Genomic DNA, 104,919 nt, shown 5'->3' with positions numbered 1-104,919 from the left:
ACAGGGCGCAGATATTACTGAGTCACCGCGCCCAAGGCAAGGGCTTCGATGAATTTTTTCAGCGCTTGTGGCCGGAGCGCGGGCGCCGCACCCCCTGCACCGGACGCCGCTTGTTCTTGTCGCGGCTCCAGCGATTCTTCTCGTCGGGGGTCAGTTCCGGCACCTTGCGCGCTTCCAGCCCGGCCAGGGTGGCCAGGTCATCCACCTCGGCCTGGGTCAGCTCGGTCCATTCGCCGGCCTTGGCCCGCTTGTCGAGGAAGATATTGCCGTAGCGCACCCGCTTGAGGCGGCTCACGGTCAGTCCCTGGGACTCCCACAGGCGACGCACCTCGCGGTTGCGACCCTCCATGATCACCACATGGAACCAGGTGTTGATGCCCTCGCCGCCGAACTCCTGGACGTCGGTGAAACGCGCCGGACCATCCTCCAGCATCACCCCTTCGACCATCTGCTTGATCTGGGGCTTGGTCACCTCGCCCATGACGCGTACCGCGTACTCCCGTTCCACCTCGGTGGAGGGGTGCATCAGGCGGTTGGCCAGCTCGCCGTCGGTGGTGAACAGCAGCAGGCCACTGGTGTTGATATCCAGGCGGCCGATGGCGATCCAGCGCTCGCCCTTGAGGCGCGGCAGCCGCTCGAAGACGGTACGCCGCCCCTCGGGGTCCTTGCGGGTGCACAGCTCGCCTTCCGGCTTGTTGTACATGATCACCCGGCGCGGGGTCTCGTCGGCGCCACGCAGGGTCACCGGACGCTGGTCGAAGCTGACCTTGTCGGTCAGCTCGATGCGGTCGCCCAGGGTGGCCACCTTGCCATTGACGCTGACCCGACCATCGGCGATGGCGGCCTCCATCTCGCGACGCGAGCCCAACCCGGCCCGGGCCAGTACCTTCTGCAGTTTTTCGCTACTCATGAGTCATCGATCTCATCGGTTGAGTGTGACGCACCCGGGCGCTCGTCATCCTCGACGGTCGCTCGCTGGCGGGCGCGCTCGGCAAGGCGAGCCTGCAGATCGCTGAAGCTCAGGCCTTGCCCGTGGGACGCCGTCTCGGCGTGTGTGGCGTCGGCCGTCCCGGCCGTCGCATCCTGCTCGTCCTGTTCGTGGGGCTCGTCGGAGGCATCGGCCTCCGGTGCCTCGATCTCGTTGCCTTCCACGTCGGTGGCGTCGGCCTCGCCCGTCGCCGCCGGGCCCGGGGCCTCGTCGGCCACGCTTTCCTCGCCCCAGTCATCGCGATCGGCCAGCTCGTGCATGGGCGGCAGGCTATCCAGGGTCTTGAGGCCGAAGTCGTCGAGGAAGGCGCGGGTGGTGGCATAGACTGCCGGGCGCCCGGGCACGTCACGATGCCCCACCACGCGGATCCAGCCCCGCTCGGTGAGGGTGCGCATGATCGAGCTGCTTACCGCCACGCCGCGCACCTCCTCGATATCGCCGCGGGTCACCGGCTGACGATAGGCGATTAGCGCCAGGGTCTCCATCAGCGCCCGGGAATAGCGCTGGGGACGCTCGTCCCAGAGCCGCGAGACCCAGGGCGAGAGCCGCGAGCGAATCCGCAGTCGGTAGCCGGAGGCGGTCTCGATCAGCTCCAGGGCGCCCCGCTCGTGGCGCATGCCGAGGCGTTCCAGGGCCTCGCGCAGGGCCCGCCGGGGCGGGCGCTCATGCGCATCGAAGAGGCCCTCGAGGCGTTCCAGGGCCAGCGGCTCCCCTGCCGCCAGCAGGGCCGCCTCGAGGATCTCGTCCAAGGCATCGGGAAATTCCATGGCGGTCATGGCGTCGACTCATCCTCGAAGGCGCTCTCGCCTCCGTCTTCCGGGTCTTGGGGATCGTCGGCGAAGGCCGCTTCCTCCGTCTCGTCGTTCGGCGCCGCCCTGGCGCGCACATGAATCGGCGACAAGGGGGCATTCTGCACGATCTCGATCAGCGCCTCCTTGGCCAGCTCGAGGATCGCCATAAAGGTCACCACCACTCCGGCCTTGCCCTCCTCCAGGGTGAACAGGGCCTCGAAGGGGGTGTAATGCTCGTGCTCGAGCCGCTCCATGATGCGCATCATGCGCTCCCGGGTGGAGAGCACCTCGCGGCTGATCTGGTGCGACTGGGTCAGCTCGGCGCGCCTGAGGATACCGGCCAGGGCGCCGAGCAGCTCGTCGAGTTCCACCTCGGGGTGGATCACCCGCGTCTCCAGGCTCGGCGGCTCGGCATGGGCCGGGAACCAGTCGCGGCCCTGGCGCGGCACCTCGTCCAGGGACTCGGCGGCCTGCTTGAGGCGCTCGTACTCCTGGAGGCGACGAATCAGCGCTGCCCGGGGATCCTCTTCCTCCTCCTCGCCCTCCGCCTTGGGGGGGCGCGGCAGCAGGGTCCGCGACTTGATCTCCGCCAGCATCGCCGCCATCAGCAGGTACTCCCCGGCCAGCTCGATCTCCAGGGCCTTCATCAGCTCCACGTACTCGATGTACTGGCGGGTGATGGCGGCCACGTCAATGGCGAGGATATCCAGGTTCTGGCGGCGAATCAGGTAGAGCAGCAGGTCGAGCGGCCCCTCGAAGGTCTCCAGGAAGACCCGCAGCGCCTCGGGGGGGATATAGAGGTCCTCGGGGAGCTGGGTGATCGGCTCGTCGAACAGCCGCGCCAGCACCTCCGCCTGTGCGGCGGCCGCTGGTTCCTGGCTGGTCGCCTGCTCCGCGCCGACTGTCTCGCTCACGCCCTGCCCGTCCGGTTGCGTTCAGCCGGCCAGTCTACCAAGAGAGCCGCGCGGGAGATAGCGAGGCCGACACGGCGGGGTTATCACAGCGAGAATAACTAAGGGGCGCTGGGGGCGGGATAGCGCGGGGGTTTTTTGCCAGGGATGGCAAAAGTAGCGCCCAGGGAGGGGTTCACAGCGCCCCGCGATAGCCTGCCCCCAGGGTAGCCCCAAACGCCGAGCAGACAATGACAAACTACGGAAGTTCTAGCCTACTCTGCCGCCTCGGCGCGGCGATAGCGGCCCACGTAGTCGAATAGCTTCTCGCGCACCTGCCAGTGGCGGCCCACCTTGCGCCCCACCACGAAATCCGGATGGCGCAGGCGCCGCCGCGCTTCGATCACCGCCTCCGGGGTGGTGGGGCGCCAGTCACTGCCCGGGGCGCGCAGGTGCTCGCGCAGGAAAACGGCGACGAAGGCGCCGCGCTGGGCCGGGGTCTCCAGGGCGAACCATTCGCTGAGCGTGGCGCCGTCCTCGTCGTGGTAAGTCACCTTGAGGCGCGGCAGGCCGTGACCATTGACGACGGCCTCGAGCCGCATGCCGCTGACCCTGAGTACCCTGGCATCCTTGAGGCGCAGCGCCGCCTTGAGCTTGTCGTCGGCATCCACCAGCAGGGTCTGGCAACCGTGGCAACGGCGGGCGGCGATATCGTTCTCGGCGCCGCAGTCGCCGCACACCTTGAAGCGAAAGCGGAAGTCGCACTGCTGGCGCTTGCCTGACTCGTCCTCGACCAGTCCCTGGCAGCGACGCCCGAAGTGCTCGATCACCAGGTCACCGTCGCGCTTGCCCCAGAAGAGGTTGGCGTGACCGCAACGGGGGCACTCGACCTGCACCGGTTCGCTATCGGCGTCCGGCTTCGGCGAGCCCACCTCGGGGGCATAAAGGTCCCAGGGGTTGCCGGCATAATCGAGGATCAGGCAATCCGTCTTGCCCGGCGACAGGCGCAGCCCGCGCCCGACGATCTGCTGATAGAGGCTTACCGACTCGGTGGGGCGCAGGATGGCGATCAGGTCCACATGGGGCGCATCGAAGCCGGTGGTGAGCACCGCCACGTTGACCAGGTACTTGAGCTCCCGGGCCTTGAAGGCGGCGATGATCGCCTCGCGCTCGGCGGAGGGGGTCGCCCCGGTGATCAGCGCCGCCTCGTCCCGGGGCAGGTAGCCGAGCACCTCCTCGGCGTGGGCCACGCTGGCCGCGAACAGCATCACCCCCTGGCGGTCGCGGGCGCGCGCCACGACCTCGGCGATGATCCCCGGGGTGGCGCGGTTGCCCGCCGCCACCCGGTTGAGTTCCTCCTCGCGGAACAGCCCGCTCGCCGAGGGCATCAGGCCCGAAAAGTCGTAGCGTTCGACGGCGGCATCCACCCGCCGCGGCTCGGCCAGGTAGCCCTGCTTGACCATCAGCCGCAGGGGCTGCTCGAAGACGCAGTAGCGGAACAGACAGTCCGCCTCGCCACGCACCATGCCGTGGTGGTGGCGATGGTAGATAAAGCCCTGGCCCAACCGGTAGGGGGTCGCGGTCAGCCCCAGCACCTTGAGACCGGGATTCTGGGCACGCAGGTGATCGATCACCCGACGGTAGCCGGAGGCCTTCTCCTCGGCGACCCGGTGACACTCGTCGATCACCAGCAGGGTAAAGGCGCCCTGCCCCGGCGCCGGTGCGGCGAAGGCATCCAGGTTCCTGACCACCGACTGCACCGAGCCGAAGACCACCTGGCGGTCACTCTCCTTGCGGCCCAGGCCGGCGCTGAAGATATCCGCCTGACGACCATAGGCGAGGAACTTGGCGTGGTTCTGCTCGACCAGCTCGCGCACATGGGCCAGCACCAGCACCCGCCCCCGGGCCAGGCGCGCCAGCTCGGCGATCACCAGGGACTTGCCACTGCCGGTGGGCAGCACCACCACGGCGGGGTCGTCGCTGGCGCGGAAATGCTCGACCACCCGCGCGACCGCCTGCCGTTGATACGGCCGCAGGTTGGGAGGGCTGGCGAAAACGTCGGAGGAAAGGGGCGCGGTCATGGCAGGGCCCTGGCAAGCGAAGTCGCCATTCTAGCGGCTCGCCCGGGACCGACCCAAGCCAACGGCTAGTCGAAGCGGGCCGGGCGCTTTGCCAGGCGGGCGGCCACCGCCTCCCGCTGCTCGGCGCTGCCCAGCAGCTCGCCCTGTAACCGGGCCTCCAGGGCCAGGCGCTCGCGCCGGGAGAGCGAGGGGGCGGTTTCGAAGAGGGTACGCGCCGCCGCCACCGCCTTGGGCGAGCGGGCGACGATGGCCCGGGCGACCTCCCGGGCCGTCGCCTCGGGGGCCTCGCTCAGGCGGGTGGCCAAGCCCAGGGCATGGGCCTCGTTGCCACTCACCTTGCGCCCGCTCCAGGCCAGCTCCTGGAGCAGGTCCCGGCGCAACCCGGCGCCGGTCACGCTGATGGCCATATCGGGGATGATGCCCCAGTCGATCTCCAGCAACCCCAGCCGCGCCTCGGGGTGCGCCACGCGGATATCCGCACCCAGGGCGATCTGCAGGCCCCCACCATAGACATGACCGTGGAGGGCAGCGATCACCGGCACCCCGGCGTCGCGCCAGCCCAGGGCCAGGCGCTGCACCGGGTTGATGCCGTCCTCGGGATCGGCTTCCAGCAGGCCGGGCAGTCGCTCGGGCGCGCCCATGATCGACGCCATGTCCAGGCCGGCGCAGAAGCTCTCGCCCTCCCCCACCAGCAGCATGGCGCGCACCCGTCCGGCCTCGGCCAGCGCTTTGAGCCGCCGCTGCGCCGCCAGCAGGCCCTCGATCATGGCCCAGTCCAGGCCGTTCAGGGCGTCGGGACGCGCCAGGGCGACCCGGGCGACGAAGTCGGTGACCGTCAGGGTCACCCGTGATGCGAAATGTTCCTGCGCGACAGCGTCCGACATGGGGGCTCTCCTCGGTGGCAAATGCCCCGAGTGTGCGCCTCGTCGAGCCGGTTTTCAAACGGTTGTTTCAAGCCAGCAACAGCCCCTGCAGCAGCAGGTAGCCGGGCAGCCAGGCGGTCACCAGGCCCTGGGCCAGGGCGGTGCGCGCCATCAGCGGCTGCAATTGGGGACGATGGCAGAGCATCAGGTAGAAGCCGAACCAGAGCAGGGCCCAGGCCAGCCAGTTGAGCCCCGACCACCAGCCCCAGAGCCCCTCGGCCACCGCCAGTTGCAGCAGCCCGGTGGGCAGGGCGGTCAGCGCCACGAAGAGGCAGAAGTAGCCCAGGCCATGGCCGGAGCTACCGTTGCGACGATTGATGGCCACCCACAGGTAGGTAAAGGCGAACAGCAGGGTCATGGCCGCGGTGCGCACGCTAGCCGCATCGGCTCCCGGCCCGAAGGCGGCATAGGCCGCCACCGCCAGGCTGACGCCCCCGGTAAAGAAGTTGATCACCTGGATCTCACGGTCCTCGATGCGCCCCAGCATCCACAGGCCATTGAGCACCAGCACCGCGCCCACGTAGAGCAGACTCAGTCCCTCATGCACCGTTGCATTCTCCCGGCTCGGGGCGCCAACCCCATGCCGGAGCCCCCACTTTCAGCCGCTCTTATAGCCGCAAGCAACGCCCCCGGCAAGAGTTTTATGGAAATAGATTCCACATCCTCTCTCGGATAGCAAAAAGGCGGCCCGAGGGCCGCCTTGTCTAACGCGTGGAAAGGTGGCTTAGCCCACCCTGCCCCGGGCCGACGTTGCATAACCGCGGAACGGCAGCAGCCAGGCGCCACCCTGGGCCCAGTCGCTCAGCGGGGCCGGCGTCTTTGCCTTAACCGACCCAGACCCGGGCGTTGCGGAACAGCCGCAGCCAGGCGCCGTCCTGGGTCCAGTCGCCGGGCCGCCAGGAGTTGGTGACCGCCCGCACCACCCGCTCCGGGTGGGGCATCATGATGGTGACCCGACCGTCCGGGGTGGTCAGGCCGGTGATGCCGGCGGGGGAACCGTTGGGGTTGGCCGGGTAGCGGCTGGTGACCTGGCCGTAGTTGTCCACGTAGCGCAGCGCCACCTGGCCGCCGCTCTGCATGGTGCGCAGGTGACCGCTGTCGCGGAACTCGGCGCGGCCCTCGCCGTGGGCCACGGCGATGGGCAGCTTCGATCCCTCCATGCCGGCCAGCAGGATCGATGGGCTCTGCTCCACCTGGACCATGGCCACCCGGGCCTCGAACTGCTCCGACTCGTTGCGCACGAAGCGCGGCCAGGCCTCGGCGCCGGGGATCAGCTCCTTGAGCTGGGAGAGCATCTGGCAGCCGTTGCAGACGCCCAGGGCGAAGCTGTCGTCGCGCTGGAAGAAACCGGCGAACTGCTCGCGGGCCTGGGCGTTGAAGAGCACCGACTTGGCCCAGCCGCCGCCGGCGCCTAGGACGTCGCCGTAGGAGAAGCCGCCGCAGGCCACCAGGCCCTTGAACTGCTCGAGGCTGACCCGGCCCTCGAGGATATCGCTCATATGCACGTCGACCGCCTCGAAGCCGGCCTTGTCGAAGGCCCAGGCCATCTCCAGGTGGCCGTTGACGCCCTGCTCGCGCAGGATCGCCATGGCCGGACGGGCGGTGTTGATAAAGGGCGCGGCGATATCCTCGTCGATGGCGAAGCTCGGCTCGGCGGACAGCCCCGGGTCGCGGTCGTCCAGCAGGCCGTCGAACTCGCTCTTGGCGCACTCCGGGTTGTCGCGCAGCGCCTGCAGCTGGTAGCTGGTCTCGGCCCAGGTGCGCTGGGCCAGCAGCCGGGTGGTCTCGAGCAGCGGCTCCTCGAAGAGGGTGACCCGCACCTGGTCGTCGTAGCGCGGCCGGGCGATGACGCCGCAGGTCTCGATGCCGGCGGCGGCGAACTGGGCCAGCACTTCCTCGGTGTGGGCGCGGTTGACCTGGATCACCGCCCCCAGCTCCTCGGCGAAGAGGGCATTGACCGCCTCGTGGGGCTCGTCGACCAGCCAGTCGAGCTTGATCTCCAGGCCGGCGTGGGCGGCGAAGGCCATCTCCAGCAGGGTCACCAGCAGGCCGCCGTCGCTGCGGTCGTGGTAGGCGAGCAGCTTGCCCTCGGCGTTGAGGCCCTGGATCACCGCGAAGAAGGCCTTGAGGTCCTCGGCGTCGTCCAGGTCGGGGCAGTCGTCGCCCACCTGGCCATAGACCTGGGCCAGGGCCGAGCCGCCCAGGCGGTTCTTGCCGCCGCCCAGGTCGATCAGCAGCAGGTCGGACTCGTCCTGGCTCAGGTCGATCTGCGGGGTCAGGGTCTTGAGCGCATCGGTGACCGGGGCGAAGCCGGTGATCACCAGCGACAGCGGCGAGGTGATGCTCTTCGCTTCCCCCTCCTCCTGCCAGGCGGTGCGCATGGACATGGAGTCCTTGCCCACCGGCACGGCGATGCCGAGCGCCGGGCAGAGCTCCATGCCCACGGCGTGGACGGCGTCGTACAGCGCCTGGTTCTCGCCGGGGTGGTCGGCGGCGCTCATCCAGTTGGCGGAGAGCTTGATATCGGAGAGTTCGGCGATGGGCGCGGCGGCCAGGTTGGTGATCGCCTCGGCCACCGCCAGGCGGGCGCTGGCGGCGGGATCGATCAGCGCCACCGGCGGCCGCTCGCCCATGGCCATGGCCTCGCCGGCATGGGTGTCGAAGCTCGCCGTGGTCACCGCGACGTCGGCCACCGGCACCTGCCAGGGGCCGACCATCTGGTCGCGGGCCACCTGGCCGGTGATGGAGCGGTCGCCGATGGTGATCAAAAAGCTCTTGGAGGCCACGGTGGGCAGGCGCAGCACCCGATCCATCGCCTCGCGCAGGTCCAGGTTGTCGAGCATCACGCCGGGCAGTTCGCGGGTCTCGCGGGAGAACTCGCGGGTCATCTTCGGCGGCTTGCCGAACAGCACGCTCATCGGCAGGTCGACGGGCTTGGACGCGAAGTGACCGTCACGCACCTCGAGGTGGTGGGGCTCGGTGGCCTCGCCGACCACCGCATAGGGGCAGCGCTCACGCTGGCACAAGGCGTCGAAGGTATCGAGATCCTCGGGGGCCACCGCCAGCACGTAGCGCTCCTGGGCCTCGTTGCACCAGATCTCCAGCGGGCTCATGCCCGGCTCGGCGTTGGGCACGGCGCGCAGGTCGAAGAGGCCGCCGCGCTCGCCGTCCTTGACCAGCTCCGGTAGGGCATTGGAGAGGCCGCCGGCGCCCACGTCGTGGATAAAGCAGATGGGATTCTTGTCGCCCAGGGACCAGCAGCGGTCGATCACCTCCTGGGCGCGACGCTCGATCTCGGCGTTGTCGCGCTGCACCGAGGCGAAGTCCAGGTCGGCGCTGGAGGCGCCGGAGGCCATGGAGGAAGCGGCGCCGCCACCCAGGCCGATCAGCATCGCCGGGCCGCCCATCACGATCAGCTTGCCGCCCACCGGGATCTCGCCCTTCTGGACGTGCTGGTCGCGGATATTGCCGTAGCCGCCGGCGATCATGATCGGCTTGTGGTAGCCGCGGCGCTCGATGCCACCCGCCCCCAGGGCGTCCTGCTCATAGGTACGGAAGTAGCCGGTGAGGTTGGGGCGCCCGAACTCGTTGTTGAAGGCGGCGCCGCCGATGGGCCCTTCCAGCATGATCTCCAGGGCGTTGACGATGCGCTCCGGCTTGCCGTAGTCGAAGGCCTCCCAGGGCTGCACGAACTCGGGGATGCGCAGGTTGGAGACGGTGAAGCCGGTCAGCCCCGCCTTGGGCTTGCCGCCGATGCCGGTGGCGCCCTCGTCGCGGATCTCGCCGCCGGCGCCGGTGGCCGCGCCGGGATAGGGGGCGATGGCGGTGGGGTGGTTGTGGGTCTCCACCTTCATCAGGATCTGGATCGGCTCCTCGACGGCGGCGTAGCGAGCCCGCTCGCCCTCGGCACCGGTCAGCGGCGCGGCGAAGAAGCGCGGCGCGGTGGTGCCCTCGATCACCGCCGCGTTGTCGCTGTAGGCGGAGAGCACCTTGCCCGGTGAGGCCTGGTGGGTGTTCTTGATCATCTTGAACAGCGAGTGGCTCTGGGCCTCGCCGTCGATCAGCCAGTCGGCGTTGAAGATCTTGTGGCGGCAGTGCTCGGAGTTGGCCTGGGCGAACATCATCAGTTCGACGTCGGTGGGGTTGCGTCCCAGCTCCTGGAAGGCCGCCAAGAGGTAGTCGATCTCGTCCTCGGCCAGGGCCAGGCCCAGCTCGCCATTGGCGGTGACCAACGCCGCCCGGCCGCCGGAGAGGATATCCACGCTGCCCAGGGGCGCCGGCTCGTGATGGGAGAAGAGCTTGGCGGCGTCGGAGGCATTGGCCAGCACCGTCTCGGTCATGCGGTCGTGGAGCACCGCCCGGATGCCCTCATAGGCCACCTCGGAGAGGGTGCCGCTCAGCTTGACCCGGTAGGCGATGCCGCGCTCCAGGCGACGCACCTGGCCCAGGCCGCAGTTGCGGGCGATATCGGTGGCCTTGGAGGACCAGGGCGACTGGGTGCCGATGCGCGGCACCACCAGGAAGAGGTGGCCCTCGCGGCCGCCCGTATCCCGGGGGGCGCCATAGTCGAGCAGGCGCTCGAGTACCGCCAGCGCCTCGGCGCCGAGGTCACCGTCGTGGTCGACGAAGTGCACATAGTCGGCATGCAGGGATTCGACCTCGGGCACCTGTGCACGCAGGGTGGCCAGCAACTTGGCATGACGGAAAGCGGAAAGGGCAGGCGCACCGCGCAGTTCGAGCATGTCGATCGAGCCTCTGAGAGATAGCGAAGAAATGGCAGGATTGGGGCCGCGGCTGGCGGCGATCTGGCGCACATGATACTGGAAAGCGGGGCATGGACGAAATCCGCGGGATGACAGCCCGTCCCGGCGCCGTTATGGTGGGGCGTTCCGAGGCGACCCCGATCCCCAATGCACCGATCCCTGGCTCTCCATCTCTACCGCCACTGGCGGGGTTATCTGCTGCTCTGCTGTGGCCTGCTACTGGCCCTGTGGCCGGCACACCAGGCCTGGCGACCCGACGCACAGCTGGCGACGATCCGCGAACGGGCCTTCCTCAGCGTGCTGACCCGCAACACCCCCACCACCTTCTACCAGGGCCGCCACGGTCCCGCCGGTTTCGAGTACGAGCTGGTCCGCCGCTTCGCCGATCACCTGGGCGTCAGCCTGGACATGGACCCGGACCATAGCCTCCAGGAGGTACTCGACGGGGTGCGCACCGGCGACGCCGACCTGGGCGCCGCCGCCCTGCCCCTGGCCCCGGCGCAGGAGGGAGTGATCTTCACCCGCCCCATCCTCACCCTTCAGCCGCTGGTGGTCTATCGCCGCGGCCTGCCGCCGGTGCGCGAGATCGACGACCTGCAACGCCTCTCCCTGGCCACCCTGCGCGGTTCGGGTACGGCCCTGGCACTACGCGAGCTGCAGGCCGAGCTGCCTGAGCTGAGCTGGCTGGAGACCGGCGACCTGGAAGTGGCCGACCTGCTGCAGCGGGTGGAGGCCGGCAGCCTCGATGCCGCCGTGGTCTACGCCCACCAGTTCCGCCTCAATCGTCTGTTCTTCCCGGGCGTGGAGCGCGGCTTCCCCCTCGGCGAGCCGCTCTCCATGGCCTGGGCCTTCCCCGCCGCCAATGGCCTGGCCCTGCAACAGGCGGCGAATGCCTTCCTGGCGACCCAGCAGGACAACGGCGAGCTGGAGGCCCTGGTGGCCCGCTACTTCGGCCACGATGACTACCTGGAGTACGTGGGGGCACGGCGTTTTATTCGCCAGACGCGGGAGGTACTGCCCGACTATGCGCCGCTGTTCCGCGCGGCGGCTCGGGAGACCAGCTTCGACTGGAAGCTGCTGGCGGCGCTCGGCTATCAGGAGTCCCACTGGGACCCGCGGGCCACGTCCCCCACCGGGGTGCGGGGCCTGATGATGTTGACCCTGCCCACCGCCGACGAGATGGGCGTGGCCGATCGCCTCGACCCGGCGCAGAGCGTCGACGGCGGCGCCCGCTACCTGCGCGGCCTCATGGAGCGCCTGCCGGAGAGCATCGAGGAGCCCGATCGCCTGTGGATGGCCCTGGCCGCCTACAACGTGGGGCTAGGGCATCTCTACGATGCCCGACGCATCGCCGAGCAGCGCGGCGGCGACTCGGACCGCTGGGCCGATGTGCGCGAGGCGCTGCCGCTGCTGCAGAAGCGCGAGTGGTACAGCCAGACCCGCTACGGCTACGCTCGGGGCGGCGAGCCGGTGATCTATGTGCGCAATATCCGCCGCTACTACGAGATCCTCGACTATGTGGATCGCAGCCAGCGGCAGTTCTTCCAGCTCAACGCCCGGCGCCCGGACAACGGCGACGACGACCTACTCTTCGATACGGTACCGCCGGTGCTTTAACCACGCCGCTCGGCGAAGAATGCCTTGAGCAGTCGCCTGGCCTGGCCGGCCAGCCGCCCCCCCTCCACCACCACGCGATGGTTATGCCAGGGCTGGGCGAAGAGGTTGGCCTTGGACTCCACCATGCCGGTCTTGGGCTCGGCGGCGCCGTAGACCACCCGTGCCAAGCGCGCGTGGATGATCGCCCCGGTGCACATCAGGCAGGGTTCCAGGGTCACATAGAGGGTGCAGCCATCGAGGCGATAATTCTCGAGGCGGGCCGCCGCCGCCCGCAGCGCCTGGATCTCGGCGTGAGCACTGGGATCATGACAGCCGCAGGGGGCATTGAAGCCGGCGCCGATGATCTCGCCTTCGGCATCCACCACCACGGCGCCCACCGGCACCTCGCCGGCGGCCAGGGCCTGGCGGGCCTGATCCAGGGCGCGGTGCATGTAAAAGTCGTCGCTGCGCATGGCGGGGCTCTCGAGTATCCTTAGCAACATAAAACAATCGTATGACGAACCACCCTACCGCAGAGGATAGCGCCATGACCAAGGCACTGGACGATCTGGTCGCCCTGCTCGGCCTGGAGATGATCGAGGAAAACCTCTTCCGGGGCCAGAGTCAGGACCTCGGCTTCCCCCAGCTGTTCGGCGGCCAGGTGCTCGGCCAGGCCCTCTCCGCCGCCACCCGAACGGTGCCCGACGAGCGTCTGGTGCACTCCCTGCACGGCTACTTCCTGCGTCCCGGCGACGCCAAGCGGCCGGTGGTCTATCAGGTGGATGCGGTACGCGACGGCGGCAGCTTTACCACCCGCCGGGTCACCGCCATCCAGAAGGGCCAGCCGATCTTCTTCTGCAGCGCCTCCTTCCATGGCGAGGAGCCGGGCCACCATCACCAGTTCGCCATGCCCGAGGTGGACGACCCGGACACCCTGCTGGCCCGGGGCGCCAAGCTCCTCGACTTCGAGGGCCACCCCATCGAGTTCCTGCACCTGCCGGAGGCCTCGGCGGACGCCTCACGCCCGGCTCGCAAGCGGGTCTGGTTCCGCCTGGCCGGCGAGCTGCCGGACGATACCGCCCTACATCGCTACCTGCTGGCCTACAGCACCGACTTCAATCTGCTGACCACCAGCCTGGTGCCCCACGGCATCGAATTCGGCGACCCTCGGCTGCAGATCGCCAGCCTCGATCACGCCCTGTGGTTCCACCATGACCTCAGGGTCAATGACTGGCTGCTCTACGACATGGACAGCCCCTGGGCCGGTGGCGCTCGCGGCTTCGCCCGGGGCAACCTGTTCGATCGCCGGGGACGCCTGGTGGCCTCCAGCGCTCAAGAAGGCTTAACGAGGATTCGCCAGCCCAAGGGGCAATAGCGGTTCCTGATACGCCCGGACAGGCCTAACGCGGCCTCGCCGGACCGAGCTAGCGATCCATCTCCTCTTCCGGCAGCCAGGCCGCCAGCTCGCCCAGGGCGGTGGACTCCAACAGGTAGGGCTGGCGGCTGTGCAGGGCCCGGTCCCGGGTCTCTCGCAGCAAGCGAGCCGAGGTCCAGCCATCGACCTCGCCCCTGGCCGGCGGCGCCACCTCGGCCACATAGCCCCACAGATGCTGCACGGCATTACGCAACCCGCCCGGCGTCGGCGCCGTCAAGAGCCACTCCGAGAGCTCCAGCGCCAACGCTGTCGGCAGCACACCGCGTGGCAGGGCCGCCACCTCGCGACCGATCTGCCGATAGCGCCGGGGACTGCGCGCCATCACCGAATACTTGTGCTGACGCCAGAGCCGCTGGGCCTGAAGGGGAGGCGGCAAGCGGCCCGGCGTTCGCCAGCGCCGGGCGGCGGCCAGCCAGGCCAGTTGCTCGGCGATTCGTTGCGGATCGAGGCACGCCTCCTCGGGGGCCACGGGGCCGCTTGGCAGTAACGCCACCCGTTCACCACGCCCCCAGAGCTCCGCCGCCAACCGGGCGCGACCTCCCGGGGTCGTGCCTCGCGCATGCCAGGCCCAGAGCAGCTCCCGCCGATTGAGATAGGCCGGACTCAGGTCCCAGGCCTCGACCCGCCAGACGCTCATGGGCAACCTCCCACCGAAGGGACACTACGTAGACTCATCGCTGACTCGGTAAAAGTTACATATTCTACTGTATTAAAATTAGATATAAGCCTTGTCCGCGTATCCCCTCGGTTCGGGAGATGCCGGAGCCTCCCCGGGTGCACTGAAGGACCAGTGACATGCTCTCGAACCTGGATAATACCTCGCTGGGTGCTTACCTGCCGGCCATCGCCCCGCTTCTCCTCATGGGCCTGAGCCTTGCCGCACTCGGCGGATACCTGGGCCTGCGCGTCGGGCGCCGCTCCCGGCGTCCCCCGCTCCCGTCATCCGCGGGTGCCCCGCTCGATCGCCTCGACTATCGCGATGCGCTTACCGACCTCCCCGATCGCCAGGCGCTGATGATCCAGTTGCGTCAGCGTCTGGCACGAGGCGAGAGCGGCACCCTGTTACTGCTCGACGTGGATGCCTTCAAGGTCCTCAATAATACCCTGGGCCAACCCCGCGGCGACCGGCTGCTCTATCAGTTGGCCAGCCGGCTACGCCACTGGGCAGCCGACCGCCGCCTGCTGGCCCGGATCGGCGGCAACGAATTTGCCCTGTTAATCGTCGGCCTGCGGGGGCGGGAAGCCCTTCAGGCGGCCCAGGCGCTGCAGGACGACCTAAACACCAGCTATGACCTGGAGGGGCACCGTTACGCTTGCCAACTCAGCGCCGGCCTCGCCGACTTCGGGGTGGCCGATGGGAACGATGCCACCTTGTTGCGACGCGCCAGCCTGGCCCTGAACGAAGCAAAACAGCGGGGCGACCAACGGGTGCATGCCTTCGATCACGCCATGGAGCAAGCCCTGGAGGGACGCCTGCGCCTGGAGACGGCGCTGCGCCAGGCCATCGATGGCGACCAGCTGCGACTCTATCTGCAACCCCAGGTGGACCACCGGGGCCGACTGCTCGGCGCCGAAGGCCTGCTGCGCTGGCAACATCCCGAGCGAGGCCTGGTGCTGCCGGGTGAATTTATCCCCCTGGCCGAGGAGACCGGCCTGATCCTGGGCCTGGGTCAATGGGTCATCGAGGAGGCCTGCCGCTACCTGGTCGGCTGGTCACGCTGTCCACAGCTGAGCAGACTGCGCCTGTCGATCAATATCAATGTGCAGCAGCTCCAGCACCCGCATTTCGTCGATGGCGTGGCGGCCGCCCTGGCAAGCCATGGGGCCGCGGCGGGACGACTGACCCTGGAGCTGACCGAGAGCCTGCTGATCGACGAGATCGATACCGCCGCCGTCCAACTGGCGGCGCTGCGACGCCACGGCCTCCAGTTGGCCCTGGACGACTTCGGCACCGGTTACTCGGCCCTCGCTTATCTACAACGCCTGCCCCTGGATATCCTCAAGATCGATCGCGCCTTCGTGCAGCGTCTCGGCGATCAGCCAGAGACCCTGGCGATTACCCGGACGATTCTGCAGTTGGCCGAGGCGCTATCGCTCAAGGTTGTGGCGGAAGGCATCGAGACGCCGGAACAGCATCTCGCCCTGGAAGGGCTCGGCTGTCGCATCTTCCAGGGTTACCTCTTCGGCCGCCCCCAGCCCCGGGAGGCCTTCGAGGCCCTGGCCAAGGGCAAAGCGGCTGGCTATGCTCTCGAAGCATCAGAGGGCCGCAATAGCTCAGTTGGTAGAGCAACTGATTCGTAATCAGTAGGTCGGCGGTTCGACTCCGCCTTGCGGCACCAGCGCGCTCAGGCATGTACCCTGAGCAGCTCGTCCCAGCGGGTGGTGTAGCGGTCGCTGCGATTGGCACAGCGCAACGCCCAGCCGCTATCGTGGCGCGGCAGGCCCAGGCGCACCGTATCGCGGCCCAGTTCCCGATTGACCCGGTCGAGGGTCGCCATCAGCCGGCGACGCCGCACCGTCTCGGCGCTCTCCTCCGCCAGCAGCCGCTCCTGAGGCGCACCGGCCTCCGCCAACCCCATCAGCATCACTCCGCACTTCTGGTAGCGATAGCCCTCCCGATAGACGGCCGCCAGGGCCTGCCGGGCGGCCCGAAGCAGCTCGCGGGTGTCATCGCTGGGTGTCGGCAGGGTCACCAGGGCGGCACTGTGGTAGGCGCCGCGCCCCACCTGGAAGGGGGCGGTACGCAGGACGACCCGGACGGCCTGGGCCAGGCTGCCCTGGCGTCGCAGCTTCTCGCCGGCCCGGGCCACGTGCTGGCGTAGCGCCTCATGAAGCTCATGGGCCGCCGCAGTGGGGCGCCCCAGGGAGCGTGAGACCAGCAGGTGCCGACGGGGCGCGTCCAGGTCATCCATCACGATGGCCCCATGGCCGCGCAGTTCCCAGACGATACGCTCCATCACCACCGACAGAGCTCGGCGAATCCGTGTTGGCTCGGCCTGTCGCAGGGACCAGGCGTTGTCGATCCCCAGGACGGTCAGGCGTTCGGCGCTGCGCCGGGCCACGCCCCATAACTCGGCCACTGGCAGCGCTTCCAGCAGGGCTCGGGTGACCGGTGCCTGAGCGGCCAGATAACGAACGCCGCCGCCGTGCTTGGCCAGCCGATTGGCGAGCTTGGCCAATACCCGGGTCGGCGCCAGCCCGACGCTTACCGGAATGCCGGTCTCGCGTCGTACCCGCTCGCGGATCTCTCGGGCCAGGGCCTCGGCCTCCAGTGGGCCGAAGCCACTCAGGTCGAGGAAGCTCTCGTCGATGGAGTAGGGTTCCACCGCCGGTGCCAGGCTCTCCAGTACCTCGTTGACCCGCCGAGACATATCGCCATAGAGGGCGTAGTTGCTGGAGAGCAGCGTGCACTGGCGGCGCAGCGCCGGCGGGATCAAATGTACCGGCGCGCCCATGGCGATACCCAGCGCCTTGAGCTCTTCGGAACGAGCCACCACGCAGCCGTCATTGTTGGAGAGCACCCCCACCGGACGCCCCTCCAGAGCGGGAGCGAAGACCCGCTCGCAACTGACATAGAAGTTATTGCAGTCCACGAGGGCGATCATCGACGACCTCCTTACCACATCCACACTGGCTGACGATGCGCTTCCGGGTACCCATCACCGAGCGCCGGGCAGGGCATGCACTACATGCGTTACCACGCCCCAGACCCGGCAATCGCGCCCGGCCAGGGGAATCGGCGGAAAGCCGGGGTGGCTGGCCACCAGGCAAGGCCCTGTCTCCCGCTGCTCCAGCCGCTTGACGGTGAGCTCCCCCTCCAAAGCGACGATCACCACCCGGCCGGGGCGCGGCTCGAGGCTACGGTCCACCACCAGTAGGTCACCATGATGAATGCCGTCGCCTCGCATGGAGTCCCCCTCGGCGCGGACGAAATAAGTGGCACTGGGGCGCTTTACCACATGGGCATGCAGGTCGAGTTCGGTATCGAGGTGATCATCGGCGGGGCTCGGGAAACCGGCTCGTACTCGGCAGCCCAGTAGGGGCAGCGGCGGCACACTGGACTCGGGGCGAGCACGCCGAGGCATGGACAGAGACATGGCGCCTCCCGGTAATTTTGCTGTACATGAATACAGTATCTTACGCTTGCTCGAGGTTCGCAACTATTGCCACCGTCCAAGGCCCGTTCACGGAAGCCTCGTCAGGGGCACCTCCTCGCGGCTACGCTGTCAGAGAAAGGGTCGTCATCGCCGAGCGCTGACGCCATTGCCCTTCGGGCGCCACCCAGGGCCCCAACTCAGGAAGGAGACGCTCATGGCACCCCTAGAGTATTTCGCGATTGGATTAGCCGCGGCCGGCATTCTCGCCATGGTCGCTCACGCCCATAGTCACCAACGGCGTTCGGCACGCCAGACGGTACGCATCCAGCCGCCGCGCCCCCAGCCACGCCGTCCCCGGCCCTAACCCCCCACCTCGGCCAGCCGCCGCTCCAGGAAGCGCCGCTCGGGAGCCTGCTTGACCAGGGCCAGGGCCAGGCGATAGTGATCGGCGGCCTCGGCATGGCGCCCCAGGCGCCGCAGCAGATCGGCCCGGGCCGCCGGCAGCAGGTGGTAACCGGGCAGATGAATGTCGTCGAGCAGCGCCAGCCCGCGCTCGGGCCCTCCGTCCATGGCCACCGCCACGGCGCGGTTGAGGCCCACCACCGGACTCGGCTGCAGACGGTAGAGCAATTCATAGAGGGCGACGATGCGGCGCCAGTCGGTGTCGGCCGCCGAGGCGGCCTGGGCATGCAGGGCGGCGATATTCGCCTGCAGGGCATAGGGCCCCGGGGCCTGACGCAGCGCCAGGGTCGCCTGGGCGACGCCCTCTTCGATCGCCTCGCGATTCCAGCGCGAGCGGTCCTGATCCTCCAGCAGCACGAGATCGCCCCGCGCATCGGTGCGAGTCTCGCGGCGCGCATCGTGCAGCAGCATCAGGCCCAGCAGGCCTCGCGCCTCGCCCTGGGCGGGCAGCAGCCCGACCAGCATCCGCCCCAGGCGGATCGCCTCACGGCACAGGGACTCGCGCACCAGCCGCTCACCGCCGCTGGCGGCATAACCCTCATTGAAGATCAGGTAGATCACCGCCAGCACCGCCTCCAGCCGCTCGTCCAGGGCCACCGTCTCGGGCACCTCGAAGGGAATGCCGGCGTCGCGGATCTTGGCCTTGGCGCGCACCAGCCGCTGGGCCAGGGTCGGCACCGGCAGCATAAAGGCCCGGGCGATCTCCTCGGTGGTCAGGCCGCCCAGGGTACGCAGGGTAAGGGCCACCTGGGCGGCCCGATTCAGGGCCGGGTGGCAGCAGGTGAAAATCAGCCGCAGGCTGTCCAGGGGCTCGGGGTCGTCGGGACTCGGCGCCGACTGCTGCAGATGAAGATGCCACGCCAGTTGATCCTGCTTGCGCTCCCCCAGCTGGCGATGACGCAACTGGTCGATCGCCTTGTGACGGGCGGTGGCGGAGAGCCAGGCCGCCGGGTTGGCCGGCACGCCCTCCTCGGGCCACTGCTGCATGGCCGCCTCGAAGGCCGCCTGCAGGGCATCCTCGGCCAGGGCGAAGTCGCCGAAGCGGCCGATCAAGGCCGCCAGCAGGCGTCCGTAGTCGCGCCGATAGAGGGCCGCCAGGTCCATGGTCGCGCCGCTCACAGGCGATAGGCCGGATCCACCGGCCGCACTTCCACCACGCCCCCGACCCGTAGCGTGGGCAGCCGCCGGGCCTGCCCCAGGGCCTCGTCCAGGTCGCCACACTCCAGCACATGGAAGCCGCCCAACTGCTCGCGGCTCTCGGCGAAGGGACCATCATGCAGCACCAGCCGGCCGTCGGCCTCGCGCAGGGTGGTGGCGGTGGCCGCCGACTGCAGCCGGGCCCCGCCGCGATAGTGATGGTCGGTCACCCACGCCTGGAGCAACCCATGATAGTCCGCCATGACAGCCTCCCGTTCCGCCTCCGGCAGGGCCTGCCATAGCGCCTCGTCGACACAGCACATCAGCATATATTGCATGATCGTCTCTCCCGCCCACTCAGCAAGGGTAGTCGGCCCCGACGGGCCCTGCCCTGTATCGGGCGGGGCAATGCGGTTTCGACAGCCGCGCTACCGAAACGGGATCAGAAGGCGTCGAGTAACTCGCCGAGGCGCCGCATGGCCGCCTCGCTGCGCGGGCTCCAGGAGTGGCCGTAACTCAGCCGGACGCAGTGGCGAAAGCCCCGGGAAGCGGAGAAAATCGGCCCCGGCGCCAGGCTGATGCCTTCCGCCAGGGCCTGCTTCATCAACCGCAGGGCATCGACCCGCCCGGGGAACTCGCACCACAGGAAGTAGCCGCCGGTGGGGCGCGAGACGCGGGTGCCACTGGGGAAGTAGCGGTCAGCGGCCGCCAGCATGGCACGCTGTTGACTCTCCAGCGCATGCCGCAGGCGCCGCAGGTGGCGATCGAAGCCGCCATGTTGTAGGTAATCGGCGATGGCCCACTGAGCCGGCAGCGACGGCGAAATGGTGGTCATCAGGCGGCAGCGTGCGATCTCCTCTGCCCAGCGTCCGCCGGCCACCCAGCCGATGCGGTAACCCGGCGCCAGGCATTTGGAGAAAGAGCCGCAGTGCATCACCAGTCCCGCACGATCAAAGGCCTTTACCGGGCGCGGCGGTCGGGTGTCGAAGTGCAGCTCGGCATAGGCGTCATCCTCCAGCAGGGGCACTTCATATCGCTCCAGCAGGCGATAGAGTTCCGCCTTATGCGCGTCGCTCAGGCTGGCGCCCAGGGGATTTTGCAGGTGGCTCATCAGCCAGCACGCCTTGATGGGCAAGCCGGCCAGGCGCTCGGCGAGGATCGCCAGGTCAATGCCATGACGAGGATGCACGGGAATCTCCACCGCCTTGAGCCCCAGGCGCTCGAGCACCTGCAAGCTGGCATAGAAGGCCGGCGACTCGATGGCCACCAGGTCACCGGGACGGGTCACGCTCTGCAGGGCGAGATTCAGCCCCTCCATGGCACCGTTGGTGATCACCAGTTCATCGGGGAGAAGGGACACGCCGGCCAGGGCATAGCGCTGCAAGATCTGTCGACGCAGCGCGTCATGCCCAGCGGTCATGTCGCCGATCACCGCCGCCTCGGGGCGCTCCCGAAGCCCCCGACTCATGCTGCGCGCCAACCGCGCCAGAGGAAAGAGCGCGGGATCCGGGAATGCCGAGCCGAAGGGCACGGTATCGCTATCCTGCAGAGAGGCGAGCACCGAAAACACCAGCTCGCTGACCGCCACCTCGGCGCCCATGCCACCCCGCGGACCAGGGGTCGGCTCCTCCAGCAGCCGCCGCGCCCGCTCGCGAACGAAATAGCCCGACCTGGCGCGCGCTTCGATCAGGCCGCGATCCTCCAACAGGTAGTAGGCACGAAATACCGTGGAGGCACTGACACCCTGGCTGCGACTGGCCTGACGTACCGAGGGCACCCGCTCACCGGGTGCCAGGATACCGCGTCGGATCTGCTCGGCCACCCGGTCGGCGAAGGCCTCGTAACGCTTGATCCGCTTGGCCATTGGCTCCTCCTCACGCCCATCAGGCTCTTAGCATACGCCATCTGATATGGCTTTTTTCTCCAGACCTGACCCTGTTTCTTTCAGGCCATGCTAGGCATAGTCGCGACATCCCGGCTGTCCTGCCCGGTGCCCCCGCACTCCCTTGTCCTCGATTGTCTGGAATCCCTGATGACGCAACGCATTCCGATCCACGATGCCACCCGCGATACCGAGGAAAGCCCCACTTCCCACGCCATGTACGCCAAGCGCCGCCACCTCTATGTGCGCGAAGTCCATGGGCTCTTCCAGCGCCTGCGGCGAGGCAGCAACTGGCTGTTGATGGTGCTCTACTTCGGCCTACCCTGGGTAAACTGGGGAGATCGCCCCTTAATCCTCTTCGACCTGCCCGCCCGGGAGTTTCATCTCTTCACCGCTACCTTCTACCCCCAGGAATTTATCCTGCTGGCCTGGCTGCTGATCCTCTGCGCCTTTGGCCTGTTCCTGATCACCGTCTTCGCCGGCCGAGTCTGGTGCGGCTATACCTGCCCCCAGAGCGTCTGGACCCTGCTGTTTATCTGGTTCGAGCATCGCCTAGAGGGCCCCCGCCACCGACGCATTCGTCGCGACCAGAGGCCCTGGGACCTCGACACCCTGTGGCGTAAGGCCACCAAGCACGGCGCCTGGCTGGGCATCGCCGCCGCGACCGGCGTGACCTTCGTCGGCTACTTCACGCCGATTCGTCAACTGGTCACCGACCTCGCCCAGTTCGGTGCCGGCGGATGGGCGCTGTTCTGGATCGGCTTCTTCACCCTCTTCACCTACCTCAATGCCGGCTGGCTGCGCGAGCAAGTCTGTCTGCACATGTGCCCCTATGCCCGCTTCCAATCGGTGATGTTCGACGCCGACACCCTGATCGTCTCCTACGATCGCCAGCGCGGCGAGCCGCGGGGCCGACAACGCGTTAAAGGCCCCAGCGATGCGGCCACCGGCGGCGACTGCATCGACTGCGAGCTCTGCGTGCAGGTCTGCCCCACCGGTATCGATATCCGCGATGGCTTGCAGTACGAATGTATCGGCTGCGCCGCCTGCGTCGATGCCTGCGATAGCATCATGACGCGCATCGGCGCTCCCCGCGGGCTGATTCGCTACACCACCGAGCACGCCCTAGCCGGCCACACCACACGCATCCTGCGTCCGCGACTGCTCGGCTACCTAGCGGCTCTGATGATCATGATCGGCCTGATGGTGGGCTATATCGGCCAACGGGTGCCGCTGGAGCTCGAGGTCGAACGAGACCGCCAACAGCTCTATCAGCTAACCCGGGAGGGGAGAGTCAGCAACCGCTACACCCTGACCCTGCGCAATCAGGACGATCGCCCTCACACCTATCGGCTCGGCGTCACCGGCCTACCGGGCCTGACCCTGACGGGGCCCGACGAGCGATGGGTCGCGGCCGAGACCACGACCACCTGGATCATCGAGCTCACCGCCGACCCCGCGGCACTGGTCGCCCCCAGCCAGCCCATCGAGCTGCACCTGAGCACCAGGGAGGATACCGGTATCCGGCAGCACCGCGAGACCCGTTTCTTGGGTCCGGCCCGCTAGTCATGCGCATCACCGGAACGCCCCTCCCGGCTCAGGGGCGCCAGGCCAGCGGATGCTCGGGGCGCAGTATCCCCTGCTCGTCCCAGTCGTCCCAGCCGGCGAAGGGAATCGGTGACAGCGTCTCGAGCCGGTCGAGGCGTTCCCGCCAGGCGACCTTCTCGGCCTCCAGGCGCTCGCGGAATATCGCCTCCTGCTCGTAGTGCAGGCCGCCGCCCTGGACGCCATAGACCACGAAGGGCGGCAACACCGCCAGGCCCAGGTAGGCCAGCGAGCGGTGAATGGGCCAGAGCAGGCTGGCCATCTCGCCACCGCGGCCCTGGCGGGTGAAGGCCGGCGCCGGCGAGCCGGTGGTCACCGAGCAGAAGGCCCGCTTGCCGCGGAGCCGGCCGCGATCGTAGCGCCGGCTGCCGGAATAGAGGCCGCCATAGACCATGACCCGGTCGAACCAGCCCTTGAGCATGGCCGGCTGGGCATGCCACCACAGCGGGAACTGCAGAATGATCAGCTCGGCGCGCTCCAGGCGTGCGATCTCCCGGGCCACCTCGGCGGGCAACTCCCCGGCCTCATGGGCCCGGCGCTGCTCGGTCAGCGCCGAGAAGGTCGTGGGGTCGGCACGACGTGAGTAGTGCCCGGGCCCTTCCAGCGGATCGAAGCCCTCGGCATAGAGATCCGAGACCTCCACCGCATGCCCCTGGCCCTCCAGGTGCGCCACCGCCGTCGCCTTGAGGGCGCCATTGAAGGAGTGGGGTTCGGGGTGACAGAAAACGATAAGTACCCGCATGATCTAGCTCCCGATCTCGGCGGCACGCCTGTCGTGCCGGTCCTGCAGAGGCTAGGCTGTTCATCCATGACATAACATCCCCTATCGATAACAACGAACCTTGCATGAATGAACAGATAATGCCCTGGGACGACCTTCGCGTGGTCCTGGCCATCGCCGCCGCGGGCTCCCTGGCCGGTGCCGCCCGCCGCCTCGATGCCAGCCATGCCACCCTGTTTCGCCGCCTCAACGCCATCGAGGCGCGCCTGGGCGTGCGCCTCTTCGAGCGCTCCCGGCGCGGCTACGCCCCCACGGCGGCCGGGACCGAGCTCGCCGAGGTGGCCGGACGCATCGCCGGCGAAATCCAGGAGGTCGAGCGGCGCCTGGCAGGACGCGACCTGCAGCTCTCCGGCACCCTGCGGGTGACCACCACCGATACCCTGCTGATGGGCCTGCTGTCGCCGATCTTCGCCGATTTCCGGCGCGCCCATCCGCATATCCAACTGGAGGTCGCCGTCTCCAACCAGCGCTTCGATCTCGCCCGACGCGACGCCGACGTGGCGCTTCGCCCCTCCGCCTCGCCGCCCCAGCACCTGGTGGGCCGCCGGGTCGCCCTGATCGAGCAGGCGATCTATGGCCGGCCCGGCGACGACCCCGCCGAGGCCGACTGGATCGGGCCGGATCGCCACCTGGACTACGATGACCTGGCGGCCTGGCTGGCCGATGCCGGCCTGACGAATCGCTGCCACTACCGCATCGACACCCTGCTGGGCATGCTGGCGGCGGCCCGCGACGGCCTCGGCTGCGCGGTGCTGCCCTGCTACCTGGCCGATGCCGAGCCCGCCCTGCGCCGGCTCGGCGAGCCCATCCCGGCGCTGGCCACCGAGCTCTGGCTGCTGACCCACCCCGACCTGCGGCGGGTGGCGCGGATCCGTGCCTTTATGGCGTTCGTCGCCGCGGCCCTGGAGCGACGGGGCCTAGCCCCGCCCGGTGGCGGCCATGGACCGCGGACAAGGTCCTAGGCGCGATCTATCCTGAGAACGAGCCCCCTCCGGGGCGGCCGGGAGGCGCTAATGACGGAAGCCGAATTTCGTGCCCTGGCCCTGGGCCTGCCCGGGGTCGTGGAACATGCCGAGCAGGATCACCCCGACTATCGAGTCGGCGGCAAGATCTTCGCCCGTTTGGGTTACCCCGAGGCGAGCTGGGCCACCCTGTGGCTTGCCCCCGAGGCCCAGGCCGAGATCGTCGCGGCCAGCCCCGGGGCCTTTCGCCCGGCTCCCGGTGACGCTCCCGGCCAGATCCAGGTGCGCCTGGGCGAGGCGCCCCACCCCCGGGTCCGCGAGGCCCTGGTCGCCGCCTGGCGGGACAAGGCCCCGCGGCGTATCCGCGATCATTTCCGCGATCCGTTTTGAGCGTCAGACGGCCGAGCGGGGGCCGGACGCTGACTGCGATTCTGGTGCCGGCATCCTCGCCCGCGGCCGGTAGAACATCACGGCGTTGCCGACCAGAATCGTCACCAGCCCGATCAGGGCGAGCGGCGTCCAGCGGTAATCCTCGACCAGGGTGGAGATGCCCAGGGCCACCACCGGGAATAGCAGGGTGGCATAGGCCGCCGGGCCGGCGCCGATCCGCCCCACCAGGGCGAAATAGGTGCCGAAGCCGACCACCGAACCGAACACCGCCAGATAGACCAGGGCGCCCAGGTAGCTCGGCGAGGTATCCAGCGTGAAAGGCGTGCCGCTGGCCAGCACCAGCGCCAGCATCAGCAGGGCGCCATAGGCCATGGCGTAGGCGTTGGTGGAGAGCAGGTCCAGGCCGCGGCGCTGGTGGCGCAGGCTGAGCATATTGCCCAGGGAGAAGCCGTAGGTGCCCAGCAGTGCGCAGCCCAGGCCCAGCAGCACCCCCGATCCCAGCGCCTCACGGCGAATTTCCGGCCAGAACAGGCAGAGCATGCCGACCAGGCCCAGGGCGGCCGCCACCAGCAGCCGCGGCGTGATCGCCTGGCGGAAGAAGAGCACGCCATTGGCGGCATTGAACAGCACCGCCATGGAGAACACCACGGCGATCAGGCCGCTGGTGATATAGGCGGCGGCGGTGTAGAAGAAATAGAAATTGAGGCAGAAGACGCACAGGCCCTGCAGGGCGCAGAGCAGGTGATCGCGCGCGCCGAGGCGCCGCAAGCGTCCGCGGAGCGCCAGCCACAGCAACAGCAGGCCGGCGGCCAGGGCGAAACGGTAGAAGACCGACAGCATCACCGGCACCTCCCCCACTTGGAAGGCGATGGCGATCCAGGTGGTGCCCCAGATCAGCACGGTGGCGGCATACAGGATCAGGTTCATGGTGGCGCTCCTTGGGTGACTTCAGGCTCGGAGTCGCCGAGTGTCGCCGAGCCGGGCCTGCCGGGCATTCAGCTTCTTGCGCCGGGTAGCCGATTCTTGCGCTTTTTCTCTGCCTGGGCCTCCAACCGCTTGGCCCGGCGTCGGCGGCTGGCTACCATCGAGAGGCGAGGAGGAGAGGGCCATGCCGTACCACGTATTCGAGAACCTGAGTCAACGCCAAGCCAGCCTGATGCGAGCCACCCGGCTCGACGGCGGCATCGGCCTGGCCCAGTGGCGCAACGACGCCGACCGGATCGCCCTGGAGCAACCCGGCCACCACACCCTAAGCCTCTATGTCGCCGATGGCTACGAGTCCTATCGGCAGACGCCCGGCGGCTGGCGCAACGGCGGCGCCCCCGACCGCTTCTGCCTGATGCCGGCCCAACACGATTCCCTGTGGGATATCCGCGGCCCCCTGGAATTCGCCCACCTCTACTTCACCGATGAGCACCTCAAGGGACTCGCCGAGCGGGTCTGGGACCGGGAAGCCTCCGGGCTGCTGCTGGACGAGTGCACCTTCGCCGAGGACCCGCGCATCGCCAGCCTCTACCGCCACTGGCTACTCGCCCTCGACTGGCAGGAGCCGGCCGACCGCCTGGCCCTGGACAGCGCCATCACCCTGCTGCTGGTGCATCTGCTCGATGCCTACGGCCAGCGCCATCGGCCGCCGCCCCGCCCGCGAGGCGGCCTCGCTCCTCACCGCCTGGGCCAGATACGCGACTATATCGAGGCCCACCTCGACCGGCCGCTGCCCCTCGCCGAGCTGGCCGCCCGGGTCCAGCTCAGCGAGTACCACTTCGCACGCATGTTCAAGCGCAGTCAGGGCCTCACCCCCCACCAGTACGTACTGCAGCGCCGTCTGGCGCGGGCCGAGACGCTGCTGCGCGATACCGCCCTGCCACTGGCCGAGATCGCCCTGGCCTGCGGCTTCAGCTCCTCGAGTCACCTGGCCAGCCGCTTTCGCCGGGCCAGGGGCCTGGCCCCCTCGCAGCTGAGGCAATCAACGAGCCAGGTATCGTGACAATGGATCGTGGAGCTGCTGCGCAGCTTCGCCGGTGACGCCCCGCCACCCATCATAAGATCCGCCAGGTCAATGAACGGGAGCCCCCCCTACGGGACAACACCTGGATGGACGACCGCCGGAAGGACTACCCGGGCAAGGCCGTCGCCCACCTGATGCGCTGATCGCCGCGCAAACGAGCCGAGCGGCAGGCAGGAATGCCGCTCGGCCTCATGGCCAAGCACACGGTGCTCGGCGACTCCCACCGCCGGCCCGTGACGATCGCTCCCTGCCCGGGCCGGCCCTGCCGCGCCGCTTGCCCCATGACGCAAGATGGCTATAATGCGCCGCCCGCGCCAATGGCCATCGAGTCATTGCCAAGCGGGGCGACGGATCGCTCCTCTCCATGTCAGGGACGAACAACGCATGGCGATACGACTGCATCTCTTCGGTGCCTCGGGGTCAGGAACGACGACCCTGGGCGCGGCGCTGGCCAGGCATCTGGATATCCCCTTTCTGGATACCGATGCCTACTATTGGCAGCCCACCGACCCTCCGTTCACCACCAAGCGTGCGCCTGCCGAGCGAATCGCCCTGATCGAGCACGAGATCGCGGACCACGATTCCTGGGTTCTGGCCGGCTCCTTATGCAGTTGGGGCGATCCCTTGCTTCACCATTTCACCCTGGCGATCTTTCTCTCGCTTCCCCATGAGCTGCGCATGCGGCGACTGCTCGACCGTGAGCGGTCGCGCTACGGGGAGCACATCGAGCCGGGCGGTGATATGCATGATGCTCATCGGGAGTTCATGGCGTGGGCCAGGCGCTACGACACCGGCAAGTCACCGCTGCGCAGCCGCGACCTGCATGAACGCTGGCTACGCCGACTCGCGTGCCCCGTCATGCGGCTCGACTCGCAGCAACCGGTAGAGGCCCTCTGCGAGATGGTGCAGGAACGCCTGGCCCAACCAGGGTGACGGGCAGCGCCGCCGTCGTAAGGATCAGAGCGAGCCGGGCTCGCCCGCCTGCCAGGCCTGGAAGAAGTCCATAAAGGCCCGCACCCGCGCCGGCAGGTGGCGTCCCGGCGGATAGACCGCATGCACGCCGCCGCTGGGCAGCGACCAGGCCGGCAGCACCCGCACCAGGCGCCCGGCACGCAGCTCCGCCTCGGCCGAGATATCGGCCATCACCGAGATCCCCCCTCCCGCCACCAGCAGGGCGCTTAGCGCCGCGGTGGAGTTGGCGGCGAGCCGCGCCTTCATCTGCACCCGGCGGCTCTCCTCGCCGCGCCGGAAGGTCCAGGTCAGGGGCGAGGCCAGCGGCGTGAAGGCCACCCAGGCATGTTCGGTCAACGCCTCGGGATCCTCCGGCGTGCCATGCCGCGCCAGGTAATCGGGCGAGGCCACCAGGCACTGCTGGAACGTCCCCAGGGAGCGAGACCGCAACGTGGAATCCTTCAGCCAGCCCAGGCGAAAGGCCAGGTCGATGCCCTCTTCCAGCATGTCGCTGATCCGGTCACCACTGCGCAGCTCGATGCGCAGCGCCGGATGCCGCTGCCCGAACTCGACCACCGCCGGCCCCAGCACCCGGGTCGCGTAGTCTTCCGGGGCGGTCAGGCGCAGCGCGCCGCGCAGCCGATGGCCATCGCCCTCCGCGCTGGCCAACGCCTCCTGCAACCCGGCCAGCAACGGCCGGCACTCGCGATAGAGGGTCTCTCCGGCCTGGGTCGGCTGGACCCGGCGGGTGGTGCGCTGGAACAGCGTCACCCCCAGGCGTTCCTCCAGCTGGCGGATCTGCAGGCTGACCTTGGTCTTGGTGCAGCCCAGCCGGTCCGCCGCGGCGGTGAAGCTGCCCGCCTCCACCAGCGCCAGGAAGAGCGGCAGGCCATTGAGGTCGAGTTCGTCAGGACGGGACATGGGGCCTCACTGTTATCAGATGGATAACAGTAAAATATCAGAACGGCTATTTTTCAAATCAATCAACCCACCCACAATGCGCTCATCTTCCCCCTGAACCAGGAGACACGAGATGAAGATTGCATTGATCGGCGCCAGCGGTTTTATCGGTTCGGCCCTGCTCGACGAGGCCCTCGCCCGCGGCCATGAGGTCAAGGCCCTGGTCACCCGCCCCGAGCGGCTCGCCGCCCGCGATGGCCTCAGCGTCGAGAAGAGCGACGCCCTCGACACCGCCGCCCTCACCGAGCAGCTGCGCGGCGCCGAGGTAGTGCTCAGCGCCTTCAGCGGCCATGCTCAGGCCGACGTCTACGGCTACTACCTGAAAGGCTTCGACGCCATCCTCGCCGCCACCCAGGCCGCCGGCGTGCCGCGCCTGCTGGTGGTCGGCGGCGCGGCCTCCCTGGAGGTGGCACCGGGTCAGCTGTTGCTCGACGCCCCGGGGTTCCCCGATGCCTATCGCGCCACCGCCGAGGGTGCCAAGGCCGCCCTGGAGCGGTTGCGTGCCCAGCAGACCCAGGCCTGGACGATGCTCTCGCCGGCCGCCGAGATCTTCCCCGGCGAGCGCAGCGGCGAGTTCCGCCTGGGCGGCGACGGCCTGCTCAGTGACGCCGAGGGCCAGAGCCGCATCTCGGTGCAGGACTACGCCGTGGCCATGCTCGACGAACTGGAAACGCCCCGCCATCCCGACCAACGCTTCAGCGTCGCCTATTGAGCCGAGACTCCGGCCCGCCGGCGGCGGGCCGACCTTCCGTCACTACAATCGGAGGCGGCATATGGCCTAGGCTGTCGAAATCCCCCTGCCCGGTTCGACTCTAGGGTGTTCCAGCTCAACACCTCACCATGAGAAGGAGCCTTCCATGCTGCTCAATGCTTACCTGATCTTCGACGGCGACTGCCGCGCCGCCTTCGAATTTTACCGGCGCTGCCTCGGCGGCGAGATCGTCGCCATGCACACCTACGGCGAGGCCCCGGCCGAGGAGGCGATGCCCGCCGCGGTTCGCGACAAGATCATGCACGCCCGCCTGGTGGTGGATGGCCAGGTGCTGATGGGGTCGGACAATACTCCCGAGTGCCCGGCCCCCTACGAGGGCATCAAGGGGGTCTCCCTGACCCTCGGCGTCGACACCCCCGAGGAGGCCGAGCGGCGCTTCGACGCCCTGGCCGATAACGGCACGCTGCGGATGCCCCTGCAAGAGACCTTCTGGGCCGAGCGCTTCGGCATGCTGGTCGACCGCTTCGGCGTGGCCTGGATGATCAACTGCGAGAAAGAAGCGCCGCCGTCATAAGCGCAGGCCACGCTCCCCCTCACGCCGTTGCACATGGCGGCGATATTCCCCCGGCGTAAGGCCGGTCACCGCGGTGAAGTCATGAACGAAGTGGGCCTGGTCGCAGTAGCCGGCGGCATAGGCCGCCTCGGTGAGCGCGCCGGGCCCCTCCGCCCGCTTGATCAGCGCCCGCCCCTGGGCGACGCGCACCACCCGGGCGTACTGCTTGGGCGAGAGCCCCAGTTGCCGCCGGAACAGCCGCTGCAGACGGCGCGGGCCAACCGACAGCTCCTCCGCCAGCGCCGTGATACTCCCCTGCCCCCGGTGACGACGTTGCCACTCTAGCGCCGCCCCCAGCAGCGGCGACGGGGCCTCGCTATGCCGCAGCCAGGCGAGGAGGTCACGCTCCAGCAGGGCCGCCCGCGCCGCGAACCCCTCGACCGCCTGCAGCCGCTCATGCAGCGCATCAAGCGCACGGTGACGCAGCGCCTGGGCCGGCAATAGCCCGGCCTCGGCCAGGTACTCCGGCGCCTCTCCCAGCAAGGCGCCACCCCAGCCCGGCAAAAAGCGCACGCCCAGCAGCTCCAGGCCGGCGTTGACCTCCAGCCGGGCGGTACGCAGTGAGGGGCCATCGACCCAGGCTGGGCCGGAGTGCCGTCGGGCATCCCGTCGCGGCGACGTGCCGAAGCTGAAGACCACCCCCAGGCCGCCATCCGGATGCAACAGCTCCACGCCCTCCTCCGGCCCGGGGGCGCCTCCCTTCGCCCACCAGAGGCTCTGCACGACATGGCGCAGGGGACCCCGCGGCCTGAGCTGATGCAGCGTCAGGCCGGTGGCCGGGCGTCGCAAAACTACAATGCCGCGCGCCGTTGCCGGACTAGGGTAGTGGCTGTCACTCATCATCGGAGCCCTCATCATGCGAATGGACTACTTCGCCGCCAACCCGGAGGCCCTCCGGCCGCTGGTCGATATCGAGACCCATCTGGCCAAGGCGGCCCGGCACCGCGACGAACTCGGCGGCGGCCTGCTGACGCTGGTCAAGACGCGTGTCTCTCAGCTCAATGGCTGCGCCTACTGCATCGACAGGCATACCCAGGAGGCGCGACGCGCCGGAGAGAGCGAGCAGCGCCTCTATGCCCTGAGCGCCTGGCGCGAGACGCCCTTCTTCACGCCCCGCGAGCGGGCCGCCCTGGCCTGGGCCGAGGCCCATACGCTGATCGCCGGACGCGGCATCGACGACGCCCTCTTCGACGCCACCCGCGCCCACTTCTCGGAGCCGGCGCTGGTCGACCTGACCCTGGCGATCTGCGCCATCAATGCCTGGAATCGCCTGGCGATCGGCTTCGCGATGGAGGCCGGCAGCTACCGCCCCGACTGACCCCGGCGAAGTCAGCGCCGGTCGATGGCGATCTCGCCGCGCTCTGGTAGCATCTTGCCACCGATGCATGACCGGGAGACGGCATGAAACTGATCCTTAGCCGCAAGGGCTTCGACTCCGCCGCCGGCGGCGTGCCTAGCCCCATCCTGCCGGATGGCCGGCTGCTGGCGCTGCCGATTCCGGATGCCGCCTCGACGATTCGTTATGGCGATATCGCCGTCGATGGCGCCCCGCTGGCGAGCCTGGTCACGCCACTGACCCGCGGCAAGGTCGGGCCCGAGGGCGGCGCCCACCTGGATCCCGACCTGATCGCCGACATGCTACCGCGGGCGCCCGGCTGGCGACCGATCTTCGGCCAGAGCGGCCAGGCCCAGGGCCACCTGCGCAACCAGGGAGTCGGCCCCGGGGACCTGTTCCTGTTCTTCGGCCTCTTCCGGTGGGTCGAGCGCCACGCCACCAGCTGGCGCTGGGTACCCGGCACGCGGCCCTGCCACGCCATCTGGGGCTGGCTGCAGGTCGAGTCGGTGGTAGCGGTGGATCAGGCCAGGGGGGACGACTACGCCTGGGCGCACTATCACCCCCACTTCCGGCGCCGGCCTGATCCCAATAACGTGCTCTATCTGGCCCGCCGGCGCCTCGCCCTGCCGGGCCTCGACGCGGCGCTGCCCGGCGCCGGAACCTTCGCCGGCCTGACACCGGAGCGACGCCTGACGGCCCCCGAGGCGGATCGCGTCTCCCAATGGCGGCTGCCCGCCTGGTGCTATCCGGGCGATGGCCGTCCTCCCCTGAGCTACCACGCCAATCGCCAGCGCTGGCGACAGCACGCCGCCCATACCGAGCTTAGCGCGGCGGCCCGCGGTCAGGAGTTCGTGCTCGACGGCGACGCCTACCCGGAGGCCTGGCCCTGGGCCGGCGAGCTGATCCGAGCCAAAACGACGACACGCCACTCTTAGCCATCCACTCGCGTGGCTAACCAGTGCGGCTCACTCCCGATCCGGGATCAAGCGCCGCCCCAGGCTGACCACCTCGTCCTGGACATAACCCAGGGCACGGTAGAAGGCTAATACCTCGGCATTGCCGGCGCGCACCTGGAGGTTCAGCTTGGCGTAGCCCCGCGCCGCCAGGCGAGTCTCGACCTCCGCCATCAGCCGTCGGCCATGGCCGGCACCACGATGCCCGGGCGCCACCGCCAGGTAGTAGACCCAGCCCCGGTGGCCGTCGTAGCCCGCCATGACGCCGGCCATCACGTCACCCTCGACTCGCCCACCAGGAACAGTTCCGGCTGTTCCGCCAGCTTGCGGGCGATGTCCCGGCGTGGGTCGTTCCAGGGGCGGATCAGGCCACAGGCCTCCCAGAGGCGGATCACCGCCGCCTCGTCCTCGGGACGATAGCCGCGAATCGTCATGCGCCGGCCGCCTGCCCCGAGGGGCTCGCCGTCTCGGCCCAGGCCGCCGCCGTCAGCCGATAGAGTCGCACCTCCCAACCCTGGAAGGCCGTTGACGCCGCGTCCTGGAAACCGACCTTCTCGGCGACCCGCCGCGAGGCCCCGTGCGCCGGCTCGATAATGGCCACTAGCGAGGCCAGCCGATGCGCGGTGAAACCCAGCGCCACCACCCGGCGCGCCGCCTCCGTGGCCAGGCCGCGTCCCCAGAAGCGGGTCGCCAGGCGGTAGCCGAGATGTACCTCCTGAACCCCATCGATGGTGTCATGGCTCAGGCCACAGAAACCCGCCAGCTCCCCGCTGGCCGTGTCGACCAGCGCCCAGGCCGTGCTCGGCATAGGAAGCCCGGCACCCAGCGATAAAACGCCGCGTCTGGGCCTCGTCATGCACGCCGCCCAGCGAATAGCGCATCACCTCAGGGTCGGCGAGGATCGCCGCCAGGGCCGGTACATCGCCGTTATCGAACTCGTGCAGCCGTAGCCGCGGCGTCTGTGCTATCTCCATCACGCTCTCCTTGCGTCGGTGGCTGACCGGGCTACTCCGCTTCCAGGCCGTCGAGCAGCTTGCCGAGCAGCCGGCTCAGGGTCTCCTGCTCCTCGCGGCTCAGGGCGGCGAGCAGGCGCGCCTCGTTGGCCACATGCCGGGGGATCAGCCGATTCATCAGCGCGAGTCCCTCGTCCGTCAGCGAGACCAGCACGCCGCGGCGATCCTCGGGGTTGGGCGAGCGCCGAATCCAGCCCGCCCGCTCCAGGCGGTCCAGGCGATTGGTCATGCCCCCCGAGGAGATCATCAGCGCCTCGAACAACTGGGTCGGCGTCAGCGCATAGGGGGCCCCGGCGCGGCGCAGCGAGGCCAGCACATCGAACTCCCCCGCCTGCAGATCATGCTCCTTGAAGAAGGCGTTCAGCCGCCCCTGGGTGATCAACTGGCTGGTCTTTAGATAGCCCACCACCTCCATGGGCAAGAGGTCCAGCTCGGGCAGTTCACGCTGCCACTGGTTTACCGCCTGTGTCACTCGGTTCATCGATCGGCCTCGTCGCGCTTGCCAATTATTAATCTCGATACTAAGATACTTTTCGAAAAGCCACTCGATACAAAGATACTTTATCACGAGCTATAGGAGCCGAATGATGACCAAGGTCACAGCCCAACACAAGGGATCCCCTCGCCCCGGCCTCCGGGCGCTCGGCTGCCTGCTGCTGGTGGGTAGCTGCCTCGCCCTGTCGCTGACGGTCGCCAAGCTGGCCGACGATGCCGGCGCTCCGCGGATTAGTTTCCTGATGGTCGCCATGGCCGGTGCCGGCCTGGTACTGATGGGCCTCGCCGCGTTACGCCGGCGGCCACTGGCCTTCGACCGCCGTGCCCTGGAGTATTCCCTGGTGGCCGGTGCCCTGCTGGCCCTGCCCAATGCGCTGGCCTTCGTGGCCATCCGCCATGTGGGCGCGGGCTTTATCTCGCTGAGTTTCGCCTTCCCGATCCTGATCACCTGGGTGCTGGCCGTCTGCCTGAGGCTCGAGCGCCTGCGGCTGCTGCGCTTGTCGGGGGTGGTACTGGGACTCTGTGGCGGCCTGGTGCTGGCCGCCGCCAAGGCCGGCGGGATGAACGCCGCCCCGGGCTGGGCCCTGCTGGTGATGGCCATGCCACTGGTGATCGCCCTCGGCAATATCTACCGCACCCTGCGCTGGCCCGAGGGCGGCTCGCCGCTCTTCCTGGCGGCACTGATGCTACTGGGCGGCGCCGTCACCCTGCTGCCCCTGTCGCTGGCCCTGGAGCCCGGTCAGTTGCCGGTGCTGTTCAGCCGTGAGGCCGTGACGCAGCTGCTGGCGCTGGAGGCCACGGTCTTCACGGTGCTCTACCTCTTCTATTTCGTGCTACAGAAGCTCGCCGGCCCCGTCTACCTGAGCCAGATCGGCGCCGTGGCGGCCGTGGTGGGCACCCTGATCGCGGTACTGGCCCTCGGCGAGGCTCCGCCTCCTAACCTGGGTCTGGCCGCCCTGCTGGTGATCGTCGGTAGCCTGCTGTTCCAGCGCGGCGCCCGGGCCGCCACCCTCCCGACCGCGACCACCACGACCTGAAGACGCCCGCGTCCCCACACCCTCCCACACGACCCCAAGGAGTGATCATGACCCTTATCGACGCCCTTAACTGGCGCTACGCCGCCAAGCGCATGACCGGTGCCAAGGTTCCCCCCGCCCAGCTCGAACGGATCCTCGAGGCGGTGCGCCTGGCACCCTCCTCCTACGGCCTGCAGCCCTATTCCGTGCTGGTGATCGAGGACCCGGCACTGCGCGAGCGCATCCGTCCGCTGGCCTTCGACCAGCCGCAGATCACCCAGGCCTCGCACCTGCTGGTATTCGCCGCCTGGGCGAGCGTCTCGGCGGCCGAAGTCGACGACTTCCTGCGCCTGACCGCGGCGACGCGGGGCCAGCCCCTCGCCGAGCTGGCGGGATATCGAGAGGCCATCCTCGGCACCGTCCAGGGCTTCCCCACCGAGGAGGCACGTTTCCAGTGGGCCTCCCGCCAGGCCTATCTGGCGCTGGGCACGGCACTGGCGGCGGCGGCCACCGAGCGGGTGGATGCCTCACCCATGGAGGGCTTCGATCCGGCGGCGCTGGATCAGTTACTGGGGCTCGAGGCGCGTGGCCTGCGCAGCACCGCGCTCCTCGCCCTGGGCTACCGCGATAGCGAGGCCGACCGCCACGCCGGCCTGGCCAAGGTGCGCTGGCCCCGGGAGCGGCTGTTTATCCCGCTGCCGGCCGGCTAGCCGATAACGCGGTCCTCTCCGGGCCGAGGACTCGACAAGCGGCCACCGAGCGTCTACCTAGAGGGGTGATCCTTGGATAACCCCGCCCCGGGAGGCCCCATGGCCCAACGCATTACCCCCCAGTTGATGTTCGAGGGCGACGCCGAGGCGGCCATGCGCCGCTATGTGTCGCTCTTCGAGGATGCCGAGATCACCCACCTGGAGCGTTACGGCCCCGGTGAGCCGGGCGCGGAAGGCAGCGTCAAACAGGCCGAGTTCACCCTCGGTGGGCGCCGCTATCGCTGCATCGATAGCCCGGTGTCTCATGCCTTCACCTTTACGCCGTCGATCGCGCTGTGTATCGACTGCGAGGACGCCGCGGAGTTCGAGCGCCTCCATGCGGCGCTCGCCGAGGGTGGCGAGACGCTGATGCCCCCCGACGACTACGGCTTCGGCGCCCGTTTCGCCTGGCTCAACGACCGCTTCGGGGTCTCCTGGCAACTCAACCTGGCCCATGAGGAGGGCACCCCATGACCTCGCCCCTGCCCCCCATCGTCTCCATGGCGGAGTGGCAGACCGCCCTGGACGCCCAGATCGCCCGGGAGAAGGCCCATACCCGGGAGCGCGACCGACTCAGCGCCGCCCGCCGCCGCCTGCCGATGGTCGAGGTGCGCAACGACTACGCCTTCGAGGGGCCCGATGGCCCACTGAGCCTGCTCGACCTCTTCGCGGGGCGTCGCCAGTTGATCGTCTACCATTTCATGTTCGGGCCCGACTGGGAGGCGGGCTGCGATGGCTGCTCCTGGGTGGTCGACGCCATGACCCACCCCGCCCACCTGCATGCCCGGGACACCAGCCTGGTGCTGGCCTCCCGGGCGCCCCTGGAGAAGCTCCAACGCTACCAGGCCCGCATGGGCTGGCGGCATCCGCCCTGGGTCTCCTCCCTGGGCAGCGACTTCAACGTCGATATGGGCGTGACCAGCGAGGACGGCTGCGCCACGGATACCGACCGCGGCGAGCGGCATGGCATCAGCGTCTTCCTGCGCGACGGTGAGCGGGTCTTTCGCAGCTACTTCACCGGCAGGCGCGGCGTCGAGTACCTGGGCAGCCTGTGGAGCTACCTGGACCTGACGCCCTACGGCCGCCAGGAGACCTGGGAGGACTCCCCGGAGGGCTGGCCCCAGACCCCGCCCTACGCCTGGAACCGCCGCCACGACGAGTACGACACTTGAACGAGGCTTAGGCCACCCGCCGTGGCGAAGTGATCTACCCTGAACGGCACCCTGGCCGGATTCCTGGCATGGGTCGTCCCCGAGCGGAGGTAGGCCAGATGCAACCACGTATCACCCTGATCACCCTGGGCGTCGACGACCTGGAACGGGCGCTGCGCTTCTACCGCGATGGCCTCGGCCTGGCAACGCCCGGCATCATGGGAGAGGAGTTCGAGGAGGGCGACGGCGCCGTGGTCTTCTTCGACCTGCAGGGCGGGCTCAAGCTCGGCCTCTGGCCGCGGCGCTGCCTCGCCAATGACGCCAACCTGCCACTGGGGCCGCCGAGCGCCACCGAGCTCAGCCTGGCCCATAACGTCGCCTCCCGGGAGGAGGTCGACGAGGTGATGGCCCAGGCCAGGCAGGCCGGCGCCACCCTCACCAAGCCCGCTTATGAGACCTTCTGGGGCGGCTATGCCGGTTACTTTCAGGACCCCGACGGGCACCTGTGGGAAGTGGCCTGGAATCCGGCCTGGGAAGTCGAGGAATGAGCGCCAAAGGACCCGCAGCCACCCGCCAAACGCCTTCCATGACGGACGCCGAGTCCCTCGCGCGCGCCATCCATGAGCGGGTGATGCTGGTGCCCTACGACCCGGCCTGGCCGGGCCGTTTCGCCGCCGAACGGGCGCGCCTGCTGGGGCGGTTTGCCGACGCCCTGCGCGGGGTGGTGCATATCGGCAGCACCGCGGTGCCCGGCCTGCCCGCCAAGCCGGTCATCGACATCATGGCCGGGGTCGACTCCCTGGCGGTCGCCGACGCGCTGATGGCGCCGCTGCTCGAGGCCGGCTACGTCACCTCCGCCGAGTTCAACGCCGCCCTCACCGACCGCCGCTGGCTGATGCGCCACGCCGCGGGCCACCGTACCCATCACCTGCACCTGGTGGTCCACGACGGCCAGCTGTGGCGGCAACGCCTGGCCTTCCGCGACACCCTGCGCGCCGACCCGGCCCTGGCCGAGCGCTATGCCCTGCTCAAGGCCGAACTGGCCGCCCGCCACCCCGACGACCGGGAGGCCTATACCCGGGCCAAGGGCGAGTTCGTGCGGGCGGTGCTAGCACGAACCTGAGACGTCCCGACCGCGGCGCCGCGCCCCAGGGTGTCATGCCCTCACTGTTGCCATTCGCTGGGTGGTATGCGCCGCAGATGCAGATGGCTGACCAGTCGGATGGTGGGACGGATCAGGAACTGGAAGCTGCCGAGGATGAACATCCACACCGCCAGGGTCTCCTGGCTTGGGTATAGGAAGAGAATGCTGCCGACCAAAAACCAGATGGCAATGCAGAAGTCGTTGGCGATGCTCAACGTCTCGTAACGGCGGCGGATCACCAACTCCTCGTGTCCCAGGCGCAGGGTCAAGGGGTCGTCGAGAGGCGTGCGGGGGGAAGCGGGCGTCGTCATCGGTGCTCCTTTCGGCAGTGGCGAGGGGTCCTTTCCTAGCCTACCAGCCGTTCCCGCGCTCACACATGCTTATCCCGAGGTGTCTCCGCCGCCCCGGCCCGGTCACGCGACTCGGCCAGCGCCAGCCCCGGGCGTCCCGGCGGCGTCAGATAATAGCCCGACAACGGCGACAGGCCGATGCCCTGCTCGGCCGCCCGCCTCACCAGCGCTTGCTCGATGTCCCGGTCGTCGAGCCAGGCCACCAAGTGCATGCCGGCCTGCCCCTCCGACAAGGCGAGCCCCCGTGCCACGGCCGGCGCCAAGGCCCGGCGCAGCAGCGCCTGGCGCTGCCGATAGCAGTCGCGCATGCGCCGCACATGCCGCGAGAAGTGGCCGGCGGCGATAAACTCGGCCAGCGCCGCCTGCACCGCGTACTGGCCCTCGCGATGCAGGCGGGCGTTGGCACGCCGGAAGGGGGCCACCAGGGCCTCGGGCAGCACCAGGTAGCCGAGCCGCAGCCCCGGATAGAGCACCTTGCTGAGGGTGCCGACATAGATCACCCGAGCCGCCTCGGAAAGCCCTTGGAGGGCGGCGATGGGGCGCTGGCCATAGCGAAACTCACTGTCGTAGTCGTCCTCGACGATCCAGGCGCCATGGGTCTCGGCGGCCTCGAGCAGCGCCAGGCGCCGCGGGAGGCTCATGGTCACGCCACTGGGGTACTGATGGGAGGGCGTCACATAGATCAGCCGCGGCGCGGCCTGCCCGGGAGGCACGCGCTTAAGATCCAGGCCCTCGCCATCCACCGGCACCGCTACCATCTCGAGGCCGGCGGCGTCGAAACAGGCCTGGGCGCCACCATAACCAGGCTCCTCCAGCCAGGCGACATCGCCCGGGTCGCTCAGCATCCGGGCGATCAGTTCGAAGCCCTGCTGGGCCCCCTGCACCACCAGCACCTGCTCCGGGCGACAGCGCACCGAGCGCGACAGCCGCAGGTAGTCGCACAGCGCCTCGCGCAGCGCCGTCACCCCACCCTGGGTGCGGTAATCCAGCCACGCCTCGGGGGCATCGCGCTGGTGGCGCTTGAGCAATCGCTGCCAGAGCTCATGGGGAAAGCGGTCGAGGGCCGGCACCCCGGGCGCGAAGGCAGCGTGATGATCGCCCGGTGAGGCACAGAACCTCAGCAGTCGCTCGCCGCGCGCCGACAACGCGGCCTCCGGTGCCTCGCTCGGGGCCGCTTCGGATACCGCCTCTCCGCGGCCGAAGGGCAGGTCGGCGACGAAGGTGCCGGCGCCGGGGCGGGTCTCCAGGAAGCCCTCGGCGACCAGTTGCTCGATGGCCTCCAGCAGCGTGTTGCGCCCCACGCCCAGATCACGGGCCAGGCGCCGCGACGACGGCAGCCGACTGCCGCTGGCCAGGCGCCCCGACTGTATCCAGCCCCGCAGCGCCCGATACAGGCGCCGGGCCAGGGACTGGGAGGACGGCGTCATCAGTTCGATGCCCAGGGCCTCGCCGACCCAGTCAGCGTGCGCGGCGATAACCGGTTCCATGATTTTCCTTATAACTGGCCCTTATCAGGGAACCACCATGCCGCCAGACTCGAACGCTGTCACTACCCCTGCGAGGAGATCACCATGCCTATCCGTCATGCCCGGCTCGCCGACGTCGAGGCCCTCGGCGCGCTGCTCGACGACTATCGGGTCTTCTACGGCCAGGCCTCCGACCCGGACGCCGCTCGTCGTTTCCTGGCCCGACGCCTGGGGCTGGGCGATTCCCATCTGCTGATGCACTGCGGCGACGACGGTGTGCCACAGGGCTTCGTCCAGCTCTACCCGCTGTTCAGCACGGTGCGCCTGGCCCCGCAATGGCGCCTCAACGACCTCTTCGTGGCCCCCCAGGCCCGCCGCCGGGGCCTGGGCCGCGCCCTGATGAACGCCGCCCGCGACCTGGCCCTGGCCCATGGCGTTCGGCAGTTGACCCTGGCGACTCGGATCGACAACCAGGCCGCCCAGGCGCTCTACGAGGCCCTCGGCTGGCAACGCGACCGGGACTTCCACCACTACGCCCTGCGCCTCGACGGAGAAAACGCCCATGTACCGTCCCCGTGACACCCGCATGCCCTTGGACGAGGCCCAGGCGGTGATCGATGCCCACGGCTTCGCCGTGCTCCTGGACGAGCGCCTGCGGGCCAGCCACCTGCCCCTGGTCCTGGCACGCGGCGAAGGCGAGCTGGGTAGCCTCTACGGCCATTTCGCCCGCGCCAACCCCCACTGGCAGGCGCTGGAGGGGCAGCGGGTGTTGGCCATCTTCCAGGGCCCGCATGCCTATGTCTCGCCGCGCTGGTATGCCGCCCGGCCGGCGGTGCCGACCTGGAACTATGTGGCCGTGCATGCCAGCGGCATCGTCGAGATACTCGGCGACGACGCCACCCAGGCGGCCTTCGACGGCCTGCTGGCCAAGTACGAGCCCGACCTGCTCGACGACGCGGCGATCCTCAGCGACGACTATCGCCAGCGGCTGCTCAGGGGCACCGTCGGCTTCCGGATCCGCCTGGATGACCTCCAGGGCAAGGCCAAGCTGGGGCTGAACCGCTCGCCGGAGGACCAGGCCGGGGTCCTGGCCGGGCTGGGCGACAGCGCCGATCCGCTGGCCCGCCAGTTGGGGGACTATACCCAGGGCTATAGCGAGCGCCATCTCGCGGACGATCTCGGTAAGGGGAGGTTAGGATGAGCGCTGAGACCACCGGCGCCTCGCCCGGCGCCCTGTCGCCCTTCGGCCAGCCCATCGGCGCCCCGGTGCCCGGCTGGCAAGGGGCGGCCTCACTGCCGGATGCGCCCCTGGAGGGGAGCCGGGTGCGTGTCGAGCCCCTGGCGGTCGAGCGTCACGGTGACGCCCTGTTCGAGGCCCTGGGCCTGTCCGGGGACGCCCCCGGCGACGGCCCGCAGGCGCGCTGGACCTACCTGGGCGGCGTTCCCTATGCCGACCGGGCCGGCTTCGATGCCTGGCTGGCGGCCCGGGCCGCCAGCCGCGACCCGCGTTTCCATGCCATCGTCGAGAAGGAGAGCGGTCGGGCGCTGGGCCTGGCCGCCTACCTGGCTATCGTGCCCGAGCACGGCAGCATCGAGGTCGGCCACCTGCATTTCTCGCCACGCCTGCAACGCACTGCGGCGGCCACCGAGGCCATGACGCTGATGATGCGTCACGCCTTCGCCCTCGGCTACCGGCGCTACGAGTGGAAGTGCGATGCGCTCAATGCGCCGTCGCGACGCGCCGCCACCCGCCTGGGCTTTCGCTTCGAGGGGATCTTCCGCCAGCACCGGGTGGTGGCCGGGCGCAATCGCGATACCGCCTGGTTCTCGATCCTCGACACCGAGTGGCCGGCCCTGGAGGCGATCCTGCGGCGCTGGCTGGCAGCGGACAACTTCGATGCCCGGGGCCGGCAACGCCTCTCGCTGTCGGCCCTGACGGCGCGCGCATCCGCCGTTGACTGATCGCCGACGGCCGAATCGTGCGCCTAGCGCTGCGGGGCCGGCTCGGCCTCGCCATCGACATCCACGCCGATAAAGCCGCCGGACTGGCGCCGCCACAGGGCGGCGTAGAGGCCGCCCCGGGCCAGCAGTTCCTGGTGACTGCCGCTCTCGACGATACGCCCCTCGTCGATCACCACCAGGCGGTCGAGCATGGCGATGGTGGAGAGGCGATGGGCGATGGCGATCACCGTCTTGCCCTCCATCAGCGCATACAGTTGCTCCTGGATCGCCGCCTCCACCTCGGAATCCAGCGCCGAGGTGGCCTCATCCAGCACCAGGATGGGGGCGTTCTTGAGCAGCACCCGGGCGATGGCGATACGCTGTCGCTGGCCGCCGGAGAGCTTGACGCCCCGCTCCCCGACCTGGGCATCCAGGCCACGGCGCCCCTGCAGGTCCACCAGCTCATCGATAAAGGCATCGGCATGGGCGCGGCGCACCGCTTCCCGAACCTGCTCCTCGCTGGCCTCGGGACTGCCGTAACGGATATTGTCGCGCACCGAGCGATGCAGCAGGGAGGTGTCCTGGGTGACCATGCCGATCCGCCGGCGCAGCGACTCCTGGGTCACCCCGGCGATGTCCTGGCCATCGATCAGGATGCGTCCGCCCTCCAGGTCATAGAAGCGCAGCAGCAGGTTGGCGAGTGTCGACTTGCCGGCCCCGGAGCGACCGATCAGCCCCACCTTCTCGCCGGGGGCGATGCTCAGGTCGAGGCCATCGAAGACCCGCCGGGGCTCTCCACCGGAAAGCAGCCTCGCGTGGCCGTCGGGGCGCGCATAGCCGAAGCGCAGCGACTCGAAGCGGATCTCGCCGTGGGGCACCGCCAGCGCCTGGGCCTCGGGCGCGTCCTGCACCGCCGGCTCCCGGGCGATGGTATTGATGCCGTCCTGCACGGTGCCGATATTCTCGAACAGGCTTGCCACCTCCCAGAGGATCCAGTTGGACATGAAGCGGATACGCATCACCAGGGCGATGGCCACGGCGATAACGCCCAGCGACACCGCCTCCAGGTACCAGGCGCCGATGGCCATGGCCGCCACCCCGGCCAGCAGCAGGGAGTTGAGCAGGGTCAGGCTGACGGTGAGGCCGGTGGCCAGGCGCATCTGCCGATAGACGGTGGCCATGAAACCCTCCATGGCATCGCGGGCATAGGCCTGCTCGCGGCGCGTGTCGGCGAACAGCTTGATGGTCTGGATATTGCTGTAGCTGTCGACGATGCGCCCGGTCATCACCGCCCGGGCGTCGGCCTGGGCCATGGAGACCGCCCGCAGCCGCGGCACGAAGATCCACATGATGGCGACATACCCCCCCAGCCAGAGCACCAGCGGCAGCATCAGCCAGGGCTCGGCGCTGCCCATCAACAGCATGGCGCCGGCGAAGTAGACGAGCACATAGACCAGCAGGTCCATCAGCTTCATCACCGTCTCGCGGATCGCCAGGGCCGTCTGCATCACCTTCTGGGAGACCCGGCCGGCGAACTCGTCCTGATAGAAGGCCAGGCTCTGGCCGAGCATATGCCGATGCGCCAGCCAGCGGCCGATCATCGGGTAGTTGCCGAAGATGCTCTGATGGGTGACCAGCGACTGCAGCAGGGTGAGCAGCGGCAGGCCGATCACCACCAGCGCCGCCATGCCGGCCAGGCGCCAGCCGTAATCGGCGAAGAAGCCCTCGCGCTCGGCCGCGGCGAGCCAGTCGACCAGCTCGCCCATGTAGCCGAAGAAGAGCACCTCGGCGGCGGAGACCAGGCCGGTGAGCAACGACATGAGCAGCAACAGCGGCAGTACCGGCCGCGAGAAGTGCAGGATAAAGGCGAAGAGTCCCCGGGGCGGGGTGCCCGCCGCGGCCGTGGGGTAGGGGTTCACCAGGCGTTCGAAGTAACCCAACATGATCGGCGTTCCGTCATCGGTGAAGCAGGAGCGATTCGGCCCCTAGCGTCTATGCTCAGTCTGACGATAGCACGGTCGCCGCCTCGACAAGCGCTGGGCTTGCCCGGGGCCAGGTTGCATTCGCTAACAGGTTCCGGGCCCGCCCGGACCGCCTCGAGGAGGTCATCATGGCAGATACCACCCCCGACCCGCTCGCGCCCCGCCAGGATCGTATCAACCCGGTGGTCTTCTACGGCTCGGCCATCGGGATCCTGGCCTTCGCCCTCTGGGCGATGGCCTTCACCGAGGCGGCCAATACGGTGATCTACGCCGTCCTGGCCTGGATCTCCGACAGCTTCGGCTGGTTCTATTTCATCGCCGTGGTGGCCTACCTGGTGTTCGTCATCGCCATCGGCCTGTCGCGCTTCGGCAAGCTGCGCCTGGGGCCGGCCCACTCGACGCCGGACTTCAATATCGTCACCTGGGCGGCCATGCTGTTCTCCGCCGGCATCGGCATCGACCTGCTGTTCTTCTGCATCGCCGAGCCGGTGACCCAATTCCTGGCGCCCCCGGAGGGCGACCCCGCCACCGTGGCGGCGGCCCGCCACGCCATGGAGCTCACCTTCCTGCATTGGGGGCTCTCCGGCTGGGGCATCTACACCCTGGTGGGCATGTCCCTGGCCTTCTTCAGCTACCGCCACGGCCTGCCGCTGACCATTCGCTCGGCGCTCTATCCCATCTTCGGCAAGCGCATCCGCGGCCCCATCGGCCATGGCGTGGATATCGCCGCGGTACTGGGCACGGTGTTCGGCATCGCCACCAGCCTGGGCATCGGCATCATCCAGCTCAACTTCGGCCTCAACTACATGTTCGGCGTCCCCGAGAGCACCCTGATCCAGGCGATCCTGGCGATCCTGATCGTGATCTTCTCGGCTATCTCGGCGGTGACCGGGGTCGACAAGGGCATCCGCCGACTCTCCGAGTTCAATATGCTGCTGGCGCTGCTGCTGATGCTGTTTATCCTCTTCAGCGGCCAGACCCTGTTCCTGCTCAACGCCCTGGTCATGAACGTGGGCGACTACCTCTCCAACTTTATCGCCCTCTCCTTCAACACCTACGCCTTCGACCCGCCCAGCGACTGGCTCAACGCCTGGACGGTGTTCTTCTGGGCCTGGTGGATCGCCTGGGGCCCCTTCGTCGGCCTCTTCCTGGCGCGGATTTCCCGGGGCCGCACCATCCGCCAGTTCGTCGCCGGCACCCTGATCCTGCCGCTGACCTTTATGATGGCGTGGATGTCGATCATGGGGAACAGCGCCATCGAGCTGGTGATGGCGGGCAGCGCCAGCGTCGCCGACTTCGGCGAACAGGCCATGAACAACCCCGGCTCGGCCATCTACCTCTTCCTGCAGAGCTACCCCTGGGTGGCCCTGACCACCACCGTGGTCACCGTGCTGGCCATCGTCTTCTTCGTCACCTCCGGCGACTCCGGCTCCCTGGTGCTCTCCAACCTGACCTCGGTGCTCAGCGATCCCAATCACGATGCCCCCTCCTGGATGCGCATCCTGTGGGCGGCGATCATCGGCCTGCTGACCCTGGCCCTGCTGATGGCCGGGGGCCTGGGTGCCCTGCAGAGCGCCGTGGTGATCATGGGACTGCCCTTCGCCTTCGTGCTCTTCCTGATGATGCTGGGGCTATTCAAGGCCCTCAAGGTGGAGGGCCTCAAGGAGGACAGCCTGCGTGGCAGCATGGCCGGTCACCTCTCCGGGCGGCTGCCCAGCGACGAGGGCAGCCGACGCCATTGGCGCCAGCGCCTGATGCGGGCGATGAGCTTCCCCAACCGTGCCCAGGCCAGTCGCTTCCTCGTCGAGGTGGGTCGCCCCGCCATGCAAGCGATCCGCGATGAGCTCACCGAGAAGGGCTTCCCGGTGGAGGTCGTCGAGGGTAGCGGCGAGGAGGAGCACCTGGCCCTCAACGTGGCCCTCGGCGGCGAGCAGGACTTCACCTACCAGATCTGGCCGCACCGCAGTCCCATGCCGGCCTTCTCGATCCGCGATAGCCATGCCGGCACCGGCTACTACCGGCTGCAGGTGCATATCGGCGAGGGAGGCCAGGGCTATGACGTCTATGGCTACTCCCGGGAGCAGCTGATCGCCGATATCCTCGACCAGTACGAGCGCCACCTGTTCTTCCTGCATACCCAGCGGGAGCTGCCGGGGGGCGACACCGCCATGCCCGACGACCCGACCACGGCGGGGCGCTGAGCCGGTGCGGCTAGCGCAGCGCTAGCCGCATGGCCACCCGCTCGCGCAGCCCCAGGCGCGCCTCGGCGGCCAGCCGCGACGCCAGTGCCGGGCCGCAGGCCTCGGGCGCCAGGGACTGGAACCCCAGCCGGGCATAGAAGGGGGCGTTCCAGGGCAGGCTGGCGAAGGTGGTCAGGGTCAGGGCCGCATGCCCCGCGGCACGGCCCCACTGCACTACCCGTGCCACCAGGGCGCGCCCCAACCCGAGGCACTGGTGGGCAGGGTGGACATCGAGCTCGACCAGGAAGGCATCGCCGTCGCAGGTATCGGCCACGGCGAAGCCCACCGGCAGCCCCCGCGGCGACAGGGCCACCCAGAGCCGCCCCTCGAGATGGGCCTCGCGCAGTACCGCCAGCGGCACCGCGCCTGCCCGCAGGGCGGGGGGAAGCAAGCGGCCGGGAAATTGCCGCGCCGCGGCGCGCTCCACGGCGGCGAGCCGCGGCAAATCGGCCTCCCGGGCCGGTTGGATACGGTATCCCGCCGTCTTCCAGGGAGGCGGAGAGTCTGACACCTGCTGATGATCCATGGCGTGGTCCCGATTGTCGGCTGACGCCCTATGCTACCGCGGGTGTCGATCGAGGTGCGCCAGCCGTTCGCGCTGGAGGACATCGCCCCCGGCGAGGCGGCCCGGCGCGTCCGCCGCCTGGGCACGCTCTGACGCCAGAACGACCACGCCCGCCTCCGGCTGACCGGGGGCGGGCGTGGGGATCTTCCCGAAGGCGGGAACTCAGTAGAGGTGTACCGCCTCGAAGCGGGCCACTACCTCGCCCTGGGCATCCGTCAGGGTCAGCGACTTGCCCTCGACATCCCAGGCGGCGACCCGATCCAGTGCCGCCAGGAAGGCCTGTTCGGTGTCCATGCCCGCCATGCAGGCCATGCGGGTGGTGGCCATCTGGCCGAAGCTCAGCGCCTGGCCCGCCAGGCGATAGCCGCCCATCAGGCGGTTGCAGCCGGTGGAACCCGCCACGCGCCGATCCTCCTCATGCAGCACCAGGTGCGCCTCGCGCTGATTGTCGACCACCGCCACCGGCGCCTCGCCGAGCCGGGTCAGCTTCCAGTAGGTATTGACCAGCGGCTCATCCACGGAAGCCTCCATGGCAGCACAACCCACCATCGTTAAGGAAAAAGCCAGCACCAGCGCCAGGGAAATCATCCTTTTCATAGTCTTTTCTCCTGAAATTTTCGTAGTGACTTCCCTCAGACCACCGTCGACGCCTAAGTTTCCCCGGCGCCTTACAAGCGAATGCCCGGGGTGGGCTCCTCCACCGGCGCGGAGGGCGGCAAGGCCGTCTCCAGTACCTGAGGCGATACATGAATGCTAGCACCGGTCTGTAGGCCCAGGGCGATGGCGTCGCTGGCGCGACTGTCGATGCGCAGGGGCGTCGGATCGTCCTTCCCCACACGCAGCTCCAGCATGCCCAGGAAGACGCCATCGACGATGGCATCGACATAGACTCGCTCCAGGCGCACCTCGAGGCCGACCAGCACATCGCCGAGCAGTTCGTGGGTCAGGGGACGTCGTGGGCGAGCACCGAACAGCCCGCGACGGATCGCCTCGGCTTCCGCGCTACCGATAAAGATCGGAATCACCGCCTGAGTCCCGGGTTCGCGCAATAGGACCACCGGCACGCCAGGCCCCGCCAGGCCGACGCTGACCACCTCGACTTCCACCATGGCCTCCGGCGGCACCGCCAACTCACGGGCCGCGACGGGCGACCCTGGCAGCAGCAGACAGAGGGCCAGGCACCAGGGGCCCCATCGCGGCATGGCGAACCTCCCTCCCCCGAGGACGGGGCATGGATCGGGTACCTTCAGCATGGCAGCCTTCCCCGGGCGCCGCGACCGCCGCCACCGGAATTAAGCTTGTTACCGCTTTCCGTTGTTCAGTAAGATTCCTGCCATCGTTTTTGATCCGGTGAGAACAGCAATGGGCAGAGCCTTCCAGAACCGCAAGGAATCCATGGCCAAGACGGCCGCCGCCAAGACCAAGGTCTACAGCAAGTACGGGCGCGAGATCTACGTCGTCGCCAAGTCCGGCGGCACCGACCCCAATGGCAACCTGGCGCTGCGCGGCCTGATCGAGCGGGCCAAGAAGGACCAGGTGCCCAGCCATGTGATCGACAAGGCCCTCGACAAGGCCAGCGGTGTGGGCGGCGAAGACTACTCCCCGGCCCGCTACGAAGGCTTCGGCCCCGGCAACGTGATGGTCATCGTCGACTGCCTCACCGATAACCCCAACCGCACCTTCGGCGACGTGCGCGCCTGCTTCACCAAGACCAAGTCGAAGATCGGCACCCCCGGCAGCGTCAGCCATATGTTCGACCACTGCGCCATCCTGGCCTATGCCGGCGATGACGAGGAGGCGGCCCTGGAGGCGCTGATGGAGGGCGATGTCGATGTCACCGACATCGAGAACGAAAACGGCCAGATCACCGTCTTCGCTCCGCATACCGAATACGCCAAGGCCAAGCAGGCGCTGCTGGGCGCCTTCGGCGAGCTCGACTTCGAGGTCGACGAGATCCAGTTCGTGCCCCAGACCACCACCCCGGTGGAGGGTGACGACGTGGCGATGTTCGAGAAATTCCTCGACCTGCTCAACGACCTGGACGACGTCCAGAACGTCTTCCATAACGCCGAACTGCCCGACGAGGCCTGAGGCGCGTTCCGCCGCCCGGCCCGGGCGGCGGCCTCCCCCTAGGCCTTGGGGTCGGCGGGCCTGTCGCAGCCCATCACGCCCCCCTTGGCCCAGTTCTCTCCCTCCACCTCGCTGAAGAACACCTGCACCGACGCCTCCTCGGCGCCATAGACCTCGGCGAAGGCCTGGGTGATGCGCCGCGCCAGCTCGCGCTTCTGCTCGACGCTGCGGGGAAACTGCTGAATGGTCACGATGGGCATGGTGGGGCTCCGGGTAAGTGCCAGGAAAATAGAAAAGGGCGCGCCTGAATCCGTGGGACCTCAGGCGTCGCCGGCGTCGCGCTCGACCAGGGCGGCCAGGCGCTCGGCCTCTTCTTCGCGGGCATCCTCGATCACCGCCAGCAATTCGTCGACATCGACGCCCTGGGACGCTTCCTCGAAGGTGCCGCTCAAGGGCGAGTCGGGATGCAGCTCGCCGGCCTCATAGAGGGCCCAGATCTCGCGACCATAGTCGCTCGCCAAGAGCTCCGGGGCGAAGCGCCCGAAGTAGGCGCGCATGGTGTCCACGTCGCGGCGCAGCAGCATGGCGGCGCTGTTGTTGCCCGCCGCATCCACCGCCTGGGGCAGGTCGATAATCACCGGGCCGTGCGCATCGAGCAGCACATTGAATTCGGAGAGGTCGCCATGCACCAGGCCGGCGCACAGCATGCGCACCACCTCGCGCATCACTTGGGCATGGTAGTCGCGGGCCTGGTCGGGCTCGAGCACGACGTCATCCAGGCGCGGCGCCACCACCCCCTCGGCGTCGGCGATGCGCTCCATCAGCAGCACCCCATCGACGAAGCCATAGGGCCGGGGCACCCGCACGCCGGCCTCGGCCAGTCGATAGAGGGCATCCACCTCGGCATTCAGCCAGGCCTGCTCCTGCTCTTTCTGGCCATAGCGGGTCTTCTTGGCCATGGCCCGGCTACGCCGGCTGTTGCGATCCTTGCGGCCCTCCTGGTACTGCACCGCCTGCTTGAAGCTACGCTGTTTGGCCTCCTTGAAGACCTTGGCGCAGCGCAGCTCGCCGCCGGCGCGCACCACATAGACCTGGGCTTCCTTGCCACTCATCAGCTGACTCTCGACCGACTCGATCAGGCCATCGTCCAGCAGGGGTTGTAAGCGTTTGGGGACTTTCATGGCACCTGTTCGATCGGTTCAGCGGCTGACGCGGCGCACGCGAACGCTGCGCCCCTTGAGTTTGTCCCCCTCGAGCTTGGCCAGGGCCGGCTTGGCCACCTCGCGGCGCACCGCCACATAGGCGCTGTTCGCCATTACCTTGATCTTGCCCACCTGGTCGCCGGCGATACCGCCCTCGCCGGTCAGGGCGCCGAGGATATCGCCGGGGCGCAGCTTCTGCTTCTTGCCGCTGCCGAGCTGCAGGGTGGCCATGGGCGGCACCAGGGGGGCGGTGTCGCGGGGGCTGGGCAGCGGCTCGGTATCGAGGATCTCGCCGAGGAAGTCGGCGAGGCGCTCCAGGCGGTAGGCCTCCGCTTCGGCCACCAGGGTGCAGGCCACCCCGGAGCCGCCGGCCCGGCCAGTGCGCCCCACCCGGTGCACATGCACCGCCAGGTCCCGGGCGAGCTGGTAATTGAAGACCGCGTCCAGGGCCTCGATATCCAGGCCCCGCGCCGCCACATCGGTGGCCACCAGGATCGACACGCTCTTGTTGGCGAACAGCACCAGCAGGCGGTCGCGGTCGCGCTGCTCCAGGTCACCGTGCAGGGCCAGGGCACTGAAGCCCTCGCGGTTCAGGGCCTCGGCCAGCTCCTGGGTCTCGCGCTTGGTGTTGCAAAACACCACGCTGGACTCGGGACGATGATGGCGCAGCAGGCGGCACAGGGCCGGCAGGCGGGCCGCCTCGTCGGCGACCCGATGGAAGTGCTGACGAATGCTGGTCTCGTCATGGGTCTCGGTCAACGCCACCTCGAACGGATCGCGCAGCAACGCCGCGGCGATGGGGCGCAGCGCCTCGGCTCCCGCCCCCTGCAGGCCGGTGGCGCTGAACAGCAGCGTCTGGCGGCTGGCCGGGGTGGCGGCGACGATGGCCTCCAGGGTGGCCTGGAAGCCCATGTCCAGCATGCGATCCGCCTCGTCCAGCACCAGGCTGGCGAGACCGCCCAGGTCGAGGCTGCCCTTGCGCAGATGCTCCTCCACCCGCCCCGGGGTACCCACCACGATATGCGCCCCATGGGCCAGGGAGGCCAGTTGGGGACCGAAGGGTGCGCCACCGCACAGGGTCAGCACCTTCACATTGGCCAGGGTCCGCGCCAGTCGGCGCAGCTCGCCGGCCACCTGATCGGCCAGCTCCCGGGTAGGACAGAGCACCAGGGCCTGGACCCGGAAGCTGTCCCGCTCGAGCCGCGACAACAGGCCCAGGCCGAAGGCCGCGGTCTTGCCGGAGCCGGTCTTGGCCTGGGCGATCAGGTCGCGGCCGGCCAGGGTCGCCGGCAGGCTGGCGGCCTGGATCGGCGTCATGGCGTGATAGCCCAGGGAGGCCAGGTTGGCGAGCAGTTCCGGCGCTAGGGGCAAGGCGGAGAAGGCCCCGGCGTGAGCGGCGGCATCGGACATGGTAGCGGGGTCCTGCGAGATGGGGAGAGGAGAGAGGGCCGGCAACGAGCAACGGGCCTGGCGCCCACGGGCGCCAAGCCTAGCAGAAAACGCGGTGACATACCGCTAACGTGATACGAACGGCCGGAGCAGGAGGACTTCCTCGGGTTAGGGCGTCTCCAGCGAGACCGCCGTGCCGCTGACCCGGATGCCACCGCGCTCGGGCAGGGTCACCTCCAGGCGGCTCGGCTGGCCCATCGCCTCGCCCTGGCGGATCGTCAGCCGCGCCGGCGCCGCCATCAAGCCGGCATCCCGCAGGTAGCCGCCGAGGGCCGCCGCCGCGGCGCCGGTGGCCGGGTCCTCCACCACCCCGCCCACCGGGAAGGGGTTGCGTGCATGGAAGACGCCCTCGGCGTCGCGCCAGATCAGTGGCAGGGTGGTCAGCCCCTCCCGGGTCATCAATGCCTTGAGCGCCTCGAAGTCGTAATCCAGCCGCGCCAGGCGATCGTGGCTGGACGCCGCCAGCACCAGGTGCCAGACCCCGGCATAGGCCAGCACCGGTGGCAACTCGGGGTCCAGCTCCTCGGCTCGCCAGCCCAGGCAGGCCAGGGTCTCGGCGACCAGCGCCGCCGACGCCGGGCGCTGTTGCGGCGTCACCGAGACCAGGGTGGCCCACCAGGACTCGCCGTGTCGGCTCACCTCCAGCGGCACCTCGCCGATGGCGGTCTCCAAGCGGTAGGTGTCCGGGCCATGCAGGCGCCCCAGCACCACACCGGCGGCCACGCTGGCATGACCGCAGAAATCGATCTCCTTGGCGGGACTGTAATAGCGCACCCGGTAGCGCCCCTCCCCGAGGGGAGCCAGGAAGATGGTCTCGGAATAGCCCACCTCGGTGGCGAGCTCTTGCATGGTGGCGGCCGGGGGCAGCGTCTCTCCCAGCCAGACTCCGGCCGGGTTGCCACCCCGGGGGTCCTGGGTGAAAGCGGCGAGGCGATAGAGGCGCTCGGTCATGGGGCACTCCCGTGTCGTGGTAGAGGAGGTTCCCATTCTCTCGTTAGCTGGTTTAATGACAACGAATGCTTTTTCACCCATAGGCTTAGCAAGGCTAACCCATGCACCCTCGACGCCTCCCCCTGGCTACCCTCAACGCCTTCGAAACGGCGGCCCGCCTGGGCAGCTTCCGCACCGCCGCCGAGGCGCTGCACGTCACCCCCGCCGCGGTCAGCCATCGCATCAAGGCCTTGGAAGCCGAGCTGGGCGTGCGTCTCTTCGAGCGGCGCCCCCGGGGCGTGGCCCTGACCCAAGCCGGCGAACGCTACCGGGAACGCCTCGCCGAGGCCTTCGCGCTGATCGAGCAGGCCACCGCCGAGCTCGGCCGACCGCCCATCGATGGTCCCCTGAGGGTCTCGGCGCCCCAGTCATTCACCCGCCACTGCCTACTGCCGCGCCTCGGCAACCTGCTGCAACGCCACCCGGGACTGCGCCTCGAGCTGCTGGGCGCCGACCGCCTGGTCGACCTGCATCGCAGCGAGGCCGACCTGGCGATCCGCTTCGGTGGCGGCCACTACCCCGGCCTGCGCGCCGACTACCTGCTGGGCGATGCCATCACCGTGGTGGGACCGGCAGAGGCCGCCGGCAATTGGCGACGGTGGCGATTTATCGAGGACGGCGGTGCCACCGCCACCGAGCCCTGGAGCCATTGGCGCCCCTGGTGGCACGCCGAGGGCCTCCATGAGACCAACGACCTGCCCCGGCTGCGGGTCTCCGATGCCGGCCTGGCTCTGGCCGCCTGCCAGCAAGGCCTGGGGCTCTGCCTGACGCGTTTCACGGTGGCACGGCAACCCCTGCGTGAGGGCAGCCTATGCCCCCTGCGTCCCTGGCGACGTACCGAGTTCGCCTACTACCTGGTCGGCCTGCCCGGGGTCATGGCGAGTCCCCGGGCGGCCGCCTTCCGCGACTGGCTACGGGATAGCCTCGCCCCCCTGGAGCAGGAGCTGCAGGCGACCCTGAGCGGCCCTGCTGAGTAGCCGAGGCATCGCCCGGAGTGAGTCCCCGCTTCGCCGTCAGCCTTACGCTTTCCTTATGGCTGCTAGCCTGTATGATGGAACGGCAGGTGATTTTCAGCGGAGATACCACGACGAGCGATCATTCTTTCCAAGCCAGTACGGGAGGTTCACATGAAGGTCTACAAACCTGAGTGGCGATGCACCTTTAGCGTAAACGACGGCGTGGAAGAATCAGCCAACTGGCGAACCCGCTTCGCCTGGTCATTGCGACGCTTCGCCGACCGCCTCGAAAGACGGGGCCGTACCCTCAAGATCGACTACGATGTCGCCCCCGCGGTGAGCCAGCAGGAGGTGGATACCTGCCTGGGCAAGGGCTTCGAGTTGACCCAGGGCCTACTCACCCAGCTCGCCCATCAGGCCGCCTGCGAGGCGGTGATGCGCGACGCCAAGGCGGAGCTCTTCGAGGAAGAGCCGCGCCGCTGATCCCAAGCCCCGGCCTCGTGCCGGGGCTTTGCTATTCACGGGCCGTCAGCCCGCCTCCCCGAGGCCAAGGCTACACGACCTCCCCCAACGGCACCCGGGCCAGTTGTTCGCGAAGAGCCTGCCCCGCCCGCCCCAGCCCACGCCGACGGCACCACAATAGATCGACGCCCACCAGCCAAGGCGTGAAGGGATAGGCTGCCAGGTCGAGTTCGACCAGCCGTCCGTCGGCCAGCGCCTCCGCCACCAAACGATGGGGCACCATGGCCCACCCCAGGCCCTCTCCGAGCAACGCCAGCAAGGCGGCATAGCTCTCGCAGACATAGCGTTGCGGCGAGATCACATACTCGCTGGTGGAGATCGCCTGGCCATGCGGGGCGTATACCAACTGACGATGATCCGCCAGCTCGGCGAAGCCGATGCCCTGTCGCCGTGCCAGGGGATGCTCCGGCCGGGCCACCTCCACCATGCGCAACTGCCCGATCCGCTGAAAGGCGAGATCCCGAGGATAGTTGGCCTGCACCGGCAACAACGCCAGGTCCAGGGTGCCCGCCATCAGGCACTCGGGGGCCTCCTGCATGGGCAACCGGGTCAGGCGTAACTCCACGCCGGGATACTCCCCCTGCCAGTTTCCCAGGGCGGCCCCGATGGCGGTCAGGGGAATGGCATCGTCCACCGCGATCACCAGCTCCGCCTCTACCTGCCGGGTAAAGCCAAAGGCACGCTCCTCCAGGGCCTGGGCTCGCATCAGCACCGCCCGGGCTTCCTCCAAAAGCACCTCCCCGGCCACCGTCAGACACGGCTTATGCCCCTCCCGGGAGAACAACTCGACCCCCAGATCCAGCTCCAGGTTAGCCACCGCCGTACTGACCGCCGACTGCACTTTGCCCAGGCGCCTCGCTGCCGCCGAGAAAGAACCGGCCTCGGCCACGCCGACGAAGAGTCGCAACTGCTCAAGGGTGAACTGCATGCCTCACCTATCTAAATAATCGATAGATTTTAATTTTCTCTATCTCAATAAAAATCCCATCGTAGCCCTACCAACCCCAGTTGGTCACAACAACAATGCTACGGAGGGTCGTCCCATGGAGACGAGCAGCACTTCGGTCCCCCCATCTGCCGCCATACCGGGCGGCATCACTTCCTGTCCAGCGGATGAGCGCTTTCCCCTGCCCAGGATGCTGATACTGAGCCTGCAACACCTCTGCGTGATGATTTCCGGCACCGTGGCCGTGCCCTTCATCATCGGCAGTGCCCTGGGTCTCGCGCCCCGGGAAATCGCCATGTTGATCAGCGCCGGGCTTTTCACCTGCGGTATCGCCACGGTGATCCAATCGGTGGGTTTCTGGAAATTCGGTATCCGATTGCCCCTGATGCAGGGAGTCACTTTTGCCTCGGTCACTCCCATCATCGCCATCGGTACCGACCCGATACTGGCCTCGGCGGGCCCCGCGGCGATCATGCAGGCCATCTACGGCGCCATCATCGCCGCGGGCCTCTTCGCCCTGATCGCCGCCCCCTTCGCCGCCCATCTCATTCGCCTGTTGCCACCGGTGGTGGTGGGCTCGGTGCTGGCGGTCATCGGGGTCAGCCTGATGCCGGTGGCGATCCAGCATGTGATGGGAGGCTATGTCGCCGATGCCGGGGCACCACGCTATATCGCCCTGGCCTTCGGGGTCCTGGTGGTCATCCTGCTGGTCAATCGTCTGGCCCGGGGCTTCCTGGCCAATATCGCCATCCTGGTAGGACTGGGCGTCGGGCTCCTGGCCGCGACCCTCGGCGGCATGGCGGACTTCTCCGCCGTCAACCAGGCCTCCTGGGTCGCGGTGACGCCGCCCTTCTTCTTTGGAGCCCCCAGCTTCCACCTGGTGCCCGTCCTGACCATGTGCCTGGTGGTCACCATCACCTGGGTGGAGTCGGCCGGTGGCGCCATCCTGGTGGGGGATATCGCGGGTCGCCCGGCACGCGGCCAAGACATCGGCAACCTGATCCGCGCCGATGGCATCTCGACCCTGATTGGTGGCGTGTTCAATGCCTTCCCTTACACCGCCTTCTCGGAAAACATCGCACTAATCAATATCACCGGCGTGAAGAGCCGCTGGGTGGTGGGCCTGGCCGGCCTCCTGCTGGCCTGCCTGGGACTCTTCCCCAAACTCTCGGCACTGGTGGCTTCCCTACCCAAGCCGGTGGTGGGTGGCGCCGGCCTGATGATGTTCGGCGTGATCTTCGCCGCCGGGGTCAAGACCCTCAAGGTCGTCGACTTCGACACGGATCTGCGCAATTTCCTGGTCGTCGGTCTAAGCCTTGGTGCCGCCATGATCCCCATCGCCAGCCCCGATTTCTTCCACTTCATGCCCGACTGGAGTCGCGTGGTCTTCGACTCCAGCGTGGTACTCGGCGCCAACACCGCCATCATCCTTAACCTGCTATTCAACGGCATCTCGCCCCTCGACGATCACGAGCCTTCATAGGAGTCCCACTAATGAACCAGAAGATGGATCACGCCATGATCGATGATATCTCCCGAGTCACCCGCGATATCGAACTGCTGCTGGCCGCCAACGAGGTGGCCAAGCGGGGCCGCGACGACGGCAAGCACCCCTTCGGCGCCCTGCTGGCCGGCCCGAGAGGGGAAATCCTGATGGAGCAGGAAAATGACGAGCATGAGGAGAAGGGCACCGGTCACGCCGAGGCGGCCCTGGTCCGCCGTGCGGTCAAGGCCTATCGTCCGGAGTTTCTCTGGCACTGCACCCTCTACACCACGGTGGAGCCCTGCGTGATGTGCGCCGGCTGCACCTATTGGGGAAATATCGGCCGGGTCGTGTATGGCGCCAGCGAGGCGGCCCTGCTGGCCCTGACCGGAGACCATGAGGACAACCCCACCATGAGCCTGCCCTGCCGGGAAGTCTTCGCCAAGGGCCAGAAGCCCATCGAGGTGGTAGGGCCGGTGGCTGAAGTAGAAGCAACCATCCTCGACCTGCATCGCGACTATTGGTGATACCGCCAGCAGCACGCCGCTGACCCCAGGCCCCGGCCCCGGCCGGGGCTTGGCTATTCACGGTCACCTGCCCCGGCTCCATCGCCCGTGCCCCCCTCCGGGGCACCGGATTAATTTAGTATTTTGCGGACTTCTGCGCCCAACGTCGTCCATCTTCGCCAAGGCTTGCCGCCTCTGCCTTGGCCGGTTACTATCCTCTAGCCTCCCTGGCCCTCATCGCCTCGAATGATGCGATATCCGCGACATGAGACCCCTGAGGTAATCCCATGGGACATCGACCCAAGTTTCTGCTGCTTGCCGCCCTGCTAGGGCTGCTGACGCTGGGCCCGGCTATCGCCCAGGCCCACGAAATCGCCCCCCAGCGTGGCGTCGCCTCCTTCTACAGCGACCGCTTCCAGGGCGCCACTACCGCCAGTGGTGACACCTTCGACCAGCAGGCCCTGACCGCCGCCCACCCCAGCCTGCCCTTCGGCACCCGGGTGCTTGTGACGCGCCGCGATACCGGCCAGGAGGTGGAGGTCACCATCAATGATCGCGGCCCCTTCGTGGCGGGCCGGATCATCGACCTTTCCAAGCGTGCCGCCCGCGAGCTGGGCATGCTGCGCCGTGGCACCGCTCCAGTGATGATCACCCAGGTCGACTAGGCCGGAATTGCCACCCTATAACGCCCGATGCCCGCCAACAGGCGGGCATCGGGCGTTCTCGGTCATGCAAACCGCTCACTCCACGCGTTCGCGCTTGTCCTCGGTGCGGGTCTCGAAGTCACTGGCATCATGGCGCTCGTGGAGCTGCATGGCCGGATCGCCGATGGTGCGGTTGACCATGCGCCCGCGGCGCACCGCCGGTCGCGCGTCGATCGCCTTGGCCCAGCGTTGCACATTGGCATACTCCTGCACCTGCAGGAATTCGCCGGCGTCGTATTGCCGCCCCAGCGCCAGCTGGCCATACCAGGCCCAGTTGGCGATATCGGCGATGGTGTAGTCGTCGCCGGCCAGGTAGGGCGTTTCGGTCAGGCGCCGATCCAGCACGTCCAGCAGCCGCTTGGCCTCCATGGCATAGCGGTCGATGGCGTACTCGATCTTCTCCGGCGCATAGGCGTAGAAATGCCCGAAACCGCCGCCCAGGAAGGGCGCGCTGCCCATCTGCCAGAACAGCCAATTCAGGGTCTCGGTGCGCTGCGCCAGGCCGCCCGGCAGGAATTCACCGAAGCGCTCGGCCAGATAGAGCAGGATCGCCCCCGACTCGAAGACCCGAATCGGCTTGGTGGGGCCATGGTCGACCAGCGCCGGGATCTTGGAGTTGGGGTTGATCTCGACGAAGCCGCTGCCGAACTGGTCGCCCTCGCCGATGCGGATCAGCCAGGCATCGTACTCGGCGTCCTGATAGCCCAGCGCCAGCAGCTCCTCGAGCATCACCGTGACCTTGACCCCATTGGGCGTGCCCATCGAGTAGAGCTGGAAGGGGTGCTTGCCCACCGGCAGCGCCTGGTCGTGGGTCGGCCCGGCGATCGGCCGGTTGATGCTGGCGAAGGTGCCGCCGCTGGCCTTCTCCCAGGTCCACACCTTCGGGGGTACGTATCCACTCTCTTGGCTCATCTCGCCTCCTCACGGGGAATTCCGGCCCCGCGCCGGAAAACGGCGCGGGGCGATCTTTTCAGTCTGATAAACGATAGCCTGTTAAGGTTTCCGCCGCGAGCCCATCCGCCGGCTTATCGGACCGCTAGCTGCCAGGCCCGCCTCGCCTCACGCCCGAGGCCCCTGGGCAGGACGACACGCGCGGCGCCGAGGTAATCGAGAAACTCACCGGCGGCCCGCTGCAGCGCCTCGGCCAGGCCTTCGGGCAGCCTGGCGGGATGGATCTCGGCTTCCCAGTGCCAGGCGAGGAGGGTCAAGACGCCCTGCTGGCACCGGGCATCGAAGCGGGCGACGAAGCGCTCGCCCCATAGCACCGGCAACACATAGTATCCCCAGCGGCGCTGGGCCTGGGGCTTGTAGACCTCCCAGACGTAATCGAAACCGAAGAGGCGGGCGACGCCGCCACGATCCCACATCAGCGGATCCAGCGGGGCAAGGAAGCGCACTGCCCCGCCACCGGCCGGGACGGGGGCCGCATCCAGGGCCGAGAGGGCCGCCGGCGTGGCCCAGTAGCGGGTGCCTTCCACGTCGAGCTCGATCAATTCCCCATGGGCCATGGCCCGGGCGGCGCGGCGATCCCGCTCGGCACGCGGGCAGGGCAGCATCCAGACGGCGGCGTCGGCGCTGGGGCGCAGCAGGCCGGCGGCCTGCACGCGGCGCACCACCAGCCGTTGCAGGGCCTCGTCTGGCGTGGCATCCACCTCCCTCGCCTCGCGGGGCAGCACGCGCTCGGGCAGGTCATAGGCATGGCGACCGCCCACGCGATGATGGGTCATCAGGTGTCCCGTATCCCACAACGCCTTGAGCAGATGCCGCGAACGCTTGGGACCGTACCAGCTGCCGCGCAGGGCGGGGTCGGAGCGCTGATCGCCGAGCTCGAGGCTGGTGGCGGGGCCATGGCGTGCCACCTGCTCGACTAGGGCACGGGCCTCCGGGGCATCGACGTCCACGCCGTGCTTCCGCCAGCGCCGGGCGAACCAGCGATGGAACGGCGCCTGGGCCCACCACTCTCCAGGCTGGATCAGGCTGGCCTGCTTGTCCCAGCCATCGACCAGAAGCCGCTGCTCGTAGGCCGCCCGCAGCCAGTCGCCCCGCCGGTAACCGGGCACTCGGGCCTGCAGCACCAGGTCCGGGTTGGTGCCGACCGGCGCCAGGGGGTCGAACTGAATGGTGCCTAGGCGACGGACGATAGTCGCCAACGGCGCCGGCGGGACGTGATAGCGCACCAGCAGGCGGCGGGCGTCGGCGCGAGTCAGGGTGAGGCGTTGTTGGGCGGTCATCGGTACTCCTTGTTCCGAGGCATCCCCCATCTTAGGCGAACCGTGCCGCATGCGGCATGGTTCCGCCCTCAATCCTGCCGATGGCTGCCCCCCGAATAAACGATTGGCCGCCCGATGCCGCCACTGGCTAGAGTCGCTGCCAGACGGATATCCGAATGGAGGCAGTGATTTTCATGGCAGAACCGGTACAGTCCCATCCCCTGCGAGAGCCTTCCACGGCCTCCGCGCACACTCAAGCATCGGCGGCGGGCCCGACGGCAACGCCGGCGCCGCGCACGTCGCTCCGGCCCCTTATCGGTGTGCTTGTCGCCGCCGGGAGTGTCGGCGCCCTCCTCGCCTGGCACCTGCCGATGCCGATGGCCGGGGCGGCGGCGCTGGTGATCTTGTGTATCGGCCTGTGGGCGACGGCGGCCGTGCCGGAGTATTGGCCGGCGCTGGCCTTCTTCCTGCTCGCCACCCTCTTCCAGCTGGCCCCGGCCCAGACGGTCTTCTCCGGCTTCCACTCCTCGACCTTCTGGCTGTTCTTCGGTGGGATCGTGCTGGGCATCGCCATCCGCCATACGGGCCTGGGCCAGCGCATCGCGCTACTGCTTTCCGGTCGCCTCGGCACGACCTATTCCGGGGTGATCGTCAGGGTCACGCTGGCGGGACTGGTCCTCGCCTTCCTCCTCCCCTCCTCGATGGCCCGCATCTTCCTGCTGCTGCCGCTGATCGTGGCGCTGGCCGACCGGCTCGATTATCGGCCGGGCTCGAACGGCAGGACCGGCATGCTGATCGCCGCCATATTCGGCACCTGGGCGCCCGCCTTCAGCATCCTCCCCTCCAATGCCCCCAATATGATCCTGGCCGGCATGGCGGAGAACCTCTACGGCCAACAGTTTTCGTACTGGTCCTACCTGAGCCTGCACTTCCCGGTGCTCGGCCTCTTGAAGGCCGCGGTCGTGGCCCTCCTGGTGCTGTGGATGTTCCCCGACCGCGCCCCTGCCAGGGATGCCGCCGAGGAGCGGCCCACGCCTGCCTCCATGAGCGGTGCCGAACGACGACTCCTTGCCGTGCTTCTCGGCTGCCTGCTGCTGTGGCTGAGCGATGGCCTGCACGGGGTGTCGCCGGGCTGGATCGGCCTGGGCGCGGCGCTCTACTGCCTGTGGCCGGCGTCAGGGCTGACGCCCGCGAAGTGCATCAACGAGCAGATCAACTACGCCTCGTTGTTCTTCGTGGCGGGGATCATCGGCCTGGGCGCGGTGATTGCGGCGACGGGGTTGGGCGAGGCGGCCATCGACTGGACGGGGCGTCACCTGGAGCTCTCGCCCGATCGGCCACTGGGGAACGCCTTGGCACTGACGGCGATCTCCACCCTGTTCGCCATCCTCGCCAGCCTGCCCGGGGTCCCCGCCATCATGACGCCCGCCGCGGCTGGCCTGGCCGATACCACCGGACTCTCGTTGATGGCCGTGCTGATGACCCAGGTGCTCGCCTTCTCCAACGTGCTGCTGCCCTATCAGGCGCCGCCGCTCATCGCCGCCATGCAGATGGCCAAGCTCCCCATGGCGGCGATGACCCGCTTCTGCCTGGCGCTGTTCGCGCTCAGTGCCGTGGCCTTGGTGCCCCTGGAGATGGCCTGGTGGCGGCTGCTTGGGGTACTTTGAGAGTCGAGGCGGCACGGACGAGGGAGCGGGATGGACATACACCAGATCAAGACCTTCCTGGCGGTCGCGCGCGAGGGCAGCATCACGCGGGCGTCCGAGCGCCTCTACCTCAGCCAACCGGCGGTGAGCGCGCATATCAAGGCCATGGAGGAGACGCTCGGCCTGGCCCTGTTCGAGCGCACCTCCCGCGGCATGCAGCTGACCCTCGAGGGGCAGCGCCTCCTCGTCAAGGCCGAACGAACCCTCCTCGCCCAGCGCGAACTGATCGACGAGGCGGCGCGCCTCAAGGGCTCCCTGGTGGGCAGCCTGCGTCTCGGCGCCAGCCACGTCGACGCCGGGGTCGTCGCCCGCTTTCTCACGGTGCTTGCCGAGCGCGTCCCCGAGGTGGAGGTATCGCTCAAGTACGGGACCTCGCTCGATATCCTGCGAGGCATCCGCAGCGGCGAGCTGGATGCCGGCTTCTACAACGAAGCCGACCAACCAGCGGGCGACCTGGCGACGCTCGAGGTGTCCCGTTTCGCCACCTATCTCGCCGCTCGACCGGGGCTCGTGCCGGCGTCCTCTCCCCCGGATTGGCAACGGCTCGCCGAGCTGCCCTGGATCCTGCCGACCTCCACCACCTGCTGCGGGCAGGCCGCCGAGGCCCTGTTCGCCAAGCACCGCTTTCGGCCCAAACGGATCATCGGCATCGATCGCGAAAGCGTCACCCGAACCCTGATCGCCGGAGGCGTCGGCGTGGGCCTGCTGCACGCCGATAGCGCCGCCGAGGCGCAGGCGCGTGGCGAGGTGGAACTCCTCTGCGAGGCCCAGGCCTCGGTCAGAGTACTGTTCGCCCACCTGGCGGAACCTGCCCGGGAGCCACTGTTGAGCGCCGTGCGCTCGCTACTGATCGAGCCCCCCGCACGCGACGGGCACGCGGACGGCTGCGATGCAGGAACCACCAGGCAGCACGGCAAGACTCGCTAAATCCCGGCGCTCATGCCTGGGGGCAGGGCGACATACGACACGCCCCTCCTCGTCACATGGTGCGCGAACTCATTGCCAGCTTGACGCCAAGGCCGACGAACAAGGCCCCCAGCCCACGCTCGCACCACAGGCCGACACGCGAGCTGCCGCGCAATGCCGCGGCCAGGCGGGCCCCGGCCAGCACCAGGGGCGGCTCGACGATCGCGGCGACCGCGATGATCAACAGGCCATGCAGTGCCAGCTGCAGGCTGACCGGTCCGGCTCCGGGCACGACGAACTGCGGCAGGAAGGCCAGGAAGAAGATCGCCACCTTGGGGTTGAGCAGCGAGATCAGGATCCCCTGACGATAGATATCGCGCCGACGCGGCACCGCCGCCGAGGGGGCAAGGGCGCCATCATCTGCGGAACACGCCAGCAGGGCCTGGATCCCCAGCCATACCAGATAGGCCGCGCCGACCCACTTGACGAGGGAGAAGGCCAGGGCGGAGGTCGCGAGGATCGCCGACAACCCCAAGGCCGCCAAGGCGACATGCACCACCGCCCCGCTCCATACACCGAACATGGCGGCAAAGCCACCGCCCTTACCGTGGCGCGCCGTCTGCCCAAGAATAAAGGCCATATCCGGCCCGGGGGAAAGGTTCAACAGCACCGCTGCCGTCGCGAAGGCCGTCCAGTGTGCCAGGGAATACTCGAACATCGTCTCGTCCTGAGAAGGTAAAAAGCGTCTCGCCAGACTATGGCCGCCCCGGGAGAAAGTCTATGCTTCCGAGCCCCGGGGACAACACGACGCCCCTCTTCGATCCCCTCCGTTCAGGAGACGACGGGCGCGCCTAGCATACGCCTCGCGATCGGGCGTACATACTCCCGATCACCAGTCCGAACACGACATGCGCCAGCAAGGTGGACAGGGGGGCCACCAGCCCGAAGCCCATGCCGAACAGGCCAGAGCCCGCCATGGGGAAGACCGTGACCATCACTACCAGCCAGGTGATCAGGCCAAACAGCAGGCCGCGTCGCGCGTCGCTCCGCCCCGGCAGGAAGGGCGCCAGCAGCCCGAAGAGCAGGCCCCAGGCCAGGGTCCCCACCGCGAAATGGATGGCCCAGGCCACCCACCGGCTGTCCGGCGTGCCGAGCAGGTCCTGCGCGGCCAGATTCATGATTTCGATAGGGTCGTACCAGGGAATGATGCCCGCCGACAGGCGCAGGATCATGATCATCGAGATGACCAGGGTGGCCACGAAACCGGCCAACATCCCCCTTACCAGGCGACAGCCCATGATGTCTCTCCCGGTGTAGAACTATGCCTTGCAGTATAGGTGGTTCGTTCATGGGCCAGGTCGTGCCGGCAACTAGCCAGGCCCGCGGACAGGCACGGTCGATCCTGGATGGAACGACCGATACCCTCGCCCCCGCCTGGTCAGAAGATGACTTCGAACCCATCGGCCATGTTACCTTCACCCTACCCATGCCGCCCCGCCGCCTGATGCTGCAACTCATTGGCGGTTACTTCTTCTCCAGTGGCTCGGGGCACCTGGCTTCCGGTACATCAAAAATCGGCTTCGAGATCGAGGTAGAAGCACAGTGAAGAAAATCCTGTTCATCTCGGTTGCGGCCCTGCTACTCACCGCCTAACGGCGAGCCCCCGGCACACTACCAGGAGCGCGCTAGCGCCGCCCTCGTCGAGGCACGCGAAGATATGCAGCAGCTCGAAGAAGTACTCACGATCTACGCGGAAGGACTGGAACAACACCCCAATGATCCTGCTCTGCTCAGCAACCGTGCACAGCTCCTCGCCAGCCTAGGCCGGTATGAGGAAGCCAAGAGCGACCTGGACGTGCTGCAGGAAGGGGAACTGCACGTGGAAGGAATGCTGCTGCGCTGCATGGTGCATGAGCGTCTGGAAGAAGCCACAGCAGAAACCCTGGCATGCTACGAGGAAGTGGAGAACGCCTACGCCAGCGATGCGAGCGACCACCCGGATGCTAATCACATCCTGGCGGCCCGGCTTGCAGAGTCGCCAGAAGTCGAAGCGCTTCTACGGGAATGGCGGGAAAGCGATGACCCCATGAAGAATCTCATGCTGGAAGAGATGTTGGAGATGAATCGAGAGGAACTCATTAGACAGTTACTCCCCTGAGCATTACTTATGCCACCACATGGAAAAACGGCCCAACAAGGCCCTGAGACCATGGGGTGCAGATAGTGCTTGCTCAAGGACTCCGCCGAGCGATTGTGCAAGCGAGTCAATTCATCCCACCGTAATGAACGCCGGCAGCAGAGGGCCAAGATGACCTCCCCCACCTTGGCCTTCGGTGCCTTCCCCTTCCCGGCAACAGGCCTAGATAGCTACTGCCGCTTCTCCCAAGGTCCGGAGCTAATGCCCAAAGGTCCGGAGTTCGATAGCAAAGGTCCGGAGCTAGCCTCCGGAGGTCAATGGCGAAGGTCCAGAGCCGGAGCAGTTTTTCCACCAGAATACTCAGAAGCCTTCATTAAATTTTCTGAGTCTTGAACCGCTGCCTCTCCTCACTCTCATGCCATCATCAATATGCCTGACAACCCCGTGTAGTTAAGAGGATTGGATAGTGAGGGGCTGTCGCTCACTCCCAGCCCGGCGTAGGTTTGCAAAGCGCCCGCTGATGATGAGCCCTACCCTACGGGTTGATAGACCCACTGCGTCAGCCGCACGTCCAGGGTCACGGTCAGCGACGCCAGCGCCGCCGCCCGCTCCCGGCCTTCGGCCTTGGCGCGATGGAGGTGTGGCGTCATGGCCAGCAGGTCGGCGATGGGCTCGGCGCCATCGAGCTCGATGGTGTCGCGCAGCGTCTCCCGGGCGAGGGGCGCGAAGCCTGGCGGCGGCGTGTCGTCATCGGCCCGCGGGGGCTTGAGGCTGGGGTAGATGATCTCGCGCAGCTCGCGTAGGTGGTCGGGGCCGGCATCGACCCGCAGCAGCACGCCGCCCGGCTTCAGCACGCGGGCGAACTCGGGGTAGACGGGGAAGCCGAACAGGCACAGCACGACGTCCAGGCTGTGGTCCTGCACCGGCAGGTGGGCATTGGTGCCCACCACCCAGGTGGCGGCCTGCTGTTGCTTGGCGGCGGCGAGCACCGCCCACTTGGAGATATCCACCCCCAGCAGGGCCAGCGTCCGCTCGTCACCGGCTGCCTGGGCCAGCTCGCGCAGGTAGTAGCCCTCGCCGCAGCCGGCGTCGAGGCAGCTCAGGCTGGCGCCAGCGGGGACCTGCGCCAGCACGGCCCGAGCGACGGCCTCGGCGATCGGCCGGTAGTGGCCGGCCTCGAGGAAGCGGCGACGCGCCGCGACCATCGCCTTGCTGTCACCGGGATCCCGGGAGCGCTTGTGTTGCACCGGCAGCAGGTTGACGTAGCCCTGGCGGGCGATATCGAAGCCGTGGCCGGCAGCGCAGCGCCAGGCGCCGTCGCCCTGTCGCAACGGCTCGCCGTCCAGCGGACAGGCCAGTGCCGTGAATGTGGTCGAACTCATCTTTTCCCCTTCATCAACCCAGGCTCGCCAGGCCGAACACAAAGGAACCCGCCGAGTGGCGGGTTCCAGTCGATCGGCGGCGTCATGCCACGGCGAGTGTTATTCCCACTCGATGGTCGCGGGGGGCTTGCTCGAGACGTCGTAGGTCACGCGGGAGACGCCGGCGAGCTCGTTGATGATGCGGTTGGAGACCTTCTCCAGCAGCTCGTAGGGCAGGTGGGCCCAGCGGGCGGTCATGAAGTCGATGGTCTCCACGGCGCGCAGGGCGATGACCCACTCGTAGCGGCGGCCGTCGCCGACCACGCCCACGGACTTCACCGGCAGGAAGACGGCGAAGGCCTGGCTGGTCTTGTGGTACCAGTCGGCCTTGTGCAGTTCCTCGATAAAGATGGCGTCGGCATCGCGCAGGATGTCGGCGTACTCCTTCTTCACCTCGCCGAGGATACGCACGCCCAGGCCCGGCCCCGGGAAGGGGTGGCGGTAGACCATGTCGTAGGGCAGGCCGAGCTCGACGCCGAGCTTGCGCACCTCGTCCTTGAACAGCTCGCGCAGCGGCTCGACCAGCTTGAGCTTCATGGTCTCCGGCAGGCCGCCCACGTTGTGGTGGGACTTGATGACGTGCGCCTTGCCGGTCTTGGCGGCGGCGGACTCGATGACGTCGGGGTAGATGGTGCCCTGGGCCAGGAAGTCGACGCCCTCGATCTTGGCGGCCTCGGCGTCGAAGACGTCGATAAAGGTGTTACCGATGATCTTGCGCTTGGCCTCGGGATCGGCCTCCCCCTTGAGCTTGTCGAGGAACAGCTGCTCGGCGTCGACGCGGATCACCTTGACGCCCATATGCTTGGCGAAGGTCTCCATCACCTGGTCGCCTTCGTTCTTGCGCAGCAGGCCGTTGTCGACGAACACGCAGGTCAACTGGTCGCCGATCGCCTTGTGCAGCAGGGCCGCCACCACCGAGGAGTCGACGCCGCCGGAGAGGCCCAGCAGCACGTGGCGGTCGCCCACCTGCTCGCGGACGCGAGCGATCTGGTCCTCGATGATCTGCGCCGGGGTCCAGAGGCGCTCGGCGCCACAGATCTCCAGCACGAAGTGCTCGAGGATGCGCTGGCCCTGAAGGGTGTGAGTCACCTCGGGGTGGAACTGCACCCCGTAGAACTGCTTCTCTTCCCAGGCCATGGCGGCGATGGGGCAGCTCGGGGTGGAGGCGGTGACGGTGAAGGTGTCGGGCACCTGGGCCACCTTGTCGCCGTGGCTCATCCACACATCGAGCAGGCTCTTGCCGGTGTCGTGGTCGATATGGTCGGCGATATCGCGGAACAGCGCGGTGGTCTCGTCGATGCGCACCTGGGCATAGCCGAACTCGCGCTGGTGGGAGCCTTCCACCTTGCCGCCGAGCTGCTCGGCCATGGTCTGCATGCCATAGCAGATGCCGAAGACCGGCAGGCCCATCTCGAAGACGCACTGGGGGGCCCGGGGGGAATCGAGCTCGGTGACGGACTCGGGGCCACCGGCGAGGATGATGCCGTTGGGGTTGTACTCGCGGATCTCGGCTTCGGTGATATCGAAGGCGCGGATCTCGGAGTAGACGCCGATCTCGCGGACCCGGCGGGCGATCAGCTGGGTGTACTGGGAACCGAAGTCGAGGATCAGGATCTTGTGGGCGTGAATGTCGGTCATCTGGCCTTTCCTTTGAGAAGCAACGGTACCGTAAAAGCGAAAGCTGGAAGCGGCATCTTGCCCGCTCCCAGCTTCAAGCTTCCGGCTTCAAGCTTGCAGGCTTAGCCCGCCCGGTAGTTGGGGGCTTCCTTGGTGATCTGCACGTCGTGAACGTGGGACTCGGCGAAGCCGGCACCGGTGATCTTCACGAACTCGGGCTTGGTGCGCATCTCCTGGATGGAGGTGCAGCCGGTGTAGCCCATGGAGGCGCGCAGGCCGCCCATCAGCTGGTGGACGATGGCGCTCATCACGCCCTTGTAGGGCACCCGGCCCTCGATGCCTTCCGGGACCAGCTTCTCGGCGCCGGCGTCCTTGTCCTGGAAGTAGCGGTCGGCGCTGCCCTGGCTCTGGGCCATGGCGCCCATGGAGCCCATGCCGCGGTAGGCCTTGTAGGTACGCCCCTGATAAAGCTCCACCTCGCCGGGGGCCTCCTCGGTACCGGCCAGCAGGCCGCCGATCATCACGCAGCTGGCGCCGGCGGCGACGGCCTTGGCCAGGTCGCCGGAGAAGCGTACGCCGCCGTCGGCGATCAGCGGGATGTCATAGGGCTCCAGCGCCGCGGAAACGTTGGCCACGGCGCTGATCTGCGGCACGCCCACGCCGGCGACGATGCGGGTGGTGCAGATGGAGCCCGGGCCGATGCCCACCTTGACGCCATCGGCACCCGCTTCCGCCAGCGCCTTCGCAGCTTCCGCCGTGGCGATATTGCCGCCGATCACCTGCACCTGGGGGAAATTGGCCTTGACCCAGGCGACCCGGTCGATGACGCCCTTGGAGTGGCCGTGGGCGGTATCCACCACGATGACGTCGACGCCGGCTTCCACCAGGGCGGCGACCCGATCCGGGGTCTCGGGGCCGGTGCCCACGGCGGCGCCCACCAGCAGGCGGCCGTCGCTGTCCTTGGCGGCCATCGGGTAGGTGCGTGCCTTCTCGATATCACGCACGGTGACCAGGCCCTGCAGGTGGAACTGGTCATCGACGATCAGGATCTTCTCGATGCGGCTTTCCTGCAGCTTGGCCTTGATCTCCTCCAGGGGGGTGCCCACCGGCACGGTGACCAGCTTCTCCTTGGGGGTCATGATGCCCGCCACGGTGTCGCTGTGGTCCGGCTGGAAGCGCATGTCGCGGCCGGTGACGATGCCCACCAGGGTCTCGCCCTCCACCACCGGGAAGCCGGAGTAGCCGTACTCGTCGGCCATGGCCAGCAGGTCTTCCAGCTTGGCCTTGGGGCTGACGGTGACGGGATCCTTGACGATCACGCTCTCGTGCTTCTTGACCTTGCGCACCTCGGCGGCCTGGCCGGCGATGGTCAGGTTCTTGTGGATGATGCCGATGCCACCTTCCTGCGCCATGGCGATGGCCAGGCGAGCTTCGGTGACGGTGTCCATGGCGGAGGAAACGAGGGGGATATTGAGTTCGATGTGGCGGGTCAGGCGGGACTTGAGGCTGACATCCTTGGGCAGGACCTCTGAGTAGCCGGGAACGAGTAATACGTCATCGAACGTAAGAGCTTCTTGCGCCATACGTAGCATATCGGCAACACCCAATGTTAAGCAGATGATGGGGGACGGGGCGTGGGGAAATTAATCCGCCATTATAACGCCATGAGCGGGCCCCGTCACGGGCCCCACCACGCGGGTAACAGAGCCGAACAGGACAACACAGGGAATCACTGTCGAATCGGCGTGTCTTGGCTAGGGTGAAGGGGCGTCAACCAATTCCCACTCAAGGAAAGGAGTGATTCGATGCGTAAACCGACCCTCTCCCTCGCCATTGCCACCCTGGCCGGCGGCCTGGCCCTGGGCGCCCAGGCCCAGTCGACTTACCAGCCCCAGGGGCTCTACTCCGCCGATGACATCCTCGACGCCGGCGTCTACCTGACCGCCAACCCCGGCGAGCGGGTCGGCGAGGTCGAGGATATCCTCCTCGACGAGGCGATGCAGATCACCGCCCTGGTGGTCGAGAGCGGTAGCGCTTTGGGCCTCGGCGGTCGCGAATTTATCGTCGAGTCCGGGAGTTTCACCCTGATGACCGACCTCGAGAACGACGGCGATGCCGAGCACCGGGTGATGCTCGAGGCCAGCGCCGAGGAACTCGAGGGCTACCCGACCTATAACGATGCCTGGTGGGCGCAGGCCCGGGAGCGCTCCCGGGAGGCCTGGATGCGGACCCAGGAGGGGGCCGAGAGCGCCTGGCAGGCGACCCAGGAGGGCGCCGAGCGCGCCTGGGAGACCACCCGCGAGAACGCCCGGCAAGCCTGGGAGGCGGCCCGGGATGCGGTCACCCCCGACGAGTGAGCCTTCCGGAATCGGTGCCTAGATCGACCGATGCACCGCCGGGCCCAGGTCCGGCGGTGCTGCATTTCCGCCCCCGCGACATGCTAGGCTGGGCGCCTTAGCCCGAGGAGCCCCGCCATGTCCGATACCCCCGCCCCGCTCTCCGTCAGCCAGCTCAACCGCCAGGCGCGCCTGCTGCTGGAGCGCGACTTCGGCGACTGCTGGGTGGAGGGCGAGCTCTCCGGGGTGTCGCGGCCGGCCTCGGGGCATGTCTACTTCACGCTCAAGGATGCCGAGGCGCAGCTGCGCTGCGCGCTGTTCCGCACCCGGGCGCGCTTCGTGGCGGCGCCGATGCGCGACGGCGACCGGGTCAAGGTGCGCGGCCGGCTATCGATCTTCGAGCCCCGCGGCGACTACCAGTTGATCGTCGAGGCGGTGCAGGCCAGCGGCGAGGGCGAGCTACTAGCGGCCTACCAGCGCCTCAAGACCCAGCTCGAGGCGGAAGGCGTCTTCGCCAATACCCGCCAACTGCCCTACCCGCCCCGCCACTTACTGATCCTCAGCTCGCCCAGCGGCGCGGCGATCCGCGACGTCCTGGCGGTGCTGGCGGCGCGCTGGCCCCTGGCCCGCCCCACCCTGATCCCAGTGCCGGTGCAGGGTCGCGAGGCGGCGCCCAGCCTGATTCGCGCCCTGGCCCTGCTCAATCGCCAGGCCAACCTGGACCCGGCCCGGGACGCCATCCTGATCACCCGCGGCGGCGGCAGCCTGGAAGACCTCTGGGCCTTCAACGACGAGCACCTGGCGCGGGCCATCTTCCATTCGCGGCTGCCGGTGATGTCGGCGGTGGGTCACGAGGTGGACCTGACCCTGGCCGACTTCGCCGCCGATGTCCGCGCCCCCACCCCCTCCGCCGCCGCCGAGCAACTGGTGCCGGACCAGGCCGACCTGCGTCGCCGCCTAGGACAATGGGACGCCCGCCTGGTGCGCGCCCAGCGCGCCCGCCTCGACCGTGAGAGCCAGCGCCTCGACCACCTGCGCGCCCGGCTGCGCCACCCCGGCGAGCGACTGGCGACCCAGCGCCAGGCCCTCGAGCAGCTACGCGCGCGGCTGCACCGCGCCATGCAGCGGCGCCTGGAGCACGAACGCCATCGCGAGGGACAGCTGGCGCGGCGCCTGGCCGCCCATCCGCCCCATCGCCAGCTACGCCAGGCCCGCGAGCGCCTGGAGGCCGCCCGGCGCCGCCTGGGCACGGCCATGCCCCGGGAGCTGGCCCGGCATCGCGAACGCTTCGGCGGGGTGGTGCGGGAGCTGCAGGCGGTGAGCCCGCTGGCGGTGCTGGGGCGCGGCTATGCGATCCTCGAGGACGAGGCTCACCGGGTGGTGCGCCGCGCCGCGGAGACCCGCCCCGGGCAGCGGCTCGGTGCCCGCCTCGGCGAGGGGCGCCTCGACCTGGAGGTCACCGCGGTGCATCAGGACGCAGGGCCCGCATCGCGCTGAGGCTACGAGCCTGCCGCCGAACCTCCCGGTTATGCTAGGGTCTAGTGGGTCGTGTCCCACCCGCTACCGGCGGCTGACCCGCCGGCTCGCATCCATTCCGCTAGAAGGAGCTACACCATGTCACTGCGTATCAATGATGTCGTCCCCGATTTCGAGGCACAGACCAGCCAGGGGCCGATCCGCTTCCACGAATGGATCGGTGACAGCTGGGCCATCCTCTTCTCCCACCCCAAGGACTTCACGCCGGTGTGCACCACCGAGTTCGGTGCCGTGGCCCAGCTCGACGAGGAGTGGAAGAAGCGTAACACCAAGGTGATCGGCGTCTCCGTGGATGGGGTCGAGGAGCACAAGGGCTGGATCGGTGATATCGAACAGTATGCCGAGTGCCCGGTGGGCTTCCCGATCATCGCCGACGATGACCTCAAGGTCGCCAAGCTGTTCGATATGCTGCCCGCCGAGGCTTACCTGCCCGACGGCCGTACCCCGGCCGACAGCGCCACCGTGCGCACCGTCTATATCATCGGCCCGGACAAGCAGCTCAAGCTCTCCATGACCTACCCGATGACCGTGGGCCGCAACTTCGCCGAGGTGCTGCGCGCCTTGGATGCCCTCCAGACCACCGCCAGCAAGGGCGTGGCCACGCCGGTCAACTGGACCGTCGGCGAGGACGTGATCATTCCGCCCACCGTCTCCGATGCCGATGCCAAGGCAAAATTCGGCGAGTTCGAGACCATCTTCCCCTACCTGCGCAAGACCAAGCTGCCCAAGTAAGGCTTGGCGACGCCCCCGCCACTCGGCGGGGGCTCCTCCTCATTATCCCGGCTTGAAACGCCCCGGCTCCAGGTCGTGGCGCCCCAGCAGCTTGTAGAAGTCGGTGCGATTGCGCCCGGCGATACGCGCCGCCTGGGTGACGTTGCCCTCGGTGATCTTCAATACCTTGATCAGATAGCTGCGCTCGAAACCGGCGCGGGCATCGTTGAAGGTGGGCAGGCCATTCTCCTCGGCGGCCAGCGCCTGGGAGACCAGCGCCTCGGGGATGATCGGTGCGCTGCTCAGGGCCACGCACTGCTCCACCACATTGACCAGTTGGCGGACATTCCCCGGCCAGGCGCAGGAGGCCAGCAGGTTGAGGGCCTCCGGCGAGAAGCCCTTGACGAGGGTCTTGTGACGGGAGGCCACCTTGGCCACCAGGTGCTTGGCCAGCAGCGGCACGTCCTCGGCGCGTTCCTTGAGGGCCGGCAGCTTGAGGTTGACCACATTGAGGCGGTAGTAGAGGTCCTCGCGGAAGTCGCCGTCGGCCATGGCACGACTCAGGTCGCGGTGGGTGGCGGAGATGATCCGCACGTCGATGGGCAGCGAGACGGTGGAGCCCAGGGGCCGCACCTGGCGCTCCTGGAGGGCGCGCAGCAGCTTGACCTGCAACGGCAACGGCATGTCGCCGATCTCGTCGAGGAAGAGGGTGCCGCCATCGGCGGCCTGGAAGAGGCCCTGATGCTGGCTGACCGCGCCGGTAAAGGCACCCTTGGCATGTCCGAACAACTCGCTCTCCAGCAGCTGCTCCGGCAGGGCACCGCAGTTGATCGCCACGAACGGCTTGTCGGCCCGCGGGCTGGCCTTGTGAATGGCACTGGCCAGCAGCTCCTTGCCGGAGCCGGAGGGGCCGGTGACCAGCACGCTGACGTCCGAGGCGGCGACCATCTGCGCCTGTTCGAGGATGCGTTCCATCTCCGGGCTACGGGTGATGATCTCGGCCCGCCAGCCCTGCTCGCCCTCGCCCCCCCGCGGGGTCTGGGCCAGGGCCTCGTCGATGGCGGCGAACAGCTCGTCGCGGTTGACCGGCTTGGTCAGGAAGCTGAAGACCCCCTGACGGGTGGCGCTCACCGCCTCGGGGATCGAGCCATGGGCGGTGAGGATGATCACCGGCAGGCCGGGCAAGCGCCGCTGCAGCTCCTGGAACAGCGCCAGGCCGTCCATGCCATCCATGCGCAGGTCGGAAAGCACCAGATCGGGACGCGCGACCTCGACCCGCTCCAGGGCCTCGCGGCCGCTGGCCGCCGTGGTGACCCGAAACCCATGACTCTCCAGGCGCATGCCCAGAAGCTTCAGCAGGCTGGCGTCGTCATCTACCAGCAGGATATGCGCGGCTTGCTTCACTCTTCGACTCCGGTCTCCGTCATGGCGACGGCTGACGTAGGTTGATGCTCTGCTCGATGGCGGTCAGCGCCTCGAGCTTCTCTTCCAGTTCCAGGCGCTCCGCCTCCAGGGCCTGGCGCTGGTGCTCGCTGCGCGCCAGCCGGCCGGCCAGGGCGCGGCGCCCCTCCAGATCGTTGCGCCAGTAGCGCAGCAGCGGCTGCAATGCCTCCGGTGCCTCGCCGATCAGCGCATCGTCCAGCAGCCCGGCGGCGGCGTCCCACTGACGCTCGCTGCCCCAGGCCAGCAGGGCGGCCCGGGCCAGCCGCGAGCGCTCGTCCTCGCCGTCGAGGCGCGCCAGCAGGGTCTCGCGCCACTGGCGCTCGCCGCGCTGGGAGGCCAGGCCGAAGGCCACCCAGGCATCCAGCAGGCAGGCATTCTCCTCCACCAGCAGGGGGATCTCCCGCTCACAGGCCGGGTTCACGGCGGCGGGCTCGGGCCCCGGGGCTTGCGGCAGCCGGGGTACCCACTGACAGCCCCCCAGCAGGGCGATACCCGCCAGGGCAGCGACGATACGATGCGTCATGACTCAACGGCTCCTTGCGTGCGCCTGCGCCTCCGGGTCCTTCGGTGCAGGGATATTTTTCTGTTCCGGCTCGGGGAGCGGACCCGGCTGCCAGGGCAGGGTCAGGCGGAAACACACCGGTAGCAGGTCGTCGGTGACCAGCTCCAGGCGACCCTGCTGCATGCGCGCGCAGTCGGCGGCCACCGAGAGCCCGATGCCGGAACCCTTGAGGGCCCCCTTGCGTCGCGCCCGTCCCTGATAAAAGGGTTCGAAGAGGCGGCCCCGATCCCCCTCGTCGATCGCCTCGCCGCTGTTGGCCACCTCGATGACCAGGGTGGCGCCCTCGCGACGCTGGCGAATCTCCAGGCTGCCGTTATCCTCCCCATAGGCGATGGCGTTGGACAACAGGTTGTCGAGAATGCGCCCGGTCGCGGTGCGATCGGCACACCACTCCAGGGGGCGCTCGGGAGAGGTCACCCGCATGCCCTTGTGAGTCAGGGCCAGCCGGTGCTTGGCCAGCAGCTCCCCGATCAGCACGCTCATGTCGAAGCGCCGGATATCCACCTCGCGGTGATGCTGCAGCAGGTTGTAGTCGAGTAACTGCTCGATCAAGCGCTGCAGCTCGTCGCCGCTGGCATCGATCAGCTCGAGGATCTCCCGCTGGCGCGGGTCGAGGCGCCCGGCCACCCCGTCGCAGAGCAACGCCGTGCCCTCACGCACGCTGGCCAAGGGCGTCTTGAGCTCATGGGACATATGGCGCAGGAACTGCTGCTTCTGGGCCTCGACCTCGCCCAGGCGCTCCGAGAGCCAGTCGAGGCGTTCGCCGAGGCGCACCAGCTCCGCCGGCCCCTGGATGCAGTGCGCCACCGGGGCGGTGCGACTGGTGCCGCCGATCCCCTGGATACGCCGCTCGAGTTGCCGGATGGGTCGAATGATCAGCCAGGTGAAGAGCAGCATCAGCGCCAGGCTGGCGGATACCAGGGCCAGGGTCTGCAGCCAGAGCCTGGCCTGGACCTGGCCGGCACGTCCGCGGATCGCCTCGATGCGCTCGTCGATGCGGCGATTGGTGGCCCGGCGGACCGCTTCGGCGTGCTCGGCCAGGGCGGCGAAGAGCTCCAGGCGCTCCCCCACCTGAGACGCCGACAGCTCCGGCAGTTCGCGCAGCGCCTCGAGCAGCGGGCCGAGCGCCAGGACATCGGGGTTCTCCGGCAACAGGCGCCGCTGGTCGCGCAGCAGCGACTCGAACTCGGCATGCCGCTCGATAAACAGCGTCATCAGGCCGGGCTCCTCCACCACCGCATACTGGCGGGCGCTACGCTCCATCTCCAGCGACAGGGAAGTGAGGGCCCGGGCGCGCCGGGTCTCCTCCACCGCCTGACGAGCGCCGGCATCGGCCAGGCGAGTCAATTCGGCCAGCGCCTGACCGGCCTGGAACATCAGGATCCCCAGCGGCAGCATCACCACCAGGAAAGCGAGCAGTACCAGCTGCAACAGGGAACGTGGGCGCCAGCGGCGCGACACCTGCGTGGTCATGGCCAGGGTTCTATGCCGGAGTAAGGTCGTTGCCATGCATCATACTCACGAGAATACCAGAGATACCGCCAGGGCCAGGGAGCGCCCATAAAAAAAGAGGGCCGGCAGAGCCGGCCCAAGGTACGCAGGGAACTGAAGTGACGGCGTATCGATCGAAACCGCCGCTGGGCCAGGGGCCCGAAGCCGGACAGCCACGCCTCTCGTGGGCCAGCCGGACTTCCTGAATAAACCGCCAGAGGGGCGACTTATCGAGAAACTTTCCCCGTATCGGGGCAGTGCTCGCGGACATCCGTCCCGCTTGCCCTACCTATTGCCAAAGCCGTGCCAACTAAAAAGAAAATCCAACAAAAACAATAATTTATAAACAACACTCAGCGAACCACCACCTCCGCCGACGAGGACCCGCCGTTTTCGAGCCCTATTTTGTCTCCTTATGGAGACGCCTTTTCGAGGCAAAAGAAAATATTCTTTATAAACAATATGTTGCTTAGTATGCATTTGGCGACACCAGGAAGTCCGGCGTGGTAAATCGCCGACAGCCCTCCTTTACCCCCTGCCCAGCAAAAAAAATGGGCCGACAGGGTCGGCCCGAGGTACGCAGGGAACTAAAGGGGACGAGCGTCGTTACCTTGCCGCCTGGCCGGGGGCATCGCCACTCGCAGGGCCCGAGGCCCGGAAGCCATGTCGTGGTTCATCGCCTGCCAGGGGCTATCACGACGGGAGCAGTTGCCCGGCTTCATTCCGCAGGACGGGAAGGCCTTCGCCTGCCCGTCGAAAATCGATCCCCCGCAGGGGATGAGGCATCCTTGCCAGGGCCTCCTTGCCCGTTAACGGTACCCTTCCTTGCCTGACGGCGGCACCGGTCTCATCGCAACCTGAGTGTCACATCGCATGGAGCAGGCGCTGGCCCCGGGTAGGGCGAGCGGCACAGGGAGCGAAGTGCTCGCCCGACTCGGGACCGAAGGAGATGAGCCGTAACAATCTCCTCCTCGCTGCTCACCCTGACTATAGCGACACTCGTGCCACTTTTTTAAAATCACTTAAAAATCAACTATTTATAAATATTTCGTACGAGGGGGAGACGGGAACGGGGGCGGACGCCCCCGGGAAAGGCGGGAAGAACGTCGCGATTCTCCGACGTTTTTGCAAAGAATCTCAATTAATTCTTTAAAATCAGATGGTTAATATATTCTTTTCTGCGACACCTGGCCCGAAGCGGGCCCCGGGCGGCGACACGCACCCTCCGGGGCCATCGCTCAGAGGGCCTTGATCAGCACCTTCGACTTGCGTGCCTGGTTATAAGCCTCGCGCTTCATGGGCGGCAGATCCGCCACCGAGGCGAGCTGGAAGCCGTGCTCGAAGAACCAGTGGGCGGTATGGGTGGTCAACGCGAACAACGCCGTCAGCCCCAGGCGACGGGCGCGACGCTCCACCTCGGCCAGCAACAGCTCCCCCCGGGCACCACCGCGGTAGTCACCATGCACCGCCACGCAGGCCAGCTCGCCCATCTCGGCATCGCCGAAGCAGTGCAGGGCGGCACAGCCGATCACCATGCCATCGCGATCAATCAGCACATAGTCGTCGATCTCGTGCTCCAGGCGCTCCCGGGAGCGAGCCACCAGCATACCGCGGCGCTCCAGGGGCTCCAGCAGTTCCAGCAGTCCCCCGACGTCGGCCAGCTCGGCGGCACGCAGCTGCTCGTAGCGGTGCTGGGTGATCATGGTGCCCACCCCGTCGCGGGTGAACAGCTCCCCCAGCAGGGCGTCATGATCGAGCCAGGAGAGCAGGTGGGTACGGGCCACGCCGTGGCGGGCCGCGCCGCAGGCGGCCCCCAGGTGGCGAGCCAGCTCGCTGCCGGGAGCGGCGCGCTCCATCAGCGGCGTCGCCTCGGCGGGGGTCAGCTGGCGCTGCAGCTGGCCGCTGGCATCGTGTAGCCCCGCCGCCTCCCCCAGCAGGATCAGCTTGTCGGCGCCCAGCGCCACCGCCGCCTGCTGCGCGACCTCGGCGGCATCCAGGTCGAACACCTCACCGGTACTCGAGAAGCCCAGGGGCGGCAGGACCACCAGGGAGCCCTGATCGAGCAGGCCCTGAATCGCCGTGGCGCGAACGCGCCGCACCTCGCCGCTGCGGTCGTAGTCGATGCCCTCGCGCACGCCCAGGGGCTTGGCCATCACCAGGTTGCCGGAGACGGCGGTCAATTCCACCCCATGCAGGGGCGTATTGGGCAGGCCCACGGAGAGGCGCGCCTCCAGCCATAGCCGCTGCTCGGCGGCGATGCGTTCGACCCGAGCCATGATGGTATCGTCGGCGACCCAGCGTCCTTCGTGGCGATAGGGGGTAATGCCATCGTCGCGCAGCGCCTGTCGCACCTGGGGGCGAATGCCGTAGACCACCACCAGGCGCACGCCCAGGGTATGCAGCAGGGCCAGGTCCTGGATCAGTTGCTCGCCTCGGCCCTCGGCCATGGCCTCGCCCTCGATCAGGATGACGAAGGTTCGGCCGCGGTGGGCATTGATATAGGGGGACGAGTTACGGAACCAGTCGACGAAGGGAAAGCGCTTATTCAAGGGCCGCACTCCGGCAGCAGGTGAACGGATAAAGTGAGCTTCGACTATAGCAAGCCATGCAAAACGGCGGCACCCTTGGGCGCCGCCGTTTCTTCACCGACTCTGTGCGTCTGGCCGCTTAGCCAAACATCCCCTTGAACATAAAGAAGAAGAGGATCGCCAGGCCGGCACCGGCGGGCAGGGTGATCAGCCAGGACATGGCGATGGTGCCGATGACCCGTAGGTTCAGCGCCGACATGCCGCGGGCCAGGCCCACGCCCAGCACCGCGCCCACCAGGGTATGGGTGGTGGAGATCGGCAGGCCGGTGCCCGAGGCCAGCACCACGGTGGTGGCGGCGGCCAGGGTGGCGGCGAAGCCGCGGCTGGGGGTCAGCTCGGTGATCCCGGTGCCCACGGTGGCGATCACCTTGCGGCCATAGGTCACCAGGCCGAAGACGATGCCACCACCACCCAGCACCAGCACCCACCAGGGCACCAGGGAGGCGCCTTCGACGGCACCGCCACTTTGCACCACGCTGATGATCGCCGCCAGCGGCCCCACCGCATTGGCCACGTCATTGGAGCCGTGGGCGAAGGCCATGGCGCAGGCGGTAAACAGCATTAGCACGCCGAAGACCCGCTCCACGCCACCATAGCCGAAGGCATCGCCGGCGCTCTTCTGGTAATCGACCCGACGCTCCAGCAGGACGCCGATGCCCGTGATGATCAGGCCGAGCACCACCGACAGCAGGAAGCTCTGGGTATAGGAGAAGTCGAGGCCGATATGCTTGAGGCCCTTGACCAGGGTCACCATGGCCACCACGAAGCCCACCAGGAAGATATAGACCGGCACATAGCGCTTGGCAGCGGCGAAGGGGTCGCGGGCCTCGAAGATCAGATGCTGTACCGTCTTGAACAGGCCGAAGGCAATGGTACCGGACAACAGCGGCGACACCACCCAACTGGCGGCGATCTTGCCGACCGCGCCCCAATCCACGGAGGCCGCGCCCAGCCCCGCCACCGCGAAGCCGACGATGGCACCGACGATGGAGTGGGTGGTGGAGACCGGCCAGCCCTTCATGGAGGCGATCAGCAACCAGGTGGCCGCGGCCAGCAGCGCCGCCAGCATGCCGTAGACCAGTAGCTGCGGCGTGTCGGTCAACAACGCCGGGTCGATGATGCCCTTGCGGACGGTATCGGTGACCTCGCCGCCGGCCAGCCAGGCACCGAGGAACTCGAAGATCACGGCGATGATGATCGCCTGCTTGATGGTGATGGCCCGGGAGCCCACCGAGGTGCCCATGGCGTTGGCCACGTCATTGGCCCCCACCCCCCAGGCCATGAAGAAGCCGAAGAGACAGGCCAGGATAATGAAGATTTCGCCGTGCTGCGCAATGATCGACATAGGGCTTGGATCCTATGTAGGTGTCGGAGGAATGCGAGGGGTCCGCGACGGGGTTGCCCCGCGGACCGGAGCCGGGCGGCGCGGTGGCGCCGGCCTCAGCGAGCGGTGAGGATCTGCAGGCGACTGCCGACCCGCTCGGCGCGGTCGGAGAGCTCGCCGATCCAATCGATGATCTGGTAGAGGAACATCACGTCCACCGGCGGCAGCTCGCTCTCCAGCTCGAAGAGCTGACGGCGGATCGCCACCTGCTGGCCATCGGCCTGGTGTTCCAGGGTGTGCAGCTCACGGATCAGGTTCTGCATCACGTCGGAAACGTTGCGACCGAAGCCGGACTCCAGCAGATCCTTGAGCTCTTCCAGCGCCTTGCGGGCCTGGGTCACGGCGCCCACCGAGGTGTGTAGGTAGTCGCGCATGGGGCCGGCCAGGGCCTCGGGCACCTGCATCTGGCGACCCAGCATGATGCCGGTGATATCCCGTGCCTTGTTGGCGATCTTGTCCTGTACGCTGATCAGGTCGAGCAGATCGGAACGGGAGACCGGCAGGAACATGGTATTGGGCAGGTTGAGGCGCAGCTCGGTCTTGAGCTCATCGGCCTCGTGTTCCAGGCGGGTGATCGTCTCACGATGGCGAGCCGCCGTGTCCCAGTCGCCGGTCAGGGTCGCTTCGAAGAAGGGCAGCAGCTCATTCGCGGCCTCGCTGGCCTTGACGATATGCGCTAACAGCGGCTGGAATGGCGAACGGCCAAACATCGCGGAAAAGGGGTTGGGAGTCACCATAGGAGAATTCGCACTTGGGAATTGGCGGCGTCAGTATAGTGATTGAGGCCGCCAGCGTCATAAAAAATTCACCCCTTCGTCACACAGGAAACCCCCATGGCCCAAGAGATCGAGCTCAAGCTCGCCCTGCCCGTAGACGGCCCCCAGCGACTGCTGGCCCATCCCCTGCTGAGCCGCTCCCCCGAATGCCTGGATCTGGCCAACACCTACTTCGACACGCCCCGTGGCGAGCTGGAGGCGGCACGCATGGCGCTGCGCCTGAGGCGTACCGCCGACGGCTGGGTGCAGACCCTGAAGACCGCCGGCCAGAGCCAGGGCGGCCTGTCGCAGCGCGGCGAATGGGAGTGGCCGGTGGCCGGCGAGGCCCTGGACCTGGCCGGACTGGCCACCCTGCCGCCCATGGCGGCGTTACCGGTGGAGCTGCTGGAGTGCCTCGAACCACGCTTCAGCACCGACTTCCGGCGCCGCCGCTGGCACCTCGACTGGCAGGGCAGCCGTATCGAGCTGGCCCTGGACGAGGGCGAGATTCGCGCCGGGCAGCGCCACGCGGCCATCCGCGAGCTGGAACTGGAACTCGAGGAGGGCGAACCCGCCGCCCTCTGGCAACTGGCCGAGCGGCTCGCCGAGGTGGTGGCACTGCGCCCCGCCAACGCCAGCAAGGCGGCCCGGGGCGCGGCCCTGTTAGCCGGCCACTGGCCCCTGCCGGAGGGCGAGACGGCCCTCGACCTGGAGCGCCGCGCCATCGCCGCCCTGGATGCCCTGGGCGACAGCCGTGACGGGGGCTTCCTCGCCGAGGCCCAGCGTGCCTATGCCCGGCTGGCGAGCCTGGACGATGGCGACGCCATCACCCGACGCCTCGCCCAGGCCCTGGCCGACGCCCTCGGCGAAGGGGGGACCGCGGCCCTCGGCGGCGAGGCCCTGAGCCTGGCGCGATACCTTCACGCCTGAGCCCCGAGCAGGAGGCGCTTTATGACCACGTCCTTCAAGCCCGCCGCCGAGGGCCTGCGCACTCGGGTCTTCCAGGTGATCTTCGAGTCCGATACGCCGCTGGCCAAGGGCTTCGATATCGCCCTGATCGTGGCCATCCTGGCCAGCGTGCTGGTGGTAATACTGGATAGCGTGCCGGCCTACCGGGCCGCCTATGGCCCCGCCTTCTACTGGCTGGAGTGGGGCTTCACCCTGGCCTTTACCCTGGAGCTGGCGCTGCGCCTCTACTGCCTCGACAAGCCGCTGGGCTACCTGAAGAGCTTCTACGGGGTCATCGATGTCCTGGCGATCCTGCCCACCTGGCTGGTGCTGCTGGTTCCCGGGGCCCAGTCCCTGGTGGTGATCCGCCTGCTGCGGGTGCTGCGTATCTTCCGCATCCTGCGTCTGATGCAGTTCGTCGGTGAAGCCCGGCTGCTGGTGGAGGCCCTCAAGCGCAGCACCCACCAGATCTTCCTGTTCCTGTTCAGCGTCTTCATGCTGGTGACCATCTTCGCCTCGCTGGTCTACCTGATCGAGCCGGCGGAGGCCGGCTTCAGCAGCATTCCCACCGCCATCTACTGGGCCATCGTCACCCTGACCACCGTGGGCTACGGAGACATCGTGCCGGTCACCCCCCTCGGCCAGGCGATCTCGGTGATGGTGATGCTGATCGGCTACTCGATCATCGCCGTGCCCACCGGGGTCTTCTCCGCGGAGGTGATTCGCTCGATCCGCGCCGATCGCTACTCCGACGAGGCCTGCCCCGGCTGCGGCCACGACCGTCACGAGAAGCGCGCCAAATACTGCCTGTTGTGCGGCACCTGGCTCGACGAGGAGACCCCGGATCCCCGGGAGGAGCCCGATGCCTCCCCCTCCAACGACGAGGAGGCGCCCGCCTGAGCGGACGCCTCCTCGGCCGGCCCTGCCACGGGCCTTCGACTCGCGCTTATTCGGTCACGAAGGGCGCGTCCCAGGCCTCCAGCTCGGCATCGTCCCAGGTGCCGTAGGTGGCATTGGGGAAGACGATCCAGTCGACGCCGATGCGCTCGGCATTGGCCTCGAGCTCGGCGTGCTGCTCGGCCAGGGGTACGCTGCTGACGAAGGCCTCGGAGAAGTCGTGCAGGGTATCGCCGAGCAGCATCACCAGGGTGTGCTGCTCTTCCACCAGATCGCGGCGCTCCTGCTTGGGCGGGCCCAGCAGCAGCACGCTGTCGTCGCCGACCTGCGGCAGCCCCAGCCCCTCCAGGGTGGCCAGGGTCGCGGCCTTGTTCTCGTCGTAGCGGTCGGAGACATAGTAGATGGCCACGCCCTGGGCATCGGCATACTCGAGGAAGTCCCCGGCGCCGGGGATCAGCCGCGGCTCGCCCTCACGCTCCCAGTGCTTCCAGGTGTCCCAGCTGGTGTAATCGTGGCAGCGCTGCATATCGCGTACCAGCAGGGCGCCGTTGTCGATCACCGTCTCGTCCAGGTCGGTGATGATCGCCAGGTCGGCGTCCTCGCCATGCCGTTCGATGGCCTGTTCCAGGCGCAGGGTGGCCAGGGCATACCCCTGACGCTGGAGCGCCGCCACTTCGGCGGACTGCTGCTGATAGCGCAGGCCCATGGCATAGGCCTGTTGATCGCAGAGGGTCGCCTCCTCGGCGGGCGCCTCGGCACTGGCGGTGGCGGCGAAGGAGGCGGCGGCCAGGCCGGCCAGCAGGGCGGGGAATCGCTTCTTGTTGGGGGTCATGCGTGGCTCCTGTGAGGATCGGCCGCAGCCAATCCATTACATGCTGTTATCGAAATCGACAAAAAACAGCGTATTTTATTTTTATTGCTCGTTCAAATTAAATCTAGCGCAGGTTGTCACCCTCGCCTGGCTCGTTGCGACCCTTCGCGGCTTCTTTGCGACACCCCGACACGACGCTGCCCGGCCAGGGGCCGGGCAGCGTCGACGAAAAAGGCGGTGCGTCTTACTGGAAGGGGGAGAGATCCCCCCGGCCCTCGCGGACGATGGTCGGCGGCAGCTCGCGCAGGTCCACCACGCTGGTGGCCTCCAGCTGGCAGGCGCCGCCGTCGATGATCAGGTCGAGCTGATTGGCGTAGCGCTCGCGGATCTCCTCGGCGTCGGTCATCGGCAACTCCTCCCCCACCGGGATCAGGGTCACGCTCATCAGCGGCTCGCCCAGGGCTGCCAGCAGGGCATGGGTGATGCGGTGATCCGGCACCCGCACGCCGATGGAGCGGCGCTTGGGATGCAACAGCAGCCGCGGCACCTCGGTGGTGGCCTGGAGGATGAAGGTGTAGGCGCCGGGGGTATGCGCCTTGAGCAGGCGGAAGACGTCATTGTCCACCTTGGCGTAGGTGCCGATCTCGGAGAGGTCCGAGCAGACCAGGGTGAAGTTGTGCTTGTCATCCAGCTGGCGCAGGCGCTTGATGCGCTCCACCGCCTTCTTGTCCCCCAGGTGGCAGCCCAGGGCATAGCCGGAGTCGGTGGGGTAGGCGACCACGCCGCCGCGGCGAATGATCTCGATGGCGCCATCGATCAAGCGCTTCTGGGGATTCTCGGGATGGATCTGGAAGAACTGGCTCATGCGGGCTCCTTGCACTGAGTCCGGGAGAAGCGAGCCAAGGCGACGCCTCGGCCCGGGCATGGATCTCAGCATACGCCGCGGCTCAGGCGGCGGCAAAGCCCGCCAACCGAGGGTGGTGCCAGACCGGCGTCACCGCGACCCGGGGCACCGGGCTCATGCTGCCGGGGGCCAGGGGACCACCCGGGGCGTGGAAGTCGCTGCCCAGGGAACCCGCGAGGTCGCGCTCGATCAACTGGCGGGCCAGGTCGCGGGTCTGGTCGGGGTTCTGGAAGCCACTGACCAGCTCCACCGCCTCGCCGCCGGCGCCCCGGAAGGCGTCCAACAGCAGGCCGCGCTTGCGCCGGGTCATGCCATAGCGCAGCGGATGGGCCAGCACCGCCACCCCGCCGGCGGCCACCACCCAGGCCACCACCGTCTCCAGGGCGGGCCAGTGGGCCTTGATATCGCCGCGCTTGCCGTTACCCAGGTACTTCTTGAAGGCCGTGCCGATATCCTTGACCAGGCCATCGGCGACCAACGCCCGGGCGAAGTCGGGGCGCCCCAGGGGACGCTCGCTGCCGGCCTGGGCCCGGGCCTTGGCCAGGGCGTCGTCCAGGCCGATGGCTTCCAGCCGCCGGGCGATCTCCTCGGCCCGCGCCGCCCGGGCGCGCGCCTGCTCGGCCAGGCCGTCGGCCAGGGGCCCATGGGCGCCCTCGGGCAACAGCGCCACCACGTGGATATTGACCCCGCCCCATTGCGAGGAGAGCTCGGTGGCGGGCAGCAGGCGCAGGCCCAACTCCCGAGCGGCCTTCTCCGCCTCGGCGACGCCCTCCAGGGTATCGTGGTCGGTCAGCGCCAGGTGGGTCAGGCCCCGGGCCCGGCACAGGGCCATCAGCTCGGCGGGGGCCAGGGCCCCGTCGGATGCGGTGGAGTGCATATGCAGATCGAGGCCGGTGACCTCGGCCAGGGAGTCGGCGAGCGGGGAAGAATCGGGCATCGGCATGACGCCGGCGGGCGTCTTTGTCAAAATAGGGCCTCCATGGTGCGCGCCCCACCGGCCGCGGTCAACCGCAGGCCACCGGGGCCCGGCACCTGCCCGTCGCATATCCTGCAAGGATTCACCCATGCTCTACGCCATCATCAGTGAAGATGTGAATAACAGCCTCGAGCGCCGCATGGCCGCTCGCCCCGATCACCTAGCGCGCCTGGAGAAACTGCGCGACGAGGGCCGCCTGGTGCTGGCCGGTCCCCACCCGGCGGTGGACAGCGACGACCCGGGCGAGGCGGGCTTCAGCGGCAGCCTGGTGGTGGCCGAGTTCGAGGACCTCCAGGCCGCCCAGGCCTGGGCGGACGTGGACCCCTATGTGATCGCCGGCGTCTACGCCAAGGTCACCGTCAAGCCCTTCAAGAAGGTGCTGCCCTAAGGAGGTTTTCCACAGTCGGTTTTTGCACAGTGGCTGTGGAAAACTCTGTTAACAGCCCGCGGATGCCTGGCGCCAGCCCAGAGCCGCCCTCGCCTGGAGCGGGCTGGCTACGCTTTGACCACCCCCGGATTCTTCTGTCTGCGAGGCCCGAGCCGTGACGCTGCCCCCCCTGCGCCCCCTGACCCAGGCCAGCCTGGACTGGCGCGCCGATGACACCCTGACCGCGGCGCCCCACTCGACCCGCTTCGACGACGTCTATTTCTCCCGCCATGACGGCCGCGCCGAGACCGAGCATGTGTTTATCGCCGCCAACGACCTGCCGCGGCGTTTCCGGGAGTGGCGGGAACCGCGCCCCTTCGTGATCGGCGAGACCGGCTTCGGCACCGGCCTCAATATGCTCTGCGCCTGGGCCTGCTTCCGCGCTCAGGCCCCCGCCGGGGCGCGCCTGCACCTGGTCTCCACCGAGCTCTTCCCGCTGCGCCGCGACGACCTGGCCCGGGCCCTGGCGGCCTGGCCCGAGTTCGCCGAGCCGGCGGCACGGCTGGTCGACCAGTGGCCGGAGCCGCTGCCCGGGGTGCATCGCCTGTGGCTCGACGAGCGGGTCACCCTGGACCTGCACTTCGGCGACAGTGCCGAGGGCCTGTGGCAGTTGGAAGGCCGGGTGGACGCCTGGTTCCTGGATGGCTTCGCCCCGGCCAAGAATCCCGAGATGTGGCACCCGGCGCTGTTCGAGGCCATGGCGGCCCGCTCCCGCCCCGGCGCCAGCTTCGCCACCTTCACCTGCGCCGGGGTGGTCAAGCGTGGCCTCAGGGCGGCGGGCTTCGCCTGGCGCAAGGTGCCCGGCTTCGGCCGCAAGCGTGAGATGCTGGCCGGCGAGATCGCGACGCCGCCCCGGGACGACGCCCGCCGTGGGACGCCCTGGTTCACCCCGCCGCCGGCGCGTCCGGCCCGGCATGTCGTGGTGGTGGGCGCCGGCCTGGCCGGCACCACGGTGGCCGAGGCCCTGGCCCGTCGTGGGGTGGCGGTGACCCTGCTCGACCCCGCCGGCATCGCCGCCGGTGCCTCCGGCAACCGCCAGGGGGCCCTCTACGTCAAGCTGGCCGCCGAGACCAACGACCAGAGCCGTTTCTACCTGGCGGGGCTGCTGCACAGTCGGCGCTTCCTGGCCCACCGCGATCCGAACCGGGCCCTGTGGCAGCCCAGCGGCGTGGTGCAGCTGGCCAACACCGAGCGGGAGGCCCGGCGCCAGGCGCGCTTCCTCGACAACCATCCCCTGCCCGACTCGGTGGTGGCAGGCCTCGATGCCGAGCCCCTGGCCCGGCGCTGCGGCCTCACCGGCGACCTGGCTCCCGACTGCGGCGGCCTGGACTATCCGGCGGCGGGCTGGGTGCGACCCAAGGCCCTCTGCGCCCGGCTGGCGACCACCCCGGGCATCGACTATCGCCCCACGGCGGTGGCGGCCCTCGCCCCGACAGACGAGGGCTGGCGGCTGGATCTCACCGATGGGGACGCCCTGGTGGTGGATCAGGTGGTGCTGGCCAATGCCCGGGCCGCCAACCGCTTCGCCCAGAGCGCCGCCCTGCCCCTGCAGGCGATCCGCGGCCAGGTCAGCGAGCTGCGACTACCCGCGGGGGCCCCGGCGCCGACCCGGGTGATCTGCGCCGGTGGCTACCTGCCGCCGCCCCTGGACGGGGTGCTGACCTTCGGCGCCACCTTCGCCCCCCATGACGACAGCGACGAGCCACGGGAGGCGGATCACGCCGCCAACTTGGCGGAGCTCGAGGCCACCCTGCCCGGCTATGTGGCGGCGCTGCGTGCGACTGGCGCCGAGCTGGATGCCTCGCGCCTGGCGGGGCGCGCCGCGGTGCGCGCGGCCAGCCCCGACAAGACCCCCTACGCCGGGCCGCTGCCGGACGCCGAGGCCTGGCGACGCGACTATGCGGGACTCGCCAAGGACGCCAAGCGCATCCCCGAGACCCCGGGGCGCCATCATCCGGGGCTGTGGATCAGCGCCGCCCACGGCTCCCGAGGCCTGGCCAGCGCGCCGCTGTGCGCCGAGCTGTTGGCCTCGATGCTCTGCGACGAGCCCCTGCCGCTGCCCCGCGACCTGGTGGATCACCTGCACCCGGGGCGGCGACTGATTCGCGAGCTGATTCGCGGCTAGGGGCCCGCCGACTCCTGCCGGGTGCCTTGGCCCGCTCGCCGCCCTAGCCGGCCGCTGCCGATCAGGGCGCCGCCGCAGATCAGCAGGGCGGCGATCAACAGGGTCGGAGCGGGGGCGGCCAGGCCCGCGGCGATCAATATCAGGGTGGAGAGCAGCGGCGTCGCGTAGGAGAGCAGTCCCAGCAGGCGAACCTGGCCGCGCTTCATGCCCAGGTCCCAGGTGAAAAAGGCGCTGCCCACCGGGCCCAGCCCCAGGACCAGGATGGCCCAAAGGTTGGCGCCCTCGGGCCAGCCGCGGGGCTCCCAGGCCAGGTGGCAGAGCAGCGCCAGCAGCGCCGCCCCCAGGCAGTTCCAGGCCACCGCCGTGGTGGGAATCCGCGCCAGCAGCCGCGAGGCCACCGAATAGCCGCTCCAGATAAAGGCCGCGGCGAAGGCCGCCAGGTAGCCCGGGGTGTACTCCCCCGCCCAGTCGAGGCCGTCCGGTCCCACCAACAGCGCCGCCCCCAGGAAGCCGCAGCCTCCCCCCAGCAGATGGATGCCGCGCAGCCGCTCCCCCGGCAGCAGCCAGCCGGCGAAGATCACGATCAGCAGCGGCCAGAGGTAGCTGATCAGGCCGGCATTGGCCGCCGGCGCGTTCTGCTGGGCGACGAAGTAGCAGAGGTGGTAGCCGAACAGGCCGCCGACGCCCAGCAACCAGCCCGCCGGGGGCTGGCGTAGCGCCTCGCCCAGGGCCGCCCCCTCGCCGCGAATCAGGAACACCAGCAGCGCCAGGCCGCCGGCCAGGCCGAAGCACAAGGCGGTGAGCAGGAAGGGCGGCACCGGCCCAGCCCACTGGGTCAACAGCGCCAGGGTCGCCCAGCTAAGGATGGTAGTGGCGCCCCAGAGGGTGGCGCGGCGCGCCTCGGCGGGGGAAACGGCCGACATCTCGCTTCTCCATTCGGGAATCGGGCGCCCAGTGTGGCCCCAGGCCAGGGCCCTGGCTTGTCGATTTCGGCCATCGAGCCCCGCGGCGAAACTCGCTCGGCGTGATGCCCCGTGGGAGCGCGGATTCCGCGCGATGTCGCCCGAAGGGCGATCCTGGATGCCACCAGGGGCGACTTCGTCGCCCAATCGTTCGGCATAGCCAAACTCCCACGATAGCAAGCCGGAATCATTCATGTCGTGGCTTCACGCTGATCTGCGATGAACCTAAACTCGGCGCCCTCCGCGAAACTCGCTCGGCGTGATGCCATACCAGCGGCGAAAGTGACGGCTAAACTGGGCGCCGTCGGCGAAGCCGCAGGCCAGGGCGATCTCGGTGATCGAGGCCTCGTCCTCGGCCAACAGCCGGGCGGCCCGGGCCAGGCGCTGGCGCGTGAGCCACTGCCAGGGGGTCTGGCCGGTCAACGCGGAGAGGCTGCGCCGCAGCTGGCGCTCGGAGAGATACGAGACCTCGGCCAGCCGGGCCATGTCCCAGGGCGCGGCCGGATCGGCCTGCACCCGCCGGGTCAGCCGCGCCATATTGAGGCGCGGGCCGTTCCAGGGCGGCGCGGCGCCGAGCCGCGCCAGCAGGGCCCCATCGTCCAGCCGCCGAGCCGCCTCGGGGGACAGGCGCAGGAAGCGGATGCGCGCGAAGAGGGCATCGACGCCGCCCTCCCCGGCCGGCAGGTCCAATACCCGGCAGCGGTTGTCGGCGTCGAGCCCCAGGTAGTGATGAGTCGTCGCGGCGGGGATCAGGCAGACGCCCCCCGCGGCCACGGCCGCGCCACGCCCCTCGATCTCGACGTCCAGGCGGCCGTCGAGGCCCACCAGCAGCTGGTGGTAGTCGTGGGTATCGCTCAGGCAGTCGAGGGGATAGCTACGCTCGACGCTGCCGGGGCGTGGAGGAGACTCGCGGGTCATACGGCCAAGGATGCTGCCGGGGCGCCGATACCAGGCACCTAGGCTTCCTCGTCGTCGGCCAGGTCACGTCCGAAGGCGCGCCACTGAGCCAGGGTCATCACCTCGGTGCTCTCGGTCTGGAGGTCGTGGGCGATTAGCAGCTCACCCCGCTCCAGTTGCGCTTCCAGCTCCGCCACCCAGGCGGCCATGCCGGCACCGGTGTCGGTGGTGTCATAGCCCTGGCGGGTGACGAAGGTCTCCAGCAGGGCGACCAGCGTGGCCCCCGGCAGCATCCGATGGGGCACCTCCACGAAGCGTCCACTCATTCTCGATTCTCCTCGTTCGACTCCCCGTTTTCTTCACCGCTCTCCCAGGTGGCCAGGAGCTCGAGGAAGGCCGCCTCGTCCAGCACCGGCACGCCGAGCTCTTGCGCCTTGGTCAGCTTGCTGCCGGCGGCCTCACCGGCCACCAGGCCGGCGGTCTTCTTGGAGACGCTGCCGGCGACCTTGGCGCCCAGGGCCTGGAGACGGGCCTTGCCCTGGTCCCGGGTCATGCTCTCCAGGGTGCCGGTAAGCACCCAGGTCTGCCCCGCCAGGGGCTGGGGCAGCGCCTCCACCGCCGCCTCTTCCCAGTGCAGGCCGCAGCCAAGCAGCTCCTCGAGGGTCTCGCGGTTATGGGGCTGGCGGAAGAAGGTATGCACATGGCGGGCGACGATGGGGCCCACGTCGTCTACCGCCTCCAGGGCCTCCGGGTCGGCGCCCATCAGCGCCTCCAGGGTGCCGAAGTGGCGGGCCAGGTTGGCGGCGGTGGCCTCGCCCACCTCGCGGATGCCCAGGGCATAGACGAAGCGTGCCAGGGTCGTCTGCTTGGCCTTCTCCAGGGCCGTCACCAGGTTCTCAGCGGACTTCTCGCCCATCCGCGGCAACTCCGCGAGATGGGCGGCGCGCAACCGGAAGAGGTCCGCCGGGGTCTTGACCCAGTCTCGCTCCACCAGTTGGTCGATCAGCTTGACCCCCAGGCCCTCGATATCCAGGGCGCGGCGGGAGGCGAAGTGCTTGAGGGCCTCCTTGCGCTGGGCGGCGCAGTAGAGGCCACCGGAGCAGCGCGCCACCGCCTCGCCCTCCAGGCGCTCGATCTGGGAATCGCAGACCGGGCAGCGTTCGGGAAAGACGATCTCCCGGCCCGCCTCGGCGGGGGTCACCACTCGCACCACCTGGGGAATCACGTCACCGGCACGACGAATGGCCACGCTATCGCCGATCTTCACGCCCAGGCGAGCGATCTCGTCGGCATTATGCAGGGTGGCATTGGCGACGGTGACGCCGGCCACCGCTACCGGCTCGAGGCGCGCCACCGGGGTGATGGCGCCGGTGCGACCGACCTGGAACTCGACGTCGTTGAGGCGGGTAACCTGCTCCTGGGCGGGGAACTTGAAGGCGATGGCCCAGCGCGGCGCCCGGGCCACGAAGCCCAGCTCCCGCTGCAGGCGCAGGTCGTCCACCTTGATCACCACGCCGTCGATATCGTAGCCCAGGGCGTCGCGCCTCTCGCCCAAACGCCGGCAATAATCGATCACCCCGGAGGCTCCGCGGACCACCTCGAGCTCGGCGCTGGTGCGCAGGCCCACCTCGGCGAGACGCCCCATCAGCTGACTATGGGTGGCATCGCCGGGATCCGGACTGATACGGGCCACCTGATAGGCGCTGAATTCCAGGGGGCGAGTGGCGGTGATGCGCGGGTCGAGCTGGCGCAGGCTGCCGGCGGCGGCGTTGCGGGGGTTGGCGAAGACCTTGGTGCCCTCCTCTCGGGCGCGCTCGTTCATCGCCTCGAAGGTGGCGTGGCGCATGGTCACCTCGCCGCGCACCTCGAGCAGCTCGGGGGGCGCCTCGCCGCGCAGCCGCAGCGGGATGGAGCGCAGGGTGCGCAGGTTGGAGGTAATGCCCTCGCCGGTGCGACCGTCGCCCCGGGTGGCGCCGCTGACCAGGCGCCCCTGCTCGTAGACCAGCGACACCGCGGCACCGTCCAGCTTGGGCTCGCAGCAGAAGCTCAGCTCGTCGCCATCCATTTCCAGGCGCTCGGCGAGGCGCTTGACGAAGGCGGCCAGCTCCTCCTCGTCGAAGGCATTATCCAGGGAGAGCATGGGCACCGCGTGCTGCACCTCGGGGAAGCCCGCCGCCGGGGCGGCCCCCACCCGCTGGGTGGGGGAATCCTCGCTGGCGAGTTCCGGGTAGTCGTCCTCCAGCCGCTGCAGGCGCCGCAGCCGGCGATCGTAGTCGGCATCGGTCAGGCGAGGATCGTCGAGGACGTAGTAGCGGTAGTTGGCATCGTCGAGCTCGGCGCGCAGCCGCGCCACCTCGTCACGGATCGTTTGATCGGGTTGACTCATGGCATCCCTGGTCTGGTGTCACTAAGGCTGGGGGGATTTTCGCATACCCGGCGCCCTTAGACCCCATAAAGCCACACCCCCGATGGAGACCATCGGGGGTGTGTTTCCGGCTTCGCGCTTCCGGCCTTAGTTCACCTGATAACGCTGCAGGCGATGGCGGCGCTCGAACTCGTGGACCTTCTGGCGGGCGAACTCCACGGTCTGGGCGGTCATTACGCTATGGTTCTCGTCCTTGAGCTCGCCGCCCAGGTGACGCACCACCACCATGGCACACTCCACCATGGCCTCGAAGGCCGCCGAGGTGTCCTCGGCCCCCGGCAACGGCATCAGGAAGGTGATGCCCGGGGTGGTGAAGTCGTCCAGGGCGTCCAGCGGGAAGGTGCCGGGCTTGACCACATTGACCATGGAGAACTGCAGCGGGCTGTCGGCCGCCTCGGTCTCGAAGCGGTGAAAGATGCCCATGTCGCGGCTGTAGCGCAGGCCGCAGGCCAGCATCAGCTTGAGCAGTGCCGTGCCGGAGAAGCCGTCCTCGTCGCGACACATAACGCTGATGACGATGACCTCCTCGGCATGGGAGAGCGCTTCCCGGGCCTGGGGAGCCTCCACGTCATTGCGCAGCGCCTTCTCCAGCACCGGGTGCGCCGGCGCGGGGCCACTCTCCGGCTCGTCGCCCGGCTCAGCCACCGACTCGGCCATCGGCTCGGCGGCAGGCGCGTCGTAGCGGCTATCCCGATAGCTGGGACGAGAGGTGGAGAAGAGCGGGTCCTGCTCCGGCTCGACATCACTGGCCACGGCGGCCTGGCGGCGCTCGGCGGCTTGCTTATCGGCCTCGAGGCGCCGCTGCTCGGCGGCCTGCGCCTCGGCCTGCCGACGCTCGGCTTCCCGCTGCTGCTGCTCGAGCTCCTGTTGCTGGCGACGCGCCGACTCGGCGGCGGCCTGTTCGGCCTTCTGGCGCTCGCGCTCCTGCTTGCGCTGGCGATTCTGCTCGCGACGCTCGTGGAGCCCCTTCTTGAGGCCGGCCCCGAAGCGCTGCATCGACTGCCCCATCTTCACCGAGCCACTCTTGAAGGAGTCGGCCATGCCGTCGAAATCCACCAACCGGTAGCGCTCATCGTCGCCGTGAAAGTCGTGGTCGGCGGGATCGGTGACCAGGGCGGACTCGGTCGCATCAGACGCCGGCTCATCGTCGGGCGTCGTCGGGCGCTTGGCCACGGCGTCGTCGGCCTGATCGGCATCGGAGAGGCCGAGGCTAGGCTCGACCGGGGCCGGCTCGGACGGCGGGGGTGTCGCCGAATCGGCCACGGCGCTGTCTGCGCTTGCTTCTCTGGCCGGCGGCGCAGGACGGGGTGCCTCGGGCTCGGGCCCGGCCACTGGCGAGGCGTCACGCGACGCCTCCGGGGAGGCGGCCGGGGCCGGCTCGCTGGGCCGGTTGGCCTGCCACTCGGCGAGCACCCGGGAGGGCCCCGGGTGTTCCTGACGCCTCAGCTTGGGCTTGGGCGCCGGCCGCTGGGCCTCGCTATCGTAGCTGGCGGGTCGTACCACCCGTGCCCCTCCATTGGGCAACTCCCAGTTCAGCTCGGCCTCGCGGGCCGCGGCTTCGGGGTCCTCTTCCTGCCCCCTGGTCTCATCGATGGCCTGGCCATCGACGCGATCCAGCCGGGGCACTCGACGCTGACGCTGCAGGCGACGCACGCCATCGATAACGATGAGGGTCACCAGGGCCAGCCCCAGGATGATTAGCCACTCTCTTAGTTCCATGGGTCGTCTTGCCTGTCTGCTAAGGCGCCATGCCTGAATGAAACGTTCGACACCAGCATAGCGCGATTACCAAAAACGGGGCCACTTTTTTGAATGTCAAGTGGTGGCGCCGTCGCCTGCAATCGCCCCTTCTTATTCCCTGTTCGAGGACAGACTATCGCGTCTCGTCCTCGTTATCACCCTGTCGCAATAATCACGCCTCCGCCAGCACCGCGGCCTCTTCCACGCCGACAGACACCAGCCGCGAGACACCGGGCTCCTGCATGGTAACCCCCATCAGACGGTCTGCGGCCTCCATGGCGATCTTGTTATGAGTGATATAGATGAACTGCACCCACTCCGACATCTCCTTTACCAACTTGGCATAGCGCCCCACGTTGGCATCATCCAGGGGGGCATCCACCTCATCGAGCATACAGAAGGGGGCCGGATTGAGCTGGAAGATGGCGAAGACTAGCGACAGGGCGGTGAGGGCCTTTTCGCCCCCGGAAAGCAGGTGAATGGTGCTGTTCTTCTTGCCGGGAGGACGCGCCATGATGGCCACCCCGGTCTCCAGCAAATCGTCGCCGGTTAGCGTCAACCATGCGGTCCCGCCGCCGAAGACCTTGGGGAAAAGCGTCTGCAGGCCCTCGTTGACCTGGTCGAAGGTCTGCTTGAATCGGGTGCGGGTTTCCTGGTCGATCTTGCGAATCGCCCGATCGAGGGTCTCCAGGGCCTCGCTCAGCTCGGCGTGCTGGGCTTCCAGGTAGTCGCGCCGCTCCGCCTGCTGCTCGTACTCCTCGATGGCCGCCAGGTTGATGGCCCCCAGGCGGCGGATCCGCTCGGTGGTAGCCTCCAGGTTGGTCTGCCAGGCGGACTCGGTGGCATTGGGGTCGAGGCCGGCCTCCAGGGTGGCGACGTCGTGCCCCAGCTCGGCGAGCTGCTCGTCCTGGGCCTCGGCCTTCATGGCCAGGGCCTGGCCCTGCAGTCGTGCCTCTTGGAGGCGCTCACGCACCCCTTCGAGGTTGCGCTCGTGGGCCTGGCGGGCCAGCTCGTCCTCGCGCAGCCGCTCGCCGAGGGCGGCGGCCTGATTGCGGCAGGCGTTGAGGGCGCGCTCCGCCTTGTCGCGCTCGTGAAGCAGCTCGTCGAGGCGCTCGCGGTTCTCCTCCTCGGGCTCACGCAGCATCTCGCGCTGCTCTTCCAGCTCGGCGCACTTCTCCTCCAGGCGGGCCCGGGCCTCCTCGCCGCGGCCCTGCTGCTGGGCCAGGCCGGCCCGCTCGGTGGTCAGCCGCTGGTGCTCCAGGGCCAACTGCTGGGCGCGCTCCGCCAGGGGGCGCTGGCGACCGCGCAGTTGCGCCAGGCGCTCGGCCGCCTCGCGGCGCTGGCGGTCCCGGGTCTCGCGGGTCTCGCTCTGGGCCTCGAGGCGCGCCATGGCCTGCTGCCAGGCTTCCCGGGCCTCCTCCAGGGTCAGCTCGGTCTCCTCGTGGCGCTCGGCGAGACGCGCCAGCTCCTCGTCGAGCTCCTCGGCACGGCTGGCCAGGTGCTCCAGGCGGCTGGCCAGGTTGGCCTCGGCCAGGGCCAACTGCTGGCGCCGTCCCTGTTGCTCCCGCTCGTCCTCGCGGCAACGCTCCAGGGCCTGCTCGAGGCTGGCCTCCTGGGCCTTGAGGTCGGCGAGCTCCGCCTCCAGGGCGTCCAGGCGCTCGCCGGCCTGGACCAGGGACTCGGCCACCTCGTCCCGGCGGCGACGGTTGAGCAGCAGGCCATCGCCGCCGGCCTGGGCGCCGCGGCGCCGCGCCCAGCCGCGGCCCAGCCAGAGGCCATCGGCGCTGATCAGGCTCTCGCCGGGCGCCAGGCTCGCCTGGCGCCGCCAGGCCTCGGCCTGATCGGTGACGCAGCGGATGCCGGCCAGCAGCGCCTGCAAGGGACCGGCGCCCTCGACCCGCGCCGCCAGGCTGTCCGCCTCACCGTCTGTCGGGGCGGGTTCGGGGTCGAGCAGCACCAACTCGCCCTCGACCAGGCCGCCCAGCGCCTCGCGCCCACCCTCCAGGGAGACCAGGCGGGCATTGAGCCAGGGCGCCAGCACCCAGGCCAGGCTCGCCTCCCAGTCCGCCGCCACCTGGAGACGTTCGCCCAGGCGCGGCGCCGCGGCCAGGCCGTGGCTCGTCAGATGCTGCTCCAGGGCCTGGTCGTCGTCGCTCAGGGCGGCGGCGATCAGGGCCTCCAGGGAGGCCAGTTCGCCCTCCAGGCGGCTGCGCCGCTGACGCAGGGTCTCGCGTTCGCCCTCCCGTGCGGCGAGCCGCTCGCGCAAGGCCTGACGCTCGCCCTGCAGCGACTCGCGGCGCGTCTCCTGACTCTCCTGGGCCAGGTCGACCTCCGCCAGTTGCTCGGCGAGCTCGTCGCGCTGGGCACGCAGCTCGGCCAGGCCGGGCAGCTCGTCGCGTTGCTGGCGGCGCCGCTGGCGCTCATTGGCGATGCCGGCCAGGGCCTGTTCCAGGGTCTTGATGCGATCCTGGGCACGCTCCGCCTCGCGACTCGCCTCCCGGTAGGCGTCGTTGAAGGCCTCCCATTGCTCGCCGGCCTCGGCCGCCTCGCCCTCGGCCTCCTCCAGGGCGGCCTCCAGCTCGGCGAGCGCCTCGGCCACCTCCTCCTGCTCCGGCCCCAGGGTCTCGAGGCGCTCGTCCACCGCGGCCAGGCGCTCGTCGTCCGCCTCGCCCAGGCGATCCAGGTCGGCCAGCTCGCGGCGGGCGCTCTCCAGGTCCCGGGCCAGTTGCGCCTCGCGACCGCGGGCATGCTCCAGGCTCTGCTCGATGCGTGCCACGGCGGCGGTGCTCTCGTAGAAGCGCGCCTGGTGCCCCTCCAACTCTTCGGCCAGGCGGTCGTGCTCGACCCGGGCCTCCTCGAGGCGCGACTCGCACTGGCGCTGGCCCAGCAGTTCGCGCTCCACGGCGGTCTCCAGGTCGCGGACCCGATGTTCCTGCTCGCCCTGCTCGGCACGCAGGGCGCGGCCACGCAGCAGGGCCAGCTCGCCCTTGAGGCGGTGCTCCTGCTCCTTGAGCTGGCGGTAGCGGCGCGCCGCCTCGGCCTGGCGCTTGAGCCGCTCGAGCTGCTTGTCGAGCTCCTCGCGGATATCGTCCAGGCGCTCCAGGTTCTCCTGGGTGCGGCGCATGCGGTTCTCGGTCTCGCGGCGGCGCTCCTTGTACTTGGAGATGCCGGCGGCCTCTTCCAGGGTCGAGCGCAGCTCCTCGGGGCGCGCCTCGATCAGCCGCGAGATCATGCCCTGACCGATGATGGCGTAGGAGCGGGGTCCCAGGCCGGTGCCCATGAAGAGGTCGGCGATATCGCGGCGCCGGCACTTCTGGCCATTGAAGAAGTAGCCGGACTGGCCGTCACGGGTCACCTGGCGCTTCACCGAGATCTCGGCGTACTGGGCATAGGCGCCGCCGAGGCCGCCGTCGCGGTTGTCGAAGCGCAGCTCGATGCTGGCCTGACCCACCGGCTTGCGCCCGGTGGAGCCGTTGAAGATGACATCGGCCATCGACTCGCCGCGCAGGGTCTTGGCGGAGGACTCCCCCATCACCCAGCGCACCGCGTCGATGATATTGGACTTGCCGCAGCCGTTGGGCCCGACGATGGCGGTCATGTTGCCATCGAAGGGCACGGTCACGGGGTCGACGAAGGACTTGAAGCCGACCAGCTTGATGGAGGTGAGGCGCATAACCCGTCCCTGGTTGGCGACTAGTCGACGATACGGTCGATGCGGACCTCGATGGGCTCGGCGTCGGCGTCCTGCAGGGCCACGGCGCCATGCTCGCCGAACAGGTCACCGGCCTCGGGGGCGGCCTGGCCGCTGCGCGAGACCCGCACCACCAGCCGCGCCTCCGAGACCTGCGAGAGGCGCGCCTGGGGACTCATGGCATCGGCGTCGCTGAGGCGCAGGGTGGCGGGCAGATCGGCGACGCTGAGCCGCGCCACCGCCAGGGGCGGCAGCTCGCCCGCGACATCGCGGGCCACCACGAAGACCGGGGTCGCCTCGTCCAGCCCCTCGCCCAGGCCCTCGGCCAGGGCGATACGCAGGTTCAGGCCCGGCCCCTCGGCCAGGGTGGCATCGATCTCTTCCCGGGAGGCGCCCAGGCGCTCCTGGGCCACGGCGATGCCCTGACGCAGGGCCTCGGCGGAGGCCGGGTCCTCGAAGCCGGCCACGGCGCGGCGCCAGTGCTCGATGGCCTGCTCGTAGCGGCCGCTATCGAAGGCGGCGATGCCCAGCATGCCCTGCACCGTGGGCTGACGCGGGTCCTCGGCGAGCACCTCGTCGACCAGCGCCTGGACCTCCTCGGTGAGGGTACGGTTGGCGACGAAGAACTCGATCTGGGCCAGCTGGGCGACCAGCGGCACCTGGCGTCCCTCCAGCTCGATCAGCCGCTCCAGGGCACGGATCGCCGCCGCGCCCTGACCGGTATCCCGGTAGAGAGGGTAGAGGCTCATCCACACATTGGGGTTGTCCGGCTGGCGAGCGGCCTCCTGCTCCAGGCGCTGGATCATCAGGCCCGCCGAGGCCTCGGGGGCCTGGCGCGCCTCCTGGATGGCGGTGTAGAGGGCCAGGTTGTCCTCCTCGCCCTCCTGCTGGTACCAGGCCACGGCGGCGATCACCACCGTCACCATGATCAGCGGCACCGCCAGGCGCCCGGAGAGCGCCGTCTTGAGGGGGCGCGCCTCGAGGTCGGCGGTATCCTCCAGCAGGCTGCGCTCCAGTTCCAGCCTGTCTTCCGCGAAGCGCTCGGCATCGATCTCGCCGCGCTCCCGGGCCGCCTCCAGGGAGGCCAGGCGGCGCCGGAACACCGCGACGTTCTGCTCGGCGGTGCGGTCGTTCTCTTCGAAGTCGCGCTGGGCGGCGTGCACCGCGGCGGCGCGGCGCAGCGGATGGCTCAGCAGCCACAGGGCCGGCACCAGCAGCAGGGCAAAGGCGATCCAGAGTTGCGTCATTGCGACCTCTCGCGATTGATCAGGGCATCCAGGCGCTCGCGCTCGGCGGCGCTGAGGCGCTGGGCGGAGGCGTTGCGCCGGGCACGCACCACCAGCACCACCAGCAGTCCGCCCACGCCCAGCAGGGCCACGGGCAGTCCCCACAGCAGGTAGGTGCGGCCTTCCAGACGCGGGTTATAGAGCACATAGTCACCGAAGCGCTCGGTCATATGGTTGAGGATCTCGATATCCGCGCGACCGTCCAGAAGCAGCCGATAGACCCGCTCGCGCATGTCCGCGGAAACCGGGGCATCGGAGTCGTCGATGGCCTGGTTCTGGCACAGCGGGCAGCGCAGCGAGGCGGTCAGGCTGTGATAGCGCTGCTCCAGCACCGGATCGTCGAACTCCCGGGTCTCGATGGCACCGGCCCAGGCCAGGCCACCGCCCAGCAGCAGCGCCAGACCCAGGGCCAGGAAACGCATCACTGCCATTTCTGCACCTCCGGAAGAATCACCTCACGCACGTCCTGCGGCGTGATATAGCCGGTGTGGTGGTAGCGGATGATGCCGTCGCGATCCACCAGGAAGGTCTCGGGGGCGCCGTAGACCCCCAGCTCGAAGCCCAGCTCGCCCTCCGGGTCGAAGATATTGACCTCGAAGGGGTTGCCGAACTCCTCCAGGAACTCCAGGCCCTGCTCGCGGGTGTCCTTGTAGTCGATGCCCACCAGGCGAATGCCGCGCTCGGCCAGGTCGAGCAGCTGCGGCATCTCCTGCTTGCAGGTCGGGCACCACTCGCCCCATACATTGACCAGGGTCACCTGGCCTTCCAGCAGGGAGCGGTCGACGCGCCGCTCGGGATCCTCCAGGGTACTCGCCTCGAAGGCGGGGAAGTCCCGAGCCAGCAGCGCCGAGTCGCGCTGGGCGGGGTCCAGGGAGAGGCCACGATAGAGGAAGATCGACAGCACCAGGAACCCCAGCAGGGGCACCAGCAGGATCAGGCGACGCTTCATGCCAGGGCCTCCTTGCCGGCCGGGGCCGTGGCCCGGCGGCGACGATAGCGACGATCCGCCACCGCCAGCACGCCACCGGCGGCCATCAGCAAGCCACCCAGCCACAGCCAGCGCACGAAGGGCTTGTACTGAATGCGAATGGCCCAGCTCCCGTCCTCCAGGTCCTCGCCCATGGCCACGTAGAGGTCACGGAACAGGCCAGGACGCAGCGCCACCTGGGTCATGGGCATGCCACGGGCGAGATAGAGGCGCTTCTCGGGGGCCATGGTGAAACTCCGCGTGGCCCCCTCGCGGCGCACCTCGAAGGTGGCGGTGTCGGCCAGGAAGTTGGGGCCGCGGCGAGCCTGCAGGTCGGTCATGGCGAACTCGTAGCCGGCCACCTGGACGCTGTCGCCGGGGGCCAGGCGCACGTTGCGCTCCACGCTGTAGTTGGAGACCACGGCGACCCCGACGATGGTCACCGCCACGCCCAGATGGCCCAGCACCATGCCCCAGTAGGCCAGCGACAGGCGCCTGAGGCCGGTCTTGCGGCTCTTGTCATACAGATCGCGAAGAATCGGCAGCACCAGCCAGAGGGCGCTGACCAGCCCCAGGCTGACCCAGAGATTCCACTCGCCGCCGTACAGCAGCGGCGCCAGGATGCCGATCACCAGGGCGGCCAGGCCGGCGAGCGCCAGGCGCCGCCATAGCTCGCCGGTGGCCATGCGCTTCCAGCGGGACACCGGCCCCAGCCCCATGAACAGGCAGAGCACCACGGTCAGCGGCACGAAGAGGGCGTTGAAATAGGGAGGGCCGACGCTGATCTTGCCCATGCCCAGGGCATCCAACAGCAGCGGGTAAACGGTGCCCAGCAGCACGGTGACGGTCATGATGATCAGCAGGATATTGTTGATCAGCAGCAGGGCATCCCGGGAGAGCCAGTTGAAGCCCACCGCATGGCTGACCCGCGGCGCGCGCAGGGCGAACACCAGCAGCGACAGGCCCACGGTAACGCCCAGCAGCATCAGGATGAAGAAGCCGCGGCTGGGGTCGTTGGCGAAGGCATGCACCGAGGTGAGCACCCCGGAGCGCACCAGGAAGGTGCCGAGCAGCGACAGCGAGAAGGTGGAGATGGCCAGCAGCACCGTCCAGCTCTTGAAGGCGCCGCGCTTCTCGGTCACCGCCAGGGAGTGAATCAGCGCCGTGCCCGCCAGCCAGGGCAGCAGGGAGGCGTTCTCCACCGGATCCCAGAACCACCAGCCGCCCCAGCCCAGCTCGTAGTAGGCCCACCAGCTCCCCAGGGCGATGCCCACGGTCAGGAAGGCCCAGGCGATATTGGTCCAGGGGCGTGCCCAGCGGGTCCAGGCGGCGTCCAGGCGCCCGCCCAGCAGGGCGGCGATGGCGAAGGCGAAGACCACCGAGAAGCCCACATAGCCCATATAGAGGGTCGGGGGATGGATGATCAGCCCGAAATCCTGGAGCAGCGGATTGAGGTCGGCGCCGTCGCCGGGCACATTGGGCAGCAGCCGCTCGAAGGGGTTGGAGGTGATCAGGATAAAGGCCAGGAAGCCGATGCTGATCAGCCCCATGATGCCCAGCACCCGGGCCAGCATCGCCTCGGGCAGGTCACGGGAGAAGCACGCCACCGCGAAGCTCCAGCCCGCCAGCATCAGGATCCACAGCAGCATGGAGCCCTCGTGGTTACCCCAGACGGCGCTGACCTTGTAGTACCAGGGCAGCAGGGAGTTGGAGTTGTTGGCCACGTTGGCGACGCTGAAGTCATCGAGCAGGTAGCTGGCCGAGAGGCACAGGAAGGCCAGCAGCACGAAGCCGAACTGGCCCGCGGCCATGGGCCTTGCATAGGCCATCCACAGCGGGCGCCGCGTCGCCGCCCCGGCCAGGGGCATCAGCGCCTGCACCAGCGCCATCAGCAGCGCCAGGATCAGGGCGAAGTGGCCGATTTCGGGGATCATCTGGATCAGCATGGTGACTCCGGGACCTCAGTCGAGCTTCACGCCATAGTCGGCGGGGGAGTAACCGGCGGCCTCCAGGGCCTCGGCCACCTCGGTGGGCATGTAGTTCTCGTCGTGACGGGCCAGCACCTCGTCGGCGCGCAGCACGCCCTCCTCGGTGAGGCGCCCCACCACCACCACGCCCTGCCCCTCGCGAAACAGGTCGGGGAGGATGCCGCTGTAACGCACCGCCAGGTCCTCGACGAAATCGGTGACCACGAACTCCACGTCCAGGCTGTCACGGTTACGCGTCACGCTGCCCTCCTTGACCATGCCGCCGGCACGAATCTGGCGATCGATGGGGGCCTCGCCGGCGGCGATCTGGATGGGGCTGAAGAAGAGGTTGATATTGGAACGCAGGGCATAGAGGGTCAGGCCGATGGCGATGGCCGCCAGCGATACCAGGCCCAGGATCACGAACAGCTTCTGTTTACGCTTGGGGGTCATGCGCCTTCCTCGATATCGGTGTTACGTGGCGCCTGGCGCTCCCGCCGGGCGCGACGCTTGAGTTCTCGCAGCAGTTGGCGGCGCTCGGCGCGGGCATGCAGCACGCTTCCCACCAGCAGGGCGGCGGTCAGCCCCCAGGCGGTCCAGACATAGGGAGCATGGCCGCCCATGGCCAGAAAATCCGACAAGCTCTCGAAGGCCATCAGACGCTCTCCTCGGCCAGCGCCTGCACCCAGCGTTTGCCGGACTCGCGACGCAGGATCTCGTTGCGGGTACGCATCAGGGTCAGGGCGATAAAGAAGCAGTAGAAGCCCAGTACCATCATCAGCAGCGGCGCCCACATCTCCAGCGGCATGGTCGGGCGCGAGGTGATGGTGAAGCTGGCCGGCTGGTGGAGGGTGTACCACCAGTCCACCGAGTACTTGATGATGGGGATATTGATCACCCCCACCATGGCCAGCACCGAGGCGGCCCGGGAGCCACTATCGCGGCTGGCGAAGGCCCCGCGCAGGGCGATCACGCCGACATAGAGGAACAGCAGGATCAGCATGGAGGTGAGGCGCGCATCCCAGATCCACCAGGTGCCCCAGGTGGGAATGCCCCAGACGCCACCGGAGAACAGCGCCACGAAGGTCATCGCCGCCCCCAGCGGCGCCATCACCGCCGCCGCCATGTCCGCTACCTTGATCTTCCAGACCATGAAGACCAGGCCGGCGCTGGCCATGCCGACGAAGATCGACTGGGCCAGGAAGGCCGCCGGCACATGCACATAGATGATGCGGAAACTATTGCCCTGCTGATAGTCGGCGGGCGCGAAGGCCAGGCCCCAGATCGTGCCGGCCAGGATCAGGAGTGTCGCCGCGGCCCAGAACCAGGGCATCAACCGTGCGCTGATGCCGTAGAACCACTTGGGCGAGCCGAGCTTATGAATAAAGGCCCACATGAGTGTCGATCACCTCGAGAAGATTAGCCGTTGACGCTGATGCGCAGGGCGGCGGCGATGGCCCAGGGCGACAGCATCACCGCCAGGGCCAGCAGGGCCCCGAGAATCGCCAGATGCGCGCCGACCCCATCCCCCAGCAGGGCCGCCTGAACGGCCCCGGCGCCGAAGATCAGCACCGGAATATAAAGCGGCAGGACCAGCAGCGACAGCAGCACCCCGCCCCGCGCCAGCCCCACCGTCAGGGCGGCGCCGATGGCCCCTACCAGGCTGAGGCTGGCGCTGCCCAGAGCCAGGGCCAGCATCAGGATCAGATGGCTGCCCGCGGGCAGGCCCAGCATCAGCCCCAGGACCGGGGCCATCAATGCCAGGGGCAGGCCGGTGAGCAGCCAGTGTACCACCACCTTGGCCAGCACCATGGCGGCCAGGGGCTGGGGGGCCAGCAGCAGCTGCTCGAGGCTGCCATCTTCGAAGTCGGCACGGAACAGCGAATCCAGCGATAGCAGCGTCGCCAGCAGGGCCGCCACCCACAGCAGCCCCGGCGCCACCGTGGCCAAGAGCCGGGGATCCGGGGAGAGTCCCAGGGGAAAGAGGGTGATCACCAGGGCGAAGAACACCAGGGGATTCATCACCTCGCTGCGCCGGCGCAGCATCAGGGTCAGGTCGCGCCTCAGGGTCGCCACCAGTGCGACCCCGAGACCACCGCGGGGTTCCACCACCGTCAGGGGCTGATCGAGGGTATCACTGGATGACATGGCGCCCTCCCTCGCCCAGGCGAATGCGGCGCAGCTCGCCCAGGGGCGTCAGGTCGTGGTGGGTGGTGAGGATCACGCTGCCGCCGCGCCGGGCATGCGCCAGCAGGCGCCGCTCGAGGGCCTCGACCCCCTGCTTGTCGATGGCGGTAAAGGGCTCGTCGAGGATCCACAGGGGACGCGGCGTCAGTTCCAGGCGCGCCAGGGCCACCCGGCGCTGCTGACCCGCCGACAGCTGCGCCGCCGGCACGTCCTCGAAGCCGCCCAGGCCGACCCGCTCCAGGGCCGTCATGCGCGCCGCCTCGCTGCCGACGACGCCGGCCAGGGCCTGATACCAGGCGAGGTTTTCCAGGGGCGTTAGGGACGCCTTGACCCCCGGCGCATGGCCGAGATAGAGCAGATTGGCCAGGTAGTGATCGCGTACCCGGGCGATCGGCTGATCGCCCCAGCGCAGCTCGCCATCGAAGTCGTGCAGCTGCCCGGAGAGGATCTTCAACAGGGTGGTCTTGCCGCTGCCGTTGGGGCCTTCGATACGCAGGATCTGACCGCCTTCGACGTCGAAATCCAGGTCGCGAAACAGCTCGCGCCCGTCGCGTTCACAGCTCAACTGGCAGCCTTGCAGGCGGAAGCTCACCACACTCTCCCGGCGTCGTTGGTCAGCCGGGCACTTTACATGGAAAGCCATTCCCAGACCAGCCTGACCGATGCGTCAGCCGGTCGCAGCGCGGCGTCGGCCAAGGTGGTGCTTGCCAGATGGCCAGGCCTTGCTATGATTCAGACTACTGTAAATAGTTACAGTAACTCGCCTCGCGGCATCGCGCCGCCTCGCCAGGGAGATAGAGCATGCAGTCTGTCGCCACCCATTACCTCTACCGCCGCCCCAACCTGCCGCTGGCCGATGCCTGGGAACCCCTGGATGCCAGCGACCTGGTGGAAATCCCGTTGCTCGGCCAGGTCGCCGCCGGCATGCCCATGGAGGCCTGCCACCAGGCCGGGGCCATTCATGTGCCCAGCCGCATGGTGCGTCGCAATACCTATGCCCTGCGGGTGCGCGGCGATTCGATGATCGACTGCAATATCCATGACGGCGACGTTATCATCATCGAGCGCCAGGAGAGCGCCGAGAACGGCGAGACCGCCGTGGTGATGATCAACGACCAGGAGGTCACCTTGAAGAAGCTCTATATCGAGAAGCGCGGCGTGCGCCTGCAGCCCGCCAACGAGAGCATGGCCCCCATCTTCCTCGACAACGACGACGTCCAGGTCCTCGGCCTGGTGATGGGCGTGGTGCGCCAGGGCCTGGATGGATGAGTTACCCGATTCCCGACCTGCCCGCGGGCCAGTGGCTGGCCCATGAACTGGAGGTGGAACGCAGTCGCTTCCTCGCCTGGGTCTGCCATGCCCCCGAGCCGGCGGCCTTCGAGGCCCTGCTCACCGAGGCACGCCGCCAGCACCCCGGCGCCAGCCACCACTGCAGCGCCTTTATCGCCGGCCCGCCCGGCGAGCAGCAGGCCATCGGCTTCTCCGATGATGGCGAACCCGGCGGCACCGCCGGCCGCCCCATGTACCAGGTGCTGGAGGGTAGCGGCCTGGGCCAGGTGGGCTGCGTGGTGACCCGCTACTTCGGCGGCACCAAGCTAGGTACCGGCGGCCTGGCCCGAGCCTATGCCCAGGCGGTGGCCCAAGCCCTGG

103 protein-coding genes, 1 tRNA gene and 1 pseudogene are annotated in these 104,919 nt (G+C 68.6%); 42 read left to right on the top strand and 63 right to left on the bottom strand.

What is annotated here, in order from left to right; translation table 11 throughout:
- Positions 1–58: 58 nt before the first annotated feature.
- The 7 genes from rluB to purL all read right to left on the bottom strand — a co-directional run bounded on the left by rluB (position 59) and on the right by purL (position 10,415).
- Entirely contained in the window at positions 59–910 is an 852-nt protein-coding gene (rluB, locus tag HPA02_RS06345) for a 23S rRNA pseudouridine(2605) synthase RluB (protein WP_146802243.1), read from the bottom strand.
- The gene (scpB, locus tag HPA02_RS06340; protein ID WP_146802242.1) at positions 907–1,764 is read right to left on the bottom strand and encodes an SMC-Scp complex subunit ScpB; all 858 of its coding nucleotides are present in this window, start codon (positions 1,762–1,764) and stop codon (positions 907–909) included. The genes rluB and scpB overlap by 4 nt, the downstream gene beginning before the upstream one ends.
- The gene (locus HPA02_RS06335; RefSeq protein ID WP_146802241.1) at positions 1,761–2,693 is read right to left on the bottom strand and encodes a segregation and condensation protein A; all 933 of its coding nucleotides are present in this window, start codon (positions 2,691–2,693) and stop codon (positions 1,761–1,763) included. Before HPA02_RS06335 ends, scpB begins: the two co-directional genes overlap by 4 nt.
- A gap of 251 nt (positions 2,694–2,944) precedes the next feature.
- Positions 2,945–4,750: a DNA repair helicase RadD gene (gene radD / locus HPA02_RS06330; RefSeq protein WP_146802240.1), complete on the bottom strand. Its 1,806-nt coding sequence runs from the start codon at positions 4,748–4,750 to the stop codon at positions 2,945–2,947.
- 65 nt (positions 4,751–4,815) lie between these two features.
- Positions 4,816–5,634 carry a crotonase/enoyl-CoA hydratase family protein gene (locus HPA02_RS06325; RefSeq protein WP_146802239.1) on the bottom strand — a complete coding sequence of 273 codons (819 nt, stop codon included), beginning with the start codon at positions 5,632–5,634 and terminating at the stop codon, positions 4,816–4,818.
- A gap of 67 nt (positions 5,635–5,701) precedes the next feature.
- Positions 5,702–6,220: an AmiS/UreI family transporter gene (locus tag HPA02_RS06320; RefSeq protein WP_146802238.1), complete on the bottom strand. Its 519-nt coding sequence runs from the start codon at positions 6,218–6,220 to the stop codon at positions 5,702–5,704.
- Between the two features lie 277 nt (positions 6,221–6,497).
- Positions 6,498–10,415 carry a phosphoribosylformylglycinamidine synthase gene (gene purL / locus HPA02_RS06315; protein WP_146802237.1) on the bottom strand — a complete coding sequence of 1,306 codons (3,918 nt, stop codon included), beginning with the start codon at positions 10,413–10,415 and terminating at the stop codon, positions 6,498–6,500.
- A 168-nt stretch (positions 10,416–10,583) separates the two neighbouring features.
- Here purL and mltF point away from each other — a divergent pair, with 168 nt between their 5' ends.
- Positions 10,584–12,053 (top strand): membrane-bound lytic murein transglycosylase MltF, encoded by a 1,470-nt coding sequence (mltF, locus tag HPA02_RS06310; RefSeq protein ID WP_146802236.1) that lies wholly within the window; start codon positions 10,584–10,586, stop codon positions 12,051–12,053.
- On the opposite strand, the gene tadA is transcribed toward mltF, so the two are convergent.
- Positions 12,050–12,505 carry a tRNA adenosine(34) deaminase TadA gene (gene tadA, locus HPA02_RS06305; RefSeq protein WP_146802249.1) on the bottom strand — a complete coding sequence of 152 codons (456 nt, stop codon included), beginning with the start codon at positions 12,503–12,505 and terminating at the stop codon, positions 12,050–12,052. The two genes, mltF and tadA, sit on opposite strands and share 4 nt — an antisense overlap.
- 74 nt (positions 12,506–12,579) lie before the next feature.
- Between tadA and HPA02_RS06300 the strand changes: the two genes are divergently transcribed.
- Positions 12,580–13,407: an acyl-CoA thioesterase gene (locus HPA02_RS06300; RefSeq protein WP_146802235.1), complete on the top strand. Its 828-nt coding sequence runs from the start codon at positions 12,580–12,582 to the stop codon at positions 13,405–13,407.
- Positions 13,408–13,456: 49 nt separating this feature from the next.
- On the opposite strand, the gene HPA02_RS06295 is transcribed toward HPA02_RS06300, so the two are convergent.
- Positions 13,457–14,104, bottom strand: a complete 648-nt coding sequence (locus HPA02_RS06295; RefSeq protein ID WP_146802234.1) for a DUF1722 domain-containing protein — start codon at positions 14,102–14,104, stop codon at positions 13,457–13,459.
- 158 nt (positions 14,105–14,262) lie between these two features.
- Between HPA02_RS06295 and HPA02_RS18600 the strand changes: the two genes are divergently transcribed.
- Positions 14,263–15,768, top strand: coding sequence for a putative bifunctional diguanylate cyclase/phosphodiesterase (locus tag HPA02_RS18600; protein WP_371832420.1), 1,506 nt, complete (start codon positions 14,263–14,265; stop codon positions 15,766–15,768).
- A tRNA-Thr gene (locus HPA02_RS06280) sits at positions 15,731–15,806 on the top strand. Before HPA02_RS18600 ends, HPA02_RS06280 begins: the two co-directional genes overlap by 38 nt.
- 6 nt (positions 15,807–15,812) lie before the next feature.
- Here the strand turns inward: HPA02_RS06280 and HPA02_RS06275 are convergent.
- From HPA02_RS06275 to HPA02_RS06255, 5 genes are all read right to left on the bottom strand, one after another.
- On the bottom strand, positions 15,813–17,072 hold the full coding sequence (locus HPA02_RS06275; RefSeq protein WP_146802233.1) for a Y-family DNA polymerase: 1,260 nt from the start codon (positions 17,070–17,072) through the stop codon (positions 15,813–15,815).
- Positions 17,073–17,126: 54 nt separating this feature from the next.
- A complete protein-coding gene (locus tag HPA02_RS06270) occupies positions 17,127–17,564 on the bottom strand; it encodes a LexA family protein (RefSeq protein WP_146802232.1) in 438 nt (145 codons plus the stop codon).
- Positions 17,565–17,924: 360 nt separating this feature from the next.
- Positions 17,925–19,130: an RNA polymerase sigma factor gene (locus HPA02_RS06265; protein ID WP_146802247.1), complete on the bottom strand. Its 1,206-nt coding sequence runs from the start codon at positions 19,128–19,130 to the stop codon at positions 17,925–17,927.
- A gap of 11 nt (positions 19,131–19,141) precedes the next feature.
- The gene (locus tag HPA02_RS06260; protein WP_146802231.1) at positions 19,142–19,501 is read right to left on the bottom strand and encodes a YciI family protein; all 360 of its coding nucleotides are present in this window, start codon (positions 19,499–19,501) and stop codon (positions 19,142–19,144) included.
- Between the two features lie 104 nt (positions 19,502–19,605).
- Positions 19,606–21,015: an aminotransferase-like domain-containing protein gene (locus tag HPA02_RS06255; RefSeq protein WP_146802246.1), complete on the bottom strand. Its 1,410-nt coding sequence runs from the start codon at positions 21,013–21,015 to the stop codon at positions 19,606–19,608.
- A gap of 180 nt (positions 21,016–21,195) precedes the next feature.
- Here HPA02_RS06255 and ccoG point away from each other — a divergent pair, with 180 nt between their 5' ends.
- The gene (gene ccoG, locus HPA02_RS06250; protein ID WP_146802230.1) at positions 21,196–22,611 is read left to right on the top strand and encodes a cytochrome c oxidase accessory protein CcoG; all 1,416 of its coding nucleotides are present in this window, start codon (positions 21,196–21,198) and stop codon (positions 22,609–22,611) included.
- 31 nt (positions 22,612–22,642) lie between these two features.
- Here ccoG and HPA02_RS06245 read toward each other — a convergent pair whose 3' ends face one another.
- Positions 22,643–23,392, bottom strand: coding sequence for an NAD(P)H-dependent oxidoreductase (locus HPA02_RS06245; RefSeq protein WP_146802229.1), 750 nt, complete (start codon positions 23,390–23,392; stop codon positions 22,643–22,645).
- Positions 23,393–23,496: 104 nt separating this feature from the next.
- Between HPA02_RS06245 and HPA02_RS06240 the strand changes: the two genes are divergently transcribed.
- Positions 23,497–24,393: a LysR family transcriptional regulator gene (locus tag HPA02_RS06240; RefSeq protein WP_146802228.1), complete on the top strand. Its 897-nt coding sequence runs from the start codon at positions 23,497–23,499 to the stop codon at positions 24,391–24,393.
- 51 nt (positions 24,394–24,444) lie between these two features.
- Entirely contained in the window at positions 24,445–24,783 is a 339-nt protein-coding gene (locus HPA02_RS06235; RefSeq protein ID WP_146802227.1) for an MmcQ/YjbR family DNA-binding protein, read from the top strand.
- Positions 24,784–24,786: 3 nt separating this feature from the next.
- Here HPA02_RS06235 and HPA02_RS06230 read toward each other — a convergent pair whose 3' ends face one another.
- Positions 24,787–25,710 carry a DMT family transporter gene (locus tag HPA02_RS06230; RefSeq protein WP_146802226.1) on the bottom strand — a complete coding sequence of 308 codons (924 nt, stop codon included), beginning with the start codon at positions 25,708–25,710 and terminating at the stop codon, positions 24,787–24,789.
- Positions 25,711–25,891: 181 nt separating this feature from the next.
- Here HPA02_RS06230 and HPA02_RS06225 point away from each other — a divergent pair, with 181 nt between their 5' ends.
- Both HPA02_RS06225 and HPA02_RS06215 read left to right on the top strand, forming a co-directional pair.
- Positions 25,892–26,770, top strand: coding sequence for a helix-turn-helix domain-containing protein (locus HPA02_RS06225; RefSeq protein WP_146802225.1), 879 nt, complete (start codon positions 25,892–25,894; stop codon positions 26,768–26,770).
- A gap of 405 nt (positions 26,771–27,175) precedes the next feature.
- Complete coding sequence (locus tag HPA02_RS06215) at positions 27,176–27,724, top strand: AAA family ATPase (RefSeq protein WP_146802224.1); 549 nt, start codon at positions 27,176–27,178, stop codon at positions 27,722–27,724.
- 24 nt (positions 27,725–27,748) lie between these two features.
- Here HPA02_RS06215 and HPA02_RS06210 read toward each other — a convergent pair whose 3' ends face one another.
- Positions 27,749–28,663 carry a LysR family transcriptional regulator gene (locus tag HPA02_RS06210; protein WP_146802223.1) on the bottom strand — a complete coding sequence of 305 codons (915 nt, stop codon included), beginning with the start codon at positions 28,661–28,663 and terminating at the stop codon, positions 27,749–27,751.
- Positions 28,664–28,775: 112 nt separating this feature from the next.
- On the opposite strand from HPA02_RS06210, the gene HPA02_RS06205 reads away from it, so the two are divergent.
- Positions 28,776–29,414, top strand: coding sequence for an NAD(P)-dependent oxidoreductase (locus tag HPA02_RS06205; protein ID WP_146802222.1), 639 nt, complete (start codon positions 28,776–28,778; stop codon positions 29,412–29,414).
- Between the two features lie 145 nt (positions 29,415–29,559).
- Positions 29,560–29,988, top strand: a complete 429-nt coding sequence (locus HPA02_RS06200) for a VOC family protein (protein WP_146802221.1) — start codon at positions 29,560–29,562, stop codon at positions 29,986–29,988.
- Here the strand turns inward: HPA02_RS06200 and HPA02_RS06195 are convergent.
- Positions 29,983–30,867 (bottom strand): helix-turn-helix domain-containing protein, encoded by an 885-nt coding sequence (locus HPA02_RS06195; protein ID WP_307725127.1) that lies wholly within the window; start codon positions 30,865–30,867, stop codon positions 29,983–29,985. The two genes, HPA02_RS06200 and HPA02_RS06195, sit on opposite strands and share 6 nt — an antisense overlap.
- A 16-nt stretch (positions 30,868–30,883) precedes the next feature.
- On the opposite strand from HPA02_RS06195, the gene HPA02_RS06190 reads away from it, so the two are divergent.
- Positions 30,884–31,345 (top strand): carboxymuconolactone decarboxylase family protein, encoded by a 462-nt coding sequence (locus HPA02_RS06190; protein WP_146802219.1) that lies wholly within the window; start codon positions 30,884–30,886, stop codon positions 31,343–31,345.
- An 83-nt stretch (positions 31,346–31,428) separates the two neighbouring features.
- Complete coding sequence (locus HPA02_RS06185) at positions 31,429–32,298, top strand: Nmad3 family putative nucleotide modification protein (RefSeq protein ID WP_146802218.1); 870 nt, start codon at positions 31,429–31,431, stop codon at positions 32,296–32,298.
- 30 nt (positions 32,299–32,328) lie between these two features.
- Here the strand turns inward: HPA02_RS06185 and HPA02_RS18395 are convergent, their stop codons facing one another.
- The 3 genes and pseudogenes from HPA02_RS18395 to HPA02_RS06170 form a co-directional block, all read right to left on the bottom strand.
- Positions 32,329–32,673 (bottom strand): GNAT family N-acetyltransferase, encoded by a 345-nt coding sequence (locus HPA02_RS18395; RefSeq protein ID WP_340162647.1) that lies wholly within the window; start codon positions 32,671–32,673, stop codon positions 32,329–32,331.
- Between the two features lie 73 nt (positions 32,674–32,746).
- A pseudogene (locus tag HPA02_RS06175) lies at positions 32,747–33,290 on the bottom strand (GNAT family N-acetyltransferase).
- A gap of 31 nt (positions 33,291–33,321) precedes the next feature.
- Entirely contained in the window at positions 33,322–33,810 is a 489-nt protein-coding gene (locus HPA02_RS06170) for a MarR family winged helix-turn-helix transcriptional regulator (RefSeq protein WP_146802217.1), read from the bottom strand.
- 106 nt (positions 33,811–33,916) lie between these two features.
- Between HPA02_RS06170 and HPA02_RS06165 the strand changes: the two genes are divergently transcribed.
- The 6 genes from HPA02_RS06165 to HPA02_RS06140 all read left to right on the top strand — a co-directional run bounded on the left by HPA02_RS06165 (position 33,917) and on the right by HPA02_RS06140 (position 37,863).
- Entirely contained in the window at positions 33,917–34,861 is a 945-nt protein-coding gene (locus tag HPA02_RS06165) for a DMT family transporter (protein WP_146802216.1), read from the top strand.
- A gap of 47 nt (positions 34,862–34,908) precedes the next feature.
- On the top strand, positions 34,909–35,550 hold the full coding sequence (locus tag HPA02_RS06160; protein WP_146802215.1) for a nitroreductase family protein: 642 nt from the start codon (positions 34,909–34,911) through the stop codon (positions 35,548–35,550).
- A gap of 99 nt (positions 35,551–35,649) precedes the next feature.
- Positions 35,650–36,063, top strand: coding sequence for a VOC family protein (locus HPA02_RS06155; RefSeq protein WP_146802214.1), 414 nt, complete (start codon positions 35,650–35,652; stop codon positions 36,061–36,063).
- Positions 36,060–36,761, top strand: a complete 702-nt coding sequence (locus HPA02_RS06150; protein WP_146802213.1) for a DUF899 domain-containing protein — start codon at positions 36,060–36,062, stop codon at positions 36,759–36,761. The genes HPA02_RS06155 and HPA02_RS06150 overlap by 4 nt, the downstream gene beginning before the upstream one ends.
- A gap of 98 nt (positions 36,762–36,859) precedes the next feature.
- On the top strand, positions 36,860–37,288 hold the full coding sequence (locus tag HPA02_RS06145) for a VOC family protein (protein ID WP_146802212.1): 429 nt from the start codon (positions 36,860–36,862) through the stop codon (positions 37,286–37,288).
- Positions 37,285–37,863, top strand: a complete 579-nt coding sequence (locus tag HPA02_RS06140; protein ID WP_244945868.1) for a GrpB family protein — start codon at positions 37,285–37,287, stop codon at positions 37,861–37,863. Before HPA02_RS06145 ends, HPA02_RS06140 begins: the two co-directional genes overlap by 4 nt.
- Before the next feature lie 41 nt (positions 37,864–37,904).
- On the opposite strand, the gene HPA02_RS06135 is transcribed toward HPA02_RS06140, so the two are convergent.
- Positions 37,905–38,195 carry a YrhK family protein gene (locus tag HPA02_RS06135; protein WP_146802211.1) on the bottom strand — a complete coding sequence of 97 codons (291 nt, stop codon included), beginning with the start codon at positions 38,193–38,195 and terminating at the stop codon, positions 37,905–37,907.
- Positions 38,196–38,254: 59 nt separating this feature from the next.
- The gene (gene pdxR, locus HPA02_RS06130) at positions 38,255–39,721 is read right to left on the bottom strand and encodes a MocR-like pyridoxine biosynthesis transcription factor PdxR (protein ID WP_146802210.1); all 1,467 of its coding nucleotides are present in this window, start codon (positions 39,719–39,721) and stop codon (positions 38,255–38,257) included.
- An 84-nt stretch (positions 39,722–39,805) separates the two neighbouring features.
- On the opposite strand from pdxR, the gene HPA02_RS06125 reads away from it, so the two are divergent.
- Genes HPA02_RS06125 through HPA02_RS06115 form a run of 3 tightly spaced genes read left to right on the top strand, consistent with a single transcriptional unit; the run spans position 39,806 to position 41,662 of the window.
- Entirely contained in the window at positions 39,806–40,279 is a 474-nt protein-coding gene (locus tag HPA02_RS06125; protein ID WP_146802209.1) for a GNAT family N-acetyltransferase, read from the top strand.
- On the top strand, positions 40,263–40,901 hold the full coding sequence (locus HPA02_RS06120) for an FMN-binding negative transcriptional regulator (protein ID WP_146802208.1): 639 nt from the start codon (positions 40,263–40,265) through the stop codon (positions 40,899–40,901). Before HPA02_RS06125 ends, HPA02_RS06120 begins: the two co-directional genes overlap by 17 nt.
- On the top strand, positions 40,898–41,662 hold the full coding sequence (locus tag HPA02_RS06115; RefSeq protein WP_146802207.1) for a GNAT family N-acetyltransferase: 765 nt from the start codon (positions 40,898–40,900) through the stop codon (positions 41,660–41,662). Before HPA02_RS06120 ends, HPA02_RS06115 begins: the two co-directional genes overlap by 4 nt.
- A 23-nt stretch (positions 41,663–41,685) precedes the next feature.
- Here HPA02_RS06115 and HPA02_RS06110 read toward each other — a convergent pair whose 3' ends face one another.
- The gene (locus tag HPA02_RS06110) at positions 41,686–43,584 is read right to left on the bottom strand and encodes an ABC transporter ATP-binding protein (protein ID WP_146802206.1); all 1,899 of its coding nucleotides are present in this window, start codon (positions 43,582–43,584) and stop codon (positions 41,686–41,688) included.
- A gap of 167 nt (positions 43,585–43,751) precedes the next feature.
- Between HPA02_RS06110 and betT the strand changes: the two genes are divergently transcribed.
- Positions 43,752–45,824, top strand: a complete 2,073-nt coding sequence (gene betT, locus HPA02_RS06105) for a choline BCCT transporter BetT (RefSeq protein WP_146802205.1) — start codon at positions 43,752–43,754, stop codon at positions 45,822–45,824.
- 10 nt (positions 45,825–45,834) lie between these two features.
- Here the strand turns inward: betT and HPA02_RS06100 are convergent, their stop codons facing one another.
- From HPA02_RS06100 to HPA02_RS06090, 3 genes are all read right to left on the bottom strand, one after another.
- Positions 45,835–46,374, bottom strand: a complete 540-nt coding sequence (locus HPA02_RS06100) for a GNAT family N-acetyltransferase (RefSeq protein ID WP_222593979.1) — start codon at positions 46,372–46,374, stop codon at positions 45,835–45,837.
- 216 nt (positions 46,375–46,590) lie between these two features.
- A complete protein-coding gene (locus HPA02_RS06095) occupies positions 46,591–47,025 on the bottom strand; it encodes an META domain-containing protein (protein WP_146802203.1) in 435 nt (144 codons plus the stop codon).
- Positions 47,026–47,096: 71 nt separating this feature from the next.
- Positions 47,097–47,630 (bottom strand): bifunctional nuclease family protein, encoded by a 534-nt coding sequence (locus HPA02_RS06090; RefSeq protein ID WP_146802202.1) that lies wholly within the window; start codon positions 47,628–47,630, stop codon positions 47,097–47,099.
- Positions 47,631–47,790: 160 nt separating this feature from the next.
- On the opposite strand from HPA02_RS06090, the gene HPA02_RS06085 reads away from it, so the two are divergent.
- On the top strand, positions 47,791–48,519 hold the full coding sequence (locus HPA02_RS06085) for a YebC/PmpR family DNA-binding transcriptional regulator (protein ID WP_146802201.1): 729 nt from the start codon (positions 47,791–47,793) through the stop codon (positions 48,517–48,519).
- Positions 48,520–48,557: 38 nt separating this feature from the next.
- On the opposite strand, the gene HPA02_RS06080 is transcribed toward HPA02_RS06085, so the two are convergent.
- From HPA02_RS06080 to HPA02_RS06065, 4 genes are all read right to left on the bottom strand, one after another.
- Entirely contained in the window at positions 48,558–48,782 is a 225-nt protein-coding gene (locus HPA02_RS06080) for a tautomerase family protein (RefSeq protein ID WP_276508201.1), read from the bottom strand.
- Positions 48,783–48,818: 36 nt separating this feature from the next.
- On the bottom strand, positions 48,819–49,679 hold the full coding sequence (locus tag HPA02_RS06075; protein ID WP_146802199.1) for a PA4780 family RIO1-like protein kinase: 861 nt from the start codon (positions 49,677–49,679) through the stop codon (positions 48,819–48,821).
- 18 nt (positions 49,680–49,697) lie between these two features.
- Positions 49,698–51,110, bottom strand: a complete 1,413-nt coding sequence (dbpA, locus tag HPA02_RS06070) for an ATP-dependent RNA helicase DbpA (protein WP_146802198.1) — start codon at positions 51,108–51,110, stop codon at positions 49,698–49,700.
- A 147-nt stretch (positions 51,111–51,257) separates the two neighbouring features.
- On the bottom strand, positions 51,258–52,100 hold the full coding sequence (locus HPA02_RS06065; RefSeq protein ID WP_146802197.1) for a PhzF family phenazine biosynthesis protein: 843 nt from the start codon (positions 52,098–52,100) through the stop codon (positions 51,258–51,260).
- Positions 52,101–52,201: 101 nt separating this feature from the next.
- Here HPA02_RS06065 and HPA02_RS06060 point away from each other — a divergent pair, with 101 nt between their 5' ends.
- Both HPA02_RS06060 and HPA02_RS06055 read left to right on the top strand, forming a co-directional pair.
- Positions 52,202–53,116 carry a LysR substrate-binding domain-containing protein gene (locus HPA02_RS06060; protein ID WP_146802196.1) on the top strand — a complete coding sequence of 305 codons (915 nt, stop codon included), beginning with the start codon at positions 52,202–52,204 and terminating at the stop codon, positions 53,114–53,116.
- Between the two features lie 150 nt (positions 53,117–53,266).
- The gene (locus HPA02_RS06055; RefSeq protein WP_146802195.1) at positions 53,267–53,578 is read left to right on the top strand and encodes a hypothetical protein; all 312 of its coding nucleotides are present in this window, start codon (positions 53,267–53,269) and stop codon (positions 53,576–53,578) included.
- 70 nt (positions 53,579–53,648) lie between these two features.
- Here the strand turns inward: HPA02_RS06055 and HPA02_RS06050 are convergent, their stop codons facing one another.
- The gene (locus tag HPA02_RS06050; protein WP_146802194.1) at positions 53,649–54,545 is read right to left on the bottom strand and encodes a LysR family transcriptional regulator; all 897 of its coding nucleotides are present in this window, start codon (positions 54,543–54,545) and stop codon (positions 53,649–53,651) included.
- Positions 54,546–54,660: 115 nt separating this feature from the next.
- Here HPA02_RS06050 and HPA02_RS06045 point away from each other — a divergent pair, with 115 nt between their 5' ends.
- The 3 genes from HPA02_RS06045 (at position 54,661) to HPA02_RS06035 (ending at position 57,217) form a co-directional block, all read left to right on the top strand.
- The gene (locus HPA02_RS06045; RefSeq protein ID WP_146802193.1) at positions 54,661–56,046 is read left to right on the top strand and encodes a solute carrier family 23 protein; all 1,386 of its coding nucleotides are present in this window, start codon (positions 54,661–54,663) and stop codon (positions 56,044–56,046) included.
- An 11-nt stretch (positions 56,047–56,057) separates the two neighbouring features.
- Positions 56,058–56,573, top strand: coding sequence for a nucleoside deaminase (locus tag HPA02_RS06040; RefSeq protein WP_232340990.1), 516 nt, complete (start codon positions 56,058–56,060; stop codon positions 56,571–56,573).
- A 266-nt stretch (positions 56,574–56,839) separates the two neighbouring features.
- Positions 56,840–57,217, top strand: a complete 378-nt coding sequence (locus HPA02_RS06035) for a septal ring lytic transglycosylase RlpA family protein (protein ID WP_146802192.1) — start codon at positions 56,840–56,842, stop codon at positions 57,215–57,217.
- A 75-nt stretch (positions 57,218–57,292) separates the two neighbouring features.
- On the opposite strand, the gene yghU is transcribed toward HPA02_RS06035, so the two are convergent.
- Entirely contained in the window at positions 57,293–58,168 is an 876-nt protein-coding gene (gene yghU, locus HPA02_RS06030; protein ID WP_146802191.1) for a glutathione-dependent disulfide-bond oxidoreductase, read from the bottom strand.
- A 113-nt stretch (positions 58,169–58,281) separates the two neighbouring features.
- A complete protein-coding gene (locus HPA02_RS06025) occupies positions 58,282–59,487 on the bottom strand; it encodes a DNA glycosylase AlkZ-like family protein (RefSeq protein WP_186809939.1) in 1,206 nt (401 codons plus the stop codon).
- A gap of 350 nt (positions 59,488–59,837) precedes the next feature.
- Between HPA02_RS06025 and HPA02_RS06020 the strand changes: the two genes are divergently transcribed.
- A complete protein-coding gene (locus HPA02_RS06020; RefSeq protein ID WP_222593978.1) occupies positions 59,838–61,133 on the top strand; it encodes an SLC13 family permease in 1,296 nt (431 codons plus the stop codon).
- 30 nt (positions 61,134–61,163) lie between these two features.
- A complete protein-coding gene (locus HPA02_RS06015; protein WP_146802188.1) occupies positions 61,164–62,099 on the top strand; it encodes a LysR family transcriptional regulator in 936 nt (311 codons plus the stop codon).
- 52 nt (positions 62,100–62,151) lie between these two features.
- Here the strand turns inward: HPA02_RS06015 and HPA02_RS06010 are convergent, their stop codons facing one another.
- Together HPA02_RS06010 and HPA02_RS06005 are read right to left on the bottom strand one after the other, a co-directional pair.
- A complete protein-coding gene (locus HPA02_RS06010) occupies positions 62,152–62,796 on the bottom strand; it encodes a LysE family translocator (RefSeq protein ID WP_146802187.1) in 645 nt (214 codons plus the stop codon).
- Between the two features lie 133 nt (positions 62,797–62,929).
- On the bottom strand, positions 62,930–63,376 hold the full coding sequence (locus tag HPA02_RS06005; RefSeq protein WP_146802186.1) for a DUF6789 family protein: 447 nt from the start codon (positions 63,374–63,376) through the stop codon (positions 62,930–62,932).
- Positions 63,377–63,426: 50 nt separating this feature from the next.
- Between HPA02_RS06005 and HPA02_RS06000 the strand changes: the two genes are divergently transcribed.
- Positions 63,427–63,684: a hypothetical protein gene (locus HPA02_RS06000; protein ID WP_146802185.1), complete on the top strand. Its 258-nt coding sequence runs from the start codon at positions 63,427–63,429 to the stop codon at positions 63,682–63,684.
- Between the two features lie 111 nt (positions 63,685–63,795).
- On the top strand, positions 63,796–64,236 hold the full coding sequence (locus HPA02_RS05995) for a tetratricopeptide repeat protein (protein ID WP_146802184.1): 441 nt from the start codon (positions 63,796–63,798) through the stop codon (positions 64,234–64,236).
- Positions 64,237–64,745: 509 nt separating this feature from the next.
- Here the strand turns inward: HPA02_RS05995 and HPA02_RS05990 are convergent.
- The 3 genes from HPA02_RS05990 to guaB all read right to left on the bottom strand — a co-directional run bounded on the left by HPA02_RS05990 (position 64,746) and on the right by guaB (position 68,845).
- Positions 64,746–65,597 (bottom strand): putative RNA methyltransferase, encoded by an 852-nt coding sequence (locus tag HPA02_RS05990; RefSeq protein ID WP_146802183.1) that lies wholly within the window; start codon positions 65,595–65,597, stop codon positions 64,746–64,748.
- A gap of 99 nt (positions 65,598–65,696) precedes the next feature.
- On the bottom strand, positions 65,697–67,274 hold the full coding sequence (gene guaA / locus HPA02_RS05985) for a glutamine-hydrolyzing GMP synthase (protein ID WP_146802182.1): 1,578 nt from the start codon (positions 67,272–67,274) through the stop codon (positions 65,697–65,699).
- A 101-nt stretch (positions 67,275–67,375) separates the two neighbouring features.
- Positions 67,376–68,845, bottom strand: a complete 1,470-nt coding sequence (gene guaB / locus HPA02_RS05980; protein WP_146802181.1) for an IMP dehydrogenase — start codon at positions 68,843–68,845, stop codon at positions 67,376–67,378.
- A gap of 213 nt (positions 68,846–69,058) precedes the next feature.
- Between guaB and HPA02_RS05975 the strand changes: the two genes are divergently transcribed.
- The 3 genes from HPA02_RS05975 (at position 69,059) to HPA02_RS05965 (ending at position 71,857) form a co-directional block, all read left to right on the top strand.
- Positions 69,059–69,610: a PRC-barrel domain-containing protein gene (locus HPA02_RS05975; RefSeq protein WP_146802180.1), complete on the top strand. Its 552-nt coding sequence runs from the start codon at positions 69,059–69,061 to the stop codon at positions 69,608–69,610.
- 117 nt (positions 69,611–69,727) lie between these two features.
- The gene (gene xseA, locus HPA02_RS05970; protein ID WP_146802179.1) at positions 69,728–71,086 is read left to right on the top strand and encodes an exodeoxyribonuclease VII large subunit; all 1,359 of its coding nucleotides are present in this window, start codon (positions 69,728–69,730) and stop codon (positions 71,084–71,086) included.
- A gap of 117 nt (positions 71,087–71,203) precedes the next feature.
- Positions 71,204–71,857 (top strand): peroxiredoxin, encoded by a 654-nt coding sequence (locus tag HPA02_RS05965; protein ID WP_146802178.1) that lies wholly within the window; start codon positions 71,204–71,206, stop codon positions 71,855–71,857.
- A gap of 42 nt (positions 71,858–71,899) precedes the next feature.
- On the opposite strand, the gene HPA02_RS05960 is transcribed toward HPA02_RS05965, so the two are convergent.
- From HPA02_RS05960 to HPA02_RS05935, 6 genes are all read right to left on the bottom strand, one after another.
- Positions 71,900–73,177, bottom strand: coding sequence for a sigma 54-interacting transcriptional regulator (locus HPA02_RS05960; RefSeq protein ID WP_232341003.1), 1,278 nt, complete (start codon positions 73,175–73,177; stop codon positions 71,900–71,902).
- 82 nt (positions 73,178–73,259) lie between these two features.
- A complete protein-coding gene (locus HPA02_RS05955; RefSeq protein ID WP_146802176.1) occupies positions 73,260–73,802 on the bottom strand; it encodes a hypothetical protein in 543 nt (180 codons plus the stop codon).
- A 3-nt stretch (positions 73,803–73,805) separates the two neighbouring features.
- Positions 73,806–75,314 (bottom strand): sensor histidine kinase, encoded by a 1,509-nt coding sequence (locus HPA02_RS05950; protein ID WP_146802175.1) that lies wholly within the window; start codon positions 75,312–75,314, stop codon positions 73,806–73,808.
- A 1,256-nt stretch (positions 75,315–76,570) separates the two neighbouring features.
- Entirely contained in the window at positions 76,571–77,881 is a 1,311-nt protein-coding gene (argA, locus tag HPA02_RS05945) for an amino-acid N-acetyltransferase (RefSeq protein WP_146802174.1), read from the bottom strand.
- A 118-nt stretch (positions 77,882–77,999) separates the two neighbouring features.
- The gene (locus tag HPA02_RS05940; RefSeq protein WP_146802173.1) at positions 78,000–79,265 is read right to left on the bottom strand and encodes an inorganic phosphate transporter; all 1,266 of its coding nucleotides are present in this window, start codon (positions 79,263–79,265) and stop codon (positions 78,000–78,002) included.
- Positions 79,266–79,360: 95 nt separating this feature from the next.
- Positions 79,361–80,041: a TIGR00153 family protein gene (locus tag HPA02_RS05935; protein ID WP_146802172.1), complete on the bottom strand. Its 681-nt coding sequence runs from the start codon at positions 80,039–80,041 to the stop codon at positions 79,361–79,363.
- Between the two features lie 96 nt (positions 80,042–80,137).
- Here HPA02_RS05935 and HPA02_RS05930 point away from each other — a divergent pair, with 96 nt between their 5' ends.
- Positions 80,138–80,989, top strand: coding sequence for a CYTH domain-containing protein (locus HPA02_RS05930; RefSeq protein WP_146802171.1), 852 nt, complete (start codon positions 80,138–80,140; stop codon positions 80,987–80,989).
- A gap of 21 nt (positions 80,990–81,010) precedes the next feature.
- Complete coding sequence (locus tag HPA02_RS05925; protein ID WP_146802170.1) at positions 81,011–81,907, top strand: ion transporter; 897 nt, start codon at positions 81,011–81,013, stop codon at positions 81,905–81,907.
- A 46-nt stretch (positions 81,908–81,953) separates the two neighbouring features.
- Here the strand turns inward: HPA02_RS05925 and HPA02_RS05920 are convergent, their stop codons facing one another.
- From HPA02_RS05920 to HPA02_RS05910, 3 genes are all read right to left on the bottom strand, one after another.
- Positions 81,954–82,736: an HAD family acid phosphatase gene (locus tag HPA02_RS05920; protein ID WP_146802169.1), complete on the bottom strand. Its 783-nt coding sequence runs from the start codon at positions 82,734–82,736 to the stop codon at positions 81,954–81,956.
- Between the two features lie 223 nt (positions 82,737–82,959).
- On the bottom strand, positions 82,960–83,580 hold the full coding sequence (locus tag HPA02_RS05915; protein ID WP_146802168.1) for an L-threonylcarbamoyladenylate synthase: 621 nt from the start codon (positions 83,578–83,580) through the stop codon (positions 82,960–82,962).
- 82 nt (positions 83,581–83,662) lie between these two features.
- On the bottom strand, positions 83,663–84,562 hold the full coding sequence (locus HPA02_RS05910; protein ID WP_371832419.1) for a PHP domain-containing protein: 900 nt from the start codon (positions 84,560–84,562) through the stop codon (positions 83,663–83,665).
- A gap of 121 nt (positions 84,563–84,683) precedes the next feature.
- Here HPA02_RS05910 and HPA02_RS05905 point away from each other — a divergent pair, with 121 nt between their 5' ends.
- Both HPA02_RS05905 and mnmC read left to right on the top strand, forming a co-directional pair.
- Positions 84,684–84,983: a YciI family protein gene (locus HPA02_RS05905; protein WP_146802166.1), complete on the top strand. Its 300-nt coding sequence runs from the start codon at positions 84,684–84,686 to the stop codon at positions 84,981–84,983.
- A gap of 154 nt (positions 84,984–85,137) precedes the next feature.
- On the top strand, positions 85,138–87,147 hold the full coding sequence (gene mnmC, locus HPA02_RS05900; protein WP_146802165.1) for a bifunctional tRNA (5-methylaminomethyl-2-thiouridine)(34)-methyltransferase MnmC2/FAD-dependent 5-carboxymethylaminomethyl-2-thiouridine(34) oxidoreductase MnmC1: 2,010 nt from the start codon (positions 85,138–85,140) through the stop codon (positions 87,145–87,147).
- On the opposite strand, the gene yddG is transcribed toward mnmC, so the two are convergent.
- From yddG to ccmA, 15 genes are all read right to left on the bottom strand, one after another.
- Positions 87,144–88,070: an aromatic amino acid exporter YddG gene (yddG, locus tag HPA02_RS05895; RefSeq protein WP_146802164.1), complete on the bottom strand. Its 927-nt coding sequence runs from the start codon at positions 88,068–88,070 to the stop codon at positions 87,144–87,146. The two genes, mnmC and yddG, sit on opposite strands and share 4 nt — an antisense overlap.
- Positions 88,071–88,334: 264 nt before the next feature.
- Positions 88,335–89,027, bottom strand: coding sequence for a helix-turn-helix transcriptional regulator (locus HPA02_RS05890; RefSeq protein WP_146802163.1), 693 nt, complete (start codon positions 89,025–89,027; stop codon positions 88,335–88,337).
- Between the two features lie 38 nt (positions 89,028–89,065).
- The gene (locus tag HPA02_RS05885; protein WP_146802162.1) at positions 89,066–89,332 is read right to left on the bottom strand and encodes a YheU family protein; all 267 of its coding nucleotides are present in this window, start codon (positions 89,330–89,332) and stop codon (positions 89,066–89,068) included.
- On the bottom strand, positions 89,329–91,392 hold the full coding sequence (gene ligA / locus HPA02_RS05880; RefSeq protein ID WP_146802161.1) for an NAD-dependent DNA ligase LigA: 2,064 nt from the start codon (positions 91,390–91,392) through the stop codon (positions 89,329–89,331). The genes HPA02_RS05885 and ligA overlap by 4 nt, the downstream gene beginning before the upstream one ends.
- A gap of 126 nt (positions 91,393–91,518) precedes the next feature.
- Positions 91,519–93,150, bottom strand: coding sequence for a cell division protein ZipA (gene zipA / locus HPA02_RS05875; protein WP_146802160.1), 1,632 nt, complete (start codon positions 93,148–93,150; stop codon positions 91,519–91,521).
- Between the two features lie 193 nt (positions 93,151–93,343).
- Positions 93,344–96,844: a chromosome segregation protein SMC gene (gene smc / locus HPA02_RS05870; protein ID WP_146802159.1), complete on the bottom strand. Its 3,501-nt coding sequence runs from the start codon at positions 96,842–96,844 to the stop codon at positions 93,344–93,346.
- 20 nt (positions 96,845–96,864) lie between these two features.
- Positions 96,865–98,109, bottom strand: coding sequence for a c-type cytochrome biogenesis protein CcmI (ccmI, locus tag HPA02_RS05865; RefSeq protein ID WP_146802158.1), 1,245 nt, complete (start codon positions 98,107–98,109; stop codon positions 96,865–96,867).
- A complete protein-coding gene (locus tag HPA02_RS05860; protein ID WP_146802157.1) occupies positions 98,106–98,579 on the bottom strand; it encodes a cytochrome c-type biogenesis protein in 474 nt (157 codons plus the stop codon). Before HPA02_RS05860 ends, ccmI begins: the two co-directional genes overlap by 4 nt.
- On the bottom strand, positions 98,570–99,097 hold the full coding sequence (locus tag HPA02_RS05855; protein ID WP_146802156.1) for a DsbE family thiol:disulfide interchange protein: 528 nt from the start codon (positions 99,095–99,097) through the stop codon (positions 98,570–98,572). The genes HPA02_RS05860 and HPA02_RS05855 overlap by 10 nt, the downstream gene beginning before the upstream one ends.
- The gene (locus HPA02_RS05850) at positions 99,094–101,061 is read right to left on the bottom strand and encodes a heme lyase CcmF/NrfE family subunit (protein WP_146802155.1); all 1,968 of its coding nucleotides are present in this window, start codon (positions 101,059–101,061) and stop codon (positions 99,094–99,096) included. Before HPA02_RS05850 ends, HPA02_RS05855 begins: the two co-directional genes overlap by 4 nt.
- A gap of 15 nt (positions 101,062–101,076) precedes the next feature.
- Entirely contained in the window at positions 101,077–101,535 is a 459-nt protein-coding gene (gene ccmE / locus HPA02_RS05845) for a cytochrome c maturation protein CcmE (protein WP_146802154.1), read from the bottom strand.
- Positions 101,532–101,738: a heme exporter protein CcmD gene (ccmD, locus tag HPA02_RS05840; protein WP_146802153.1), complete on the bottom strand. Its 207-nt coding sequence runs from the start codon at positions 101,736–101,738 to the stop codon at positions 101,532–101,534. The genes ccmE and ccmD overlap by 4 nt, the downstream gene beginning before the upstream one ends.
- A complete protein-coding gene (locus HPA02_RS05835; RefSeq protein WP_146802152.1) occupies positions 101,738–102,478 on the bottom strand; it encodes a heme ABC transporter permease in 741 nt (246 codons plus the stop codon). The genes ccmD and HPA02_RS05835 overlap by 1 nt, the downstream gene beginning before the upstream one ends.
- Positions 102,479–102,501: 23 nt before the next feature.
- Entirely contained in the window at positions 102,502–103,230 is a 729-nt protein-coding gene (ccmB, locus tag HPA02_RS05830; RefSeq protein ID WP_146802151.1) for a heme exporter protein CcmB, read from the bottom strand.
- Positions 103,217–103,861, bottom strand: a complete 645-nt coding sequence (gene ccmA / locus HPA02_RS05825) for a cytochrome c biogenesis heme-transporting ATPase CcmA (protein ID WP_146802150.1) — start codon at positions 103,859–103,861, stop codon at positions 103,217–103,219. Before ccmA ends, ccmB begins: the two co-directional genes overlap by 14 nt.
- A 209-nt stretch (positions 103,862–104,070) precedes the next feature.
- On the opposite strand from ccmA, the gene lexA reads away from it, so the two are divergent.
- Together lexA and HPA02_RS05815 are read left to right on the top strand one after the other, a co-directional pair.
- The gene (lexA, locus tag HPA02_RS05820) at positions 104,071–104,538 is read left to right on the top strand and encodes a transcriptional repressor LexA (protein ID WP_146802149.1); all 468 of its coding nucleotides are present in this window, start codon (positions 104,071–104,073) and stop codon (positions 104,536–104,538) included.
- Positions 104,535–104,919: IMPACT family protein (locus tag HPA02_RS05815; RefSeq protein WP_186809938.1), on the top strand; the 385-nt coding region annotated here is incomplete at its 3' end. The genes lexA and HPA02_RS05815, both read left to right, overlap by 4 nt.

It is taken from the genome of Bisbaumannia pacifica, from assembly GCF_007989625.1.
GTDB classification, from domain to species: domain Bacteria; phylum Pseudomonadota; class Gammaproteobacteria; order Pseudomonadales; family Halomonadaceae; genus Bisbaumannia; species Bisbaumannia pacifica.
This window is presented reverse-complemented; position numbering and strand designations above follow the sequence as displayed.

Coding starts and splice junctions, on each gene's coding strand:
- ccmD (WP_146802153.1), bottom strand. CDS start 101,738: ATGGCCTTCGAGAGCTTGTCGGATTTTCTGGCCATGGGCGGCCATGCT.
- HPA02_RS06005 (WP_146802186.1), bottom strand. CDS start 63,376: ATGGGCTGTCGCCTGGTAAGGGGGATGTTGGCCGGTTTCGTGGCCACC.
- zipA (WP_146802160.1), bottom strand. CDS start 93,150: ATGGAACTAAGAGAGTGGCTAATCATCCTGGGGCTGGCCCTGGTGACC.
- HPA02_RS05910 (WP_371832419.1), bottom strand. CDS start 84,562: ATGCCGATGCCCGATTCTTCCCCGCTCGCCGACTCCCTGGCCGAGGTC.
- xseA (WP_146802179.1), top strand. CDS start 69,728: ATGTCCGATACCCCCGCCCCGCTCTCCGTCAGCCAGCTCAACCGCCAG.
- HPA02_RS06000 (WP_146802185.1), top strand. CDS start 63,427: ATGGGCCAGGTCGTGCCGGCAACTAGCCAGGCCCGCGGACAGGCACGG.
- HPA02_RS06215 (WP_146802224.1), top strand. CDS start 27,176: ATGGCGATACGACTGCATCTCTTCGGTGCCTCGGGGTCAGGAACGACG.
- HPA02_RS06245 (WP_146802229.1), bottom strand. CDS start 23,392: ATGCGGGTACTTATCGTTTTCTGTCACCCCGAACCCCACTCCTTCAAT.
- HPA02_RS06020 (WP_222593978.1), top strand. CDS start 59,838: ATGCCGATGGCCGGGGCGGCGGCGCTGGTGATCTTGTGTATCGGCCTG.
- ccoG (WP_146802230.1), top strand. CDS start 21,196: ATGACGCAACGCATTCCGATCCACGATGCCACCCGCGATACCGAGGAA.
- HPA02_RS06060 (WP_146802196.1), top strand. CDS start 52,202: ATGCACCCTCGACGCCTCCCCCTGGCTACCCTCAACGCCTTCGAAACG.
- HPA02_RS06235 (WP_146802227.1), top strand. CDS start 24,445: ATGACGGAAGCCGAATTTCGTGCCCTGGCCCTGGGCCTGCCCGGGGTC.
- HPA02_RS05915 (WP_146802168.1), bottom strand. CDS start 83,580: ATGAGCCAGTTCTTCCAGATCCATCCCGAGAATCCCCAGAAGCGCTTG.
- betT (WP_146802205.1), top strand. CDS start 43,752: ATGGCAGATACCACCCCCGACCCGCTCGCGCCCCGCCAGGATCGTATC.
- HPA02_RS06300 (WP_146802235.1), top strand. CDS start 12,580: ATGACCAAGGCACTGGACGATCTGGTCGCCCTGCTCGGCCTGGAGATG.
- HPA02_RS06240 (WP_146802228.1), top strand. CDS start 23,497: ATGAATGAACAGATAATGCCCTGGGACGACCTTCGCGTGGTCCTGGCC.
- HPA02_RS05920 (WP_146802169.1), bottom strand. CDS start 82,736: ATGACCCCCAACAAGAAGCGATTCCCCGCCCTGCTGGCCGGCCTGGCC.
- HPA02_RS05935 (WP_146802172.1), bottom strand. CDS start 80,041: ATGGTGACTCCCAACCCCTTTTCCGCGATGTTTGGCCGTTCGCCATTC.
- HPA02_RS05835 (WP_146802152.1), bottom strand. CDS start 102,478: ATGTGGGCCTTTATTCATAAGCTCGGCTCGCCCAAGTGGTTCTACGGC.
- HPA02_RS06270 (WP_146802232.1), bottom strand. CDS start 17,564: ATGTCTCTGTCCATGCCTCGGCGTGCTCGCCCCGAGTCCAGTGTGCCG.
- HPA02_RS05890 (WP_146802163.1), bottom strand. CDS start 89,027: ATGACCCGCGAGTCTCCTCCACGCCCCGGCAGCGTCGAGCGTAGCTAT.
- yddG (WP_146802164.1), bottom strand. CDS start 88,070: ATGTCGGCCGTTTCCCCCGCCGAGGCGCGCCGCGCCACCCTCTGGGGC.
- HPA02_RS06025 (WP_186809939.1), bottom strand. CDS start 59,487: ATGACCGCCCAACAACGCCTCACCCTGACTCGCGCCGACGCCCGCCGC.
- HPA02_RS06120 (WP_146802208.1), top strand. CDS start 40,263: ATGTACCGTCCCCGTGACACCCGCATGCCCTTGGACGAGGCCCAGGCG.
- HPA02_RS06065 (WP_146802197.1), bottom strand. CDS start 52,100: ATGACCGAGCGCCTCTATCGCCTCGCCGCTTTCACCCAGGACCCCCGG.
- HPA02_RS06210 (WP_146802223.1), bottom strand. CDS start 28,663: ATGTCCCGTCCTGACGAACTCGACCTCAATGGCCTGCCGCTCTTCCTG.
- HPA02_RS06190 (WP_146802219.1), top strand. CDS start 30,884: ATGCGAATGGACTACTTCGCCGCCAACCCGGAGGCCCTCCGGCCGCTG.
- HPA02_RS06125 (WP_146802209.1), top strand. CDS start 39,806: ATGCCTATCCGTCATGCCCGGCTCGCCGACGTCGAGGCCCTCGGCGCG.
- smc (WP_146802159.1), bottom strand. CDS start 96,844: ATGCGCCTCACCTCCATCAAGCTGGTCGGCTTCAAGTCCTTCGTCGAC.
- HPA02_RS05995 (WP_146802184.1), top strand. CDS start 63,796: ATGCAGCAGCTCGAAGAAGTACTCACGATCTACGCGGAAGGACTGGAA.
- HPA02_RS05955 (WP_146802176.1), bottom strand. CDS start 73,802: ATGACGCATCGTATCGTCGCTGCCCTGGCGGGTATCGCCCTGCTGGGG.
- HPA02_RS05990 (WP_146802183.1), bottom strand. CDS start 65,597: ATGAGTTCGACCACATTCACGGCACTGGCCTGTCCGCTGGACGGCGAG.
- HPA02_RS06035 (WP_146802192.1), top strand. CDS start 56,840: ATGGGACATCGACCCAAGTTTCTGCTGCTTGCCGCCCTGCTAGGGCTG.
- HPA02_RS06185 (WP_146802218.1), top strand. CDS start 31,429: ATGAAACTGATCCTTAGCCGCAAGGGCTTCGACTCCGCCGCCGGCGGC.
- HPA02_RS06055 (WP_146802195.1), top strand. CDS start 53,267: ATGAAGGTCTACAAACCTGAGTGGCGATGCACCTTTAGCGTAAACGAC.
- ligA (WP_146802161.1), bottom strand. CDS start 91,392: ATGAGTCAACCCGATCAAACGATCCGTGACGAGGTGGCGCGGCTGCGC.
- HPA02_RS06205 (WP_146802222.1), top strand. CDS start 28,776: ATGAAGATTGCATTGATCGGCGCCAGCGGTTTTATCGGTTCGGCCCTG.
- HPA02_RS06225 (WP_146802225.1), top strand. CDS start 25,892: ATGCCGTACCACGTATTCGAGAACCTGAGTCAACGCCAAGCCAGCCTG.
- HPA02_RS06275 (WP_146802233.1), bottom strand. CDS start 17,072: ATGATCGCCCTCGTGGACTGCAATAACTTCTATGTCAGTTGCGAGCGG.
- HPA02_RS05960 (WP_232341003.1), bottom strand. CDS start 73,177: ATGCGCCTGGAGAGTCATGGGTTTCGGGTCACCACGGCGGCCAGCGGC.
- HPA02_RS05975 (WP_146802180.1), top strand. CDS start 69,059: ATGCGTAAACCGACCCTCTCCCTCGCCATTGCCACCCTGGCCGGCGGC.
- HPA02_RS06115 (WP_146802207.1), top strand. CDS start 40,898: ATGAGCGCTGAGACCACCGGCGCCTCGCCCGGCGCCCTGTCGCCCTTC.
- HPA02_RS06135 (WP_146802211.1), bottom strand. CDS start 38,195: ATGACGACGCCCGCTTCCCCCCGCACGCCTCTCGACGACCCCTTGACC.
- HPA02_RS05930 (WP_146802171.1), top strand. CDS start 80,138: ATGGCCCAAGAGATCGAGCTCAAGCTCGCCCTGCCCGTAGACGGCCCC.
- HPA02_RS05860 (WP_146802157.1), bottom strand. CDS start 98,579: ATGGCAGTGATGCGTTTCCTGGCCCTGGGTCTGGCGCTGCTGCTGGGC.
- HPA02_RS05965 (WP_146802178.1), top strand. CDS start 71,204: ATGTCACTGCGTATCAATGATGTCGTCCCCGATTTCGAGGCACAGACC.
- HPA02_RS06200 (WP_146802221.1), top strand. CDS start 29,560: ATGCTGCTCAATGCTTACCTGATCTTCGACGGCGACTGCCGCGCCGCC.
- pdxR (WP_146802210.1), bottom strand. CDS start 39,721: ATGGAACCGGTTATCGCCGCGCACGCTGACTGGGTCGGCGAGGCCCTG.
- ccmB (WP_146802151.1), bottom strand. CDS start 103,230: ATGTCATCCAGTGATACCCTCGATCAGCCCCTGACGGTGGTGGAACCC.
- HPA02_RS06295 (WP_146802234.1), bottom strand. CDS start 14,104: ATGAGCGTCTGGCGGGTCGAGGCCTGGGACCTGAGTCCGGCCTATCTC.
- scpB (WP_146802242.1), bottom strand. CDS start 1,764: ATGACCGCCATGGAATTTCCCGATGCCTTGGACGAGATCCTCGAGGCG.
- HPA02_RS06075 (WP_146802199.1), bottom strand. CDS start 49,679: ATGAAAGTCCCCAAACGCTTACAACCCCTGCTGGACGATGGCCTGATC.
- HPA02_RS05925 (WP_146802170.1), top strand. CDS start 81,011: ATGACCACGTCCTTCAAGCCCGCCGCCGAGGGCCTGCGCACTCGGGTC.
- yghU (WP_146802191.1), bottom strand. CDS start 58,168: ATGAGCCAAGAGAGTGGATACGTACCCCCGAAGGTGTGGACCTGGGAG.
- dbpA (WP_146802198.1), bottom strand. CDS start 51,110: ATGTCCGATGCCGCCGCTCACGCCGGGGCCTTCTCCGCCTTGCCCCTA.
- HPA02_RS06015 (WP_146802188.1), top strand. CDS start 61,164: ATGGACATACACCAGATCAAGACCTTCCTGGCGGTCGCGCGCGAGGGC.
- HPA02_RS06145 (WP_146802212.1), top strand. CDS start 36,860: ATGCAACCACGTATCACCCTGATCACCCTGGGCGTCGACGACCTGGAA.
- HPA02_RS06230 (WP_146802226.1), bottom strand. CDS start 25,710: ATGAACCTGATCCTGTATGCCGCCACCGTGCTGATCTGGGGCACCACC.
- purL (WP_146802237.1), bottom strand. CDS start 10,415: ATGCTCGAACTGCGCGGTGCGCCTGCCCTTTCCGCTTTCCGTCATGCC.
- HPA02_RS06260 (WP_146802231.1), bottom strand. CDS start 19,501: ATGCAATATATGCTGATGTGCTGTGTCGACGAGGCGCTATGGCAGGCC.
- HPA02_RS06010 (WP_146802187.1), bottom strand. CDS start 62,796: ATGTTCGAGTATTCCCTGGCACACTGGACGGCCTTCGCGACGGCAGCG.
- HPA02_RS06095 (WP_146802203.1), bottom strand. CDS start 47,025: ATGAAAAGGATGATTTCCCTGGCGCTGGTGCTGGCTTTTTCCTTAACG.
- HPA02_RS05855 (WP_146802156.1), bottom strand. CDS start 99,097: ATGAAGCGTCGCCTGATCCTGCTGGTGCCCCTGCTGGGGTTCCTGGTG.
- lexA (WP_146802149.1), top strand. CDS start 104,071: ATGCAGTCTGTCGCCACCCATTACCTCTACCGCCGCCCCAACCTGCCG.
- HPA02_RS06325 (WP_146802239.1), bottom strand. CDS start 5,634: ATGTCGGACGCTGTCGCGCAGGAACATTTCGCATCACGGGTGACCCTG.
- HPA02_RS06110 (WP_146802206.1), bottom strand. CDS start 43,584: ATGTTGGGTTACTTCGAACGCCTGGTGAACCCCTACCCCACGGCCGCG.
- tadA (WP_146802249.1), bottom strand. CDS start 12,505: ATGCGCAGCGACGACTTTTACATGCACCGCGCCCTGGATCAGGCCCGC.
- guaB (WP_146802181.1), bottom strand. CDS start 68,845: ATGCTACGTATGGCGCAAGAAGCTCTTACGTTCGATGACGTATTACTC.
- HPA02_RS18600 (WP_371832420.1), top strand. CDS start 14,263: ATGCTCTCGAACCTGGATAATACCTCGCTGGGTGCTTACCTGCCGGCC.
- HPA02_RS06040 (WP_232340990.1), top strand. CDS start 56,058: ATGAACCAGAAGATGGATCACGCCATGATCGATGATATCTCCCGAGTC.
- HPA02_RS06045 (WP_146802193.1), top strand. CDS start 54,661: ATGGAGACGAGCAGCACTTCGGTCCCCCCATCTGCCGCCATACCGGGC.
- HPA02_RS05940 (WP_146802173.1), bottom strand. CDS start 79,265: ATGTCGATCATTGCGCAGCACGGCGAAATCTTCATTATCCTGGCCTGT.
- HPA02_RS05850 (WP_146802155.1), bottom strand. CDS start 101,061: ATGCTGATCCAGATGATCCCCGAAATCGGCCACTTCGCCCTGATCCTG.
- HPA02_RS06090 (WP_146802202.1), bottom strand. CDS start 47,630: ATGCCGCGATGGGGCCCCTGGTGCCTGGCCCTCTGTCTGCTGCTGCCA.
- HPA02_RS05950 (WP_146802175.1), bottom strand. CDS start 75,314: ATGACCACGCAGGTGTCGCGCCGCTGGCGCCCACGTTCCCTGTTGCAG.
- HPA02_RS06155 (WP_146802214.1), top strand. CDS start 35,650: ATGGCCCAACGCATTACCCCCCAGTTGATGTTCGAGGGCGACGCCGAG.
- HPA02_RS06195 (WP_307725127.1), bottom strand. CDS start 30,867: ATGAGTGACAGCCACTACCCTAGTCCGGCAACGGCGCGCGGCATTGTA.
- HPA02_RS06160 (WP_146802215.1), top strand. CDS start 34,909: ATGACCCTTATCGACGCCCTTAACTGGCGCTACGCCGCCAAGCGCATG.
- mltF (WP_146802236.1), top strand. CDS start 10,584: ATGCACCGATCCCTGGCTCTCCATCTCTACCGCCACTGGCGGGGTTAT.
- HPA02_RS06265 (WP_146802247.1), bottom strand. CDS start 19,130: ATGGACCTGGCGGCCCTCTATCGGCGCGACTACGGACGCCTGCTGGCG.
- guaA (WP_146802182.1), bottom strand. CDS start 67,274: ATGACCGACATTCACGCCCACAAGATCCTGATCCTCGACTTCGGTTCC.
- HPA02_RS05885 (WP_146802162.1), bottom strand. CDS start 89,332: ATGAGTGGACGCTTCGTGGAGGTGCCCCATCGGATGCTGCCGGGGGCC.
- HPA02_RS06140 (WP_244945868.1), top strand. CDS start 37,285: ATGAGCGCCAAAGGACCCGCAGCCACCCGCCAAACGCCTTCCATGACG.
- HPA02_RS06085 (WP_146802201.1), top strand. CDS start 47,791: ATGGGCAGAGCCTTCCAGAACCGCAAGGAATCCATGGCCAAGACGGCC.
- ccmE (WP_146802154.1), bottom strand. CDS start 101,535: ATGACCCCCAAGCGTAAACAGAAGCTGTTCGTGATCCTGGGCCTGGTA.
- HPA02_RS06165 (WP_146802216.1), top strand. CDS start 33,917: ATGACCAAGGTCACAGCCCAACACAAGGGATCCCCTCGCCCCGGCCTC.
- rluB (WP_146802243.1), bottom strand. CDS start 910: ATGAGTAGCGAAAAACTGCAGAAGGTACTGGCCCGGGCCGGGTTGGGC.
- HPA02_RS06050 (WP_146802194.1), bottom strand. CDS start 54,545: ATGCAGTTCACCCTTGAGCAGTTGCGACTCTTCGTCGGCGTGGCCGAG.
- ccmI (WP_146802158.1), bottom strand. CDS start 98,109: ATGACGCAACTCTGGATCGCCTTTGCCCTGCTGCTGGTGCCGGCCCTG.
- HPA02_RS06170 (WP_146802217.1), bottom strand. CDS start 33,810: ATGAACCGAGTGACACAGGCGGTAAACCAGTGGCAGCGTGAACTGCCC.
- HPA02_RS06150 (WP_146802213.1), top strand. CDS start 36,060: ATGACCTCGCCCCTGCCCCCCATCGTCTCCATGGCGGAGTGGCAGACC.
- HPA02_RS05905 (WP_146802166.1), top strand. CDS start 84,684: ATGCTCTACGCCATCATCAGTGAAGATGTGAATAACAGCCTCGAGCGC.
- radD (WP_146802240.1), bottom strand. CDS start 4,750: ATGACCGCGCCCCTTTCCTCCGACGTTTTCGCCAGCCCTCCCAACCTG.